The organism is uncultured Tenacibaculum sp. (assembly GCF_947494125.1).
GTDB lineage: Bacteria > Bacteroidota > Bacteroidia > Flavobacteriales > Flavobacteriaceae > Polaribacter.
Window position 1 is genome coordinate 57,672 of sequence record NZ_CANLTU010000003.1, and the last position, 115,343, is coordinate 173,014.

The following is a 115,343-nucleotide window of genomic DNA, read 5'->3' on the forward strand; positions in this document are numbered from 1 at the left end:
TACGGTTCTTTTGCTAAGTTTTGTTCTAAATGCTTTTTACGTAAACTAATCCATTTAATATCATTTACGCTTAACGTTTGTTTTTGTAGTAATACAATACAAGCATGCATACCTCGTAAAAATGTAGTACGTTTTACTTGTTCCTTTTCTAATATAGCTTTCTGATTATTCCATCGTTTTTTAACTTTTTTTAATGCCTTTTCTAATAGTTCCTTCGTTTCTTGTTTTTCTTTAGTTACAAAATCTATTACATGAGGTAAATCTAGTACTTCCGTTTTCAAGGCTAAAGCTTCTTCCAAAATAAGCAACTTATTTAATTTATTTATAGAATAAGTTCTACGGCTTATTGATAATGAAGAAAGTGTATGGTACGACAACTCTAAATAATTAGCCATTGATACAATAGAACAATTAAAATACAATTTTATGGTATCTAACATTTTTGTACATTTTTTTTTATAAAAAATTTATATCTGTACAACACTTGTACAGATATAAATATAATATTTTTAAAACTGTACAAAGATTAAACAGCAAACCTTGTACATGTTTTTATATTTTATTTTAAAAACTGTACAAAAACTAAACTACTTTAATTAACCTAGGTGAATGCATTATATACAATTCAACCACATCTTTGTTATTATAAAAATTATTATGAATTAAATACTTAAAAAGTGATTTTTATCAATTTCAGTTTGCTTTTTATAAACCAGTTTTGCAATAAAATATATAAAGATAGCTTCCCTGTATAGAAACATTTTGATACGATTTATGAAAAAACTACGCCTATGCTAAATAAAAAAAATGAATTAAAAACAATTGTTTTTTTTCTATTCATTACCTTAATTCTTTCTTGTAGTAATGATAATTCTAATAATTTACCACCAAATGATGAACCTAATATTACTCCCAATGAAATTATAAAAATTCCAGTTGTAATACATGTTATTAACCCTCCTTCGGATCCATTTAGTATTAGTGATGAAAAAATACAATCGCAAATTGATGTTTTAAATCAAGACTATAGAAAAAAAAATCCTGATCATATAAAAACACCACAAGAGTTTAAAAACTTAGTTGCAGATGTTGGTATAGAGTTTTATTTAGCCGAAACGGATCCTTATGGAGTTCCAACATCTGGTATTATTAGAACAGAATCAGATATTTCGGGATTTTCTGGTAAAGATTTAACTGGTAAATTACCTATTGAAGACTATAAACTTTTTTTTACCAATAAAGGAGGGCAAGATATTTGGCCAAGAGATAAATATCTAAATATTTATATAGCCAGTCTAATGGATAAATGGGGTAAATTGGGTTTTGCTGGTTATGCATATTCTCCTGGAACAGATCCTAGAATAGACGCTGTGGTTATAGATCCAAGAGTATTTGGTACCTTACCTCCTTTGGAAGTTAATTATGACCTTGGAAGAACCGTAACTCATGAAATTGGTCATTGGCTTAATCTAATACATGTTTATGGAAAAGATGGAAGTTGTGAAATTGGCGATGAAGTAGCAGATACACCAAATCAAAAACATCAAAATTTAGGAGCACCAGCTCATCCTAAGAGTTCATGCGGTAGTAATGATATGTTTATGAATTTTATGGATCGTGTTAATGATAATAGCATGTATATGTTTACGAAAGGTCAAAAAGAGCGAGTCCGTAACCTATTTAAAAAAGGAGGGTTAAGAAGGCAATTATATCTTAATAATAAATAAAAATGTTCGTTCTTTTTAAATACCTTGTATTTTACAATTTAGAGTCAATAATTTGAATCAATGCATAAAATGATATACTTAAAAAACACTATAAAAACACTTCTAATATTATTAGTTACAATACTATTTTTATCTTGTAAAACAGAAAAACCTAGTGAAATAATTGTTATTGGTAATTTACATAAACCAGCACCAAATTATAATCCAGAAATATTATTTAATATCTTAGAAAATGTAAAACCCGATTTTATTTTACACGAAGTAGATTCTTCTTTTTTCACTGCTGATTTTAAATTTAATAAGCCTTATAATGAAAATGAAGGAATGGCTTCTAAAATGTATATTGAAAAATATCCAGCTACGAAATTAAGACCTTATGAATTTGAAGGCAGAAATCAATACAGAAGAGATAAAGGTATGCGACCTACAGATAGGTTAACGTTAAGACTTTTAGACAGCCTAAATAAAGCAAATATGCTTACATCTGAGCAATCAGAAATATTTAATACTTACCAAGCTCTTATAGAACCTCTAAAAGTACGTGCTGCAAAATCACCAAAACATTTTAACAATCCTCAAACTGATAGTATTTGTGAACAGCGTCAGTATTTTCAATATCAAATGGTACCAAAAATTACAAATGCTCGTAGTGAATTTGCAACTCGTTTTTTAATAAAACCTAATGGTGAAAAAATAAGCTATAGAGATGGATACCAACTTTGGGCAAATTTTTGGGATACAAGAAACCAAACTATGGCAAAAAACATCATGAAAATTGCGCAGTTAAATAAAGGAAAAAGATTCGTTGTTCTTACTGGATTTATGCATCGTTATTATCTTTTAAAGGAATTAAAAAAGTTAACCAAAGGAGAAAACATTATTCTAAAAGAGTTTTATGATAAATAAAACCCGTATCGTTTAAAAGGTTACATCATTTATTTATATGCTCTTTCTTAAAAACTGATGGTGAGTTTCCTGTTTTACGTTTAAACATTCTTGAAAAATAAGCATAATCTTCATAGCCTAAAACATTGGCTATATTAGACAAAGAATCGTTTGAATGAACTAACATTCGTTTCGCTTCTAAAATAACACGATCTAATATTACATCTAATGATGTTTTATTTAATGATGTTTTTACAATCCTATTCAAGTGTTTTGGTGTTATATGTAACATGTTAGCATAAACAGCTGGAGATTTTTCTTCCTTAAAATGATTATCTATTAGTTTTTCAAACTCACAAAGCTTATTTGTATACGTAGACGACTTGTATATTTCTATAGTATCAGTATCTAAATACAATCTACTTAACTCTATAAAAAGAAGGTCTAATAAACTTGTTAGTTTTTCTTTTTTGTACAAAAAATCAGTAGTAAATTCTTGGTAAATAGTATTAAAAATAGCTGCTACTTGTTTTGTTTGTTCTATGTTTAAATATAATATTGGAGGGTTTTGAATAGAATGAAAAAAGGGAAAACTATGCATTGTTCTGTTTATATATTCTAGCTCATAAAAATTTTCTGAATGAAAAAAGATATAACCATCAATATCATCACTTAATTCCCAATTATGTATTTGACCCGGACGTAGTAAAAAAACACTACCAGGAGCCACATTATACACATTAAAATCAATTTCATGAATACCAAATCCTTTTGTAAAGATTACTGTAAGATAAAAATCATGCTTATGTGGTTTTGATATTGCTTTTTCATGCTTTACTACATGGTTACAAATACTATTTGCATAAAATGAAGTAGACAGGTCTTCTGTTTCAAATTCTTTAATACTTAATACAGTAATAGGTTTCATAGCAAATAATTCAATAATGTCTCAAAAGTACAAATATTGGCGTTTTTTATACAATAAAAAAACGATTATAATTAATGAAATTCGTCCTATATTTTTTAACCATAAAATGCAAAAAAATTAAAGCTATCTTAAAGTACAAGCGCTCAAATTACAACTATGATATCATTTTTAATTCTACTATACTTCCTTCTTAATTTAAGTTTTTAAAATGATTAGTATTTACAAAAAACACAACGCTAAGTTTGATAGCATACTTGATTGTATTGTTGAAAAATTAAAGTTAGTTATGCTTTTATATAAGCTCTAATTATACTTTTAAAAATACTATTTTACCTAAGCTTCATAACAATGCTTTTAATATGAATCAAAAGATTTATCAAAATATTTTAAAAAAAATAGCGTTAACCAAAACTGAATTTGAGCATTTTTTAACATTCACAAAAACAGTTGTTCTTGATAAGAACGAGCATTTTTTAAATGAAGGTAAAGTTGCTAATTATATTGCTTTTGTGGTTTCAGGTGGTTTATACTCGTACACACTTGATGAAAAAGGTAAAAAAAATGTATTGCAAATTGCTTTAGAAAACTACTGGATATCTGATTTATATAGTTTCTTTTCACAAGAAATATCTAAATTAAACATTGAAGTTATAACTAAAACAGAGCTTATTATTATTAGCAAAGATAATTTTGATAAATGTTGTGATACCATTCCCGCCTTTGACCGTTTTCAACGTTTGTTATTTCAGAATGCGTATGTTAATACCTTACAACGTGTTGCGGAATTAAATAGCAAATCGGCACCACAGCGGTATTTAGATTTAGTAAACAAACACCCAGAAATAATTCAACAAGTTCCACAATTATTAATTGCTTCTTATTTAGGTATTAAACCACAATCTTTAAGTCGTATTCGTAAGAAAATATGCACTAAAAATAGTAAGGCTACTATTAACTAATGAATAGTTGAATGTAAGTTAATTAAATTACTCGCTCGTCTGCTTTATATGCTCCACGGCGATGTAGTATCCATTGTGCTTCATCCAACGGGTTTACTCCTTTATATTTACGTGCTACCCCCTCGCCTTTCGGACAAGTGTTATAACCAAAAAACTGTAGCCTAAGACGTAATTTACCACTTGTAATTGTATTCAACTTAATACTTAAATCTAATGATGTTGCTACTGGTATAGTTCCTTTTACATTAAAAACATCATCTTTAAATTCTGGAGTATCAAAAGTAGCCCTACGCGTACTTAATTCAGAAACTATTTTACCTAATAGAGCTTCGTTTGCTTTTATTTCAAAGCTTAGTATAGGCTCCAATAAATGCGTTCCACCAGCTTTTAATCCTTGCATAATGCCCATTGGAGTTGCTAAATTAAAATCTCCTGGTCTTGAATGTACATTATGATCTTCTCCTTTTATTAATGTAATTTTTACATCGGTTACTTCCCATCCTAAAATTCCTTGAGCCAAAGCTTTTGGAATTGTACGCTCTATTTCGTTTTGATATTTTATATGCACATCGTTTTGTGATACTATAGAACGATAACTTACTCCTGAGTTTAATGGAGCTGGCTCAATTAAAAAAGTCATAATTGCCCAACAAGGCTTCGGCATCCAATATCTAATGTAGCCTTCTGCTTTTTTACTAATGGTTTCTTTGTATACTACTTCTGGTTCTGTAAAACTCGCTTTTATTAGAAAACGTTCTTTTAAAACATGTTCCAAAATTTCTATTTGCATTTGTCCCATTAACAATAGCTGTAGCTCCTTCTCTGCTTTAAACCATTTAAAATTTAAAGAAGAATCTTCTTTGTCTAATTGTTCAAGTGCTGCTGCTAAATTATTATAATCGGCATTATTGTCTGGAATCACTTGAACACTAAGTACTGGAATATGCAATTGAGGCAATTTTGGAATTCCTTCAGGCTTTCCTAAAATATCTCCTGATTTTGTTCCTAATACTCCTGTAATTACACCTATATCTCCAGATTCTAACACAACATTATCAATATACTTTGTCTCGTGTAATTGTTTGGTTTGATTTATTTTAGTTTCTAATTGCTGAGTATAATTGTAAATAGTAGTTTTCGAAGATAATTCTCCTGAAAAAACTTTTACATATGCCATTGTTCCAAAAACCTTGTGATGCTCTAACTTAAAAACAAATGCTGAAAGCTCATCGGTATTTACTGTATTTGAAATAGGGCAATAATCTATTATTCCATCTAATAGCTGTGTTACTCCTATATTGTTTTTAGCAATTCCCGTATATGTTGGAATCACTTTATTTTCAATAGTTAATTTGCGAATACTTTTTAAATATTCGTCATCAGTAATCAGTTCAGAATTTAAAAAGCGCTCCAACAAATACTCATTGCTTTCTAAAATATTTTCAATTGATTTTTCTTTAAGAGGGCTATGATTTCCTGTATTAAAAACAGGTATGCTTGTAGCATTCGTTAATCCATCGTTTTCAGAGGCATATAGTACTACTGGCTTTGATTTTAAATCACGCTCTATTTGCGTTATTGTAGCCTCTGCGTCTGCTCCTTGTCTATCAATTTTATTAATAAAAACAATGGTTGGTATTTTTAATTCTTGTAAAGAGTCCCATATATTCAATGTATGTGCTTGCACTCCTTCAACTGCAGAAACTACTAATACCACCGCATCTACCACACACAATGCTCTTTCTACTTCACTTGAAAAATCAACGTGACCTGGTGTGTCTATTAAATTAATTTTGGTTCCTTTCCATTCAAATGAAGTTGTTGCTGCTTTTATAGAAATTCCGCGTTCTTTTTCGAGGTCTAAACTGTCTGTACTTGTTGACCCTTTATCTACACTTCCCAACATTCTAATTGCTCCAGAATTGAATAGAAAATGTTCGGTAAGTGTTGTTTTCCCAGCATCTACATGCGCCAATATTCCAATATTGATCGTTGGTTTCTTCATTATTTGGAGTAATTTTATAAAGCTCTTTTTAGCGTACTAAACTATTTTTTTTATGAGCCTTACAAACTTACTATTTTTAAGGCAGTGTATTTAAATTCCTTTCTTTTTCTTTTTAGTTATTCCTTTTGAAAAACCTTAAATATTCTTTTTATACAACCGCAAATATTTTACAATTTTAAATAGTGATCTAAATCACTATTTTTTTATTGTTTTTTCATGATTTTTGTTTCCTTAAACAATATTAAAAATGCATCCACTTAGACAACATATAGAAGAAATCATTCCGCTTTCTGATGAGGAATTTAACTTTGTTTTAAGTCATTTCGAAAAAACTAAGAAACGTAAGCATCAATATCTTTTACAAGAAGGTGAAATTGCTAACAAAGAATATTGGATACTAGAAGGTTGCTTAAAAAGTTGTTTTTTTGATGATAATGGCAAAGAACATATTTTACAATTTGGCATGGAAAATTGGTGGATTACCGATTATGAATCTTTTGTAAAACAAGTTCCTACTAAACTATCTATTGATTGTATTGAAGATAGTGAACTCTTATATATTACTTATGAAAACAGAGAAAAACTCACGAAATCTTTGCATAAAATGGAACGCTTTTGGGCTAAAAAAAGTAAGTATGGTCGTATTGCTTTACAAAATAGAATATTATCATTGTTAAAAAATTCTTCTAAAGAACGATATGAATTATTGTTACAACAATACCCTAAACTTTTTCAACGCGTTCCAAAAAAATTAATAGCCGCTTATCTTGGCGTTTCAAGAGAAACACTAAGCAGATTAAATTCTTAACTCTTTTTTAGAATGTGATATACTTCACTCTCTAATTGTGATATTAATCCTATTGGCTGTCTTTTTTTTCTTTGAATTTTGCTGCAACAATAATTTATAAAATTAAAAAGATATGAACATTTTAGAAAAAATTCAAAACAAAGAAATTGGGCTACTTATTCAAAGAATTACGATTGGGTTTCTCATCCTTTTTCATGGTATTGCAAACATGAATTCTAACTATTCTTTTATTAAAAGTTTATTAAGTGGTTTAGGTTTACCAGAAATAATTGCATATGCCGTATTTATTGGTGAAATAATTGCTCCTATTCTTATAATTATTGGTTACAGAGCTAGATTAGCGAGTCTTATTTTAGCTTTTAATATGCTTTTTGCTATTTTAATGGCTCATACTTCTGAGGTATTCTCTATTAATAAATATGGTGGATGGGCTATAGAATTACAGGCTTTATATTTATTTGGAGCTATAACTATTCTATTTATTGGAGCTGGCAAATATGCTATTGCGACTAATTCTAAATGGGATTAATTTCTTATTTATACTTAAGTGATTTTAATCACATTAAAATAGTGACTTTGCTCCTATCCGATTAATTCATTTTACAAGAATTTTACTTTGAATTTAAACACACAATATTATGCCATATATTAACTTTAGAGTTACTGATGAAAACGTAACCAATGAACAAAAAAGATTATTAATTGAAGGTGCTACTCAATTAGTTGTAAATGTATTAAATAAAAACCCTGAAACCACACATGTTGTTATTGATGAAGTTCCTCTAGGAAATTGGGGAGCTAATGGGGAACAATATTTTGGTAATAAAGACAATTAAAAATGAGTTAAACATAAAGGGTGTCTCTAAAGTAGATACCCTTTTTACTACTTATTTACAGAAAAAATTTTGGTTAACTCTTGCACCATATTTCCATTTCCAGTTAAACTAATTTCACCAATTTTATCCGCAATCTTTTCTACATATTCCATCTCTTTTAATTTGAACAACATCTCATTGTCTTCCATCAACTTAGCTGTATTTAACAAACTTCTTGTAGAAGCTGTTTCTTCTCTTCTAGTAATTATATTAGCCTGCGCTTTTTTCTGTGCAATTAAAACTTGATTCATAATCTCTTTCATATCTCCAGTTAAAATTACATCTCTAATTCCGCTATTGATAACTTGCACACCTAATTGATCTGTATTTTTAGATACTTCTTCTAATACTGCAACTGCAATGTTTTCTTTTTTCTCTAATAATTCATCTAAGGTATAACCTCCAACATAAGTTCTCAAGGCCAATTGCATTAAAATGTACAATTGTTTTTCATAGTCTTTGTTTTTTAACAATGCTTTTTCAATATCAATTACTTTATACTGCGTATAAAAGTTAATTCTAACATTTGCTTTGTCTTTTGTTAACAATTCTTGACCTGTAATTTCAAGCTGCAATTGCCTCATGTCTGTTTTTGCTATTTTAATAGTCGTATCGTTTTTCCAAAATCTATATGTTCCTCCTGTTAAAGTTTTTGTATAAACATCATCTACTAATAATAATGATTTTTCATAAGTAGTTACTTCAAAAATTCTAATGTATTTTGATAACTCATAATTGCTAAATAAGGCTTTATCTATGTTTTCTGTAATATAAATTTTGCTTCTATCTACTTTCTTAAATGCCCTATTTACAAAACCTTTCCAGTAAAAGTACTTTCCTGCTTCTAATACTTTTTTAAAATTGTTATTCTCATAAACCAATACTAACTCATTATCTTTTACCTCTACTACTTCTAACATTTCTGCTAAAACTGTATCCTTTAATAAAACTTCTATTGCTACAGCTTCTTTAAATTCTCCTCTTAAATCATACACAATTACATTTTGATTAAAAAATAACCAATAAGTTCCTTGCGTAATCACTTTTTGATAATCTCCGTTTTTAAATACTAATCCTACTTTTCCTGCATTAATTCTTACTTTTTTCATTTTTCTATTTTTTTGATTTTAATTAAAAACGATACACTGAAATGCTTAACAAATCACGGAAGTAATCAATTTAAAAAAAGGCTATAACTCGTTTTTAGAAATGGATTGAAATCAATACATGATATCAACTGATTTATAAAAAGTTATTACTTTCTAATTTTAGAATTAAAAACCTCAAGTTCTTTTTTAAGTGTTTATTTAAAAACTCATTAGGAACGTATCGTTTCTTTTTCTGTTCATCAGTTTTACAAGATGATGAGCTTTAGTTACAATAACCAGCGAGAGTCGTAATCTCGAGTTACAGACCGGATTTGAACCAGCACGCCGTTAGGCTTACCTAATTAACCTACATTATGAGTGTAGTGCTCTTGCCAACTGAGCTACAAGATCTATTGTGACCTTGACAGGATTCGAACCTGTGCTTTACTATTGCATTAACCTGACTTTGCTACATAACTTTCGTTATGGAAGGATTCGAACCTCCGTATATAGAATGATGATTATTTTTTGGTGAATAATCTAAACCTTCAAGACTAGTTGCATATAATAATCGAATACAAATACTGTACGAAATTATACAATGGTGCTATACAGAAACACGCAACAAGACTTGCTTGATATTTTTATACTATTAATTTTATTCTTTACAATTCCCTCACTATACTCCTTGTTATAGTGAGGTTTTCTTTTCACAATTTTCCCACTTTACGGTATTCTTTTTCTTAATTACACTGCAAATATTAAACACTACTACGCATTCTTTATGCGTAGTAAAAATTATTTTTTCTTTTTCTTATTTTTTTTAGAGATTTTACTCTTTTTGGTAACGGGCATTTTTTCTTTAATACGATCTCTTACTTCATTTACTGAATGCATAAAATCAGCATTGTAAGTATACTCCTTGGCTATTTTAACAAACTTTAAAGCTTTCTTATATTTCTTTAATTGTTCTTTTAAAACTGCTTTCTTTAAGTATAATACAGCTTTGTCTGAACCTTTTACAGTCAAAGCAAAGTCTATTAATTTTTCTGCCTCTTTTAAATCTTCATTCCATAACAACACATTAATATAATTAGGATATACATTAAATGCATGAATATTTTCTGCTAAAGCCTCTGCATAATATTCTTTTGCTTTTTCATAATTATGTAATGCTTCTGCATGAATACGTCCCATTAAGCATAAAGCAACTGTGTTTTTTTCATCATATGCCAAAGCATAGGTTAAAGCTTCTATAGCTTCCTCTAAATCATACGGATAAGCATCTAATGCTTTAAATATGTAATTGTTTGCTAATGTTCCCATATTATTCTAATTCTTTTCTTAGATCAGTTTTTAATTGATTCCTTTTTGTTTTAAAAGATTTCACGTTCTTTTGTTGTTTAAAATCTGAACCTGTAAATATTCTAGTAGGATTCCCCCTTTCTAAACTCAAATGATTTTCCCATTCGTTTTTTACCGATTCTTTTAACTGACTAATATTATAATTTGTTATTTTTTCTTTTAAGCGTTGTATTGCTATCTTTTTATTTTGATGTTGCGAACGACTATCTGAAACCAATACTTGAACTCCCGTTGGTATATGCTTTGCTCTAACTGCAGAACTTACCTTATTTACATGTTGCCCACCAGCTCCTGAACTTCGAATTGCTTGAAATTGAATCGCATTTTCATTGATTGTTTTTTCTCTATGCTGATTCAATTCATAACAACCTATAAACCAATTTTTACGTTTATGATATTTTCTAAAAGTTGAAGTTCCAATCCATTGAATGGTTCCTAACCAATTCTTTAAGAAATCAGCAAGTTGTTTTCCTTTTAACTCAACAGTTACAGATTGTACGGTTCCGTTTTCAATGCCATTAACTTTATGTAGAACTGTACATTCAATTTTACTTTCTAGTAACTCTTTTAAAAATATCTTCAAAACTTTTGCAACGACCCATGCACATTCTGACGGGCCTTTTGCTGCTGTTATTTGTATTATTTTTGTGTTCATTATTTATCCATTCTTACAATTTTTGGTGTAAAGGTTCCTAACACTTCTACCAATTCTTGTTGATTATCCATCACTTTTTTAATGTTTTTATATGCCATTGGTGCTTCGTCTACTCCGCCTCCAATAAGACTTACTCCATTCATTTTTAATTGATGCTTGATATCGCTTTTAGTAAATTTCTCTTTACATTTTCTTCGAGAATGTTTTCTACCCGCTCCGTGAGAAGCAGAATTTAAACTCTCAGTATTTCCTAAGCCACGTACTATATACCCTGGAGCTGTCATAGAGCCTGGAATAATTCCTAACTCACCTTTATTTGCTGGTGTTGCTCCTTTTCTATGTACAATTAGCTCCTGTCCATTCACTTGTTCTTTCCAGGCAAAATTGTGATGATTTTCAATTTTAGCAATCGCTTTTACTCCCAATAATTTACCGATTCGCTTATGAATATTATCATGACATGCCTTAGCGTAATCTCCTGCTAAATTCATTGCCAACCAATATTCTTGTCCATCGTGTGTATCTAAATCTAACCAAGCCAAATGCTGAACATTCTTAGGTAACGGGCATTGTTTTGCTGCCAAATAGGTATAGTGCTTTGCTATATTCGCGCCTAAACCACGACTACCGCTATGCGTTAATAAACCTATATACTCGCCTATTGGTAAATCAAATTCATTATGCTCATCAGTAATAGTTACTATTCCAAATTCTACAAAATGGTTTCCACTACCTGAGGTTCCTAATTGTTGATACGCTTTTGTTTTTAAGCTTTTTAACAACGGAATATCTTGAAACTCTTCACGTTCAAATATTTCATGATCATGTTTTACCTTGTGTGTTTCTCGCATACCAAACTTTGTGTGTTCAGAAAGGATGCCTTCTAATTGATGTCTTTTTCCTTTTAAATAAGATGCTTTTATAGGATAGACAGTTAAACACATTCTACAACCAATATCTACTCCTACTCCATAGGGTATTACAGTATTTTCAGTAGCAAGTACACCTCCAATTGGTAAACCATAACCTGAGTGTGCGTCGGGCATTAAAGCGCCTTGTACAGCAATTGGTAATTTTAAAGCATTATATAATTGATATTTTGCTTGATCATCTATTTCATTTTCTCCGTAAATTGTAAAAGGAGCTCTTGTATTTCTTAATTCGTGAAAACGAACTTCTACAGGCTTTAATAATCCTTCTACTACTTTTCCCCAAATAGCATTTCCTTGAAATCTATCAGGTTCTAGCAATACTTCTTTTGCCTCTTCTAAAATACGTTCCTTCTTTTCTCTTTTCCGATATCTGTTAATTTGCCCTAAAGCAATATTGATACTATTATTCTTTGGAAACCCTAATTTTATTAGGTCTTTTCCTTTTAATTTATTTCCCATGATTTAATTTTGAGATGTTTTATTCTAGGAACTCAACTTTAGTTGGCTCCTATTTATTCTCGATTGAACTCGAGCTAACACTCCGGAAAATCTTTAGATAATAGTCATAAAAAAATCCGAAGTTTTTGCTTCGGACTTTTTCATATATAGTATAATTATTTATCTATTTGTGAAGAAAGTCGCGAAGTAAGTATACAAAAGAACCTGGTTCTTTTACTGTACTTATGTTTAATTTGTATTTGAACATATTACTTCGTTTTATAATTGTTTTGTTGCTTTATTGCGATGCAAACATATAAGGTCTTTTTCAATTACACAAATAAAAAATAAAATTAAAAAACTGATTTACAGTACTATACCTAAAAACAAAGCAATAGACTTCCTATCCACTTTTTGTAGATTTATTAATTCGCTGATACTTTGTTATGTACATTTTTTATTACACGGTTCAAAGAGTCTTTCAGGTTTTAATATTTTTTATAAAAAAAGCGTCCAAAAAATTAATTTTGGACGCTTTTGCTTTTTATACTGTGAATTTCTACCTAAAATACAACTCACGAAGTCGCTTATTTGCGTCCTGATATGTGATTTTTAGTATTGTCATAGGTTTAAATTTGTGTTTTTCCTTGATTATTGTGATGCAAATATGCAAGAAAATTGATTATAGTTCCAAATTTTGAGTATAAAACTTATCCCTTAAAGAAACTAGTAACTTATTTATTAAATTGTAGACTTCACTTTTATTTTTATCTTAAACCTAACATTCCTTTCAATAAATTTATAGTACTACTAAACAAACTTTCATTTTGTTTTATTAAAGTATGACTAGGTTTTATAGCTTCTCTTTTATCTACTTCTACTTCAATTATGCAATTTAAAAATTCATCCCAATCTTCATTTTCCTTATAAAAATTAAATTTTGTAATAACTTTTTCTGAAAATAATCTTGCTTTACTTATTATTTGCTCTTCTGTTAAGCAATAATAATCATAATCCAATGATTGGATTCCGTCATTTAACTTGTAAAACTCATATAACAGATCATATTCATAGCCTTTTTCTATATATAATTTTGACAATGCATTAATCAAATTTAAAATAATACTCTCTTTTTCAGAATTTGATAATTTTAAACATAAAAAGTAAGTTTCAAAACTTAATAACTCATCATCAGAGCAACTATTTTTCAATAAATTAAATATTTCTTTTTCGTAATTATCTGATTTAAAATCAATACTCACAAAATCAAACAAAAGTGAATCACTTTTCAATTCATTTTTTTCAACAAGCTGATATAGCTCATTTTCAAAAGTTTCAACATCTATTTTATCTATTAATACTTGATATGCTTTTTGTTTTAGTTTTTGATTCATTTTGAGTAGTTTCTACATGATTTACTTTCTAAATTAAGATTATGCTTTCTACACATTACTCTTTGTTCATATTTAAGAATAATATTTTCTTTATATATCATTTTTATAGAACACAATAAAGGTACTGTCTCATAATCTTTATTTAATAAATTCTTTACATTACTTTTTAAAAAAATATTTACACTTGAAATATCTTCTTCAAATAAACCAACATCTTCTATTTTACTTATCAATTTATTACTGTAATCATTAATTAAAAAATTAAAATCTAAACTTTCTGGTTTAATCCTTTTTTCTAATAAATTTATTCTTACTTCTAAACAATTATTATCTATCATTAAAGCATATAACTTACCTATGCCCCAATACCCATTAACATCATTATTTCTACTAATAAAAGAATTTAGCAATCCTGAAATTATGTTTTTAAGGTTTCTCTTCATTTTCTATTTCTATTTTGTCTCCTTTTATTCTTCCAAGGCGCATTCTTTTTCCAATCTCCAGCCATAATACAACCGTAAGGTACAACTTCATCAATAACTTCTCCTAAACCAAACTCTTCCATCTGGTTACGTACTGTTTCTGCATTTTTATAAGCTGAAGGTAATTCTGTAATATCAATTTCTTCTGAAAAAAAACGGATATCTAAACCTTTCGTTTCTTCTTCAAAAATCTCTTCTACAGTTCCTATTTTGCTTTTTCTATGCTGTGTTCTACTTACATTTCTCCCTGCTCCATGTGGGGCAAAACCTAAATTGTTCTCAGTAGTATTTCCTTCTACAATTAAAACTGGTTCGCTCATATTTAAAGGAATTAATCTTGGACCAGTAATATCTGGCATAAACTTAGCATCTAATGGCGTTGCTCCTTTTGCATGGTAAAACAAATCTCCTTCTTTAAACACAAAATTATGTTCGTTCCAAAATCTGTTTTCTTTTTCTATTCCTAACTTTTCTAAAGTTGCATCGTGTAAAACCTCGTGATTTAACTTTGTCCATTTTCGTATAATTTGTAATGCTTCCCAATAGTTTTTTCCTTCTTCTGTTTCAAACGGAATCCATGCATTTTGCTTTAATGTTTGTGGAGATAATTCTTTTCTAAATTGTTCAGCAACATGCATTCCTCTAGCATACAAATTTGCTCCAAAACCTCTACTTCCATGATGCGTTACCATCATAGTATTTCCTGTTTTTTTAGAAGTACCTATAAATAAAAAGTGATTTCCGTCTCCTTGTGTTCCTAAATGAGACCTTGCTGCAGAAATACACTTTTGATTGTTTAAAAAAGGATTCGCTTCAATTTCTGCTAACAAATCCATAGGAAAACGAAATTGCGTATTTCTATCTCTTCCTCCTGGCCCAAAATGCGTACTACTATGGGCTGCATCTAATACCTCTTTCGGATCAGCTTTCCCAAAATCAGTTAACATCACCGAGCAACAAATATCTGCACTATGCATTCCTGGATGAATCGCATTTTTTGCTACTACAATACCTCCTACAGGAATTGTTCCAGTTCCACCTGTTGGGCAAGCATCTGGCATAATTGCTCCGTTAACTATGGTAGGTGTTTTCATTAATACTTCCATCGAAGCTATTACTTTATTTACATTCTCTTCTTCTAAATCATTTTCTGCTTTGATATTTACTTTAAAATCCATTGGATTATCCAATAATGGTATCTCTGGTCCTGAACGAAACTGCTCTAAATACGCTAACATTTCCCCCTTAGACAATTCATTTATATTGATATATTCCATCGCTTCAGGAAACCATTTCCCTGATTTAAACCCCATTTCAATTAATTCTTTTCCTGTAATTTTTTCTTTGTTTTTCATTATTTCAATTTTTAAAACTCCACAAACTCCTTGTTTTGTGGAGCGATTACTTTTGAAAGTTATTTACTTTCTTATGATTCCGGTGCAAATATTGAACACTGTTACGCAATCTTTTTGCGTAGCTAAATTTATTTCCTATTTTTATCAGAAAAAATTGATGTAAATGAATTTAATTCTCCGTTTTAAAAAACTGGTATCTTCTTATACTTCCAATACCATTTTAATAGATTCTTTATGGAATACTCTTGAAAAAAACTATACTGAAAAGCACAGGGCTTATCATAATTTTACCCACATAGAAGAATTATTCTCTTATTTTGATACTTATAAAAATGAATTAGAAAACGCAGACATTGTTTCTTTTTCTATTTTTTATCATGATATGATTTATAATATCTGGAAAAAAGACAATGAAGAACAAAGTGCCATTCTTGCATTAAAGGAATTATCAAAAATTAATTTGCCACATGATTTTCTAAAAAATATCAATCAACAAATTATTGCTACTAAAACACATGATGCTATTGACAATGATACTAAGTGGATGATCGATTTTGATTTAGCCATCTTAGGACAGCAAGAAGATATTTATCGAAACTACACAAAACTTATTAGAAAAGAATACAAATTAGTTCCTAGTCTTCTTTATAAAAACGGTAGACAGAAAGTATTACAGCATTTTATTGATAAACCTTTCATCTATGCTACAGATGAATTTAGAAACTTATACGAAAGCCAAGCTAAACTTAATCTTACTAATGAACTAAACACTTTATAAATGGCTTCTAATAAAAACGCACTTGTTCGGTACAAAACCATTGATCAATGTTTACGAAACTCTATGCGTACATGGACTTTAGACAGTTTAATTGAAGCTTGTTCTGATGCCTTGTATGAGTATGAAGGTAAAGACGTGTATGTAAGTAAACGTACTATTCAATTAGATATTCAGCATATGCGAAGTGATAAGTTAGGATATAATGCTCCTATAGAAGTCTATAATCGTAAGTATTATCGTTATTCTGAAGATAATTATAGTATTAAAAATATTCCTGTTACCGATGCTGATGTAAAGATTATGAATGAAGCCATAGAAATGTTACGTCAATTTAAAGATTTCTCTTTATTCAAAGAAATGGACGGTGTTTTACAACGATTAGAAGATTCTGTTTATTCTTCTAATAAAAATAATAGAGCTATTATTCATTTAGACAAAAATGAACAACTAAAAGGGCTCGAATATATTGATCCTATTTACAATGCTATTCAACAAAAGAAAGTTATTACAATTACTTATCAATCTTTTAAAGCACATAAAGCTAGTAATATGGCTTTACATCCTCAGTTATTAAAAGAATATAATAATAGATGGTTTCTCTTAGCTTCTCACAAAAAACAATTTATTACGCTAGCTTTAGATAGAATATCAAACATTGTATTAGAAGAAAACATTGAGTACATAGACTTAAATATTGATGGGGATACTTATTATAAAAATGTAATTGGTGCTACCGTTGCAAATACAAGAGCTCAACGCATTCAGTTTTGGATTGATAAAAAAAATGCCCCTTATGTTATTACTAAGCCTTTTCATAAATCGCAACGTCTTATTAAATATACTGATGATGGCGTTATTTTTAATATACTAGTACAACCCAATTTTGAGCTAGAACGTTTAATATTAGGCTATGGTGATGCTATTGTAATACAAAAGCCTGAAAAGCTTCGTAATCGTATGATTGCGAAACTTAAAAAGGCTTCTAATAATTATATTCTTGACACTAACACCACTAGAGACACTGAATAATATAGCTTATAATTCTTTGCTTTTATTTTGACTTGAATTTACAACTTCATAAAACTCTTCTCTTCCTTTTTCTGTTAAATATGGATACAGAATACGTACCATAGTGTTTGCTTTTTCTTCAATTATATTTTTAGTAACGTTTCCTCCATATAATACTGTAGAATATAACCAAGTATTATTATAAATAATCATTTGTTCAGAAAGGTTTTCAAATTCCCATTTCAATATTGAAGCTTTTATTATTTTATTATTTTGTAACTGTTCAAATAAAAACATGTAATTCTTATAACGAGTAGCATATACTTCATGAAAATGTGTTTTTATGTTTTCATTAGCATTTATTATATTATATAAATCTGTCCAAAAGAATTGATAGTCAATCATTCTTGTCATTGTTAGTTTGATTTCTGTTTTTAGTTGATTTATAGAAAACTCTATTTCAGAAAAACCTAAAAGTCTTTGATCAAATTCATTTGCCATTTCAAAATATAACGATTCTAATATTTCTTCTCTTTTTTTGAAATGATAATTTAAGTTTCCTGAACTCATTTTTAATGATGCAGCTATCATTCTAATGGTTACTGAACTAAATGATTTTTCATTAAATAAAAGCCTTGATGCTGTTAAAATTTTGTCTTTTGTTGACCTCATTAGTAAACTTGTCCTAATTTTAATTTATTATTAGTAAATTTGTCCTAAATATACAAGAATATATAAAAATACAAATCATTATGAATACTAAAATATCAAATACAAAACCTTATAACTTTAAAATAGTTCTAGAAATAGCAGTGGTATTTACCATCATTTTAAGCATGAAACATTTTTTAGATTATTTTAATATCATTGGAGCTGGTTCAATATCAATTTGGTGCGGAATTATAATTGCGACACTCTTTATGAAGCAAAAAAGAATGAAATGGAAAGAATTTGGCTTTCTATTACCTCACAATTTTAAAGAATGGAAGAAAAACATATTATTGGCTATACTATCTGTAGTTATAGTTGCCGTTGTTATGGGATTATTAGTAAAGCCTTTATTAGAAAGTTTTGGGTTAACAAATCCTGCTGATGTAGCTGATCGATTTTCTTTCTTTTTAGGAAAGCCAATTGTTTTTATTAGTTATTTAATTGGGGTTATTTGGTTTGGTGCCGCTTTAGGTGAAGAATTATTATTCCGTGGATATTTACTTAATAGGTTGATAGATTTTACAGGAAATAATAAGCATGGAATACTCTTAGCTTTATTAATACATTCGGTTATTTTTGGTTCATTACATATTTATCAAGGAATAGCTGGTGTTATAGCTACTGGTTGTATCGCTCTTATATTTGGTTCAATATATTTTATGATAAAGCGAAAACTTTTTCCGTTAATAATAGCACATGGAATTATCAATTCTATGAGTTTAATTGGCTTGTATCTTAATGATGGTGTAATTGTATAGCGTCTATTTATATTTCATAAATAAAAAGTGGAAGCATTAAAAAACTATACGCAGCAATTTATAAAGTAGTGCTAAATTAGTTAATTAAACATGTGAAAAAATCATACACAAATACTTTATAGCACCTTAGATTGTACAATTATAATATGTATGCGGTTATGAGACGTGAAAACCTTTGTATTCATTTACAATGGCATGCCAATACTGAAGACGATCCGCTTCTTGGTGGTTCTGTGATTAAAATATTTGTTAGAAATTTAATGCCCATTTTTAACGAACTGCTTGAAAGAGGAACTATAAAAAAAGAAAAGTTAAGGCTACATACTCCTTGGAACACTAATGAATTTGGCTTTTACGATTTAAATACTAATGCCGTGTTTTTTGTAGAAGACATTTAAAAACCTACTACTAAAACTCCTTCAAAAAAATCTTGCTAGTGACTTCTTAGCTCATTTAGCCCCACTTTGCTCCTATTCTTTAACAATAGGAGTCATAATTCTTACGAAATTGTCAGCGAACTTCGCTGATGAAATAAATATAAAACGAAACCATCAGCGAACTTCGCTGATGAAATAAATACAGAACGAAACCGTCAGCGAACTTCGCTGATGAAATAAATATAAAACGAAACCATCAGCGAACTTCGCTGATGAAATAAATACAGAACGAAACCGTCAGCGAGCTTCGCTGATGAAATAAATATAGAACGAAACCGTCAGCGAGCTTCGCTGATGAAATAAATACACAATGAAAGCTTCAGCGAACTTCGCTGAGAGAAAAAACATAAAAAAACCTCATTTTTAGGCTATAACCTACCTATTTAGCCCCCACTAAGTGATTCTCCTGATAAAAAAATAGGGTAAAACCTTACTTCAAGTATGGTTTTCCGTATATTTAGCTTCTTTTTTTATGTTACATTCGAAAACTCAAAAAATTTGGCGAATATTTTGAGTTGTATAATAGGAGTAAAAGTTCCGCATAGCCAGCCATATTAGGCAAATAATAGGAACAAAGTTCCGCATATAAATAAGTTAGGCAATATTTATGAGACCCAAACGCAAATCAACTTCACATATCACGGAAAAAGTCTCTCTCAAAATAATTAATGAGATTCTACCAGAATATTGGACTATTAGGGAATACAAGCCTGACTATGGGATTGACTTATCGATTGAATTATTTGAAAAAAATGATTCAGAAGAAAAATTAGTATTTGATACATTAGGAGAACATCTGTTTATTCAAGTTAAAGGCACAGATACTGTTGATATTGCAAATATTAAAATTAAAGAAAGAAAAAATATTGAGAATACACCTTTAAATGAAAGCGGTGTAGAAAAGCAAATTGAGGTAGTCAAATTCGTAATTGATACTAATGAACTTTTCACTATTCACAGAATGGGAAATACAATTCCTGTAATTTTATTTGTTGTTAATAATCAAAACAAGAATATATACTTTCTATGCTTAAATGATTATATCGATAAGGTAATTTTAGCTAAAGAGCCTGACTTTTTCTCAAAAGAGCAAGAGAATAAAACTATCTATATTCCGACTTCCAATCTTATTACAAAGAATTCAAATACTCTTTCGCCAATTTACTTCTACGCAAAACGACCAAAGTTCTATTCCTTTTTTAATAAGATTGGCTACCAAAACAATGAATTAAACTACTGTTCAGAAAAAATACTAATAGAACGTTGTAAGTACTACATTTCAATTCTTTTAAGATTCGATGTATGGGAAAATAATTATTGGCCAATTATTGACCATTTCAAACAAATGCTAATAAAAATAAAAGAGACTGACGAAATTCCAATAGGATATGTAGAAGGATTCGTGCCTGATAATAAAGAAAAAGAATGGGAATATGGACCAAATGGAAATCTGTACACACAAAAAGAAGTACTTAACTTTCAGCACATTCATTCGCTTTGGAATCAAATGGATAATATGAAAAATGTTTATGAAACAATGTGTAGGGAATGGTTTCTACCAGAGTATAACGGATAAAAAACATTATAAACTTCGAATGGAAAAATATCTAGATAAATTAATTGACAATAGAAATCTTAAATTATGGGATGAGCTAAACGAAAAATTCGAGTTTATTTTAATAGAAAGTCCTGAACCTAACTATATGTCAAGACTAGATGGAGAAATTGCAACAATCTGCATTTATGAAAATGACATTAACCCTGCGTATTTTACCCACGAATTGCTTCATATCTTTTTGAAATTTAAAGGTGTTCAAATTGTAAGCGATTTTTACTCAATAATAGATAGCAATCCTGATATCCATTATTTCTTTTCAACTGACCTTAAAAGTCACGTAACAAACTGTTTAGAACATAATTTAATGTTACCAATATATTTAAGTTTAGGATTTGAAAACCATTATTTCATTAGTGATTACAAAGAAAGAAAAATGAATAACAAGTTAATGAGTTCATTGCAAGAAAGGTATAGAATTAATGGGACCTATGACAGAGAAGCAATTGACTTTTATATTGGAAAATTCTTTGCTATGAAAACTTGTAATAATAAATCTTTTAATTATTCTAAATACTACAATTCTTTTATAAAATTAGACAAAAAGTTATTTAAGACATTAAATGATTTTTGGAATGATTGGGAAACATATGACCTAAAAGATTCAAATGACAATTATGATGAAATTTTAGAGTATTTTATTGAAGATTTGAATGATTGGCAAAACAAGAAAAATATTATTTAGAAAATCATTTCTTAACAAAGAATATAAAAATAAGATAAATGTATAATCCCGAATTACTTGAAGAGTTAAAATCTCTTGACTTGTCACTTGAACCAGTTGAAGATATTAGAAGAATTTTGACAGAAATGTTTCAAGGAGGTATTCCAATAATGAGAACAGATTATAATCACCCAAAGGAAATAGATAGAGCCGTAAATAATACGGAAGAAGAACCGACATTTAGTACTAAAGATAGAATTTCTTATAAGCCACAAGAATATAATAAAACACATTTAAGAGCTAGTACACCAGACAATACAATGTTTTATGCTTCAGTAATTCCCGAAGGAGAAATTAGTGCAGAAGAAATCACTAACGCAAGAATTGTTGGTGCGACAGAAGTAATAGATTTATTAAGAGAAAATACTGATGGAGAAAGATTGGTAACATTCGGAAAATGGCAAGTTCAAGATTTAATTTCAGTCATTACAATTTTTGACCCTAATAAAGACTACAACGTTCAATATATTAATGATGTCCGAGATAAATATAATGAGCAAATACTCTCTAAAGATGATACAGAAAAAAGGGATGAATTACTTGAGTTTTTAGCAGCCGAATTCTCTAAAAAAGTTGAGAATGGTGAAAATCATAATTATATGATTAGTTCAATTTTCTCAGAACTTGTTGTAAATAATGGAGCCGATGGAGTTTTATACCCAAGTGTTCAAAGTGATGGAAGTGGTCTATGCCTTGCACTTCATCCAAGAGTGATGGATAGACTCAAACTGACTAAGGTTTTGGAATGTAAATTAACTAAATCAGGAGATGAAGCCCTTTTAAATAACACAAGAAATTGTTTAGTTGAAGATGGCTCTGATACATTTGAATTAAATTAAAAACATTGCCTAACACCGTATAAAATTAATTGCTGGTTTTAGCCTATTTACGAAAGTCCTCGCGGATTTTCTATTTGGTTTGTATTTGCTAAATTAGTTGCTTAAACCACGCAACTAATCTTATACAAACACGTTATTAGTAGCCATTAACACAAAATACTTTTTGAATTGAAACCAAAACTAATTGCAATTGGATATTGGAAAAGCATTTATGAACCTGAATTACCAGATCCAGCTAATTTTATTGATTTAAATTGGAATACAAATGAAAAAAATATAGTTCTCCAACATTTAAAAAAGGGTAAACCAATTGCCCAATGGATGGGAACAAGTTGGTGTCGATATCGTTGTAAAGAAAATGATATGGGAGCAAGCTGTTTAACCGATGGGAAATATATTTATCCAGAAAAACTATCTCATTATATTAACAAACACAATGTAAGACTGCCTGATACCTTTATTAAACACATCCTTAATTATAAACCTCTGAATATACTAGCAGACTTGAACAATTATGATGTTGATTATGAGTTGTGGAGAAAAGAGTTAGGTTTTAATAATACACCAAATGTAAATACATATCTAGCGTTAACAGATGACGAAATTGAAAAGTTTAATGAGAGAAAAAAAGCTGATAACAACATATAAAATGCATGTTTAATTTAAATCCAAGAAAGGTTATGTTGGTTTTGGAGAAGCGATTAAAAACAATGAGGAAGTCTACAATAAAATATACCTTCAAGAACAGAAACAAAAACTGTTGAGTTAATTAACTTTTAGATAAGCAGCATAGATAACTAAATTAAAAAAGACAGCTAAATTAGCTGTCTTTTTATTTGAAATTGATATGATTAGTTGTTTGTTTAATCAAATCCATCTCCAGGGGAATCGGGGCTTTGTGCTTGTGCTTTAAGGGGATTCAATAGCACATAAGTTCCCAATGCTGTTAAAGCTGTATACTTACCGTAGTTGCCTATTTTTTTTAATGCTTCTTTTCTTGTAATGCTTTCTTCTGTAGTTTTTATACTTTTTTTCATCGTCATCTTTCTCTTAGTTTAGTATAATCTTCTTTGTTTTATTTCCTTGTGCAGTTCTTACTTGTACTATATACACTCCTGTTGGTTGCTTTTGTAGGGCTATTGTATACTTTTCTTTCCCTTCTATTGTTTGGGTAAATAACTTAGCTCCTTGCAGGCTATATAAGCTTAAACTTGCCTTTTCTTTGGTAATACCTTCTACTATAATTTTGTTATTTGTTAGGGTGTATATTTTAATAGCATCTTCTCCAACTATTGCATCTATTTTATTGCTTCTTGTATGTAAATAAAAGCGACCTACTCCAGTTATAGCTTCTGTTAATGTTAGTGTTTGGTTAGTTGTAGCTGTTAATTTTGTTAGGGTATTTTTTTCTTTATCTTCTAAATATACCTCAACTCCTTCTGGTAGGTTTGTAGGTTGTATGGCTATGCTTATTTCTTCTCCTGCCTTCGCTTTTATTCCTACGGGTATTACCATGGCTGCTATTTTACTTTTTGGCACCGATTGGTAGGTGAAGTATTGCGTTGTTGTATTATCTGCCAATTGGGTATATACATCAAGGCTTGCTCCGTTAAAGTTTCCAATATCATAACCTGGGTCTAAGCCTACTGTTGCATTGTCTCTATAGGCTATGGTTGTTTTTACCGACTTTTTATTTGCACTTACTACTAAGTTTATTGTTGGCATAGGCTGTGCTTTACCAAATGTTCCGCCTATTACTGGGGCTGTACTTCTCTGCCCTGCTGTAAATGTTATGTTACTTGCTCCTGCAGCTGTTTTTACTAAAAACCCTTGTCCAGGTGCTATGCTTGTTGCTCCGTCTAACAATGTTTTTGCTACATATTTTTCTTGTGCGTTGTCCCATTGGTATATTCCCATATAGGCTGGATCTAATTTACTCGTATTGGTAGTAATTATATTATTTCCTCCATTTTCATTTACTGGTAAATAAGTAGTGTATGGGTTTCCTATAGCATTCCATGCTGATGGATCTACCGCTTTTATGGTATTTTCTGTGGTTATGGTTCCTGTAAATGTTACAGCTCCATCGGTTGCTCTTGAGATTGCATAACTTCTTCCTTTTTCAAAAGTAATTGTATTTGCTGCTAAATCATCAACTGTATAATACACCCACTTTGCTCCTGCGGCATTACTATCATTATAATATGCTACTGCATATCGGTTTGGTGTTACAGTAGTATTCTTTCTAATATTATTTTCTGGATTTTCAACAAAGTCTTTTATACTTTGTCCTTCTACAGGTGCAGATACTGTACTCCACTTATTCGCTAATAAGCCTCCTCTTTCATATGTTATTTGCCCGTTTGCTGTTCCTTCTACTAATAAACTCGCACTTTTTGAAGCTGTAGATGTCATTGTAAATGTTCCCGAATTACTAAAGTCTCCATCTACTTTTACTGATCCATTCTCTGAAATGTCAAATGAAGAGTATTCTGCTACTCTAAGATCATTTATTTGTTCTGAAGAAGTTAATCTAGGAGTATTTGTTCTATAAGGAATAATAACATTACTTGTAGTTTGTGGTGCTGTATTACCCACCCAGTTATTAGTTTCATTCCAATTATCGTCATTAGTTCCTAACCAAACTGTTGAGTTACAATTTTCGCTAAAATTTGCGGTTGCATCTTTTTCCCAAGTTGCTAAATACGCCGCTACAGCATCGTCAACCTCAATACATGTTAAACTTGCATTTCCTTTAACGAAAAAATTTGTTATTAGATTGTTATTCCCATTTCTAACATCTAATGATACCAATACATTTTGATGTGCTGCTAATTCTTCTAATTGTGTACATGCGGTTACATCTAAAGTTGCAAGTCTGTTTTTACCAACTCTTAATTTTTTTAAGTTTGGATTGTTTTCTACAATTAAATCTGTTATCGAATTTGATCTTAACTCTACTTCCTCTAAGGCTAAATATCCTGATAAATCTAATAAAGTAAAATCATTTTCTGCTGCATCTAAAACTTTTAAACTCGTATTGCTACTTAAGTCTAATGAAGTTAAATCGTTATAATCAGCATTTAACGATTCTAATGCTGTAAACCCTTCTATACCTGTTAAATCTGAAATATTTAGACTACTAATATCTAATGAGGTAACCTTTTCTATTTTAGTTGTAGCCACTTGATTATCATTAGCTATTCCATTCCCCATACTTGTTGGGTCTCCAACTGCTACAGTAGTATTATTAACATCGTGGGTTTCTAAATAATTTTCAAAATTATCGTCTGGAACATAAGTCCAATTACAATCTTCTCCAAATCCTGTCGCATTATCTTTATCCCAACTATTTAAATAACTAGCTGAAGAATCATCTACTTGTATACATACAAGGTTTGGATTACCTGTAGCATACATTTCGTCAATACTACTCGTATTTCCACTTTTGAAATTTAAAGAAGTTAAATTACTATTGTTCTTACATTCTACATATTCTAAATCTGTACTACTACTAAAATCTAGAGTATTAATACCTGTATTATTAATATATACCTCAAGTAGTTTTGAATTACTTGATAAATTTAATGTAGTTAATAAAGTATTATTATCTACTCCAATATCTTCAAGTTTAACATTGTTAGATACCTCTAAAGAAGTAAGTGTTGGAGTATTCTCTATAAATAGATCCGTTAAATTAATAAGACTGCTAATATCTATTGATACAAACTCATTTCCGCCACAACTTAAGGTTTCTAAAAGTGTATTATTGGCTACATTTATAGTTGATAACGAATTATCTGAACAATACAATCTTATTAAATTAATGTTGTTCGTTACATCTAATGTATTTAGTAAGTTTTCTCTAACTCTTATGTCTGTAAGTAATGTATTTGCACTTACATCTAAATTGTTTAAATTATTATTAGAAATGTATAAACTTTTTAATTTTAAGTTAGAACTTAAATCTATAGAGGTTAAATTATTTTCTCTAAGCACTAATCTTTCAATAGACGTTAAACCTGAAACATTAATACTACTAAGCCCCATTGAGTAACAATTTATTTCTCTTAGTTTTGTATTAGCTGTTAAATTTAAACTTGAAACCGTATTCCCAAATGTTGATAATACTTCCAAACTCTCAAAACCTTCTAATGCTGTAAAGTCTGCAATCCCTTGGTTTGAAATGTTTAAGTTTTTTATTCCTTGTATCTTCTCTGTACCTACATACTTATCATTTGCAATACCGTTACCCATACTTGTTGGATCTCCAATAGCAACAACACCTCCATAATCTGTATGTGTTTCTAAATAGGCTTCAAAATTAGCATCGGGAACAGAAGTACTATTACAAAATGTATTAAAAATTGTTTGATTGTCTTTTTTGCTAAAATTAGCATTTGCATATGTTGGATCGTCTACTGAAACACAAGTAAGACCTGGATTGTTTCTTATATCGAAATCTCCCGAATCTAAATTTGTATTGTTTCCATTTCTAACGTTTAAATAAGTTAGTTGATTGTTAAAACAAGATAAATCTTCTAAAACTGTATTTTTAGATACATCTAAACTCGTAATCTGATTATCCTCTGCATACAACTCTTTTAATTTTACATTGGCATTTATATCTAAACTTGTAAGTGAATTTTCATACACTTGCAATGACTCTAGTTCTGGATTTTTAGAAACATCAATACTTGTTAGTTGTGTATCTACACAGTCAAGACTCTGTAACAAAATATTTTGTGTTACATCTATACTTCCTAATGGGTTATTATAACAAGATAAGTTTATAAGAGCGGTATTATTTCTAACATCTAAACTATTAAGTTGATTCTGGCTGCAACTTATTTTTTTTAGAGCTGTATTGAGTGATACATCTAAATTGGTAAGATTGTTTTTCGTAATATGTAATTCCGTTAATAATGTGTTATTAGACACATCTAAATTGGTAAGATTATTCTTACTAAGATTTAATGTTTCTAATGCATTGTTTTTTGAAAGATCTATGTTTGAAACTCCATTATCGAAAATACTTAAATTTTGTAAAGACACAAACCCCTCTATACCAGTTACATCTGTAATACTTAATGTAGACATAGTAAGTACTAGTACATCTTTAATTTTTGCTGTAATAACATAATCATCATTTATTTTCCCATTCCCCATACTTGTAGCATCTCCTACAGGCACAACATTTCCATCGGCATCATGCGTTTCTAAATAGTTTTCAAAATTATCATCTGGTACATAAGTCCAATTGCAATCTTCATTAAATGAAGTGCCAGAATCTATATTCCATAAAGCAAGACTAGAGAGTGAAGCATCGTCTATAGTAATACATTTAAGATTGTAATTAGCAATAGCATTAAAGGATTGAATTATACCATTGTTCCCATTTCTAAAGTCGAAAGTGGTTAAATCATTATCATTCACATTTACTTTAAGCAAATTTGTATTTGCAGTTAAATCTAATGTGGTTAGTTCATTTGAGATTAAGTATAGTTCTGTTAAAGCGGTATTAGAAGAAAGATCTATTGCTGAAATATCATTTGAATTTGCATTTAAAACACTTAAATTTTGAAATAATTCTATTCCTACAATACTGGTTACACTTTGATTAGAGATATCTAACGTTGTCGTTTCTTCAATTCTTACGGTATACACGTAGTTATCTCCTATAATCCCGTTTCCAATGTTATTGTTCTCTAAAATAGCTTCAAAAGAAGTATCGGTAATAGAAGTCAATCCACAATTTTCATCAAACGAAGTAGTAGCATCTACAGTCCATAATGTTAAATATAAAGCACTTGCATCATCTACATTAAAACAATAAAGTTGGTAATTGGCTATAGCTTTAAGGCTTTTAACTATTGCATTATTTCCATTTCTAAAATCTAAAGAAATTAAATCGTTATCCGATACATCAATACGTTCAAGTTTAGTATTGTCTTTTAAACTTAAATTAACTAAGCTATTTGATACTGCATAAAACTCAAGTAATTCAATGTTTCCAGATAAATCTATCGATGTAACATCATTAGAATTCAAGTTTAAGATTTGTAAATTTTCAAAAGCTTCAATACCCGTCATATCAACAATACCTTTATTAGATATGTTTAACGATGCAATATTTTCAATTCTAGCTGTAGTAACATACTTATCATTAGCAACTCCATTTCCCATACTTGTAGCAGCTCCCAAAGCAACTACATTTCCATCTGCATCATGGGTTTCTAAATAGTTTTCAAAATTGGCATCTAAAACCTGTGTTTCTTGAGCAAAAGAAATATTATAAAATAATGTGAAAAGAAGTACTAGTAACTTTGTTCTCATTGAATTTGACTTTTTAGAAATAAAAGTCAAAGAAATAAAATTACTGCTATAATCCCTTATATATATACCGGACAAAAAACGGACAAAACTGCCCTTAAACACAGCAACAATCACATTTTCAACACCTTAAAGAAAAGCATGTTTTTTATGCTTTAAGAAACTTCTAAATATTTAAGAATCGACTCTCCTTTAGGCGCATTTAATTTTTTACGCAATCTAGACCTACTTCTAGTTACACTATCGTTAGATATTGCTAACATACTTGCTATTTCATTTGTATCTAAATACAATTTTTCCATGGCAATTAATCGCTCTTCAGATTTGGTAAGCTCAAACCCTTTGTTTTTTATACTTGCAAAAAAATTGGGGTACACTGTTTTAAACTTTTCTTTAAAAGTATACCAATCATCATTGGTAAGAATTTTTATCGCGGTTAAATCTTGAAGTTGTTCAACAGATTCTTGCTCCCCTATTTTTTCTTTTAAATTTTCTAGCTCTTTAGTTAGCGTTTCTTGTGTTTTACTTTTTTCTATTAGTTGCTTAGTAAACTCTTCTAATTCTTTTTTGCTTTTTTCTATCTTAAAAGATAAAGCGACTCTTTTTTGCTTGCCTTTTTTCCATATATAAAATGAAATAAATATTGATAGTAATAGGATTGCAATTAACAGCGTCCACAAAAACCTACGCTTGTTTTTTTCAATCTCTTTATCTTTTTCTAATAATTTTATTTCCGATTGCTTTTTATAAATCTCATTGTCTTTTCGTTCTGTTTCAAACGCAGATTGGTAATACAAAAAAGTATTTGTTTTTATATCATTTTCTATAGACTCTTTAGCTTCTATGTATTTTGTATAATGTTTATACGCTTCTTTATAGTTAAGCTCTTTTGCATATAATTCGGCTAAATCATTTTCGGCTCTTACATATAAATCTTCATCACTAATTTTCCCTTTTTTAAGTACTACTTTTTTTAGTACTTCACGGGCTTTCGTATATTCTCCAGATTTTTTATAATATCTTGCTTTGTGCAATAATAAATCTGAGTTGTAATATTCAGGAGCGTCTGTTAATGCAATCTGTTGCTCAGCTGTATTTAAACACTCTTTAGCCTTTGCTAACTCATTTTTATTTAAATAATATTTTACATTAGCTAAGCCTACATACATTTTTAATCGAGCTTTGTTAACCTTATGGTTAATACTATCTGTATAATACTGTGCAGAATCTATATGCTTCTTCCCAATTTCAAACTCTTTTTTACTAAAATAATCGTTTCCTAGTTGCACATGTACTGTACTAACACCAGAATAGTTCTTCCCTTTAAAAAAACCTTTTAATGTTTTTTTTCTTTCAGAAATTGCTTTATCATAAAATTTATTTTTCCCGTATAAATTGGATAGGTCTGATAAAACATAACTTGCATATACTCCATCTCCTAACAAATCGTATAATTTATAAGCTTCTTCATATCTATTTATCGAAGTAAGAAAGTCTTTTAAATTTGTATACACTTGTCCTCCATAAAAACGGGCATCTGCCGCATAAATAGAATCTCCTGTTGCTAAAAATAGTTCTGCTGAGGTATCGTAATCTTTTGAAGCTTTTTCTAGCATTTCTTTATTAAAATAAGCAGCTGCTCTTTTTAATAATAAATGTGCCTCTGATTTTTTTGTAGTAAACTTCTCTTTATTTTGTAACATCTCTTCTACTACATAAATAGCAGAATCTGGTTGACGGCCATATATATGGCTCTGTGCTATGAATCTTGTTTTAGAAGCTGCTAAATCATAGTTATTTTGCTTTTTGGCTAAAGCTATTAAACGATCTAAATACGCTCTTTGTTTTGGATGATTAGATCGTATCATAACCTTTGTAAGCGTATCTAAAATCTTCAAACTTATTTCTTCGTTTTTAGATTCTTTTAGTTGTTCCTGTAGTTTTTCAATTTTATTTTGAGAAAAACCGATGGTAGTAATCATTAAGATGAAAGAGAAAAGATACTTTTTCATAAACTATAAATAAAGGGTTGGTATAATTAGTTTAAAATTACATTTACAATAATACGCACATGCTTTTTATTTTTCGCTTTTTTACCTAAGAAAGATTGCAAGCCCATTATTATTAATTTTTACTCTTAAATCTATCTATTATAATAGCGCGTTCTTTTGTTTATCTTTTCTATAAAACACTTCATTAATTAACCTAGGTGAATGCACTAAATATAATTTGGGTTGATCTTTGTTACCTTAAAAAAATTCATTTAAAACACGTTTTATTAATCAATAAAAGTGAGCTACCTCACTTTTGTTTAAGTATTAATTTTTCAGTTTTGTTTTCTATAATAATTATGGAAAAACAATACTAAAAAACTACGCTTAATATGAGTAATAATTCATTGCAAAATAATATCTATGTTCAATAAAAGAAATCATTTTAAAACAATTATCTATTCGTTTATTATAGTGCTCATACAATCATGTAGTAGTGAAAGTACGGGTAATTTAGTTGAAAGCGACACAACGCCCCCAAGTATTAAATCATTTACAGTAAATAATATTTCAGATAACAAAATAAAAGCTCCGATAGTAATTAGTACTACTCTTGAGCTTACTATTGATGTTATTGATAATGTTGAAGTTACCGATGTTCAGGTTTTTATCGATGACGTTAAAGTGACCAATAGCACCACTGCTCCTTTTAAATTTACCATAAATGTTTCCAACTACAGCGCTGGAAACCATTTGTTAAAATTTAAAGCTTTAGACGCAGCTGAGAACGCTACTTTATCTAAAGAAATAGCATTTGTTTTAGACAATTCATTGCCATCTATTAGTAATATTTCTATTGATGAGGGAGCCATAATTAAAGGGACAAATACTTTAACTTTTAAAGTTAGTGACGATGTTGGAATAGACAATGTTGCTATTCTTTTTGATGGCACTCCTATTGCCAATATTACCAATGAAGAGTATAAAATTGACTTGTTTACTTCTAATATAAATGATGGTAAGCATACTATTGAAATTATTGCTACTGATACTAACAAGAACGCATCTAAAAAGTTAATCAACTTTATATCTGATAATACGGGACCTACTATTGTTATAAATGCGATTAATGCCGATGATGTAATCTCAGACATCATTAAGTTTTCTCCTAAAGTTACCGATGCGTATTCTGAAATTAGTTCTTTTGAAGTTTTATTCAGAAATAAACGTATTCAGTTTTTTAATAATGCTACGATTGATTCTTTTGACTTTGACCCGAATGCCTATGCTACTGGTGCTGGTATCTTTAAGTTTATAGCTAAAGATGCTTTAGGAAATACTAGCGAACTAGCTATTAATACAACACTAGAACAAATACAAGCGCTTATAAAAATTAAAATCCCACAAGATTATTTTTCTACCAATATTGTAAAGTCTTGGGTATTTGCATCAAAAATGGATGGAACTCCTATTAACACTGTTAGAATTGTACCTGGAATGACGGAGACTACTCTTAATTCTTCGGAAGCTTTTAGCAATACTGATCATTTTATGATTACTTTCTTTGATGTTTTAAGTAACGGATCTAACAGAATTTCTACTATCCAGCATCTTACGACAAGCTCACCTGGAACTATGCAGCTTCCATCATTAAATCCGTATTCGAAAGATTCAGAAGCAACCTACGATCTTAAGAATTTTGCTACTTATAATAACATCAAGTCTGCAGGACTCGATTATAAAGGTAAAAAGCTAAGTGACTCCCAATATAAGTTAGAGTATTTACAGCCTAAAAAAACGAATCGTATGTATTTCTATTCGCATGGTGCTAGCGACCCTGCAGGAAGTTATACTTACCAATATGTAAATAGTCCTGTAAATAACGGCTTTAGTTTAAATAGTACAGATTTTAGTAACCAAGATGTTACTGTTAATCAATTTATGATTAAAGATTATCTACCGAAATATGATCTTAAACCTGTGTTAACCATCCATGGTTTCGACAATCAGAATGATTATGTTAACAATGTTTATCACGAATTATTTAACCAAAAATTTTATACCGCTACGCTTCCTCTTACCTATCCTTTGAATACTAATTTTGATGTGTACAAACACCGTCTTGTTTCTGAAAATTATATTACAGAGCGTAAAGGAACTCCTTTAGCCAATTTCGAAAAACCGAATTGGAAGGTTAAATACGAAGGTGTTTCTGGAAATACCGTAGAAATTACAACTAGTGGTGCTGCTCATAACGTTGGTAGATTATGGCTTAAAAATAAAAACTCTATAGGTGCTTCTTATGATTATAGTTGGACTTTTGTTTATGACAGTAAGAAAAACAATGCAGAAGTAATTGTACCTAGCCTTCCTGATGCATTAATGAACTTAGATTTTTATACTTTAACCAAAAATAGCAATCTTTTTTGGCAAGTAAAACAAGTAGAGGTTACAGGTTACGATAACATTACTACTTATAAAGAATATGTAAACAATATTCTAAAAAATAACACAAAATATTATACTATTTCAGACCATGTAGCGTCTGTATACCATGTAAATGGTTATAAAGAGTACCCTGTTTTTATAAAAGACTTATTTAATTAAGCAACACAAAAGGCAGCTATAATTTAGCTGCCTTTTTTAGTCCTATTTAATACTCAATTGCTATTTCCTTTCTTTAAAATAATCTTTCCAATAACTTCTCAGGTTATTTTGTAACACTTCTCTCCTATTCTTTAACAATAGGAGTCATAATTCTTACGAAACCATCAGCGAGCTTCGCTGATAGAAAAAACTTAAGAATACCATATTCTTTTTTTATGCTATATTCGAAAAATCAAAAATTTAGTAAACATTTGAGTTTTATAAAAACACCTAAAAGTTCCGCATATATATAAGTTGGGCAATATTTGAAAATGACCGAAATCAAATTATATAAATCGAATAAAAAAGTATTGAAATTATTCTTTCTCGCAGCACCTTTAATTGTAGCGGGAATTTGGATGATATTAAGAGAAGACGGAACACAAACTGACCGAATTATGGGTTGGGTTGGAACAATATTTTTTGGATTAGCCATACCTGTTGGGCTTTTTCATTTATTTGACAAAAGGCCACAGGTTATCATAAACGAAATTGGAATCTATGACAGAACAACGCACGATGAATTTATAAATTGGAAAATAATAAAAGACGCTTACCCTATAAACATTTACGGACAACATTTTATTTGTCTTTTAGTTCCTGAAAATTTCAGACCTTCCAAAAAGAAAAGTAAGTTTTATAAATATGTGGCTAAACTGAATGAAGAATTTGACGCACAAGAATTGAATATACAACTCGGACAATTAGAAATGGATACAATAAAATTGACTGAATTTATAATTGCAATGACGCACGCTGAAAAAAGTAAAAAAGCGGAATTAATAAAAACGCTGCCCAACAAAGTATAAAATTAATTGCTAGTTTTTTCCCACTTGAGAAATCCCTTATTAACCTAGTAAATTAGTTACTTTAAAAACGCAACTAACCTTTTATAAAACTGTTAACAACAGTTGTCAAGATAAAAAACATTCTATTGAAAGTAAGAAAGAAACAAGAAGATTTACGGAAACAAATATTATTGAAAATTAAATATTATCGACATTCCAAAGGAATAACATTTTTCGATAACTCCTATAATATACTAAAAGAGAAAGTAAGTCTTGAAAATAATGAATTAGAAGTTGCTTTAATAAAATTTAGTAGGAAAAGCAAGGTATTGTTGACTACTAAAAACATCTATTATTTAGACAAAAATAACATCAGAAAAATAATTGGAGAAAATATTGACCGGTTTGATTATATGGAATTTATTAATGGAGAAAAGATAATAGAAGAAAAGTCAAGATTAAAAATCTTTTTTTTAAGATTTAAAATGAATTTTAGAATTGGAACTTATAGAATTGTGGAGAAGAATAACTCATTTGTTGAGTTAAAAATATGGAAGACAAATTTTGCAGACTGTTTAAATGGAGGAATAAAGAAATTAAAATTTGTTAGAACTAAATATGAAGGAATATAATCTAGATACTAACAAAATCTATATGAGATGCTCTTCGAAACTCTAGCCATAACCAAAACGCTAGACTCTAACAATATAAAAAACTGAATTCTTGAAAAAATTAATTTACATAATTGGAGTGTGTGTGTCATTAATAGGAATTCCTCTTTTTTATTTTATGACTATAAATACAAGAGTAAGTCTAAAATACGAAACGGAGCTTGGAGAATGTATTTCTCAAGTTTCTGGAATTGACCTATGTAAACAACAAGATTTGTTTCTCGTGCTTACATATACTAGCGGTATTATATTTCTAATTTTAATAGGTATTTTAAATCATAAAACTTTGAAAAGAAAAGCATAAAGCAAATTATTATACGGAAAAAATTACTCTCAGTACTATATAATTCATTGCAATACTCCTCTACTATTCAAAACTCTTTCGAACTTTCTATCTGTGATTTATTTGCTAACTTTAGTGCTTAAAACATGCAACAAACCATATATATACACGTTGTACGCAATTTCCCGAACCAAAAAATGGACGAAAAAACAAAAAGACAAATAGAATTACATTCTGCTGGAGCAACGGTAAGACACAAAAGTTCATTTGAGGAATTAGAGCATTACTCAAACGAAATAAAACTCAAACCTGATTTTATAAAAAAATGGTGCGTTCCTTTCTATATGTTTCAGATAAATAATACGAATGAATTTATAGAGAAACTTGAACCAATAAAAGCCGATTTGAACACTGAAGTTGTTAAGAATTTACTTGGCGATTTTAATTGGAGAACACGAATTGTCGGAGCATATTTCTCGACAATAATGGAATTAAAAGAAGTTGAGAATATAATCGGAATTCATCTTTTAAAAAGTCAAGTTTGTTATGCTGGAACTGGATATTGTTTGACTTTAGCTTCTTTCAATACCAAAAATGGAATTGAATATTTAAAAAAATATCTTGACTATTATTTGACCCAAAAACATTTATATTTTGACCAAAGAGATGCTATGTCCGCTCTAAAATGGACTGACCAACTTAACGGAACAAATGAAATGGAAAAATATTTGGAATTGTATAAAGATTGGAGTTCTGATAAATATGCCCAAGATTTGGGTTCATCATTTGAAGGATTTAAAAGTCAAATGGAGAGTTTAAATAAAATTAAAACTACTGCTTACAATTAACAGATTTAAAAATACTATGTATAACAAAGTATAAAATTAATTGCTAGCGTTCGCCTTTTCGGAATTTAACGCAGGCTAGTCCAATTTTATTAAATTAGTCGCTAAAACCACACAACTAACCTTATACGCAACGTTAGCAATGTTTAACAATAAAGGCTCCAAGCACCTTTACAAACTTCTTACCACTCTTTTCTTAGGGTATTTAGCCTCACTTCTCTCCTATTCTTTAACTATACTAATCATAACTCTTGCGAAACCATCAGCGAACTTCGCTGATAGAAAAAATTTAAGAAAACCATATTCTTTTTTTATGTTATATTCGAAAACTCAAAAATTTAGTAAATATTTGAGTATTATAAAAACACCTAAAAGTTCCGCATAGCCAGACATATTAGGTAAATAACTGGAACAAACAAAGTTCCGCATATACACAAGTTAGCTACAACCTGAAAAATGAGATACGTAAAACTAATTTCGATATTTATTTTAATTCTGACTTTCGCAGGATGTTCAGTAAAGGAATATTATTTCCCAATGTCTGAATTGACTAATGGAAAAGTCTATAAATACGAATGTAAATCTGAACCAATCAAAACCCAATATTGGAAATTAACTTCGGATTTAAAAAATCAAATCCTGACTACAGAAGCATACGAAAGTGACTTTAGACAATATGAATTGTTTAAAGAAAAAATTACTGATAAAGGAACTGAAGTTATTGAATTTACAAGTTATCTTAAAAACCAAAAAGATCTTTTACTTCCAGTTTATAACATTCCGAAAGATGTTGATGTTTTTAAATGGAATAAAAAAGAACCTTATAAATATTCCGCAGAAACAGATTACGATGGAAAGTATAAAACGATATTTTCAAAAGAAAGAGAATATGTTGGAAAATCTAAAATCAGCATTCTCGGAAAAGAACACGAAGCAATTAAACTAAAAGGAAATTATAAAACTGTAGTTGTGAATTCAACAGAGAAATTCGAATACACTCAATACAGTTATTATATAAAAGGAATTGGTTTAGCGAAAATGGAAAAGGAATATTCAGACGGAAAAAAGGAAACTCTTGAACTGACTGAAATTATGACTATTGACGAATGGAATAAAAGGCAGTAGCTAACAACGTGTATAATTAATTGCTTTCGTTGTTACTTATTTGGAAAATTCCTTCGGAATTTTCTCGCGTTCGTTTTTGTTTACTAATTTAGTTACAAAACCACGCAACTAACCATACACCGAACCGTTAGCACCAATATAAATCAACATCCCACTAATGAACGAAAATTTAGAAAAAGAATATGTTTTATCAAGTAGAAAAAGACGAATTGTAGCATATATAATTGACCATTTTGTAATGACATTTCTAATAGTGGGAATGGTATTCTTATCACTTGGAACAAATTTTATGGATGAAGATAATTTAAGTAATCCAATGGCTAGAATATTGCCTACGGCGCTTGTTGGTTTTCTTTTATATTTTTCAAAAGACTCTATAAGAGGAATTAGTCCTGGAAAATGGGTTATGGGAATTATGGTTCGAAATGAAAATAATCCGAATGAGATTCCTTCTTTTGGAAAATTGTTCGTCCGTAATTTATTTTTAATTATCTATCCAGTAGAATTTATTGTTCTTGTTTCAAGTCAAGAGAAGAAAAGACTTGGAGATAAAAATGCAAAAGCAATTGTGGTTAAAAATCCAAACAAACCAACAAAACTTCCAAGAATTTTAGCCTTAGTTGGAATTGGAATTACCTTTTTTACATTTATATTCTTCTTTGCTGGCTCAGCAATGAAAAGTTCTGATGCATATAAAGTAGCAATATCGGAAATAGGACAAAACGAAGAAATATTATCTGAAATTGGGGGAATAAAAGATTACGGAATGATGCCAACTGGAAGTTTAAATATTTCTAATGGATATGGCGAAGCTCGATTGAATATAAGAGTTATCGGAAACGAAAAAGATATAAACGTTCGAGTTTATCTAAGTAAAGAACCGAATGGAAAATGGGAATTAATAGAACTGAACAAGTAAAAACTGGAGCTTAAAATCTAAAACACGTTATAGTTCTCATCTTTTTCTATCTAAAGATATTTAATACAAACTAAAGAAACACGTTGGCAGTAAGACGAAAAAACAATGAAAAAACTGATATTAAAACTGATATTACTATTTACATTTTCAATAGGTTACTCTCAAGTTTCTGATATACCAGAAATCACAAAAAATGATTTAATCGAACTTATTCAGAAAGCCAAAAATGAAGGGAAAATAAACGACAATTCTTTACTAGTTTTGGATGAAGAAATTATTTTAAATGTAAATGAAATAACAGATAACCAAAAATTCTTTGGAGAAATTAGAATTATAAATAAAGGAAACAAAGGAATGGTTCAAATCTATGGTGAAAAGGCTATTAATGGAATAATTATGATTCAGTCTCCTCCAAAAACACCTAAAGAAAGTGATATCGAAATCTCTCGAGGAATTGTTTTGTTTTTTATTAATGAAAAAGAGGTTTCTGAGAATGAATTAAAAAAATTAAGTCCAGATTCAATTCAAAATGTTCAAGTAATTAAATCGAAAGATGAAATTAAAAAACACACGGACAAAGAATGTGATGGAATAATAATTATAAAATTAAAGAAAACAAATTAATAAAATCCAACTACCAACAATGGCTATAATTAGTTGCTAGCTTTAGCCTACTTACTAGAGTCCTCGCGGACTTTCTATCTGTAACTTATTTGCTAACTTTAGTACTTAAACCACGCAACGAAACCATACACAAACACGTTGTACACAATTAAACGAATGAGAACAACATCAATAATTTTAATTCTAATTTTTGTTGGACTTGTTTCCTGCAAACAGAACAAACAGGAAAAAGAACATACAACTTCTGAAAAATTAGAATTTATAAAAATCATAAAAGAGGATTATGAACTTTATAAGCCAAATAAAGAAGCTAAAGCTGTTTTAATTCTATTTGGAGGTTATCCTGAGACTGCAGAAGATATCAAGCGAGAATTTAAAATACTTGATATTGCAAGAAAAAATAATATTGCTGTTATACTATCCAATTTTAATCAAAAATTATGGCTTGAGGAAAACGAAAAACACAAACTAGCAAAAAATTTACAAGATATAATTGTGACAAATCAGTTACCAACCGACAATATCGTTATTGGTGGCTTTTCAAGTGGTGGAGTTATAAGTCTTTTAATAAGCAATTTTATAGTTGAAATGAAACAATTCTATATTGATCCAAAAGGAGTATTTATTGTGGATTCGCCAATAGACTTAGTGGCATTGTATAAATCTTCAGAAAAAAATATAGCCCGAAATTTTTCAGAATCATCTATTCAAGAAAGCACTTGGTTGTTAGAGACTTTAGGTGATAACTTTGGAAACCCGAAAGATGATATTAAAAAATATGAGGACAAAGCTGTATTCACATTTAGTACTAATAACACTTCTAATTTAAAGAAGTTAAAAAGGACTAAAATTAGACTTTATACAGAACCTGATACTCTTTGGTGGAAAAAGAATCGAATGGCGGATTATGAACAAATGAATGCTTTCTATATCAAAAAATTATCCGAGAGCCTAAAAATAAAAGGGTTTGAAAAAGTTGAATATATCCCGACAGAAAATAAAGGATATCGAGCAAATGGTGAAAGACACCCTCATAGTTGGACTATTGTAGATAAAAATGACTTGATGAACTGGATATTAACAAAATAAAACTGTGTACAACAAAAAATATAAGTAATAGCTTCCTATCGTTAGTTACTATTCATACCAAAACACGTTAACAATATATAACAACAAATGCTCCAAGCACCTGTACAAACTTCTTAGTTAGCTCTTCTCAGGCCATTTAGCCCCACTTCGCTACTATTCTTTAGCAATAGTAACCATAATTATTACAAAACTGTCAGCGAACTTCGCTGATGAAATAAATATAAAACGGAACCATCAGCGAACTTCGCTGATACAATAAATATAAAACGAAACCATCAGCGAGCTTCGCTGACGAAATAAATACAAAACGAAACCATCAGCGAGCTTCGCTGATGAAATAAATACAGCACGAAACCGTCAGCGAGCTTCGCTGATAAAATAAATATAGCACGAAACCGTCAGCGAGATTCGCTGATAGAAAAAACACAAAACAACCTTACTTTCAACCCATTATACCCCTAACTAACATACCCTAAGTGATTCCCCTGTTAAAAAAATAGAGAAAAACCTTACTTATAGTATGGTTTTCCGTAGAATTAGCTTCTTTTTTTACGTTACATTCGAAAACTCGAAAAATTTAGTGAATATTTTGAGGAGTATAACGACTGTTAAAAATATCATATAATCAGTCACATTAGGTAAATAACATAAATAATTTCCTGTATATAAACAAGTTGTAAGTAATTTAACCAAACTAAGGCAAAATGAGCAAAGATGATACGATTGACCGAATTGTAAGTTTACTTTCAACTGTCAAAACATTAAACGAAAAAGTACCTGGTTTAGAAAAAACTATGCACGAAAACATAAGTATTCGTTTTTCTCTAAACGAAGAAACTGACAGAGGATGTGCACTTCTTGCTGTGTCATTTTTGGAACAATCTATCGAAAAGTGTCTTTCTAAAAAATTAATTGGCTCTAAAAATCACAAAAAATTACTCTTTGACTTTAACGGTCCTTTAGGTAATTTCTCAAATAAACTAAGCCTTTCATATTCGATTGGCATAATCACTAAAATGGAATATGAACAGCTTCAACAAATAAGAAAAGTAAGAAATACTTTTGCCCATTCATTTGAACATATAACTTTTGAGACAAAAGAAATAAAAGATAAGATTTTAAACTTCAAACTTAATCCTAAAAGGAGTAGTAAAACTAGTAGAAAAATCTTCATATCGACAGTCTTTTATTTACTTGGAACTTTTCAAGGTCTAGAAATAAAGGAAAAAGAATTTATTCCTTTAAGAAAAGATGGCGATAAGGATATAGAAAAATTAAGGGATTTCGTTGAGAAACAAGGATATTAAAATAATAAACAAATGAGAAAATATTTTATAAGTTACGACTTAAGAAATGCAAAAAACTATCAAAAACTATATGATGAGTTAGAAAAATTTAAAGCAATTCAAATTTTAGAATCTCTTTATTGTATAAAATATCAAGATGAGAAAACTGAGGCTCTTCGTGACCATTTTAAAAATTTTATAGATGGTGATGATGGACTTATTATCATAAAATCGGCTTATTGGGCAGGAGTGAATTTAGATAATAGTCCGAACGATTTGTAATTAAAGACAGATAAAAACTACTCACAACAAGGTGTATAAAACATAGCTAATAAGTGCTAAATCAAAAGGTTTCTTTGTGTATGCGGAGACCGCCAAATTTTTAAATTTGGCTTTTAAGATTGATAAGTTAAAAACAAAATATAAAAATTCGGCTCTGTGTTAATCCGAAAAGTTAGCGTCTTTTTTACACGCTACGTTTCATACACAAGACCGTTGTCTACAATTTGAACACAAAATAAACAAACTATGCCATACAAAATATTGTCATTAGATGGAGGCGGAAGTTGGGCAATAATCCAATTACTTACTTTAAAGTACAAATATGGGAATGTCAATGGTCATGAAATTTTACGTGATTTTGATATGATAATTGCCAATTCTGGAGGAAGCATTGCATTAGCTGCATTGGCTGAAAACTGGACTATTGATAAAGCTATAACATTATTCGACAAAAAGGAAATAAGAGAGCAAGTATTTCATAAAAATGGTTTTAAGGATAGGTTTTTCCCAATAGATTACATAAGACTTTTTAAAGGGTTTGGTCCCAAATATAGCTCTCCCAAAAAAGGAAAGGCTTTTAAAAATCTATTTCCAGAACTTGATAAAAGGCAAATGAATGAACTTCCTAAATTTATAGGAAAAGAATCATTGAAACTGATTATTTGCACTTATGATGCGCTAAATAATAGGGCAAAATTTTTTAAATCTTATGGTAATGGAGTGTCTTATGATTCAATAAAATTGACTCAAGCGATTCATGGTTCTTCAAATGCTCCTATTCAATATTTTGATTTTCCTGCACGATTTAAGGCTAAAAATTCAGAGATTTTTTATGAATTATGGGATGGTGCTTTAGGTGGTTTCAATAATCCCGTGACTGCTGGAGTAATTGAAGCAATGAAAGAAGGTGTTGAATTAGATAAAATTAAAGTTATATCCATTGGAACTGGAAATAAATTGATGTCGAATGACGATAAAAAAAGATTCTTTCAAGTAAAACAAATTACCCAAAAGGAAAGAAGGAAAAAACTAAGATTTTGGAGATTAAAATATCAAATTGAATATTTCACTAAAACAATTTTAAATCAAGCGACTACAATTTTATATGAACCGCCTGATTGGGCTAATTATGTTGCATATATGTTCCTTTTAAAAAACGGAGAAAAAGATATCGAACAAAGACTAATTCGAATGTCACCTATGATTCATACAAGTCGTGAATCTTCAACCGAAATTAAAATCTTAATTGAAAAGTTATATCAGCTTGATATGGATTTAACTGAAGACAAAGATATTGAACTTTTAAAAGAATGTTTCCAAAAATGGTCAACAGATGAAATATTCAATCAACCAATAGATTTTAGAGTGGAAAGAAACAACGACTTAACTTATTTAATTGGAGATAAAAATTTTAGTAATGCAATTAAAAAATGGTAAACTGTAGGTAACAATGTGTATAAGTAATAGCGGCTTAAGTGATAAAACGAAAGTAAGTAAATATAAAAATGGTTTGTATTTGACCTAAAAGTTAGTGTGTGCAAATCCGCTACTATTCTTATACTAGACCGTTAGGCGTAATTTGAAAAATAAAATGACAAAAGATTTATTAACCTTAGAAGAAAGATCTAAAATGTATAAAGCTCTTGATAAAGGTTACAATAAAGTTTTAGAAGATAATCAAATAAGAGAGATATTAAATTTTAATCAAAAAGGATTAGCTGCGGTTAGAGCTCAATTATTAAGTGGGTTTAAATTTTACAGAGCTAGATTTATTGATGAAAACATTGAAAAATATGACAATATTTCTGAATTATTAGCAGTTCCAAAAGAGTATGTAAGTAACTATGGTAGGTGTAACAAAATCGGTGAATCTGTATTTTATGCTGCAAATAATTATGAGACTATGTACTCCGAAATGAGAGCTATAAAAGGGGACCGATTCCAAGTAATAGAACTTGAATTAAAGGAGGGTTGTGAAATTTGGGTTCATGCAGTTGGTTTCATAGATTCTTGTAGAAGGCATGGAGAAGCTCCTAGTATTTTAGGAACTGAAAATGCTAAATACGTAAACGAAATTAAAAACTCAGTTTCTAAAGAACAATTTACTAAAATACTATTACATGATGCTTTTATTGCTAATTGGTTTAGAAAGAGAATTTTGGATAAAAAAGATTATAATTTAACTTCAATGTACTCCGAAATCTGTTTAAAAAATAATGACGGGATTTTTTATCCAAGTGTTGGACATCAAGGAGGTTGGAATTTAGCATTAAATCCTTCTAAAGTAATCGACAATTTTAAAATTAATAAAATTTCAACAAATACCGTAACTGAAAATTTCAATTATGGATTATACAATTCAAAAATGAACAGATGGGCGGATAATTATGACTCAAGAAATGGAAATATAAATTGGAACAAAGAAAAAAACGCCTAACAATGGCTATATGCTTAACCCAAAGTTTAGAACTTTAAACCAAGTCCGCCAAATCTTTTGATTTGCTTTAAACAAAAGATTTAGCTAAGTACCTAACCGAATTACTTCTTTAATTCCCTTACTCCCCAAAACTAAGAAAAACTCAAAATAAATGTTAAACAAACAAATAATTGACTTTAACGAAAACTTAATTGGACTTCGCGATTTTGTTGAATTAATAGACCCTTTTTTAACTGAAAAACTTGAAGAAAACGATAAACACATTCAGCCTATTATTCTATCTGCAATGTTAAAAGAAGCTTTAAATGAGGAAGAAATTAAAGAAGAGGACAAAGAAAAGTTTATTAAATTTCAAGAAATTATTAAAAAAGAATTATACGAAAAATACAAAGAATTACCAGAAGTTGAATTTGAAAAGAAAGAAGAAGAAGGAGAAAAAGTTTCTATTAAAATTTCAAATCCAAATATCGAAGTTTCAAAGCACTTAGATAATTTACACAAAAACAAAAAACACATTGAACTATTATATACAAACTCTTTAATTTCCTCTCTAAGCTCAGTTGAATGGTTTTTTTCTCAATTATTACATTTCTTTTATAGTAAACACCCTGATTCAGCAGGTGTTCAAAAAAGAACAATGACTTTAGCTGAACTAAAAAGTTTTGGTTCTATTGAAGATGCTGAAAAGTATTTAATTGATGTAAAAATTGACGAAATACTAAGAGGTAATTTTGAAAGTTGGATTAACTTACTAAAATCTGAATTATCACTTGGACTTGGTTATTTAAAAGATATAATGAATGAACTTACTGAGTTTTATCAAAGAAGAAACCTTTTTGTACATAATGGAGGGGTTGTAAATTCAATATATCTTTCAAAGGTTCATAAAAACCAAAGAGAGGGCATTTCACTAAATGACAAATTAACAGTTAACAAAGCTTATTTAGATAATGCTATCTGTAAACTTCAGAAAGCATTCATCTTAATTGGTGCTGAGTTATGGAAAAAACTAAGTCCAGACGACACATCTAGAGGAGAAGTACTTGGAGATATTGTTTATGAAAACTTATTACATTCACGCTGGGATATTTGCGAAGGATTATGCTATTTCTCTCTAAAAGATTCACAAGTACATCCAATTGACAAAGTTATTGCTCAAATTAACTATTGGTTATGCAAGAAAGAAATTGGAGACTTTAAATCTATTGAAAAGGAGATTAATAATGCTGACTTTTCTGATAAAAAAGAAATATTTCAATTAGGCTTATTTGGATTAAGAGGAGAAACAGATAAAATATTAAAAATTCTACCTGTAGTTCTAGAAACTAATCAAACTAATATCGAAAGATTAGAAGAGTTCCCTTTACTTAGAGAATTTAGAGAAACAGAAGAATATAAAAATTTCAAAAAAGATTCAAAATTTTTCAGAGAAGAAAATAGAGAAGTTATAACACCTGAAATTGTTGAAAAAGAAGAATAGCAACTGCTAATAAAGAACAGAATTAAAAAACAAGATATTTTAAACTAATTTAGAAACAAAGTTTTCATCATAAGGTCTGCCTAATTTAACTATAGTAAAAGCTTGTTTTAATAGTTTTTTTATCACACCTATTAATGCTAGCTTTTTTATATGTACTTATACAGTTTGCCTACTTCCACACTTTTAAAAAGTCTACTTTATAGGTTTCACTTATTGGGAAAAGCTCTCCATTAATGTGCACTCTGCTTCCTTCTACATAGCTTATATGCGATAGATTAACAATGTAGGACCTGTGAATTCTATGAAAATTTGCTGTGTTTGATAAGCTATGTATAACATCTTTTAAAGCTCCATGCACTAATAATTTACCAAGGTTCTGGGTTACATAGTTTACATATTCGCTCTCAGATTTTATATATAATATCTCAGCAACAGGCACTCTATATTGTTTTTTACCTGAGCGAATTAGTAAAGTTTCTTCTGCATCATTTACAGCTACACTCTCTTTCTTTTTATGTACTTCTTTTACTTTCTCTATAGCTCTTAAAAACCGGTGAAACTCTATGGGTTTTAATAAATAATCTACCGCATTTAACTCAAACCCTTCCAAGGCAAAACCTCTATAGGCTGTGGTGAAAATAATTTTGGTATGCTGTGGTTTTAAGAGTTTTAAAAAATCAATCCCAGAAATGTCAGGCATTTGAATGTCTAAAAAAAGGATATCTATGGTATTTTCTTTTAATATTTCAAATGCATCTAATGCCGATTTATAACTTCCAACAACGTTCAATTCATTTACCTTGTTACAGTAATTCTCTAGCAGCTTTCTTGCTGACTGTTCATCATATATTAATCCTCTCTTTTGTGCTTTCTTTATTAGTACTTAAATTTATTAATTGTAAACTTAAGCGGTATATAATTAATTGCTAGTTAGAGCCTACTTACGAAAACCTTCTCGGATTCTCCCTCTATTCGATTTGTATTTGCTAATTTAGTTGCTTAAAACACGCAACGAAAACATACACAAACACGTTTACAATAATTAAGAAATGGTTGAAAATATTTGGAACGTTTGATATGGACATAAAATCATGAAGAAGATTTATATAACAACGCTGTACATTTTGGCCAACCTTACTCTTTTTGGACAAGTAGATACTACCCAGCTTAAATTTGAAGAAAAAAAATTTAAGCTGCCCATGACAAAAGAAGTAGCTCGAAAAACGTTTGACTTAGACAAATACCATCAGAATGGACACATTAATAATCGCAAATTTTTAGCGCATTTAAAGAATGACAGTACTGTTATCGGAATAACTTTTTATAAAAGGATTTACAAAGAGAATTTTGAGAAATCATTGGAAGTATCTGAATATTCTCGAGAAAAATATATAGCAGACCTTGAGAAAAAATATGATTCAACGTTTAAGCTGTTAGACATCGAAAATGTAGCTTTTACAAACCCTCAATTTGTGTATCTGGAGCTTGAGGATGGCAGTGTCGTTGTTGTAGGGTCATTGTACTATAATCTCATGTATAATACTTATACTACAATATCCTTTTTTCATGACATTACATTAAAAGAGCTTCGCAGTTATCTGAAGAATTATTATTAATCAACATTTGCTAACACGGTATATAGCACATTAAAACGCGCCATATACTAACCGTTGTGTGCTATTTAAGAAAACTAATTAAATAAAAAACAAGCTATGAAAACACTAGATATTATAAAAAACGTCTTTACAATTGTAGGAGCAGGAATGCTAATAGGAGCCTTTTTTCTCTATCAAAATACTAACCAATTTATAGAAAAGTCCATTGAAACTCAAGGTATAGTAGTAGATTTTGTAGGATCGGATTCTGGTAATTCTTCTGATGTTTCTATGATGTACAAGTCATTAGTTGAGTTTACAGATACTAATGGCACACAGATTGAGTTTTTATCATCAACAAGTAGTAATACTCCGAGCTATAATATTAATGAAAAGGTAGATGTTCTTTACATCCCAGAATATCCAAATGAGGCAAAAATAAAAAGCTTTTTTTCACTTTGGGGAGGTGCAACTATACTAGGTGCATTAGGTTTGGTGTTTTTTATCATTGGAGGGAGTATTATTGCATATAATATGATTAAAAAGAATACGTTAGAATATATTAAACTAAATGGAATAAAAATAAAAACTGATTTTCAGAGAGTAAGGATCAACCCAATTATGGCTGTTAATGGGAGAACCCCTTTTGTAGTTGTTTCAGAATGGGAAAACCCAAAAACATCTGAACTACATGTTTTTACAAGTGATAATGTTTGGTTTGACCCTACCGATTTTATAAAAACAGATAAAATCAATGTTTTAATTGACCGAAATAACCCTAAAAAATATTCGGTAGATTTATCATTCTTACCAAAAGTATCCGAGTAAAATAAAAAAACGCCGCGAAACAAAGAACTAGAACTGTGGTAAAAAACAAGTAATATTTATTTAATTTCTAACCAAAGTACTCTTATAAGTCTCACCATATATTAATCCTCTCTTTTGTGCTTTCTTTATTAGTACTTAAATTTATTAATTGCTTTGGCAAGTCCTTATTTGGAAAATTCCTACGGAATTTTCTCGCGTTCGTTTTTGTTTACTAAATTAGTTGCTGAAACATGCAACTAAGCATACACAAACACATAAGCATTAATTAAAACATACGAATGTTCTGGAAGAAAAAACAAGACGATATAATAACTCAATGCCCTACCTGCGAATGGAATCCCGATGGAGAAAAGCACTGGGCTTGCAGTTGTGGACATAAATGGAACACGTTTAAAACAAAGGGGAAATGTCCGAAATGCAAAACTCAATGGAAAGACACTAATTGTCCTGGTTGTGGAAAAAGCACAGCTCATATAGATTGGTATAAGACCAAAAAAGAAATTGATTTAATAGAATCTACAGGAGACCTGAAGTTAAAGGCAAAAAAGAAAAAGCTAGAAATTAGACTAATCGATTATGGAATTAAGAATTACAGAGTAAGTCACTTACCATATTTGGATCATTCCAATGAAAAATTCCAAACGGAATATGAAGCTGGCTGTCGAATGATGATTTTGTATGCTATTTCATTTGCAGTTCACAATCTTGATGAGAGGCTAAACATAATCCATTGGCTTGAGAAAGAAAAAATTTGGAATAAAGTATCTCCGAATGAAATAGACTTTTTAACGGATTCTAACCCTGATGAAGATACACTTATGAATCTGTCTTGGAGGATTGAAAGTGCTTTAACTTTAGGGTGGTGTCTTAAAAAAGTAAAATCTCTACCACGGTTGGACAATGATAATAATGAAAACGTCATTGAAGAATTCCAACAAAACGTCCCAGAAATAGGCGATTCTTTGACCCATTTTTTGACTGAATTGGAATACCGAGATTTAATGTTTAACGGAAAAAAAGATGAAACGAAAATAAACGGGTTCACAAGTTTTGAACGTCATCAAGTACTAAACTGGTTAAGAACTAATGATGAAGACGAAATTGAAGTTACTGGTGAATTGTGGGATGAAACCGATACATCAACTTAAAAATAAAAGATCCTAACACTGAATCTGAAATATATAATATAACTATTTCCACACTTTTAAAAAGTCAACTTTATAGGTTTCACTAATCGGGAAAAGCTCTCCATTAATATGTACTCTGCTCCCCTCTACATAGCTTATATGCGCTAAGTTTACAATGTAGGATCTGTGAATTCTATGAAATGTTGTTGTGGATAAATCGTTTAACACATCTTTTAAAGCTCCATGTACCAATAACTTACCATGGTTCTGGGTTACATAGTTTACATATTCGCTCTCTGACTTAATATATAATATCTCTGAAACAGGCACTCTATATTGTTTTTTACCTGAACGAATTAGTAAAGTTTCTTCAGCATCTTTTACAGCTATACTCTCTTTCTTTTGATGTACTTCTTTTACTTTCTCTATAGCTCTTAAAAACCGGTGAAACTCTATGGGTTTTAACAAATAATCTACCGCATTTAACTCAAAACCTTCTAAGGCAAAACCTCTATAGGCAGTGGTGAAAATAATTTTGGTATGCTGTGGTTTTAAGAGTTTTAAAAAATCAATCCCAGAAATGTCAGGCATTTGAATGTCTAAAAAAAGGATATCAATGGTATTTTCTTTTAATATTTCAAACGCATCTAATGCCGATTTATAACTTCCAACAACGTTCAATTCATTAACCTTGTTACAGTAATTCTCCAACAGTTTTCTTGCTGGCTGCTCATCGTCAATAATTATACAGTTAAATACCATTTGTTGTTATTTTTAAACTCACTTTATATTCATTATTGGTATCTGTTATGTTCAAAGAATGCTTTTGTGGATACAATAACATTAAGCGTCTTGTTACATTCTTTATCCCTATACCTCCTACTTTATCTACTGTCTTCCCCGCTATATATGTATTTATACAGCTAAAGTTAATCTCTTTTTCATTGGATGAAATTTTTATTTTTACTGTACCTTTTTCTACATCTTCAATATTACCATGCTTAAACGCATTTTCTACAAAAGGAAGCAATAACATAGGAGCTATTTTACTGTTTTCATTGAGTGTCTTATAATCAAAATGAATATTGTTAATTTCATCGTCCTTAAGCTTAAATAAGTCAATAAAATTAATAATGTATCGTACCTCACTTTGTAGGTATACGCATTCAACCTTATTGCCATACAATGAATAATCTAACATCTTCGATAATTGCAAAATTGCTTCTGGCCCTTTTGGATTGTTATCTATTGTTAATGAATAGATATTATTTAAAGTATTGAATAAAAAATGCGGATTGATTTGCTGTATTAAAAAGTCTTTTTCTGCAAGTATTCTTTTCTTCTCTTTTTCCTCTCGCTTTAACTCCTGATGGTAGTTATGATGTATTAAAGCTACAAACACTCCTATAAAAGCAGGAACTGAATGCGCCATTAAGGTTTCAAAAATAGCGTAACCGCTGCTTAGAATTTCTTCTGAACCTTCTTCTAAAATGGTGTTGATAAAGGCTGCTAATATGATTAAAACAATATTAGACAGTATAAAAAGTATGTACTTTTTTACATCCAGAAAAAAAGGTAACAGTACTTTACTATTTATATAAAACGCAGCAAATTGAATGCTAAAAAAAATAGCGGTATGCTTTAATGGATTTTCTGTTTCTATAATAAAAGAAAATAACAGGTATAGTAAGATACTATAGCCTATCCATGACAGTATATTTTTGTTTAAAAGCTTCATTTCTTTATCAAAAGTACTCTAAAACCTTTAGTCTTTATTTGAATTTCAGTGAAATAGCTAAAAACTTCAGCGAAACCAACTAGTTTTTAATCAAAAGCAGCATTTTTTAGCTCACTGAGTTTTTACTTGTTTACACTGAATTATACCTGCTAATTGTTGAATCTTTTTTCCCATTGTTTTTATCCTCTTTTTATTTGCAGTTAATTAAAATGAGTCTAAATAAAAACAATTGAATTTTAAATATACCAAACAAGAATAGCTATGCTTTTTAAAAAGAATATCTTTTTTATACTTCTGTTACTACTAACCATACATACACAAGCGCAACATAAAAAAAATAAAATAATAAACATAAGTGGGGTAATTTCAAACAACGGAACCCCAATTCCTTTCTGTAATATCTATGCAGAAGGTACTATTAAAGGTACCACTAGTAACGAAAATGGAGAGTATAATTTGAAAATAAAACACGGTGATTATACTATAACGGCTCAAAGTATGGGCTTTAAAAAGGAAAGTAAAAAAGTTCATTTAGATGAAAACATCCATTTAAATTTTAATTTACAAGAAGATGCCTTAGGCTTAGATCAAGTAGTGATTACAGCAACTAAAACAAGCTTAAACAGAAAAGAAGCTCCAGTACTAGTTACTGTAACTAGTAACAAAATACTACAAAACACACAATCAAATTCTCTTTTAGAAGGTTTAAATTTTCAACCTGGATTACGAACAGAAAACAACTGTCAAAATTGTGGTTATTCTCAAATAAGAATAAATGGTTTAGATGGTGCCTACTCTCAAATCCTTATTAATAGTAGGCCTGTGTTTAGTTCTTTAAATGGTGTTTATGGATTAGAACAAATTCCTACAAACATGATTAAACAAATTGAAGTTACAAGAGGCGGTGGTTCTGCTATTTTTGGTGCCAACGCTATCGCTGGAACTATAAATATTATAACAAACAACCCTGTAGAAAACAGTTTTGAGATTAATTCAAAATTCAACTTAATAAACTTTAAATCGCCCGAAAGCCTACTTACTTTTAATTCTTCTAATGTTTCAGAAGACACTAAAAAAGGAATTACTTTTTATGGTATGTATAGAAACAGAAAAGAATTTGATTATAATAATGACGGCTTTTCTGAAATAACAAAACTTAATAATATTAATTTTGGTTTTAAATCTTTTTATGAGTTTAGCGAGTACAAGAAATTATTTGCCGAGTTTGTTGCTATTAATGAATTTAGAAGAGGTGGTGACCAACTAAATAAGCCCCCACACCAAGCTTTAATTGCAGAAGAAATTAAAAATGATATCCTTAGTGGTGGTATAACTTATGATTATTTTTCTAAAAATTACAAGAACAAATTTTCTATTTATGCCAATGCGATCAATACTGTAGCTAATAACTATTATGGTACAAACCAAGATCCTAATGGTTACGGTATTACGAAAGATTTTACTGCTATTGCTGGGGTACAACATACGGCTAAGCTTAAAGAAAAATCGGAAACAGGCATTACTTTAACTTCTGGAATAGAAACCAATTATAATATAATTACTGAAGATCGTAAAAATGCCCTTATTAGTTATTTTCAACAAAAAGTAGGTACTATAGGTATATTCTCTCAAGTTGATTGGAAAATAAGAGACAATTTTAAAATTCTTGCAGGAATGAGAGGTGAGTATTTTAAGTCTAATAGGTCTAAAAAAACATTGTTTATTGTAAACCCAAGAATAAACTTCTTGTACAACCTCAACAAAGCTTGGAGCATGAGAGCTGGATACTCTAAAGGGTTTAGAGCTCCTCAATTCTTTTCAGAAGATGTACATTCTGAAATAATTACTGGTGAGATTAGAAATGTACAATTAGCTGCTAACTTAAAAGAAGAAACTTCTCATAGTTTTATAAGCTCTTTAGAATATTCACACCAACATGAAGGACATCAATTTTTAATAAATATAGAAGGGTTTTATACTAAAATAGACAATCCTTTTATTTATGAAAATAGAGGTGTTGGCCCTAATAACTTACTTATAAAAGAAAAAATAAATGGAAGTCAAGCCACTGTAAAGGGTATAAACTTAGAAGTAAGATACAGTCCTGTTAATAATTTATCTTTTCAATTTGGCGGTACCATTCAAAACGGATTGTATAAAGAAACGTATAGTCCTGAAGATGGAATTACAACCAATAAAATCTTACGATCGCCTCAAGCTTATGCCAATGCTTTTATTAATTATGCTCCTAAAAAATGGGATTTTAATCTATCTGGAATTTACACAGGCCCAATGTACACAACACATTTAGCTGGTTTTGTTAAACAAACGTCTCTTGTAAAAACGCCTAATACTTTTGATATTGGTTTAAATATGGGGTATAAATTTAACTTGAATACTAATCAAGAATTAAAAATTACAACTGGTATTAAAAACATCTTTAATAATTATCAAAATGATTTTGATAAAGGTGTAAACAGAGATCCAACATATATCTATGGTCCTACACAACCAAAAACATTTTTAATTAATTTAAAATATTCTACAAAATAATTAGAGTTTGATATCATTAAAACTAAAAACAGGCTATTTAAAATAGTCTGTTTGTATTTACTGAAAAAAATAGGCCGTTCATTGATTTATTTTGAGATTCCTAAACGTAAATAAGTATTTAGCATAAAATTATTAAAAATGTTAAAGTATTTATTTATAAAAGCATTCGCTTTTTTTACGCTATTATCTTTATTAGTATCATGTTCTAGCGATCCTGGTTATATTCCTGCTCCCGATACTGTAGCCTTTGGTCAAAAGTTATCGGATTACAATATCTACCAAGGTAATATTGTAGATTTGACTCCTACTACAGATTATCATTTAATAGAATTGTCTTCTTCTCTTTTTGTTAACTATGCTGAAAAGCAACGCTTGGTTAAACTTCCTGCTGGAGGAAAAATAACAAAGATAGATAATGGTATCCCTAACTTTCCTAATGGTACCATCTTAGTAAAAACATTCTATTATTACAAAGACAAACGCAAACCTAGCTTAGGAAAAAAAGTAATAGAAACTAGGCTCTTAATTAAAAAAACCGATATGTGGAATGTTGCTACTTATGTTTGGAATGACGCACAAACTGAAGCCGTTTTAAACCTTAATGGAGTGAGTAAAAACATATCTTGGATTGATGCCAATGGTACTACTAAGACTGTAAAATATCAAGTTCCTACTGAACAAAACTGTACAACTTGTCATCAAAAAACCTCAACTGTAGAGCCTTTAGGGCCAACATTAACCAATATGAATATTGAGGTTATTAGAAACAGTACTGCCATAAATCAATTGCAGCATTTTCAGAATGCTGGATTAATGGATAATTTTAACCATGCTCAAATACCAACACTACCAAATTATTTAAATCCATCATACTCTATTGCAGAAAGAGGAAGAGCTTATTTTGAAATGAACTGTGCGCATTGTCATAATCCTGCTGGTTTTCCTAAAGCTGCTAAAAAGGGATATGATTTTAGATACACTACTCCCCTTTCTCAAACTAGAATTCCTTCAAAAAAAGGAAAAATAAATAGTGTAATTGCCTCAGGAGAAATGCCGTGGATTGGTACTACCACTTTAGACATTGAGGGATACGATGTCGTTAAACAATATTTAAACAGTTTATAAATAAATACTGATGAAACATTTATTAAAGTTTTTACGACTAATAACCACAATCTTTGTTCTTACTTCTTGTAATTCTAAAGACACATACAAACCTATACAAGGTAAATGGATTAAAGGTACTGAACAGGAAAAGTTACAGACTATTGAATCTCAGTTTAGAGGTTTTGATAAAACTATGGTTGAAGTTGGGTATCGCTATCAGGAATTGTATTGGGCTGGGCAAGATGAAAATTGGGACTATGCTAACTATCAATTACAAAAGATTAATAAAGCTATTAAACTAGGTTTGCAGCGTAGACCAAAACGCGCTGTTTCTGCTGAAAACTTCTTAAATTACGTAATTCCTGAGGTGAAAAAATCTATTAAAGCTAAAAATAAAGTAGATTTTGATAACAATTTTAAAATGATGCGTACCAATTGTAGTAGCTGTCATATGGCAGAAAGAGTCCCTTCTTTTACGGTACAAATTCCTACAGACAGACAATCTCCTATTAGAAAAGAATAATAGCTAATTAAAAATTTAAAAGACAGTGAAATAAATTATCACTGTCTTTTTTACTACTGCTGCTTCTTTTGTTTTCTAATTAAATTCAACTGTAATAATATCTTTACTGAGGTACTTTTGCTTTATAAATTACCGCAGTGTCTTTTGTTTTTATTTTGTATTTGCTTCCTGCTTTAAAGAAAACTGACTCTCCCTTTTTAAGATATAATGATGATTTTTCTTCTAAAATAGCTACTTCTCCGCCTATAACTATCAAAATCTCTACTGTTTTAGCCTCTGATTTATACGTTTTCTCTACTGAAAGATCTATTTTACTCAACTCAAAATCTTTTGCTTCTGTAGCATACACTCTTTCTAAACCATCCTCTTGTAAATCTCCCAATAATATATTTGGAATTGTTTCTTCAAAAAGTACATGTTTTAATAACTCTGGAACATCCACATGTTTTTGTGTTAACCCTCCTCTTAAAACATTATCAGAGTTTGCCATTAACTCTATATTTTGTCCTTCTAAATATGCATGTGGCATTCCTGCTTTCTGAAAAACAGCTTCTCCTTTGTTTGCTTTAACTATGTTAAAAAAGTAAATTGAAAAGATACCTTTATCTAAATTACTCTTATCTAATGAGGTCTCTACTGCCTTAGCTGCCCAATAATCTGGGGTACTTTTTTCTAATTTATCACTTTTATACAAAGGCATAATTCTTTCAATCAAAGGAGCTAACATTTTATTCGTTTCCTCTTTTGATTTTTCCATTACACTTTTATACAAACCAAAGTAGCCTTGCTTTTCAAAGACTGTGATTAAGTCTGCAAACTCTGGTATGTTTTTTAAAATTTCCATCAACTTCTCTTTTGATAAAAACCCATGTAATAGCCAAAATTCGCTTAGAGCAACCATTATCTCTGGTTTGTGGTTATCATCTTTATAATTTCTATTAACTGCTGTTAACGGTATTCCTAAATCATTTTCATGCTTAAAACCTTTCTCTGCCTCAATTTTACTAGGGTGTACCTGAATTGACAGCATTTTATTTACATCTAAAACTTTAAATAAAAAGGGTAATTTACCATAGGTATCGGCTGTTTTTTTACTTAAACATTTTTTTAAGTTTGATTTTAAATACTCTCTTAATGATCGATTTCCTTGTGCTGTTTTTATAACTGAAGGCGCTTTAATATGCGTTCCTAACCAGTATTCAGCAGTTTTTACATTGGAAATCTTATTATTCAACAATGTTGAAATGTATTTTTTCCCTCCCCATGCATAATTTTGCACCTTACCTTTAAGTGCAAACATGTTAAACGATTGTGATGTATTACTTATCATAACATGATATGTTTTTTTAAATTCAGAATCTCATCAATAGAAAATATGTCTCTTAGAATTCTGCATTTCTTTTTTTTCTTAAATAAATCAACTCCTACATTCAATTTTATTTGATTTTTTAACTCTTTGAAATAGGTTAACATGCTTGGTCTCATATAAACTATATAATCTATATCTCCTCTACTAAATAAATACCTTGCTCCTGCTTTTACTGCCGTATTAATGCCTTTATTCTTTTTTATATCTAAAATTGATATGCGCTTTTTCACATTATCTCTAATCATTTCTAAAGCTTCAAGTGTATTGTCTTTACTTCCATTGTTTATAAAACATATTTCAGAATCACTTTTTAAATTAAATAACTTTGCTTGTTTGTACTCTATAATTTCTTTTTCGTTATTACAAAATAATATCAGGATTCCTACTTTCATATGTTTCTACGGGTTTTAAGGGTTAAAAAAAAACGACTTTATACTAAATTTAGGTTCAGAAACACTTTTGGTGTTAGGCATGTTTTTTTTTCTATATGACCATGCTATTTGCCCTAATTGACCTATTATTTTAATAGAATCTTTCATTGACAATTTAGAACCATCTGCGTGAATCCATCTTTTTAATGGCTGCTCACACATCATTTCTCTTGCTTTATCTATTTTATAATGCTTTCTTATTCTTAAAAAAATCTCTACATCAAATAACCATTTCGTAATAAATTTTTTATCAAAAGCTATATTTATAACATCTCTATGGAATATTTTTGCTCCACATTGGGTGTCTTTAAAATTCATTGATAATATCTTTCTAATAATAAAGTTTATGGTTAAACTTATTATTTGTCTTGCAGATTCTTTAGTAATATTTGCTCCCATTCTACTAATTCTGGACCCACTAACGATTTTAAAATTTGAATTTTCTATGGTGGTAACTAAATCATCAAAATCGGATAAATCAGTAGATAAATCTGCATCTAAAAATCCTATATAATCTAAGCCTTTATCTTCTGCTAAATGCAACATTCCTAATCTTACAGCTTCTGCTTTTCCTCCATTTTTTTCACAATCATAAATGCTTATAAAATCTTCTCTTCCTTTTCTAAGCTTATTTAATACATCTAAGGTTTTGTCTGTACTACCATCGTTAACAAAACATAATAAATACCCTGTATGTTTATCTATAAAATCTGTAAACTCTTTACTTAATAACCTTTCCTCTTCATTATAACATGGAATTACTACTCCTACACATCTTTGCTGTATAATGGTGTCGTTAAAAACTTTCTTTTCTCCCTCTGCTTTAGGCACACCTATTAACCTTTTAACTCTAGCGCAAACCTCTTTTAAACTTAAAGGCTTTTTCATATAATCATTAATACCTAAATCAAATCCTTCAGTAATAATATCATCATCAGTATTTCCAGATAATACCATTACTGGCACCTCCGATTTTTTAAAGTTTCTAATGTGCCTTATTACTCCTAATCCTGAAATAGTAGGCATATTCATATCAACAATTACCAAATCTGGTTTAAAAGAATCAAACAATTCAATTCCTCTTACAGCACTCGTTTCTGTTTGAACTTCATATCCTAATTCTTTTAATCTACTTTCTAAAGGAATTAAGACTAATCTTTGATCGTCTATAGCTAAAATTTTCATATATGGATAGTTATTTGATGGTTGTACTCAAAAATAGCCTTGAAAGCAAAAAATAAAGGTTGAAATTACTTAAAAAGACAGTTTCTTTAGGTGAATGGTTATTTACTATAGACGAATAAGAAATTAAAGCTCATTAAAAACATTTATATTTACATAATTGCATAATGATTAATCCGTTAAATGAAAGGAACCTCTAATAAATTTTTAATTCTTGCCCTACTACTTGGAGTTACTTTCCATGGGACTGCTATTTTTTTTACTCTAGAAACTACTTATGATGCATTAATACATTTGTTTTTTGCTGAACATTATGCTGGCAGCTGGTTTGAACCTTGGAATTACAAATGGTACACAGGCTTTACCGTTATGAGTTATCCGCCATTAGTTCATCAATCTATGGCTGCTTTATCTTTAATTGGCGGGTTAAAATTCGGGTTATTTACGCTTGCAATAATTAGCGTGATTCTTTTTATAACAGGAGTTTATCGATTTTCCTATTTAATTACTTCTAACAAAAAAGCAGCGGGTTATGCTTGTATTTTAGCTGTGTTTTCATCTTCTTTTGTTGAAACACTCCATATTTTTGGGCAATTACCAAGTATTATCGGAATTTCCGTACTAATGCACTCATTACCGGAAATTTATCAATGGCTAAAAACGGGAAAATATAGATATTTAATTACGTCTTTATCTTTAATTTCTGTTACTGTTACCTCTCATCATGTTACTCCCATTTTTGGAATGATTTTTTTCATTTTTCCTTTAATAGGTATGGTCGTTATGGATGCTTGTAGAGAACGAGTGGAAACATCGAAAGAAATAACTTTTAAGCTTTTTTTAAAAGTATTTATAAAACTATTTAAACGAATAATAAGTTTTGGTTTATTGTCATTAGCTTCCATTATTTGTTGCTTATTACCTTATTGGATTAACTCTAAAAAAAATCCAATAACTCAAGTTCCGATTCCACATGGATCAAGAGATAATTTTTTAGAAATAACATCTTCTGGTTTAGTATTTTTCACAATTCCTTGGGGGATTTTACTTTTTATTTTACCCTATATATTTTACCGTTATTATAGTAAACGTTACTTATTTTTTGGTATTTCTATTACTATGTTAACTATATTAGGAACTGGAGGAACTACCCCTGTTCCTAAATTAATGCTTGGAGAGAATGCTTTTAATATTCTTACGCTAGATCGATTTACTTTATGGGCTTCTATAATGTCTTTACCTATTTTTGGGGAATTTGCATATCGATTTGTTGAGGGCGATTTAAAAAAGCTTATTCAACAAAAATACGGTCCTGTTTATCATAGGTTTATTGGTGGAATTTTAGCTAGTTTATTTATCCTAACTACTGTTTTTACTATGAGTTTAGGTTATTTTAGACCTTCTCAGCCTCAAAAAATTAAGATGTTGCCCATTATTAATTTTTTAAATCAAGATCAACATGATCAATGGCGCTATTTAACCTTAGGTTTTGGCGATCAAATGGCATGGTTAGGTGCACAAACAAAAGCCTTAACTGTTGATGGAAATTATCATTCTGCAAGGCGTTTACCTGAACTAACAACAAGACCTATTGAACGCTTAGAGAATTCTAAATTTAAAGGAGTTGCTGGAATTGGTTCTTTGCAACAGTTTTTAACAACACCTGCTAAATATAATTTGAAATATATTTTTTCGAATGATAAGTTTTATGACCCTATTTTATATTTCTGTGGGTGGCAACGTTTGCCTCAATTAGAAAATGGGATTATGGTATGGGAACGCCTTAACATTCCTCCAATGTCTTCTATTCTTCCTAAAGAAGATGTAGCTACTTGGCAAAAAATTTTATGGGGAATTGTTCCTTTTTTAACGTTTATCATTGCGTTATTTGTTAATACACAATCTCTAATTATTAAATATCTAAACCCTAAAAAGTATATTACTTCTGATTATTTAAAATTTAAAAATAATTATAGTAAGTTCTCTAATAACCTTTTACGGGCATCTCACATTTGGGCTATCATTTTAACCTTTATATTACTTTATAGCTACTACTTATTCCATATTAAAAACGATACACAACGATCTCCAGAAAATGTTATTGCTGCTTATTACGATCATTTAGACTTTAAAAGGTTTGAAAAAGCACATCAGCTTATTAACCCTAAAAGAAATATTGCTATTTCTCAATATATGCTAGAGATATCTGTAACTGATGGTTTACTAAGTTCCTACGCGAAACTGGATGCTTTAAAAACCACAGTTCTTAAACAAACAGATAGTTTAGTTACTTTGAAAGTTAATACAAAATGGGTCACACCCTTAGAAAAAATTAATTTAACCGATTATAAAACTGCTATTAAATTAAAAGGTAAATGGTATTTAGAACCTGAGCCAATTGATTTAGACTTGCCTCCAGACCAATTATATTCTAATAATAAAACAGCTTATTTTAATCAAGGAAGAAAAAGAATTACTACAGAACAAACACACCATGAGGATATTTTAAAGCAACCTGTTTTAGAGATTGTTGAAGCTAAATTAGTAAAATACAAGAATCAATATTCAATTATTGGAGAAGTTCAAAATATAGATAATGTTCCTGCTGATGTAGTTTTAAAGGGTACGTTGTATAACGACGATAATAAAGAACTTGCTATATATGATGCCAAATATCATATGAAACATAAACTTATGCCAAAAGAAACTACTTCTTTTAGAATTGATTTTGAAGGAATTGCTTGGACTAAAATACACGATTCAATTCCAAAAACATTCAACCCAGATGAGTTTACACCTATAGAGTTGAGTGAACAGCCTACAAAATTTAATATACAAGCTGCTGGAAATGTTTCTAATTCTGATTTGTATAAAAATATTGTTTTAAGTGATGTAGCTTTAAATGGTAAAAAAATTAGTGGTAGTTTATTTAATAGCGGTATACAAGAAATTACTGTACCTCAATTAATCTTTACTTATTATAATGAAAACAAAGACATTCTTTGGGTAGATCATATGTTTTTAGACAAAGGGGTAAGACAGCAAAGAAAACAGTATTTTCAATATAAATTGTTAGATAATTCTAACATAGAAATTATTAGTAACGATATGGATTATTGTTATGTAAATGGATTACCTAACAAAGATATTTCTGACGAAATAGTCCCTAATAGAATTGAAAAACATATAGTTAATGAACTACAAAAAATAGACCATCCCATTTTTAGTTTTGTTAAAATAGAAATGAATATTTATATTGGAAATCCTAAATAATGCATATAAAATATACATACTTATTATTAATTAGCTTTTTTATACTTTCATCAACAATTGACCAAGAAAATATAGAAGAGACTATTGTATTAAAAACGAATACAAAAGTTTTTACCGCTGGTAATGAAATTTCATTAGTTTTTTCCGGAACACAAAATGATTCTATTAAGTTATATAGTTCTAACAGCTATGGTAGTACCATACTTAAATCTAACAGAGTAAATAATAATGAAATTCAATATACATTTCCCAAATATATTAGTAATAAAACAGGAGTTGTAAATTGGAAACTTCTAGTAAATGAAAAACCTCTTTTTGGAAATTTCACTATCCTTCCTAAAGAACAACCTATTACCTTAGAAACGTATTTAGGACCACCTAGTATAGAAGCTGGAGGAAAAGATTTTGCAATGTTTGTGGTAATACCAGCCGATGAACTAGACAACCCTGTTAAAACAAATACAGAAGTAAAAATTCAACACCAGTTTTTAGCTTCAGAAAGAAAGAAACAAGTACTTACCAAAAATCTAATTGCTTATAGAAATATATATTCACCTACAAAAAGTGGCAGAATATTGTTATCATCAAATTGTTTGGGACTTGATTCAAAAGAATATAACTTAAATGTTATGCCTGCTATTTCGGTAAATTTTGAAATTTTTGCAGATCGACATCATGAATATGCTGATGGAAATCAAATTACAACTTTTACTACTTCTATTTTAAAAGATTCATACGGTAATATTATAAGTGATGGTAGTTTTGTTGAATTTTTTATAACCAATACTAACGGAAATATTTTAAAAACTACTGGTACTACTATTAATGGAATTGCAACTGCTAAAATGATACATCCTGATCATGAAGAAAATTGGTCTGTAAAAGCCTATGTAGTTGGAATATCGGAAAGCAAAATATTAAAACTTAAATATAAAAAAATAATTCATGATTTTAATGTTACTTTTTCTAAAAATAATAGAGAAATACTAGTTGGTCCTTTAAAAAGCTTTATGGGGCAAATGATCCCTGATGGATTAGAAGTACGATTAGAAATTTATAAAAACGGTATAATACTCAACCAATATTTAAAAGAATCTCGAGAAGGTTATGTCAACTTTTTATTAAATAAAAATATATTTACTAATGGAATATATACTATTCATATTAAAACTGCTGGTATAACAGAAAAATTTAAAGATAAAAAGCTATGGTAAAAATTGACATGAATATTATACGAAGTCTTATAATTCTATCGTATACACTTATCATTTCTGTACTTATATTTCTTATAAGTTCTTCTTTTAGTTATTTAAATACTGGTGCAGATAGAAGTAAATTACTACACACTGAAGTAAGAAAACTAGATCAATACCTACCAAAAACAATTTGGAAAACAGATGGGAACGAAGGTAGATTTGTTGATTCTCAAACACTAGGAGAAGTTGAGAATGATTATTTAGATGCTTGGTATGTTAGGCATGTAGCTTATAAAACCAATAAGACTATTGGTATTGACGATTACTATACTGATAATGCTAGAAAAAACATAATTCATTTTATAGAGCAACATAAAAAAGATAATATTTCAATAGAATCTACAACTATTGAGCACCATCCAGACATCTTGTTTTTTAGTGAAGATGGTCAACTAATTGTGCTACAGGATAAAAATGTTATTGAGTATAAAAAGCTGTATGAAAAAAATAAGTTAATCTCTGAAATTACAGAAGTTTCAACTTATAAAATGATTTTATTATTAGAAGATGGTTTTTGGAGAATTCGTCATTTGGTTAAAGAAAACACAACAGTACTTGAAGAGAAGAACACTAGAGATACCATAAATTCATTAAAAATCAAAGGAATAAACTATTACCCTCAAGCAACTCCATGGGATATGTTTGGAAGTAAATTTGATATAAAAATAATAAAAAAGGACTTTGAAATTATTAAGAGTGCTGGTTTAAATACTATTAGAATTTTTATTCCATACGAAGACTTTGGAAAAGCAAAAGTGAAAGAGGATAAATTAAAAAAACTTAAACTAGTTTTAGATAGTGCTGAAAATGATAATATTGATGTAATTGTTACTTTATTTGATTTTTATGGAAATTATGACGTACTAGATTGGACGTTAAATCACAGGCATATTGAAAAAATAGTTACTGAATTTAAAAACCATAAAGCAATTTTAGCTTGGGACGTTAAAAACGAACCGAATTTAGATTTTAAATCTAGAGGAAAAGAAAACGTAATTGCATGGTTAAAAAGCATGGTTTCGTTAATTAAATCTATAGATACTAAACACCCAATTACTATTGGTTGGTCTGATGCTGATAGTGCGCCAATTTTACAAGAAAACATCGATTTTGTTTCATTTCATTATTATAAAGAATTAAATAATTTTGAAAATGAATTTATAGCTTTAAAAGAAAAAATAATAAATAAACCTATTGTACTTGGTGAGTTTGGAGTTTCTTCTTATGGTGGATTTTGGAAACCTTTTAGTGGTTCTGAAAAAAAACAAGCTTTATATTTTAAGAAAATGCAAGAAGTGTTAAAAAAACATAAAATTCCTTTTATATCATGGACTTTATATGACTTTAATAAAATTCCTGCTTCTGTTGTAGGGAAACGTCCTTGGAGAGTATATCCTCAGAAGAAATTTGGTTTTATAAATAAAGATGGCTTAAAAAAACCATCTTTTGCACATATATCAGAATAACATGTTTGCTATTCTTTTAAACAATTAAATCTCTAACGTATAGTTCTTTTTTAGACAAAATTGATTCAAATTCTTTCATATAAATATCTGTGATTTTCTCCATTGGAAATGCTGTTGCTGCTTTATAATTAGCTTTACCCAAAGCAACTCTGTATAAATCATTAGTTACAATCATTTTTATAGCATTAGCTAAGCTTTCTACATTTTCAGGGATAAAAAACTCACCTAAATATCCTTCATCTTTTACTAACGAAGCTAAATCACCTAAATCTGGCATTACAACTGCTTTACCATAGCTACCTGCCTGGTGTAAAACTCCTGAACTTCCTGTTGTAGATGTATATGGAAATACGACCACGGCGCTATCGTTAAAAATACCTTCTACATCTTCTTCTTCAACATATCCGGTAAAAGTTAATTGTGGTACATGTTCGTATTGATTTTTAACTCCTTCTAAATAACCTGGAACATTTGGGTTATCTGTACCAGCTATCACTATTTCTAAATTTAATCCTGTACTTTTTCTTACCTCAACCACAGCCTCAATCATTTTTTCTACTTTTTTGTAGGTTCCAAATTTACCGAAAGTCATAATTTTTAGAGCTACTTCTGGTAATTCATAAGATGGTTTTTGAGCTACTTCAAAAGTTCCGTGCGGTATATTCATTACATTGTTTGTAGCATATTTTGATTCTAAAATATCAACATATTTTTTCATAGTCACTGCAACTGTATCCGCTTTTAAAATTAACTTTGTAAGCGTTTTTCCTATATAATTATAAGTTACTTGTAAAAATTTGTTTGAAGTAAAACCTGCGCTTTCTAAATCTACTTGTTCTAAAATATTGTGCAATAAAACTATCGTTGGTATTTTTTTAATTCTACATATCCAAGGAAGACATAAACCTAAAGCTGCTGCTATTTTTTTATCTCCAAATTTCATAAACTGCAAATTAAACAGAATAGCATCTGGCTTCGTTTTATTAATTGCTTTTACTACCGAAAATACGTTAGCATAACTATTAAAACTCCAACATTCTTTTACAGTTATTTTGCATCCTTTTTCTGTAAAATTTAAATCTTTTTCTACTGGTGTTTTATCTGTTAATAAAATTAACTCTGTTATTTTATCTTTCTGACGAAAACTTTTAACTAAATGATAAGCATACTCATTTAAAGTCACTTTACTTGGTGGGTACGAAGTTACAATAGCTAATTTCATCTTAATTCAATTTTTAGTTATAACGTAAATTTGGTTTTAAAAAAATAGAATTAATGGCTTTTCCAGTTTAAATACCATTAAGTGTAGATAAAAGGAAAAAAAGCTTAGATATTCTGCTTATTTATAATTCCTTTCTTATTTTCTAATAAAAAGAAAAATAATTGAACAACTAATAGCAACAACATTGCTATAATTTGCACATGAACTACTTGCTCTAATGTTTTATGAAAAAGTACAACTAATACAATTTGTAACATTCCAAATAACCCAGATAGTACAACAGGAATGTATTTTTCTAATGATAAATAATAGTAAGCAAATATATTAGACAAGGCAAAAACACCTGTTGCTAATGCATATTTCCATAATAGTGGAGTAACACTTAAATAATCGCTTCCAAACAATAACTGAATAATACTTCTTGGAAATAGAAAACATGCAAAAATAATTACAGCAGAAATTATTGAAATATACCCTACATATTTTAATAAAACTGCATGTGTAGGTTTTCCTTCTTTTTTTAATTGAACTACCGTAGGTAACAGCATCATAACAAACATCCAAGCTATAAAGTAGACTACTCTTCCTATTAATGCTAAAGATGCATACAAACCTGCTTCATAAGCTTCAAAATAATGCTTTACTAATAGTATATCACTATTATTAATAATTATTTGTGTTAACTCATAAAAGGCAGTAATTACAAAGAAATTACGTACTAGTTTTTTCTGAGAATCATCAAGGGCTATTATATTAGAAAGAGATATTTTTTTTAATTTATATGGAAACAATCCAAAAATAAATGAACATAAAATTCCTATTGCAATTATTACTGAAGATTCTATATTGAGTACATATAATAAACCTAAAGTAATTAACAATCGACTAATCATTTCTATTTGATAAGTTATTGCTAACGAATTAAATAATTTTTTCCCCTGAAAAACCCCTCTATTAATACTCATCATAAAATAAAAAGGAACTCCTATTCCAAAAATAACAAACATATTACTTGTTTTTGTTTTGAAAAAGCTTTGTAATTCTGAAGAAAAAACAACTATTAGTATTCCTAAAATAATTCCTACAATACAGGCACCTTTAAAAACTTTTGAAATAAACGAGTCAAAAGCTGCTCCTTCAAAAACTATAGAAAACTTAGCTGTTACTAATTGAAATGTCATTGCTATAAAAGAAAGTACTAGTAAAAAAGTAATCATAATTGCAGCGTCAGCAAACATTTCTGGCCCTAGTATTCTACCTAATAAAAGATTATATAAATAATTTCCTCCATTTACAAAAAGAGCACTTATCATAAATAAATGCTCTTGGGAAATTTTAATTTTAACTTTTTTTGATAAAACAATCATCATTATATGTTCTTTTAATCTTATTAAGCAACACCTACTTTATCAAAATGATCGTAAATGTCTTTACATCCGTAACCTATTGTTGAGAATTTTTTTCGCTTTTTTAAAGCCATAGCCATTAATGTTTTTATTGCATCTAAACCAGCCGTATCAATTTCTTTAACCTTATCTATATTAATAGTTATGCTTTTACTTTGTGAAATATAATGTTCAAAATGAATAATAAAAGATCTTACTGTAGAACAGTTAATTCTTCCGTTTAAATAAAATATCCCTTTCTTTTCTAAAATTTGTAAAGCCATAATAAAAAAAATTAAATGGTTAATAATGAAACAAATATCTTTCTTATATTTAAAACAAAAATATAATTATCGCTGAAAGGTAACTTCCTTTCGATGAATGGTTAAAAACGAATGCTTAAATTGCATTTATAAAAAAAAGTTATGATTTTAAAAAAAGTCCCCTACCTCATACTTCTTTTAATTAGTATTTCTGTGACTTCACAAAATATGAAAGAAGGTTTTTCTTATCTAGAAACAGGAAGATACAAACAAGCTGAAACTTTTTTTAAAGAAATTTTAAAAGAACATTCCACAAATAAAACAGCGAGACTCTGTTATGGTAGAGCTGTTGGATTAAATGGAGATCCTAAAAAAGCCAAAAGTATTTTCTTGAACTTATTAAAAGATTATGAGAATGACTTTGAGGTAAAATTAAATTATGGTGAATCTTTACTTTGGAATAAAAGTTTTTTGGAAGCCAAATCTTATTATAAAAAATTAGTTGATGAAGATTCTAAAAGCTTTCCTGCTCTTTTAGGCTATGCTAATACTTTATCGAATTTAAAAGAATACAAAAATGCTATTATCTATATAAACAAAGCTTTGGCTGTATCACCTGGTAACCCCAACGCTTTAACTTCAAAGAAATATATTTATTTAGGATATGCATATCAACAACAACAGGAACAAAATTATATTGAATCTGAAGCTATTTTAAAAGAGAACTTAACTTTTTTTAAAAATGATGAACAAACTTTATTCAATTTGGCGAATCTATATTTGATTTCAAATCAATTAGAAAAAGCTAAAAGTATTTATTCACAATTAGAAAAAAAAGGACAAAGCAAACTCGCAGCTTTAAATGGTTTATCACTAGTGTCTCATCTTAATGGAAAAGAAAGTGATGCTCTAAAAATAAGCGAGCAAGCCTATAGTTCTTTGTCTGATAGTTTAAAACCTAATTTAATACGGCAAACAACAGAGCGTCATATTCAAGCTTTAATTTGGAATAAGAAATATAAGAAAGCTGAAATATTAATTAATGATTTAATAAAAAAACATTCTAATAAAAATTGGGTTTTGTCTTTAAGAGCAACTCTTAATATCTATAAAAGTAATTTTAAAAAAAGTATTTCTGATTATAATTCGATTTTAAAAAATGACAGTTCTTCTTTTGATGGAAATCTTGGAAAAGCAAATGCGTTAAAAGCTTTAAGTAATTATGATGATGCATATAAAAGTGCTGAAAACACCTTGTTTTTTTATAAAAATCAAAAAGATGCTACTAATTTTATTAAAAATTTAGATAAAAGTTTCACTCCTTTCTTAGATACTAAAGCCTCATACTCTTTTGATAATGGCGATAATGAAGCATTTTCTTATACCGCGAATACTGAGTTTCCTTTTTCTACTAGGTTTAAACTTTTAGGAAATTATAATTTTAGAACTACAAAAAATACAATTAGTAATATCAAAGCCACTTCTAATAACTTTTCAGTTGGTATATCATATGATTTATTAAGGAATTTAAATTTTAAAGGAATTGTTGGAATTTCTTCATCCAAAGCAGAAACAAATAGTTACAATCAAATATTAGGCGATATTTCTTTTAATCTCAAACCTTTTAAACTCCAAAACTTAAAAATAGGTTATAAAAGAGAAATTCAAAATTTTAATGCTGAATTAATAAATAGAGAAATTGTACTCAATAATTTTTATGCAAATTATAGTTTAAACACAAACTTTAAACTTGGTTTCTTTTCACAGTATTTTTACACTACTCAGAGTGATTCCAATTCTAGAAATTTACTTTTTGCTTCTTTATATTATACTATTTTAGACAAACCTTCTATTAAAGCTGGTGTTAATTATCAAAATATATCATTTGAAAACCAAGTACCTGCTATATATTTTAGTCCAAGTAAATTTAATGCTTATGAAATTTTTATAAATATTATAAGAGACGAAGTTGTTATTAAAAACAATGAATGGTTTTATGAATTAACTGCAGCTACTGGTTTTCAATTTATAGAAAACGATGCTAAACAAAGTACTTATAGAATTCAAGCAAAGTTAGGTTACAAATTGTCAGATCGTAGCTTATTAAATTTATTTGCTTCTCAGAGTAACATTGCTTCAGCAACTGCATCAGGTTTTACCTTTACCGAAATTGGACTGCGTTTTAAATGGTTATTATTTAAGAAACCTTTATTCAAGAAAAAAGAGCAAAAGAATTAACTTTTGCTCTTAATAGTTCTAAATTTTAAGGGGAATAATCACTTAATATTTTTTTAAGGAGATTAATTTATAAGTAATTTTAAAGAACTATATTTTTTTGTATCACTTACTATTCTACAGATATACATTCCCGACATTAAATCTTTTCTTCCAATTGGAATTAAATTTTTTCCTACTTCAGTACTATAATTAGTTTTATATACTAATTGCCCTAAATAGTTATATATATTTACTTTAACTTCTTCGTTTTGTTCTGCCATAAAAGATATATTTCCTGAAGTACTTATTGGGTTTGGTAATGCTAACACCTTATTATTTATAGTTATAGCATCCTCAAATTGTTCTGATTTCAATCCAAAAGCTACATCATTTACTTGCATTTCAAACGGAACATATGTACTATAATCTCCTTGCAATGAAAAAACTATTGTTTTTACGTCTGTAATTTCTACTGACTTACCACTTTTATCAAGAAAATCGTTAAAAGAAATACTATATTCTTTCTCACTATCATTTGCCGGTATTGTAATTCTTAAACGGTTATCCCAATCTGTTAATCCTTCCTGTACTAATATAACTTCTACTTCTTTTGTATTTTGAATTTTAAACTGGATTGATTCGTAATTCGATACATCTAATGTTTGATCTCCAGCAAGCACATGTCTAAATAAATTAATAGTCCCTTTTACTTGTCCACTTACCATTGGCTCTCTTTCTATTTGATGAATATCTTCGCTATAATCTTCATCATTATTTTCAATAGTAAAAGAGCTTACATTTACGTTCTCTTCTAGATAATCAATTCCCCATGGTCCATCTGCTAAATACAATGCATCTTGTTGTTTTGATAAACTAGTACTTAATGAAAAACCAACATCAAATAATTGACCTGTAGGAATTACAACTTCATCTTTCCATGTTCCTTTTAAATTAATTATTTCCGACATATTTGTTTTATCTGATACTTCTGTTTTTGATAAAACTGCTTCAAAATTCATAGAACTTGCCTTAACTTTATTAACGATATTTAAATGTAAATTTCCATTTCTATAATATCCTGAACTAACAAATACTGGAGGTACTACATCGTCTAGTGAGGCACTATTTAAAGGCTTTATTTCTGTGAATGTATCTAAGATATGATTACTCAACGTGAACACTTGTGAAAAAGAACTTCCCCATACTTGAAAGTTATAATAATCTCCACTAGGATATTGTTCTATATTCCAAAAGCTATATAATTCATTTGCTGCATCACCTAATTTAACTGAAAAACCTAAAGTATATTCTATTTCTCCAGTTGCTCTTTTTATTTTAGAGCTTATTACTTGATGCCCTCTAACCGTTACTGTTCTAATATCTTCTAAAACTGAATTATTTAATCTGTCGCATATTTCTTTTGAATGATCATAAACTTCTCCTTTTGTAGCTGTTGCTAAAACTGCAGATATTCTTTCTTCACCGTTATATAAATCAACCGAAAATATTTCTTTTGCATTTGTTATACCTAATAAATCTTTAGGTGTAGAAACATATGCTTTTTCCGAACCATACATTCCCGTTTCTGGTAAAAAAGCTTCAATGCTTGATGGGTTTACTCCTTTTGATAATAGTACAGCTTCCTTTTTATATCTTTTTTGTAACTCTTTCTTATTAAGAAAATTACCATTTTTCTTACGTTTAAAATTTCTTTGAGCAATTAAACTTGCTAATTTACCATTACTTTCTAAGCCTCCATCAAATGCTGATGTTACATTTGAAGCACTAGATACGTCTGCAAAATTTGTAGATGTTATTGCTGAATATGGATTTGCTGTTACATAAAAAACGGCATCGTTAAAATCATTATCACAAGAACTATAATCTCTTCTAATATCTTCAAAACCTAAAATAATTCTTTCATTATCTGGATCATTTAATAATACATTGTGGTGTCTTAAATTCTCATCTGCTTCAGGGTTATAATCAGGGTTTGAATATACTTTCCAATGACCATTTTTAACGGTACTTGTACTTGAACTCCAAGCGTTCGCTAATAAAACCCAACCAATTCCGGTTCCTGCAGGAAAAGTTCCTATTTTTACTTTATCTCCTACCTGAAGTCCTCCTCCGCTTCCTAATGCTGATGCATTTGGAAATATAATTGTTATGTCTTCTACCGCTGGTGCTGTTGGTGATGGGTTGTTTACATCATATGTATAAAAACCTAATACATTTCTATATCCTGCTCCTTCACTTACAAAGGTTACCCAAATATCTGCTGTTTCACTAAGTGCCAAATCTGTATCATAACCAGAAGATATATAATGTGGATTATAATCTGGAACTGGATAACTTTCTGGAATTGAATTACTAATCATTTCCAATGTTTCTACTGATACATTATCTCCTGGACTTTCTAAATAAAGTGGTGTTCCATTTGATGTATATTCACCTAAGTACTGGTAGTTTTGTGCATAGGTATTTGCCGTTGTTATTATAATTAATAATGTAAGTAATACTCTTCTCATAGTATTTAAGTTTTTATTGTTAATACTATAAAATTAGGCACTTATTAAGCTTCTTTATTAATTCTTCGGCACACTGAACTTAAGAACAGATAGAATACAAATTTCTTCAGATAAAGTTTTTTTTATACCATTCATCGATAGTTATCCATATTTTTAAATACTGAAGCCTTTAAAAAAACACATTTGCATAAATTATTCAAACAAAAAATATTCGCTTATATAAGCGAATATTTTTGTCTTCTGATCTTATTTTATTAGTTTAAAATCAACAATAAAATTATTAGTGCATTATTTAATGCACTAATAATTTAACTGGCTTAAATGTATACTTTTTGCTTATTAGCGTACAGAAGTACAATCCTGTTTGTAAAGATTGACGATCAAAGTCAATTTTATTTACTCCAACTCCTGCTTTGTAATTAGTTTTATACACTAGCTTCCCTAATTGATTATATACTACAAATTCTAAATCTTCTTGCTCTTGTGTTTTAAAATATAAACTTGTACTTAATGTCATTGGATTGGGTACTGCTGTTACCAATCCTCCTTCGTATTCTATTAGTTCTGAAAAATCTATTTTAGAAAAACGAATATCAGACAAGTTCATTTGTTTGGTTGTTATAGCTCCATTCTCTGACTCCATTTTAAAGACTATGGTAACTACATCATCTAATACTAACTCTTCTCCTTTTTTTGATGTAAAATTTGAAAATGGTAAAACATAATCTTTAAATGAATCTGAAAGTTGTATTGTTGATTTGTATTGCTCTTCAAAAGAAGAAATACTCTTTTTTACAAAGGTAATTTCTAATTTACCTGTTCCTTTTGCTTTTAATTTAAAACCATTATAGTCCGATAAATCAACAGGCATAAAACGTGGAGTTAATGCTCTATAAGCTGCAATAGAAGTACTTGTTGAAGCTGTCAATTCTATATTTCTTTCTACAGGATAATCTTTTGTTTCAAAAATAAAATCGTTGGGTGATACTGTATAATTAGATACAATTGTATTTGCTCCTGAAGCATCCACTCCCCATGGGCCATCTGACATAAATAAATCATCAGGCGTTGCAATACCATCACCTAATCTAAAGCCTATGTCAAATAGATTTCCTGTAGCTACTTTTAAATTTGTTATATAATTTTGTTCTAAATCTATCGTCGAATTTGAATTATTCAAATTACCTGTTTCTGTTACTCTAAAGCCTGCATCAAAATTTACTTGTTTACTTCTATTTGTATTTATAATTTGTAAATCTAATGCTCCATTATTGTACTTTCCTTTTCTAACAAATACTGTAGGTGGTTTTGATGTTTTGTAATTTGATATTGGCTTTTCTGTATTTAATAAACTTACTACTTCTTTTGCTAAAAGATATAAATCATCTAATGAGTTTGACCATATTTGAAAATTATAAAACCCTACATTACTTTCATATTTATCTAAATTCCAATGACTTTCTATAGCAAAGTTAGCATCGTTATTAACCATTTTTGCTGAAAGACTTAATGCAAATTCTACTGTATTATCTGCATTTTTAATTAATGATTTAATAAACTGCTGTCCTTCTATATCTATTGTTGACACTGATATTAATTCTGCTCCTAATAAACGATCGCAAATATATTTTGTATGTTCATAAACACCGTTTTCTGTTTTTAAAGCTAAAATTGAAGCTACCGTTGTACCCTGTTCGATATAATCTACAGCATATATATCTGTTGCATTTGTAATACTTATTAAGTCTGTTGGTGAGGATTCTACTACTTCATCCTCTTTAATTACTTCTAAAGGAATAAAATCTTTTAATTCAAATCCAGCCCCTGTTTTCTTTTTATATTTTGAAGACTTTTTTACTCTTGCTGCTTTATTGCGGTCGAATTTATAATTTACTTTTGCTCTATTATAATTTCTTTTATTTATTTGTTCTGATAGCCTATTATTACTTTCTAAACCTCCTTCATTTCCTCCCGAAGTTGGAGCAATCATAACACTACAATTTCCATAACCTGAGCATGAAGGGTCATCACAATCTACTAAACCATCACCATCGTCATCAATTCCATTATCACAAATTTCTTGTGGTACTGGCGCGGTAGGACAACGTGCTCCGTCATTACTTGAACTTGAAGGACCAAAGGCAAAAAGATTAGATTCTATTGAATTTGCCCCTGTTAAATCTTGAACACTTTGTATCACATATATTGTACCTGTTTGATTTGCTGACACATAAAATCTTCCAGAAGCATCAAAATATACTGCTCCATAGGTATAATTTAAACCTGATAATATAGGTACCTCTCCAAGCGATTGCACCACTCCGTTTGAAGGATCTACTCTATATAAAATATTTGTGTTTTTTTCTACAGTATACAAATTACCATCTACTGCATTAAAAGCCCAATCATGGATACTTAAGTTTTGAGATAAATTTTCTGTTGCTAAATGCTGTCCATAGGTTGCAGAGTCTGGATCTAAATCTATTTTATAATACGTTGTTCCTCCTCCTTTAAGATAATATACACCTTGGGCACTTACATCTCCAATATACCTTCCACTTGTAGGTAATTCATCTATATAATAAGTTGTTGTTAAAAAATCATTCCCTATACGAACTATCGTTTTTGAAGGGGTACTTAACGATCCCCATATAAAACCATCTTTTGGATTATATGCTGCTGCATTTATACTTCCTGGTGTTACATCTTCTGCTACTAGATAAGAACTACCTGAAGCTAAATCAATAGAATAAACATCATTAAATTGAAATAAATAAGCATTATAAACACAATTAAACGGAGTGTTTTGAGAAAAAATACTTAAACTAAAAAATGTAATAAGAATACACAATAGTTGCTTATAAAAAGTAATAGTTTTTATCATAATTTTAGAGTATAAATCTCTACTAAAATAAATAACTAATTACTCCTTAATTTAAAAGCTCGTTAAGCTGTAGTTTATGTGTAGACGAAATGCAATATTCCTTAGATTAAAAACTACAATAAATCTAAACGCTTCATTAGTTCTGGTCTTTTTGATCGACTAACAGGAATAACGTTTTTCTTTATTAATACACTATTATCTTCTATATCAATTATTTTTTTCACATTAATAATATAAGATCTATGTACTTTTAAAAATAATGAATCTGGTAGTTTTTCTTCTATCTTTTTTAGAGTAGAATGCACTACATAATCTTTACCTTCAGTTTTAATATTTATATAATCTCCTTTGGCTTCTATAAGATAAATACTTGGCAAATCAATCTTTATTAAACGCCTATCAATATTTACATAAAAATCATTATTAATTACCGGTGCTTTAGATGTTTCTTGAACTTTAGCCAATTCTATGCTTTTTTTATTCTGCGCCTTCTCAATCGCTTTATCAAAACGTTCCGCAGTTACAGGTTTCAATAAATAATCTACAATACAATCGTACTGAAATGCTTCTATTGCAAATTGTGGATCTGATGTTGTTAAAATAATTTGAGGAGGATTCTTTAACGTTCTTACAAAATCAAAACCCGTAAAATCTGGCATATGAATATCTAAAAAAATAAGATCTACTGTATGCTCATTTAAATACTTAATTGCTTGCAGTGCATTAGGAAATTCATCTACAACATTTATGTTTTCTTTTTCATTACAAAGTGCTTTTATAATTGACCTTGCTAGTTTTTCATCATCAATGATTATACTGTTCATAGAGTTTAAATAGTTTTCAAATATTCAGAAATTGTTTGTAAAGTTTTATCAAAATTCTCAAAACCTTCTAGGTTATCTTCTCTAAGATTATGTTCAAATTTATTAGCTTCTTCGTAACTTTTCTCAAGTCCTAAAATACTAATTTTATGTTTAATTTTATGAACATTTTCTTCTATTTTTTTATATTCTTTTTTTTCTAGGCTTTCTATATATTCTTTTTTTTCTTCAGGAAATTCTTCCTTAATTACATTAATAAGTGTATTTTTCACAGAGTCATCTCCTCTTGCTAATTGATCTATATAGGATAAGTTTGGTTGTTCCATATTTATTTCTTTATAGTAAAATAAAAAGTTGTTCCTTTTGTTAATTCAGATTCTATCCATGTTTCACCTTCATATTGCTCTATAATTTTTTTTACAATAGATAAACCTATTCCTGGTGATTTATATTCATTCTCTAATTTCTGAAATGCTAAAAATATTTTTTTAAAATATTTTTCCTCTATACCTTTACCATTATCACTAATACTAAACTTCCAAAAGCTCTTCTCATCTGAGTAACTAACTGTAATTTCCCCTTGCTCTTTATCATTAAATTTAACAGCATTATCTATTATACTAAAAAATAATTCTTCCATTCTAAAGTTATCTCCTTGAATCGTAGGTAAAACCTCAGGGATTTTAACTATAAAATTATCTGGTATAGCTATTTTTTTTAATATTTTATTTAATACTATATTAAGATCTACTTCATATGAATCTTTTACTTGTTTTCCAATGGTTGAATATTTTGTTATTCCTTTAACTAATTCATCCATTTTTTCGACATTTCCTCGAATTAGTTTAATTTTCTCTTTCCCTTCATCTCCCAAAACATCTTTATAATCTTCTTGTAACCAATATGTCAATGCATCTATACCTTGTAAAGGTGACTTTAAATCATGAGTTACCAAATGTGTATATTCATTTAACTCTTTATTTTGACGCTCTAAGTTTTCTAACAACCTATCTCGCTGCTTATTGATTTGAAGAATCTCTTTTGTTTGATTGTCAATAACATCAACTAATTTAGAAGAATCTAATTCTAAAATCTCATCACTTTCTTCTGTTAATTCGTATGATTTTAATGTATTAATTACGTTTTTAAGTTTTTCTATTATTTCTTTTTGTGAATCCGATTCTTTTTTAAGTTGCTTGTTAGCTTGAAATAGTTCTTCAGAACTAATTGCAGTAGCACGTTGTAACATTATAAACTGATCTTCTGAAGTTTTATAAGATCTATTTACTGCATCTAAAAGACTCATCACTTCTTTATTTTCTTGCAAAGAAGGACTCAAATATTTACGTAATTGTCTTTTTAATAATGGGTTCATTATTCACTAATTAACGTAATTGTCATAGTTTGATTATGCAACTGGCAATCTGTTTCGTTTCTAAAAGGTGCTATTTCTCCATACGAATACAAACCACAAATTGTTGTGTCCTTACCTACTACTTCTAAAACTTCTTCTACTTCTTCTTCCACTCTTTGATCTAAAACTAATTTTCGGCCAATACAACTAACTAAAATAGCTAATTCTGGATCTTTTTTTCTTTTTTTTAAAGCTTCTGAAGCCGCTTTTTCTGAAGCATTTACAATACTATCAACATTGGTCATCATTAATTGCACTCTAGAATCTTCTAAAATATCTCCAGCCAAAATCATAGAATTTTCTTCCTCATTAATATTTAAAATAGTTCTTACAATTGATTGCTTTTCATTTGTCGATTTTACTTTTAATGGATACAATAGAGCTGCTCCTGGTAATTCCTTCGATTTATCTCCTAAATACTTTTTATATAAATCTAGTGCAGGTAAATCATCTAGTTCATACAATATATTGTTTTTAGCTTTTGTTACAATTCGTTCTGGGCCAAAAGGTGTCCACCCTCCATTTATTGAAAAACTTATATCTAACGTTTCTCCATATAAGCCAATAGCTACAATTTCACCTTTCTTTGGTAATTCATTGTAAGAAGCTATCGTTTTTTCAAAACGAGCAGCATCACCACACAATGCTCCTGTTATTAATAAATCATTTTCTGTTGCTGCATTCATTCCTCTTGCTAACTGACTTCCATTTATAAAACTTCCTTCAGAAATTATGAATACATGCTTTAAACCTTCATTTGAAAACTGTTTAATTAAATTTTCTCCTGTTAAATAACTTTTCTTTGTTGAGTCGTTATTTAATACATTAGCTGTTTTTATAACATATTTACTTCTTTCAAATTCAATTGCTGTTATTGTTATACTTTCATCATCTACATATTGTGATGTTATATCACCAGATGTTGATCCAAAAACAATATGCCCATCTTTAAAAAGATCTCTAACTTCATTATAAATATTTTCGTCTTCTAGTAAATATCTATTTCCAAATACCAACACTAATGGTTTTTTTAATATAGCTTTCTCACTAATATATTCCCAATTAGAGTTTTTTGTTTTTCTTAATTGTATAGTCTTCATGTGTTGTTATTTTTTAATGGTAAAATAAAAAGTTGTTCCTTTATCTACTTCACTATCTAACCAAATAGTACCTTCATATAAGTCAACTATTTTTTTAACAATTGAAAGACCTATACCTGTTGATTCTTTACTTTTATTTAATGAATGGAATATTTTAAAGATACGGTCATGAAACTTCTTTTCTATTCCAATCCCATTATCTTTAACAGAAAACTGATAAAATGAAGACTCTTCTTTAAAATCGATTTCTACAATTCCTTTTTCTTTATTACCAAACTTTATAGCATTACTTATTAAATTTTGAAAAAGTTGTTGAAATTTTGTTGAGTCTCCTCTTACTGTTGGTAATTTATTTAGTATTACTACAGATGTGTTTTCTGGTATAAAAAGAATTTCTTTTAAATCGCCAACAACCCTATTTAAATCAACATCTTGTTTTTCTGTAGTAATAGAATCTATACTAGAGTATTCTAAAATATCAGAAATTAATGCTTCCATTTTTTCTAGCGTCTTTTCTATTAAATCAAAGTTTTGAAGAGTCATTGCATCTAAATTACCTTCATTATCTGCCTTAATCCATGAAGTAAGTGCATTTACACTTCTTAAAGGTGATTTTAAATCATGTGATACTATATGAGCATACTCATTTAACTCATCATTACTTTTTTCTAGTTTATTTAATAATTGTTTATTTTTAGTTTCTGCTTTTTCTCGCTCTCGTATATTTATAGCACTTTTTAATTGCATTGAAACTAAACTTGCTATATTTTCTAAAGTATCAAGATGATCTTGTCTAAAGAAGTTCTTATCACTATGCTCCGAATCTATTACGCCAATTACCTTCCCTTCACTTATTATTGGCACAGATATTTCTGAAAACCTTTTTTCACCATCTATAACATACCTCTTATCTTTAGAAGTATCTTTAATAATTTCCGCTACCCCAGAATTTGCTATATGTCCTACTATACCTTTACATATAGGCAAAGAAAACTTATCTATAATTTCCTTTGTTTCTCCTACTTTAGCTCCATAAGAAGCTACTTTTTCTAAAGTATTATCTTTATGATTTACTAAATATATTACACAATCATCTGTATCTAAATATCCAGCTATTTTCTGAGTCATTTCCCAGGCTATCTCATAAATATTACTTTTTCCTAGAATAGATTTTGCCAAGTCATTAATCATATCTATAATTAATGTTCGCTCTCTTTCATGTGTAATATCCTCAATAATAACTACTTGAAATTTCATTTCTCCTAAAGCATCTCTAACTGCGCTAACATTAGTCTTTGCCCACAAAACTGAACCATTTTTCCTTTTGTATCTTTTATTTAATACAAAATTATCTATCTGCCCAGAATTCATTTTATCTAATAATTTTTTAGATTCAGGATAGTCTTCTTTAAAAGAAATATCGGCTATAACAAGTTTAGAAAATTCTTCTTTTGTATAGCCTAATGCATTTTGAAAAGATTTGTTTGTTCTTAAAATATTTTGGTTTTGTGAAAGCACTATTCCAAATGATGAATTTTCAACAATTACATCAAGTTCTTTTTTTTGTTCTTCTATTAATGCTGAAGTACGTTTAGTTTCTGTTATATTTCTAATAATTCCTTGTGCTCCTACAGGGTTTTTATTTTTATCATAAACTAAACTAGCATTTATTTGTACCCATTTAACCTTTTTATCTTTACTAAAGATACGTGCAGTATAATTTGAAAATGTACCTTTTTCTTTTAATTCTGTAAAAGATTTAAATGCATATACTGCATCCTCAGGATATATTAAATTTACTACATTTAATTTTTCTTTCTCTATATCGTAGCCAAAAATTTCTGTTGCAGCATCGTTCATTCGAAGTACATCCCCTTTTAAGTCCATAATAAGGTATGCATCAATAAAATTTTCAAAAAGCCCCTCTAATTGAGAAGACTTCTCTATTAATAAGTTTTCGAGTTTTGTATTGGTGGCCTTTAACTCTTCAGATAGCAAGTATAGCTCTCTTGACTTATCCTCTAAGATTTTTTCAGCAGCTTTCCTGGCCGCCTTTTCTCTACTTAAAGCGCGCTGCAATAATTCTGTCGTTGGGGGACTCATTTATTTTCTTTTTAAAAAACTCTACTTCATTTTAATTTTCTAAAAAAACGATAACAAATGTGTTTTTAAAAGTGTGTTTCATTTCTTTTCATTAAAAAACTACAATTCAGTATAGCTTAGCTCTTAAACCAAATCTAATGTTTTTTTTTTATTTTTTAAAATTTCCACACAACTTTTTTCACTCAAAACTAAACTTATATAGTTCTAAATGAATTTATTGGGGTAACATGTTACCCCTTTGACAGATTTATTTTTTAATTTTTACTTCCGAAATAATTTAGTTTTTGTTAATAATAAACTTTACCTCACTACCATCTTTTTTTATTCTTTCTAATACAATAGTTGCTGTACTATTAAAATATTCAAATGTTTTATTCATTAACCCTAATCCAAAATGGTGCATTGATCTACTCGACTTATAAATTAAAATTAACGAGTTTTCTGTTTTTTCCTCTATAATAAATGTAGGTAACTCTGCTTTTGGGTATATTTTACGTACTTCTACATGTATGTGATTTTCTATTGATGCTAACATCTCTATTGGGTCATTATATGTATTTAAGAGACCTGGATAGCTCTCTTCTATAACGTTAAAAAAATGTTCTCCATATACCAAAAGTAAATTATCTGTTGAAATTCCAGTATTATTACTTAAATTCCCTAACAACTGAAGCATTTCAGAAAAACGATATGTTCCAATTGAAGTATAGGCTCCTTCTGATTCTAGTTTAGATTGAGTAATAATTTTGTCAACCATCTCCAATCCAAACTTACTCTCTACTAGTTCTAAGAACTCTGTAAAAACGATCCCTTTCAACTGTTAACTATTCTTTAATTCATTAATAGACCAATATGCAAGGGTAGCTTTTATCTTTGCTACATAATCATCATATTTTAAGGGTTTTAACATATAACCTGAAACTCCTATCCTATAACATTCATGAATATCTTTTTGATTATCTGAAGTTGTTAATATAACTGTAGGTATATGCCTTAAGTCTTCATCCTTTTTTAGGATTGTTAAAAATTCTATACCATTGATTTTTGGCATATTTAAATCTAATAAAATTAGATCTGGTAGGTTCTTTTTATTTTCTAAAATAACTAAAGCTTCTTCAGCATTTTTAGCTTCTGTGATATTATGTTTTAGTTCTAATAATGAAATTGTTCTATTCATTTTCATTATTTCTATCATATTATCCTCAATTAATAGTACGTCTAATATTTTTGCCATCGAATTATTACAAATAAATTATGGGTACAATTTAAGTTTAATTATTAAAAATAAAAGATTGTTTGCGTTTAAATTAAATTAAGTGTCGTTAAACGGTAAATAAGTGTCGATGAACAAATTCTTAAAAAACTACTATATATAAATCTTAAAAATCAGTACTCAATTATACTATTGAATATGTTTACTTTTTCTGTTTTTTAATATGAATGTATTCCTAAAAGAATAAATAGCTTTTTTAGTATATTAAATTATATATAAGTTTATAATATTTAGAGCTAAATTTAAACTAATTATTATAATTAAAAACAAAGCTTGAAAACCTGCTAAAGGAATTGTTTTTTGCTTTAAAATTGGTTTTAAAACTATATATAAAACCAATGAAAAAATTAATGATATAGAAAATAACACAAAAAAACTAACTATAGGAAAACTAACTGCGAGTACTATAAAAAACAAAAAATCGCCTAACCCTATAGCTTCAAAAATATTTTTCTTTAACTTATATTTACAATACAACTTTAGAATAAAAAATAATAATAAAATAAAAATTAAATTAACACCTATATTAATCAAAAAAACAGATAGAATTGAATTTAAATAATAAATACTCCCTCCAAGAAAAGCTGATAAAATAAACAGGAACACATACACTTTCCTTTCTTTAACATCTTGCAAAAAAATAATACTTAACAATAAGAGTAATAAATACGTCAATTTTTTATTTACAAAACTAACATAGTTTCTTTATATACTACACATTAGATTAAAAAAATAAAGTTATATTCTTTTTTTAAATTTCATTACTTAAATTTGCATCGCTATATATTTTTGCATGGAAAAGTTTTTAACAGATATACCTACCGAGTTTTTACAAAAAATAAACTCAGAAATTGCTTACAGTTACCGTATTATTCCTTTTAATTTTAAAGACAATGCTATACATGCTGTAACCGACACAGACAACCTTATAAATTTAGCTTCTGAATTAGAAGTTTTATTAGGTAAAAAGCTACATCTAACTAAAGAAGATAAAAAATCAATCGACTTTTTACTCCAAAAAAACTATAGAAAATCTAATAGTACTACGATAACATATTCTGAAGATTTTTTATTAAATATGATTCACGAAGCCAAACAAATTGGTAGTAGTGATATTCATTTTGAAGTTTTTGAGCATAAGAATAGAGTTCGTTTTCGTATTGATGGTAAGCTTTTAGAAAAATATATTATTTCTAAAAGTGAATATCCTAAAATTGTAAATCGAATAAAGATAATGGCAGGACTGGATATTTCTGAAAAGAGGCTGCCACAAGATGGTCGAATAAATTTATCTAATACTCAAGAAGATTTTGACATTCGTGTTTCTTCTCTACCTACTTTACATGGAGAAAAATTAGTACTCCGTATTCTTTCTAAAAACAGTTTAACTGTTCAATTAGAAAACTTAGGTTTTTCAGAAGAAGAATTAACTACCTATAAAAACTCTGTAAAAAGACCAAATGGTATTGTTTTAATTTCTGGTCCTACTGGATCTGGTAAAACAACTACTTTATACGCTACGTTAAAACTTTTAAATACCAACGATACTAATATTTTAACTATTGAAGACCCTATTGAATATACCTTAGAAGGAGTAAATCAAGTACAGTTAAAAGAAAATATTGGTTTGGATTTTGCTAGCACACTACGTACATTTTTACGTCAGGATCCAGACATTATTATGGTTGGGGAAATTCGTGATGTAGCAACAGCTAATATGGCTATTCGTGCTGCATTAACAGGGCACTTAGTGCTTTCTACAATTCATACAAATTCAGCATGGTCAACAATTTCTAGGTTAATTGATATGGGAGTTCCTCCTTTTTTAATTGCGAGTACCTTAAATGTAAGTGTGGCACAACGATTGGTTCGAAAATTATGCGACCATTGTAAAACTGAAGTTACTACAGATTCTAGTTCACTTCCTAAAGGAGTTCTCTTAGACAAGAAAATAGACTCTCATTATAAAGCTGTTGGTTGTCCTACTTGTTATCAAACGGGATATAAAGGTAGAAAAGCTATTTATGAAATAATCCCTATAACAAAAGAATTAGTTGAAAACATTCAACAAAAAGACTTAGACATAACCGATTATTTGAAAGAAAAAAAAATTGCTACCCTACAAGATAATGCTATTAATATGGCTAAAAATGGTACTACTTCTTTAGATGAAATTTATCCTCTATTAATTAATTAATTAATAATCTAATTACATACATAATTACTATGAAAAAATTACTTTTTATTGCTTTGCTGTTCTCTTTAAGTTTATCAGCTCAAAACTATAACCATACTCCATTAAATTACTATTTAAATGGAACTCCAACACATGGAATTAAAATTAAAACAAATTTACCCTATACAAATGGTTCTCATATGCCAACTATAATCATTGAAGGGTATAATTATGAAAAAGCAGAATCAATTGGAATTATTCTTAATTATTATATATACAATGGAATTTTTGCAAAATTTGCAGCAACAAGCCATGGTGCCTATGCTCCTCCCATTAAATTGGCTAATGAAAACGGTAAAGTTGTAATTTTCTTAGATTCAAGAGAGTATTTTAACCGATTTCAAGTAAGAACTTATGCAAAAGGGTTGTCTCAAGATTATGTAGAAACAAATTTCCAAAATTGGACTGCAGTAGATGAAGCTATAGCCGGTACTAACATAGTTGCCGTGCCATATAAAAATACAATTACGAAAGATCTAGAGGTACAGGGAGATGTTAATATTGGAGGAGCAACAAATAAATCTCTAAGAGTAAGACATATAAACGGAAAAGAAGGTCTTAGTGCTAACTTTGACCATTTATTTCTTAATTATAATACAGGAAAAGATGTATGGATAGGTAGTTCAGCCATAAATTCAAATTTATATACCTTCGGAAGAATAACAGGAAATAGTTTTACTTCTAAATCTTCTATTTCAATTTTTTCTAATGAAACTGGAGAACCTAATAAAAGATTAACTATTAATACTAGTGATGCAGACCAAACGTACATCTATAATCATGATTCAAACAGTAATACCTTCCATACAATCAATTTAGGAGGTACACATTCGTTATCAAGTGGATTAACCGTTTTTGGAAATGGTGATGTAGGAATAGGTACAACTGATACACAAGGCTTTAAATTAGGTGTTAATGGTAAAATAGCTGCTACAGAAGTTAAAGTTGCAGCATATTCAAACTGGCCTGATTTTGTTTTTAATAAAGACTATCAATTACCAACGCTAAAAGAAGTAGAAAAGCATATAAAAGAAAAAGGACATTTAAAAAACATACCTAGTGCCAAAGAAGTAAAAGAAAACGATGGTTTTGAACTAGGAGAAATGAATAGAAAATTATTGCAAAAGATTGAAGAGTTAACTTTATATACCATTCAACAACAGAATGAATTGAATGAAATAAAAAAAGAATTAAAAAAATTGAAAAATAAATAATTATGAAAAAATTGTTCATCATTATACCATCACTACTTTTAAGTTTCTCTATTTTCTCTCAAACTTCAGATAGAGTAAAAGTATTAGATACTAGAAATACAAATGAAATTCCTTATTATTATAACAATGAGGTCAAATTTGAGTTTAAAAAAAGAGATATTATTAATTCACCTGGTTTAGGGGCTTATAGTGGACTTTTTACCTTTGCTCCGTGGTCAGATAACTCCGGAGGACTAAAGCATCAATTAAATTTTAATACAGGTGGTATTTTTTATAGAAGAGGTTCTATTGGTACAGGTTGGAATAATTGGTATGAATTATTGACCAAAGATGCTGATGGCTCAATTTCTAACAAAGCTCCTATACGAATTACTACTAATTCAGATAGTCCTTTGAGTTTTATCAATACTGATAATTCGTCGCAATACATACAATTCATCCAAAGTGGAAGTAGGAAAGTATATGTGGGGCTAGATACTCATAATAACTTTGTTATAACAAAAGAAAATGGAGGAAATATAGCTTTACGAGGAGCTAAAGTTGGAATAGGAACTGTTTCAATTCCTACAGACTATATGCTAGCTATAGCTGGTAAAACTATTACTGAAGAGGTAAAAGTCCAAATAAGAGCTAACTGGCCTGATTTTGTTTTTAATAAAGACTATCAATTACCTACGCTAAAAGAAGTAGAAAAGCATATAAAAGAAAAAGGACATTTAAAAAACATACCTAGTGCCAAAGAAGTAAAAGATAACGATGGTATTGAACTAGGAGAAATGAATAGAAAGTTGTTGCAAAAGATTGAAGAGTTAACCTTGTATACTATTCAACAACAGAAAGAATTACAGCAACAAAAAGAAAAAAACAGTACTTTAGAGGCCCGTTTATTAAAACTTGAAAAACTAATTTCAAAATAACATTGACTAAGCAACAAAAAACATATGTATTATTAACAGCGGTACTCCTTATTTGGGGGATTATTGGGTATCAATTTTTTAATCAATTTTCATCGAATAATACTGAGGTTACTACAACTTCATCTTTTAATTTTATTCCTAAAAAAATAAAACAACAAGAAAGTTATACTGTTAAAGCTGATTATCGTGACCCTTTTCTTGGAAAATTACCTTCTGATAAAAAGAAAAAAATATACAAAAAGAAAAAAACACCTAAAACAAATATTCCTTTTCCCTCTATTATATATAGCGGAGTTGTAGAAGGAGGTTCTAAATCTTTTATACTTACTATTAATGGTGTTGAAGAAATAATGTCAGTTGGACAAACCCTACACAAGGTTACTTTAAAAAAAGCGAATCAATCGCAAGTAATTGTTGTTTTTAATTCAGTTTCAAAAACAATTCAATTGTTAGAATAATGAATTTCTTTAAAAAGCTTAAAGCAGGTGCTTTGCAATATGTATTAGCTATATCTATTATTATAGCGCTTGTTTTATTTGCTTTTATTTCATTGGTTTACTTACAACAGAAATTGCAAACAAAAAACTCTTTTTTTAAAGAAGCTGTACTCAATGTTCAGTTCGGATTCAACTCTTTAGCTAGCACAGCTCTTTCTTATAATGAAGTTAAAGAACTACAGGTTTCAGATAATGTTCAAGAAAAAACCAGTCTTTTAAAAAAACACTGGGGAGTTTTTGATCTTGCTACCGTTAGCTCTACAGTTAAAAACGAACATTTTTCTAAAACTGCTATTTTAGGGAATCACAATTTAAAAAGAGAGGCTTTATATCTTCAAGAAACCTATGCTCGTCTTATATTAGTAGGCAATTCTAAAATTGTAGGTAATGTATCGTTACCAAAACAAGGTATAAGTACAGGTAATATAGCTGGAACTTCATTTAATGGAGACAAACTATTTTATGGAAACAGAAAAACTAGCACTAAAACATTGCCTGAAATTGCAAACAGTGAGTATTTAAAAAGTCTACTTCGTTTAAATTTCTTGAACAATAATACTTCTTTTTTTGAATTAAATGATGGGCTAAAAAAGCAACAATCGTTTACAGATGCAACCTTAGTAAATACCAACAACGGTCATTTATATTTAAGTAATATTAGCTTAAAAGGAAACATTATTCTCCATTCTAGTACTAAAATTACAGTAAGAGCATCCGCAGTATTAGAAGATGTAATTTTAATTGCTCCAGAAGTAGAAATTAAATCGAATGTAAAAGGGAATTTTCAAGTGTTTTCTTCCAAAAAAATACAGGTAGAAAAAAATTGTCAACTAGCCTACCCTTCTGCCCTTGTATTACTTAATAAACAACAACAAAGTACCAATACAAACAATAAAGACAAAATATTAATTCAGATTGACACTAATTCATCTGTAAAAGGAATTGTTTTATTTAAACAAGAATCTTTAAAAAACACTATAAATTTCACTCCTCAAATACGTATTGCTAAAGGAAGTACTATTACTGGAGATGTATATTGTAATAAAAATTTAGAATTGTTAGGGAGTGTTTTTGGTTCAGTTTATACCAGTAAGTTTATTACATTACAATTTGGTAGCACTTATACAAACCATATATATAATGGCGTAATAAACAACGCTAAGTTGCCAAAACAATATTGCGGTCTGTCATTTAAAAATCCTAAATTAAAAGTTGCCAAATGGGTTTATTAAAACGTATAGATACTTATATAAACAAAAAGGTAAAAGCTTCTTCTTTAACAGAAGTTTTGGTAGCTACTACCTTAATTTTATTGATTTTTGGTATTGCTACAGCAACTTTAAACAATATTCTACACAATATTACCAGAGTAAACAATCAGGCTATAGAAACGGAGTTAAATGAGCTTCAGTACCAATACTTAAATAAAAGTTTACAAATTCCTTTTTATACAGAAGATGATGAATGGAAAATTGAGGTTTTAAAACATACTGAAAACAATAACAACTTCATTATTTTTGAAGCTACGCATATACAATCGAAAAAGAAACGTACAAAAAAACTAGTTGCTATTGAAACTAACTAAAAAAATACAGGCTGTAACCTTAAGTGAAATGCTAATTGTATTGGTAGTTTCTAGCATTGTTATTTCTTTAGCTTTTGTTACACTAACATTGGTACAAAAACAAGTATCATCAATTAAAAACAATTTTCATACAAGGCAAGAAACACAGTTTTTAGAACGTATTTTATGGCAAGATTTTAATTCGCATACTGTTAAATTTAATAAACAATCCGATACCTTTTTATTATACAATAGTATCGATTCTATTCAGTATAAATTTAACAATGCTTTTGTTCTAAGAAATAACGATACTTTAGAGGTACAAATACAAAACACACAGCTCTTTTTAAACGGAAAAACGGTTACTAACGGAACTATTGATGCTATTAAATTAGAAACCAATGTTACTTTTAGAAACAATAAACTGTTTGTTTACAAAATTAAGGACGCATCGTATTATTTAAATAGCAATTAATGGCTTTTCAGTTAGACAACATACCCAAACATACCAAAGAAAAAAAAGAAGGTTTTGACATCGATTCTTTGCTTAAAAAAGAAATTACGCTGTTTAGCAGTTTTTCTAATAAAAAGAAAGAAGCTTTTTATATTGAATTAGCCGTGTTGTTAAAAGCAGGCTTAGAACTGAAAGATGCTTTAGAACTCATTGCTACCGAACAGAAAAAAGAAGTAGATACGCAACTATTTAAAAACATTATTACCGACTTAATTGCTGGTAAAAACCTTTCTGATGCTATTAAAGCTCAAAAGAAGTTTTCTGAATATGAGTATTACTCAATACAAATAGGAGAAAAAACAGGTACTTTACAAAATGTTGCCGAAGAGCTTGGTAATTTTTACAAACGAAAAAATGAACAACGTAGAACTGTTATCAATGCTTTAAGCTACCCTATTGTGGTTTTATGTACTGCTTTTTTAGCCGTTTTATTTATGCTACAATTCGTAGTACCTATGTTTGCCGATATTTTTAAACAAAATAAGGTTGAACTTCCTTGGATTACTCAAAAAATAATTGCCATGTCTAATAGCTTTACAAAATACTATTGGGTGCTGTTTTTGTTTATAGTTTTAATATTTATTTTTATAAAAGTTTTTAAAACCAAAGAGTGGTATAAAAAAATCACCACGGCTTTCCTTCTTAAAATTCCTTTTGTAGGTGAATTTGTTCGTAAAGTTAAATTGGCACAGTTTACACAGGCTATTTCTTTGTTGGTAGGTGCTAAAGTTCCTTTGTTAAACGGGATTCAGCTTACTAAAAACATGATTGAGTTCTACCCGCTACAAAAAGCTCTTGAAAAAGTAGAAAATAGCATTCTAATAGGTAAAACATTGCATGAAAGCATCTCATTGGAACCTTTTTTTGACAAAAAAATGAGCTCTCTTATTAAAGTTGCTGAAGAAACCAATCAAACCGAAACTATTTTTAACCGATTAACCTACCAATACAACCAAGAAGTTGAAAATAAATCTAAAATGATTAGCGCTACTATTGAACCTTTAATTATTGTGGTTTTAGGAGGTATTGTTGCTGTTATTTTAGTAGCAATGTATTTGCCGATGTTTAAGTTAAGTACGGTTATGGGGTAATTAACGTCATTGCGAGGCACGAAGTAATTTGTCTTCTTAATAGCTCTAAACAATAGTATAAACCATATTTAAAAAGATTACTTCAGTCGCTTACTCCTTCGTAATGACGAATAGGACGTCATTGCGAGGCACGAAGCAATCTTACATATAATATAGTTTGTTTCTTTTTCGTTTGCACTCCATAATCATACGGAGTAAAGCTAAAATCTATTTGATATCATCAGCGAACTTCGCTGATACAATAAAATCTTTGCAGAACCATCAGCGAGCTTCGCTGACACAATAAAAACTTTGCAGAACCATCAGCGAGCTTCGCTGACGCAATAAATACTTTGCGAAACCATCAACGAGCTTCGCTGACGCAATAAATACTTTGCGAAACCATCAGCGAGCTTCGCTGAAAGAAAAAACTACCTTAATTCTAAAATTTAGGTAGTTTATATTAATTGAATTATTATCTGTTAATACTAACTCATATTAAAAATCCGCACTGTAGGGTTTATCTTTTTTAATTTAAAACTTTAAAACAGCCCATATTCTTGAATCTACAATTTTATCTTTATATTTCCCAGGTTTGAATTTAACTAACTCAACAGCTTCTCTTACTACCCTATTTATTTTATCAGATTTTGGGTATGCTTTAATTTCAACATTTACCGCTTTAGCTAAACTATTAACTGTTAAATAAACATAAACATCTCCTTTATAATCTATTTTTGTTTTAATATTTTTAATAATTAACTCACTCATTCTTTTTTCAGAGCAATCAATCTGTTTTTTCTGTGAAATACCCTTTTTACATTTATTATCGAAAGGTAATTCAGTTAAAACGGCATAGTGATAAATACCTTTATCTTTTTGAATAAAAGGTTTCAATTTGTAACCTTTTTTTTCAGATTTATCTGCATCTATAAAATGTCCATCAGGTATTTGTCCAACTAAAGAAAAAGGAATTATTATTAATACTCCAATCAAAAAAAATATTTTCTTCTTTTGTATTTTCATTTTTTAAAATTTTATTTACATTAATAAATGTAATTATTCTTTAATTAATTCAAAAATTTTTGTTCCAAATTTATATTTATTGTATTTCCCCAAATCTATATTGTTATTACTAGGGTCATCAGGAGAATAAATTACTTTGAATTTTTCTCCAACACATCCTTTTACTCCATTATCACATTTAAATGATAAAACTCTAGTTTCATTACTAATTTTTTTTCTATTTACAAAGAATACATATCTAATGTATAATTTACCTCCATCCCTATAATATTTTACAATTTTAGCTTCAGTTTTAACCCCATTACTAGAGAGTTCTTTTGCTTTACTTATACTATAAATTAAAGTTGATAATATAATTAGAACTATTACTATACCAACTACTGGGTTATCTTGCTTCATGTATAACTCCTTTTGCTATATTTCCAAAAATCCAACTATGACCAAAAACATGTTCATTTACATTATCTTCAGTAATTTTAACAAAGCCTCCAAGTAATGAAGAGCCTAAAAGTGATACAGGAGATTTAGTACTCATTAAACTAGTACTAAGTCTACCTGCATAAAAACTTACCATAGTTTGCTCAGCATTTTTCAATACCCATCCATCTTGAATTGTAAGATCTACACCAGCTCCAAAGACTTCCAGTGCTTTTAAAACTTTATTTCCATTTCCTGCAGTCAATGCAGAAATTCCAACTCCTAAGAAATTAACTTTCTTTATATTAAAATCATTAGCTACAAGTTCTGTAGTAAAATCATATGTCATTCTACCAGCAAAACCTTCAGTGCTTAATCCTAAAGCAGGCCCACTTACTAAGGCTAATTCCCAAGCAAAAGGGGCAGCAATTAAAACCATAACAGCCTGAGTCACTTCATGGTTAAAAAAATCATGTCCTGCTCCTCTTACTGCAGTTTGCATTTGCTTAAATGCCATTCTATCAATCGTGGGATGCAAACCTGCTAAATTCCCACTATTTCCCATTACAGAAACTAAATTTAATAAACTTGAATCTAAATTATTTCTAACAAAGAATTTGTTTGTGTCAAAATTATAATCAATACTAGTTCCTTTTTTAATACTACTCATTCCTAAATTACTACATGCATCAGGGCATTTAGAACAATCTGTACAACCTCCTGTTGGATCAGTTGATTGATTAGGTTTATTATCCATAGCCATATAAGGTGAAAAATATTGACCTTTTGGATCGATTGTTAACCATCTTCCTATTCTTGCATCCCACAAACGTAATTGAAACGCTTCTTTTCCAGTTTCAATATCTTTTTCTTGTCCTTGGTATTTATAACGATATCCGCCTTCAATATTTCTATTTGGCATTGGCATACCGTAAGGGTAATAATCTGTTTTACTAACAGCTATAGCTTTATCACCACTTTTTATTATTGCCGCTCTTACATTTCCTAAATGATCTGTTAATTGATAAACATTTACATTTGTTGTTTTATTATACACTCCAAGTCTTTGAAGCCCATAAACAGGTAATTCCTTTTGCTCTTGACCTTCATAAATAGCCATAGTACTACCCGAAGCATCTAGTACATAATTTGTTGTTTTTGTTAAATTACCATATTGATTATAACTCAACTTTTGAATTCTATAGCCTTTGTCATTGTATATAAATTTTACAACAGGATGGATACCTTTTTTTACCTCTGTTACTAACCCTCTAACATTATAATAATAACGAACTAGACCAGTAGGAACCTGAGTGCCATTTAACTCGTAATTTAATTGTTCTTGCAAACTTACATTTTCAAAATCTTCTATTAATTGGCCAATACTATTATATTTATAATTTTTTATTCTTTGCGTGTCTATATCTTGTACCCCTACACTTCCAGCGTTATCAATTATATGATCTAACTTATTGGAAGTACCTTCTTTATATTCATACTTTAGCTTATCCATAGAATTATCTGCTCCACTTACTGTGTTCTTATTTCTATCTAAGCTTTTTATATTACCATTAACATCATAAGTTATATTACTCACATTATAGTCATTAGGACCATAAACCCCATTCGAATTTACATTTATAATCTTTGCAGAAAATGTTAACGAATTACTTGCTATAACTTCAAACCCTGGTTTTAAAACTATAGAACTAGTAGCCTCTTTATTTTGCGTACTCGTTATTTTATCTTCTAATACTAAATCTGCAGGCAAAGTGTTTTGTTGATTTTCTAACCCATCAAATATAGCTTCTTTTAACCAATCATTCTTATTATAATTATATTTATACTGTAATGGTCTACTAATGTCACTTTTAGTGCTCTTTGTATTCCATGTCATAGCTTTTATATTTCCATTATATTGATCTTTAAATCCTGTTAAATTATTTGTTGAAAACCTAGTATCCTTTTTGTAATCCCCTACATAATAATCTAACTTTAAACCAAATAAATCATTCCCCTTTGGATTTAATTCTGAATCCGTTGCTAAATCTGGATGATTTATTCCTTTTAGCATACCATTTAATGTGTATATATAGTCAATATCTTGAATACCTCCAGCTAATACTTTTCTTTTTAAAGAACCATCTTTATAATAATCGTAAGTTGCATGAGTTGTAAATATATTATCGTCCGTAGATGTTTCAACTTTTTCTACAACTTTTGTATCATTTTTATAACTATATTTATGTATAAATTGTTCCATCATGTTACCTTTCTCAAAATAAACTTTTGTTACTTGGTTATTTATCGGGTCATATTCATAATCAATTGTTTTAGCATCATTAAATCCTATACTCTTTTGTACTACCCACTTTACACGTCCATATACATCATAACTATAATACGTTTCAGATATTATAATTCCATTAGAATCTTTATTATAAGTCCTTGCTATTTTTCCTGATAAAAAAACTGGTTTTTGATACTCTTCTCTAGTACCTGTAATTTCCTTTAAATGATTAAGACTTGTTACAGTTAAGAAATCATATTCAATAAACTTCTGTTCTTTTTTTGATGATGATGTAAAAACTAATATATCAGGATTTAAATTTATATTAAAACTTCCAACTGCTACTCCACTTTCTACTGGTCTTACAAACTCATCATAATTTGTATATGAAAATTCTCCATTGGCTTTTTGCTTACTATTTTGTGAAAAACGTATTTGGCCATCTTTACGATATTTAAAATGTACTTCTCCTTCATCTGGGCTTTTTGTTCTTATCAATTGCCCTAATGAATTATATACATAAGTACTTTTCAAACTATTATTATGACTTACTACCGCTTTTAGTTCATTTAAACAAGAATCATCAAACCCTAATGGCTGCAAACTTGAAGTTAATTGTCCTGCGTCATTATAATAATTTAAGCTATAATCATAATAATTAACCTTGTATCGTATTCCTACAGCATCTGATTTCACAGAGTGAATCGTTTTTGAAGATTTATTTATATAACTTAATATATGACTTTTTGTGAGTACTCTATCTCCAACATATTCCACTCTATAAAACCCCGCTTTTGAGATGTCTCCATTAGCTTGTTCAGTTTTCAAATTATATATTTTATAATCTGCACTATTTCCTAACAAAGATGCTGTATTGTCACAACCAATTGGAATATGTATGTCTACAAATTTTTGTTTACCTATTAAGGATACTACTTCATATTTCTGAGTTCCACCAGACCTAGCTCCTGCTAGTGTCTTACCTTCTGCATCCGTAAATATGATTGATTCATTTCCTTCTTTGTCTTGTAAAACACTTTTACCAGCTTTCAACCAAGTAATATGGTTATTATTATTATTTAAAATCGAAGAAATATTTGTGTAATTATTTGCTTCTGAAGGGGTACTTGGAAAAGTAGTATATCCATATACATAATACATTTCTTGAGCTGCTGACATAGAAAAACTATAACTTTGTTTCCATTCATCATTATTTTCATCTATAACTCCGTTTCCATTAGTATCATGTTTATTTCCTCCTACAACCTGTTTTACTTTCCCTGGATTCAATTTACTATAAATAGACTTTGAATATGGTCTATTAGTTTCATCTTGAAACGATTCTCTATTAGAATAGTGACTCCCTAATGAATTGCCATTAGGACTAATTTCTACTGAATTTTTCACATCTCTTGACTCAATATCATCAATAGTTAATAAGTTACCTGTTTTATTTTTAACAAAATTCTCTTTATATCCAAAAGAAACTGAAGCTCCTTCTGGACTAGTTGGAGCGCTTAAAGTTTGTAAAGCTGTACGGCCTTTAGAATCATAAAATATATGACTAGCCCAAGTTTGCTTGCTTTTTATATCATAAATTTGTGACTGATGTAACTTCCCTAAATCATCATAATAACTTTTATTAGCTCCTAATAACCTTCCTTTAATATCGTAATTTTTAGATTTTACCCAATTTCGATTTTTGTCTGCCAAATCATCCTCACATCCATTATTTATACTACTTGCTTCTTTTGGACACTTATCTAAATTATTAGTTACAAAACTTATACTTTGTCCATTGCTCCCAATTATTGGTAACGGTACATTATGAGCGTATATGGGCTCTGCTGTTTCATCTCCATAACTATCTCCATCTGTATCTATATAATATGTATTTAAACTAGAATCTCCTTGTTGTTCAATACGTATATTACCACCTAATAATAAAGAGTACAATCCATCACCATTATCTTCGACTATTGATATCCTAGCATATCTAGTTATAGGAGTATTGTTTGCGGGTATAGTAATACTTAAAACTCCTCCATTAAAAAAAGTATTAGATGGTAAACCTACCCAACCCTCTGTAGAAATTACTTTTAATGTTTTATAGCAATACTGCCTTGTTACATTAAAATTAAGTGAATGTACTGATTTACTTAAAGGTATCGCACTAATAGGTACTGGTTGTGAATTGTATTGTATTGTTAACGTACAATTATTATTACCTCCATCTCCACCATCTATTGGAATTAATTTCTCTAATTCTTGTTGCGAAAAAATATTTATGCTATTAATTAAAAATAATAGCATAAATGTGCTCAATAATTTTATCTTTTTCATAGCTTATTGGTTCTTTTTATAATTATATGAGTTGATAGATACTTTTACAAATCCTCCATCTATTCCTGATAATGTATTTGTAATCACTTCTACCCAAGTTTCTTTTATACGTCCTGCTTCATCATATACATAACATTTTGATAACCCATTAGGATTTGTTATAAAACTTAATTCATCCCACTCATTATATACATAACTCGTCATATTTGATGCTATTGGATGTAATCTAAAATCATCTAATTGTACAGTTCCATTTGTACTTTCAATACTAACTGTAGTTTCTATTGAAGGAATAGTTATATACCCTTGTTTTAGCACCCAATTTCCTGCTTGTATATCTTCAGAATTATTAAAACTATCTTCAGAATTACCTACATTTATTTTTAAGTTAGCCTCTTGTCCTTTCTTTACCCAAACAGATATTTTGAATTGCTGTTTTAATGTAGAATTTCTCTCAGATCTAGCTGGGACTATTACTTCAAAGGCTTTTACTTCTTGAGCCACTTCTACAATTCCTGTACCTGTGTGCGCATCTTTTTTATTTGTCACTTTTTTATGTCCAGTAGCTTTAACGCCTCCATCAAAAAAGTCTCCTTCTCCTAAAACATGAGCTGCTCCTCCAAAAATTGGGATTTTTGCATAATCTCTATCCTCAGCTCCACAATAATACATCTCATCATAATTTGCATTTGCCGTAGCAATTACTTTTGTATAATTGTCTCCATATTTTGTAGATATGTAATTATTATTAATATCCTTAATTTCTATTACTTGTGAGAATTGATTGTATTTCGTTACATGAGTAGTTTCTGCCCAACTTGAATTTTGATTTGCATTTATACTCCAATCAAAATTATCTACAAAATTTTTATAAGTACCATCCTCATTTAATTCACCCTTCCAAACAAATGTTTTATGCTTACGCCAAACATCGTTTGTTGAAACTATGCTGTTATTATTAAATTTATAATTCCAACTATTTTTCCACGTTGTTATACCAATTCCTATAGGTTTCCAATCATTATTTTTGTAGATATAATTATAAGTTACAGCTGATTGACTTAACATATTTTTATTTGTTATATCATCTACTTTTGATCCCATTTTAGGGTATTTAAGATACGCTTGCTCTGAACGGTTCTTGTATTTTAATCCAGTACTAGAATATGAATATACTTCCCTGGCTTGTCCAGTAATTTCATCCAAGTCATTAAATTCGGAAGTATAACTATATCCTCCTTTTAATTCTGTTGAACTTTTTATTAAGTTTGGATATGTAATACGGCTAGAGCTAACTCCTAAATTTTTAGAAGAACTCCCTTCTGTAATTTTTTTATAAGTTTGATAAGACTCTTTTGTTTCACCTAATTTATCAGGTGTTTCACCTGGTGAATAATATTCATTTTCTATACTACTTAAGATCTGTCCTTCTTCACTATAAGATTTAACACTTAAAAGTTGTCCTATAGCACTTAAATTATCCTTTATTGTAAAATCATGCAATTGTGTAGTAGAACTACTTGTTCCATTTGTCTGATTAGAAGTTAATTCGTAAAAATTTCCAAATTTAGCCTTTCCTTCTTCCTTACTTTTTAAAACATTAAAACGATAATCTGTTTTAATTCCATAAATATTATTCTCTGTACTATTATTACCAGTACTTGTTGTAGTACTAACATATTCATACATTGGTATTGGAGGTGGTAATTCTGAACTATATGGTAACTCTTTTGCTAATTCAGGTGCATATGGTAAATAAGTTACATGACCTACCCCATTTCCATTTTCGCCATAATTATAATTCATATTATAATATTTACCTGATTCACTTACTGTAGAAACTCTTTTTACTCTTATTCCTCCCTCTGTAATTGGATCCTTTAAAATATATTCTGCAGATAGATGAACATTACTATAATCACATCTCCATTGTGTTGGATTTGAACTACCTCCTCTATCTGTATCACATTCCCAATTAGCATTATCAGGTAATACAAAATACTTATTATCAGCTAATTTTTGAGTTACAACTCCTTCTCCATTATAAATACATGCATATTCATCATGTCCGCAATATCCACTACAACCTTGTGGATCTTCTTCTATAAAACAACTATAGTGGTAACTTATATTTAGTTTACTTCCTATTTTTATTCCAATATCTTTAGTTGTTTCAACTATAAAAGCTCTAGGTTGTGCTCCTGCATTTGAATTGCTTCCATCATAATCACCATAAATTTTATACTCCTTATCTGATTTACTCAAGGTTATTTTTGAATTTATAGCACTTTTAATTTTATGACTTTCATAATCAACTTTAATTTTACTACCTTGAGGAGTAGTAATTTCATTTAATGACCATATACTATTGTCTTTAGAATAATATCCGAAATGATCTTTATCATCAATATTAAAATTATAATATGGGTTAATATAGCTGAAACTGTATGGAGGAATAGTATTACTATCTAACTTCCCTTTAAATTTTACTCCCTTTAATGTTAAGCGACCTCCTCCCTCACTATTAGGTGTTCCTATTGCTAAATCATAATGATTATTATCTAATTCTACCACTTTAACAATTCTGTCCTTTAAAAGTGTAAAATCATCACTTGTATCAACCACACTACTTTTATCATCAAAATATAGCTTAGATACTTTAACTAAACCATTATAATACATATTTCCAGGTTTTTTATACTCAATATCTAATTCTTTTTTCCCTCCTCTTTGCTTAGTAAAACTAAGATCTAGCGTCCCATCTGGTTTCTTATTCTTAGTTAGGATAATTTTATCTAGCTTTAATAATTTTTGTTCAGGTATTATATAGTTAGATTCATAATCCATTCCTGAAAGATTTCCTGCATTATTATATTTACCTATTGAAGTTTTATAATTAAACTCTTTAGATTTAGCATCTTTTCGTTCTGACTTCACAAAATATGCTGTGTGAGTTCTTGTAAGAACTTTATCTAAATAATAAATTTCTTTCCTACCTTTTATCCATGTTTTTATATTTGGATCTTTCTCATTTTCTATTAATTCTTTTCCATATGGAGCAGACCAAACATATGCATTAGAATACTTACCATATTCAAAATTCACCCAATATCCATAATCTTCTTTATCAGCAACTCCATTATTATTTGTATCAACAAAATCTGGACCAGTTACTGTAGTTAATAACCAATGTGTTGCATAAGGTTCTAATTGTTTTTTTTCAAAATAGGCCTCAGATTCTGGTTTAATACCTGTTCTCCCATCCTGATATTTCATGGTACCGTATGTACGCTGAATTATATCATGATTATATACAGGTATTGCATAATGATAAGTTTTACCATCAATTCCAGTTATTTTAAAAGCACCAATACTTTCTGAAGGTATTTTGCCATATAGAGAACTAAAAAACTGTGCTGCCTCATAAAAATTTGAATTAGGAATGAAAGGTCTAGTATAACCAACTGGATCCAAATAACCTTCAGACCTCACCCTATCCTTATCCTTAACAATTTCGTTGTGCGTATAATATTGAATAAAATTTGCTGTTTTACGCTTAGAAACTCCAGTAGTAAAACCATTTGTATTTAATGTATTAGAAAAAACTGACAAATCTAAACTTGGTTTAGGCGTAGATAAATAAGTACTAATTTCATTCTTGAAATTAAATTCAACTTTTTTGTTAAATCTAAATTTTGCAGGTACATTATTCTCATCATTTATAACGTAACTCAAGTTTTTATTATCACTACTTGTTTTTTCACTAAAACCGTATAATGCACCATTTTCAAAAACTGTTGGTGCTATTGCCCCTGACAAACCTTGGGCTTGTACATTATATTTATCATAGTTAGGAAAATTAGGGCTAGCTGAGAATACATCTCTATTATTTGAAAAACCTGTAGATGATACAGCCAATTCATTAATATCCATTGATGTTCTTCTATTTAGACGTGTTAATTTATATACTTTCCCATTAACTAACTTGTCTAATTCCATCTGTGTATAAGAATAGGGTAAACTACCAACATTACTCCATACATAACTTCCCCCTGGAGTACAATAATTACAATTAATCACAACTTTTTCATCACTTCTTACACTAACTAAATAACCTCCAATTCTATTATAATTTACCGGACCTGTCATATAGTTTTCTTCAAACTTATTTAAAGAATATTTAAAAGTTTGTTTTCCGAATGAAAAGGAAAAAATACCTATCGGTGTTGGAATTGTTATTGGAATTACTAAAGAACTTGTTGATGTTGTATAGTCTCCCATTTTAACAGTATTATTAAAAGCCATAACAGTATTCATCCCCGTACCAGTACTTCCTGTCGCTTTATACGTCATTTTCCCATCTTCTCCTTTACCATTTTCTTTATAATCAGTACTTCTTACTGTTACACCAACCCCTGAAGATGAAAAGTCAATACCTACTGTAGATATATTTCCACTCGATTTTTCTCCAAAACCTAAACTAACTCCAAAACTACCACTTGTCGAAATATCAAAACCAGTACCATTCTCTGAAGCATATCCTACTGAGCCTGAAACTCCTCCATTAGTGCTTGCAGAAACACCAAAACTTAATCCGCTTGGTGTAGATAATCCTGCATTAACTCCAACTCCTCCATTACCAGCACTAGCACCAACACCTAATGTATATCCTCCTAGTTCAATTCCAATACCTGCACTCACAAAACCTCCTAAACTTCTATTACTACCCCATGATACCCCTGTTGCAACGGAAAATCCATAACCAGAATACCCCAAAGAAGCTTGATATTCTGTAATGCTTTCTTCACTACTATAAAAATATTCTGAGTTTTTTGTGTAAAAGGCATCATCTGGCATACCATTCACATTTCTATTTATAGCTCCTGGGTTTAAATTCCATCCTAAACCTACCCAACTTGCTTCTTGATCCATTCCTATACCTGCATGGTAACTTAGAGCTAGAGGATATCCCCCTTCTGGACTTGGCACATTTAATACTGGTAATACATAAGAAAAACCACCTGTTAATAAATTCACCATATCGGTTGCATCAACTGGTTCAAATGATGCGGCCTCTGGTGCATTTGGCCCTGTTGTTTGGGCATACAATTCATTGTATGGAAATACTGCGCTTAAAAAATTCAACAAGAAAAATATAGCTATTGTTTTTCTTGTTTGTTTGTTCTTTATCATAATCGTATTGGTTTTCTCTTAATATTATTGTTCTGTTATTGCTAACTAGAATGTTCTTTATTTACTTTATTTTAAATAGATTGCTTCGATAGTAAACCTCTTCGCAATCACGTTTATTTAAAATTTAGCTTGGGTTCGTTCTTTAGTAACTTTGTTGGTATTTTAAACTTCACCTCTCCTGTATAGGTTCCTAAATCTCCTATGGTTAAGTTTAAATATTCTCCTTTTAAATATTTTTGATCTCTTGGATATACAAACAACATGGTAGTTGCTTTACTCATTCCATACATTCTTGGATATACATAATCTAGTAATGCTAAGGTGTCTTTCTTTTGCGTAAATACATGTACTTTTTTGTCCATTCCAAATGCTAGTTCGTTTACCATACGTCCAAACTCTTGTCGGTTACGTGGCGTTGTACTCAACAATTCTTTATTGTTTCTAGACATGGATAAGGTGAAGTACAAATATTTGCTATACTTTTCTCGAAGTACGGTTACTTTCTCTTGATCTTTTAATTCTCCCAACTCTTGTAACACCAACAAATCTGTTGGTTTATACAACAACGAAAAATCATAGTTATTTACATTTTTCTCTTGTAAATAACCATGATCTGCGTCTCGTAAGTAGCTCCACATTTCTTCTTTTGTATCAAAAGATTGTGTTCCGCAACTACTTAGGAGTATACCTATAAGTAATACATAATAACGATTCATAGCTTAATCGTGTTTAATTCTTTTATAATAGCACTATTTTTAAAAATCTATTTTCCTTGAAACTCTGCGTTTAATCCTTCTAATACTACAGGAGTTAAATCAGAGCTTTTATCAGCATACATTACATTTCCTGAGCCACTTGCTCCAAATATAATTTTATAACCTTTTTCTTTTCCGTATTCTTTTACATAGTCATTAATATCATTAATAACTGTTTGTGTTGCTTTTTTATCAGCTTCTTGTATTTGCTTCTGAATAGCTTGTTGGTAGTTATTTATTTGCTGTTGTTTATTTCCTAACAACTCTTGTTTTAACGTTAACTCTTTTTTAGAATATCCTGAACGTTCTTTTTCGTATAATTTTAATTCTTTTTGCCAGTCTACTACTAAACTATCTACATTTGATTTTAATACTTTGGCTTTTTTCTCAAACTCTGCACGTACTACTTTTGTTCTTTTATAGCCGTCTAATAATTTATTTACATCTACATACACCAAGTCTGATGTGTTTTGTGATAAAAAAAAGGTAATAATTGAAAATAGTAAGGCTACTGCAGCCAAAGGAAAAGCTAATTTTTTCATGCTTGTTTTTTAATTATATTTTTATTGAGTTTTGCAATTTTTGGGAGACAAATTTAATATATTTATTTTGTTAAAAAAAGCTTAATTTAAATATTCTTCAACCTCTTTAAATAGATCTTCGCTATTAAATATTCTTTACGTGTTCTGTAATTTTTTTTCTTTTCAAAGTTCACAGAAAACAACTCTCCTAAATTACTTTTTTCTATATAATTAATGAGTTTTAATATTTTACTGAAATTACCTTTTACTTCAAATGAATACGTTTCTAATAAGGTTGAGCTATTTTTTATTATATGAGGCTTATTAAAAGCTCTTATCTCTATTTTATCATTCAAAGAAAACTGTGTAATCTTTTGCAGTAATATTTGCTGAAATGAACTATTTACAGATATTTTGTTCTCTTTTAAAAACACATCTAAATGTTTTTTCTTCTTATTTAAATAGTTAATCTCTGCCGTAGCATTGTCTAGTATTTTTTTTTCTTTTAACAAACCTGTATATTCCTTTTTTACTCCTAATGTATTTTTTATTGCAAAATTATACACTATAAATAAAGCCATTAAAAAACCTACTGGTAAGAGTATTTTCTTTTGAGAATTATTCATTAGAAATATGTATTAATAATTCAAATGACGAATTGGTTGTTTTTTCTTTTCCATACTTTACAATTGTAATATTATTCACCCAGTCATTCTTTTTTAAATTAGCTACTAATTTTAAAAAATCTTCATTACTTTTTGCAATTCCTTTAACCAGAATATTTTTTTCGTTTACAAATATTGGCTTATCCTTTTTTATTTGAGACTTTAAAGGCTGGTATTTAATTTCTTTAAGTAAAATTGTATTGGGAATTGTTTCCGCTATTATATCTATATACCTTGATACATTTGATAGTGATGCTGTTTCTAAACTAGAAACTATTTTTTCTTTTTGGACTATCTCTTTCTTTAGGCTCAATAAAAACTCTTTTTGAGTCTTATTTAATGCTACATGCTCTTTTAAAGCATTTGTTTTTGAGCTATAAGTACTAAATAACACAAAGTTTATTAATAAAACTACAAACAATAAACCTAAACCTGCTTTTAAGCTTATTCCAAACAATTGTTTAGATTTAAAATCCTTTAATAAACTTGAGTTTTTTTCTTCTAAACCTTTTTGATAAACACTTTTTGAAAAAAATATACTTAAAATACCTGCTAAGGTTAAAACTTCATTATTAGCAATATTTAAATCATTAATTACATAAATTTCTGATATTACATTTGTTTTTTCAATCGCATTAATTTGATTAACACCTACTGAAATTAATGCATTTGAAGTATGTACATTTTCTTTTAGAAAAGGCGCTAATTCTTTAATCGATAAATTCCCTAAAGAAAAACCTATAATAGAAATTTTTAATTCTTTATACTTTTCTATTAATTCATCTACGTAACTCCTTCTACATATTGCAATAAAAGTACTTTCATTACTTGTGTACATTTCATAATAAAAATCGGTAACAACTATATTGGGAAATGTATTTCTTAAAATTAGCTTTTCATCTTCCTCTATATTATCAACTTTTTTTGATAATACCTGCTGATTATTAATTATTAAATAAGAATGCTTTTGTCCTTTAAAACTAGTTAAAACCTCATTAGGTGTTTTGCATTGACTTCTATCCGTTATAACTAATTCATTCTTTTTCTTAGAAACATGTAAAACATTTATCTCTTCAGAGTTTTCTACAAAAGAATGCTCTATAGCACTATAACTATTCTCATAAAATAACCGTTGTTGTATTTTGTTCATTTTACTGTATTATTAAATACTAACGTATAATTGTTGGTTTAATTAATACAGAAAGTTTGGTTTTTGAATCTGTTCTTGTCTTTTTACTAAAAAGCCATTTTATTACTGGTATTCTAGATAAAAATGGAACTCCTTTTCCTGAATCGTTCTTTATGTTCTCTTCCAATCCTCCTAAAATAACCACATCTTGATCTTTTACTCGTATCGTTGAATTAAACTCTCTAGAATTCATTCCAGGAGGTGCTTCTGGTTCTATACGCTCTCCATTAAAATTAGATTGCACTACATTTATACTCATGGTAATTTGCTCATCTCCAGCAACCATTGGTTTTATACTTATAGATAAATCTGCATCAATTGGAACATAGTTTTTAATTTCTGAAGTTTGTGGATTTTGAGAACCGATAATATCTCTCCTTGTTACTGCATAATAAGTACGTTGTCCATTAGATAAGGTAGCCTGATGTCCATTTAATGTTGATAGTTTAGGTGTAGATCTAACTTTTACATTTCCATTTGTTTCCATTGCCTGAATACGAGCATAAAAGTTTGGAACTACCCTCCCTACATTTAACGAACCAAAACCATTAAAACCTCCAATAATTTTATTGATTGATGCTGAGCCTAATGTTAAATCTGTTGCTGAAAACAACGTTCCTTTATCTGCTACTGGTTTATCTCCTAGACCTAATTCTACTCCTGCCGAAACTGTTGCTGATTTTTTAACTTCTAAAATCATTACCTCAATTAATATTACAGGTACTGGTTTGTCTATTTTTTTAATAAATTTTTTAAACTTCTCTACTTTTTGGCTATCTCCAGAAACAACAAAACTATTTAATTCTATATCTGTTTCTATCTTTAAACCTCCTTTTATAGTTTCTGGAACTATACCTATCAATGCTTCTGATTTAGAACCATAATCGCTAAAAGAGGGTGAATTATTACTTGTAGATACTCTTTGCCTATTATTAAAGTTGTTGCTATTGTTATTATTTCGAGTTCCGTTAAAATTCTGATTCTGGTTATTAAAATTATTGGTACTATTATTATTTGAATTATAAATGCCTCCAGAAGTATATCCTGAATTAAAATTATTTCTATTACTTCTACTTTGAATCGGCTGATTCATAACCTCTATTGAACGATGCATTAAAGGCACAATAGCTGTAGTAATTAGAGATGCTTGTTCATCTGTTCCAAAATAATAAATACCTTCTCTCTTTTTAAAAGTAAATTTCTTGTCCTCTAATAATTCTTCTAATAATTTATCAAAAGTTATATTATTTGTTTTTACCGAAGCCATACCTATATTGTTCAATGGTGCATTGGTAAACATATTTATTTTTAAAGCATTTGCCACATCTTTTATTACAGATCCTATTTTTATATTCTCAAAATCTACATCTAAAAGTTGTTTTACACTGTCTTTTACTTTAAAAAAGAAGTTAGACTCTCTATACCTTTTAGGTCTGGTTATTCCTCCTTTGCTTCCATTTCTACTTCCTTGATACCCCTTAGAAGAAACCACTTTATCACTTTCAAATAAATAATAATTGTCTTTTGTTTTGGTTACTCTTAATTGGTTTGAAAAGGCTAATTTATCAATAGCACTTTCAAAGGATTTATTTTTTATGTATCCTGAAATTTTCTCTTTTCCTAATCCTGGAGAAAACACTAAATTCTTGCCTGTAACATCTGTTATTTTTTTAAAGGCTACTGCTAAAGAATCATTTCTTAAATCTATTGAAAATAAATCTTGGTTTTTATCATATTCCACCAATATATTTCTTGAAACATATTTTTTTATTTCTTTTTCAGGCATAAACTTTCTCAAAGAAATAATATTACCTGTAACATTAAAAGTTAATTGATATTCCTTACATAAGTATAAAACAATATCTCTAACTGAAGCATCAGAAAAGTTATGAGCCAATACAATATTTGAGACTCCATTTTCTAAACGTATACTTAAGTTTACCTTAGATTCTTTGCTTAACGCTTTAATAAATAATGGTAATTTTAAATTACTAACATTAAAATTAACTTTATTCTCTAAGTTCGGAATTGTACTTTTTAATGTATTTATTGTTGTTTCTAGCTTATTTATTCTTTCTAATTCTGTTTCTTTTTGTGCAAAAAGAACTCCTGAATAAACAAAAAATAGTACTATGAATATTTTTCTAATCAAAATAATTTATTTGTTTTTTAAAAGAAGATCTACTTTTTCTTCTAAGCGATTTAACCTTTTTCTATCTTTTTCTAACTCTTTTATTTTCTTTTCTTGCTGAATAGTATACAGTGTTAATTCTTCAATTTTCTGTAATAATTTTCTATTCATCTCTCCTAATTCTATCCCTTTATTTTCAATAACTTCTTTAGCACTAGGAATATCTTTTAAATGCCCTTTTTCTTGAATATGTTTTTCTACTTCTTTTAATGTTGGTAATTTATAAGTATTAGTAAAAACATAATCTGGCCACTGACTACTAACTTCCACTTTTACCTCCTTAGCTCCTATTCTTCCATTTACAGCCAATTTATAACCAAAAGTATCATTAGTTCCAATACCAATATCACCATTTGTTTTAATAACCATTTTTTCAGTTCCTGAAGTTTGAAAACTTAGGTTATTATCACTTCTTCCTGCTATTATTGCCTTACCTGTATCCCAACTAAGAAATCCATAATCTGAGTTTGCTCCCCAAGAAAATACCCCATCTCCTCTAAATTTAAATCTGTTATTTATTTGAAAAGAAGTAACTGAACTTAAACCAGAATCTGTAATATGTAATTTTGCATCTGGATTGGTTGTACCTATTCCAATATCTCCTCCTGATTCAATAAACATTCGATCTACCCCATTTGTTTGAAATTTTAAATATTCGTCTGCATTCATTTTCAATCCATAATGACTAGGTCCATCTGTAACTATAAAATGACTAGATGTTAGTCCAGTCGATCTTGCTCCTTGAAAAATAATTCCAGTCATATCGGTAGTAGAATTTGTTTTTAACTTCATTCTTGTAATTCCTTCACCTTCTATATCTAATCGTTCAGATGGATTTGTAGTTCCAATACCGACTTTTCCTTCAACAGCCAACCCATTTCCTGCTACTGAAGAAGCTCTATAGCCTGTTCCAATTGTTGTTCCTCCATTAATATGCAATTTTTTTCCACTTACATTTGAACCATCTCCACCAATTGAAAAAGTTCCATATGTTCCATTATAAAAAATAAAATCTCTTCCTTTTGAATCTTTAAAGTCTATTCCTGCCCATATATCATCACTATATAAAGAAACCTGAGTATCAGAAGTATTTGTAAAAACAGCTCTTCCATAAGAACGTAATAATCCAGACAACTTCATATTACCAGCTATGTCTAATTTTTCTGTTGGGTTAACTCCAATTCCAAAATTCCCATTATTTTTAAAATAAAAACGATCTACCACTGGTAAACCAAATCTAAAAACTAGATCTCCTCCATCTGTTTTATCTAAATAAGAAGAAAAATTTCCGCTTCTGTCAAAATGAATACTATTACCACTAAAATAGGTGTTATATGTTTCTGTAGAATTTGATGACTGTATGTGTAATCTTTGATTTGGAGTTGTGGTTCCTATACCTACATTTCCTGTATTTTCTATTTTATTATTTTGTCCAAATGAACTTATGGTTATTAATCCAATAAATGTTAAATAAATCTTTTTCATAATTATTTTTTTATTTTACTTCTACTATAAACGTGCTACTTTTTTCACTTTCGTTACCCGCTTTATCAAAAGATTGTACGTACCAATGGTAAGTGTTTTTTTCAACACTGTCTTTAGTAAAAGCTTTATTTGCTCCAATCCCTTTAAAACTCAATGTAGCTAAACTCGCATCTGTAAATACATAAATACTATCTATTTCTTCTGTTCCTACGATATTGGTTCTTTTCCACGTAAAGTTTATTGTAGTCTCCGTTTGCGAAGTATTATTTGCTGGCGCTATATTTTCTGGTGTATTTGGTTTTTTGGAATCTATACTAATAGATCTTGATGAGTATTTCCCATTTTGAGATGCACTTTGCGGCCTAACTTTCCATACAAAATCTCCCTCTGTAAAATCAAAAGTGAAAGAATTATCTGTTACAATTACATCCTTTACATTCGTCCCTTGATCATCTGGTTGCCAAATCTGTAATCTATATTCCGTTGCACTTGTAAGCTCTTTCCAAGTAAGCTTTTGACTTATTTTATTACTAATAGCTTTGTCCAATGGTGTTAATAACTCTACTTGCGCATTTGTTAAGTCTGCATTAATCACTTCCATCGCTTGAGTCGTATATCCTGTTTCATACTCCGAATTCTTTGCTTTTACTCTCCATTCATACATTCCTATTTTTACAGTATGTGAAAATGAGTTTTTTGTTATAAGAGTATCTAAAACAATTTGAGATGCTTGAGCAAATGTAGGCTTCGCTATTTGTAATTGATATGAAGTTGCATCCAGTATATTTTCCCATATAAAATTCACAGCTCCCTCCTCTACCTGTGCCTTATCTGTTGGTGCTATAACAACCACAACACTATCTGTTATATCTTCTAAAAAAACAGCTTCACATGCAAAAAAAACTACGGCTAAAAGCACGAATGATTTTTTTGCTATTTTTTTTATTCCTTTCATCTCTTTTAAAATTTAAAAGTGCTTTTTGTTAATTCTTTTTCTAATTTCTCTACATTTTTATTTGTAGCATTTTTACATTTTTCTCCTTCTTCGATAATCGTAGCTAATTTTATTTTTTTTCTATCTGTAGCCATCCAGCAAAACGATGCATTTTTATAAGCAAAAACATCATTCTTATCCATATATATTTCTCCTACCTTACTTTGGTTCTTATAAATATATAAACGTTGTTTTTTCTGATTATCTGTTGCTAAATAAAAAGCATCTGCTTCTGAAAGTTGATTATTTAAAGATTTTTGAGCGACAAAACGTAAACTAGTTACAATTTTTGCCTCAGGTGTATTTTTTATATAATTAAATAATAATAAATTATTATTTATTGCATTTACAACCTCTACTTTATCGTTAAGAGTTATTTCGAAATACTTTGGTTTACTTTTTAAGCTATCAACATATTTAATACTGTTAAGTACTTTTTTATTTTTAATAGCTTTTAAGTATTGATTATAGCTTTTTTTAGTAAAACTCTTCTCTATTAATGAGATTTTAATGAGGTTTTCATAGTGAGGAATTCCAATTTCTTCAAAATCTGTTTTATAAATTGATTTTTTCTTTAGCCCAATAACTCCTAATTCAACATTTTTTTCTGTTTCATTAAAATTATTTTTATGCGGTAAAACTCCACAGGACATAAGTATACTAACCATGAATAAGCATAGCAATTTTCTTATTTTCATATCTTTTTTTTATTATTTCGAATAAATTCAGCAAACAAAAGTAGTATTTTTTTTTATTTTTGTATCTTAAATCAATACCTATGAAAAATAAAAGTCTAGTATTTAAAAAAACTGACGCCTTTAATTTACAAGAACTACTAGTTGTTTTAGTTATTATTGGAATACTAATCTTAATTGCGCTTCCTAATTTAATGCCATTAATTACGAAAGCTAAAAAAATTGAAGCCCAAACACAGTTAAAACATTTGTACAATATGCAGCGTGATTATTTTTATATGCACTCTAAATATTCTAATGACTTAAATTCTGTTGATTTTATTCCTCCTAAAACAATTAATCAAGGTGGAACTGCTAATTACAGCTATGAAATTATACAATCTTCAAATAATTCGTTTAAAGCTAAAGCAATTGCTATTACCGACTTTGATGGTGATGGTGTTTTAAATATTTGGGAAATTGATCAGAATAATAATTTAGTTGAAGTTGTTAAAGACTAAATTATAAATCCAAACCAAAAAATAAAAAACCAAGCAAAATGCTTGGTTTTTTATTTCTATTATTTTTTTATCAGAATTTTATATTCCCATGGTTCTAATGTAATTTCATCTCCATTTAATTGAACTTTTTCTCCTGACATATAATCTACAAAATCACCTTCATATTTTATTTCTTCTTTAATTGGTAACTTTGAAAGATTAGCTATGAATACTACTTCTTTAGTATTCTTCTTTCTTGAAAATACTAAAGCTTCCTTAGCTGTATCTAATAAGTTATAAGACGCTGCTACTTTTCCTCCATTTAAAGCTTCATTAGTTGTTTTAAGTTTTCCTAACTTTTTTAATAAGCTCCATTCCTTTCCTTTTGTATGTGGTATAGAATCTTTTTCAAAAAACTTTAGTCTGTGATTTAAACCAAATTCTTGTCCAGAATATATTAATGGCATTCCTGGCGCTACATAACTTAATGCTGTGAACGCTTCTGCTGCATCTCCCATTCTTTCTTGAATTGTTCCATTCCAAGAATTTTCATCATGATTCGTTACAAAATTCATTAAAATATCATCTTTTTCATACAAAGAATCTATTTGTACCATTCTTTTGTTCCAATCTTTTACATTTTCTTCCCCTTTTGCTATATGATTCATTCTATGGTGTGTATCCCATCCATATCCCATATCAAACAAACCTTTTTTTAGTAATTCTGGTTCCCATGCTTCTGCTAACATAAAAATGTCTTTTTTTGCTCGTAATTGAGGAATTGCTTCTTGCCAAAAATCTGTTGGTACAGATCCAGCTACATCACACCTAAAACCATCTACTTCTTCATTTGTAATCCAATGTTGCATGTCTTTTACCATTTCTTTGCGTAAACCCTCGCTATCATAGTTTAAATCAGCTACATCTGCCCATCCTACTGGTGTTCCATCTTCATTTAGTGGATCTGTAATTTCTCCTTTAGCATTTTTAGTATAAAACTCTGGATTTGTTTTTAACCACGTATGATCCCATCCTGTATGATTTGGTACCCAATCTAAGATTACATACATTCCATTCTCATGTGCCGTTTTTACTAAATCTCTGAAGTTTTCTATGGTTCCAAATTCAGGATTTATTTTTGTAAAATCTGATACCGCATAATAACTCCCTAGTGCTTTTGCTTGCTCTTTCGGATCTGTTAATTTCGATGCAAAATCTCCTCCTGTTGCTTTTCTCTTTGTTTGTGAGATAGGAAAAACTGGCATTAACCAAATAATTTTTACTCCTAATTCTTTTAGCTGTGGTATGTCTTTTGTAAACTGTTCAAATGTTCCTTCTTTTGAATATTGACGAATATTAGCCTCATATATTACTGCATTTTCCATCATTGCATCTGAAACTGGAGCTAATGAAATCTCTTTTGGCTTTTCTACTTCTTTTTTAGCTACTTCCTTTTTTTCTGTTTTACAAGCAAATAATGTCGCTGCAACTAAAAATATACTTATTGTTTTTTTCATTCTTTATTGTTTTATAATACTTATAGCTGCACCCCCACCTGAAGCTAATTTTATATTCATTTTTGTTTTATTGGTTACTTCAATTGTTTCTATTTCTAAATCTAATGGATTGGTATTCCAATCTGCATTTTTTCCATCTTTATAAATTGTTGCTTTATAAATTCCATCTGATAAAAAATTAAAATCTATTGGTAATTCTCTTGATTTCTCATTTGTAATTGCTCCTAAAAACCAATTTTCAGTATTTCGTTCCTCTCGTGCAATTGTTACATATTCTCCTACTTCTCCATTTAAAATCTTCGTTTGCTTCCAATCTACTCCAACATCTTTTATAAACTGTAAAGCTTTAGGATTTGCTTCATAATGCTCTACTAAATCTGCTGCCATCTGTACAGGACTATAAATAACAACATACAACGCTAATTGCTGTGCTAATGTGGTATTTACTTGATTATCTTTTTTAAATTCATCAAACTTAATATTGAAAATCCCTGGAGTAAAATCTATCGGTCCTGCTAACATTCTTGTAAATGCTACGATTGATAAATGTTCTGGTGGATTTCCTCCATCTGAAGACCATGCATTAAATTCTTGTCCTCTTAACCCTTCTCTCGATATTGTATTTGGATATGTTCTTCTTAAACCTGTTGGTTTAATAGGTTCATGTGCATTAATTGCTATCTGATATTTTGCCGCTTTCTCAACTGTATTATTATAATGGTTAACCATCTTTTGCCCATGATGATACTCTCCTTTTGGTAATATTTTACCTACATAACCAGTTTTTACAGCATGCATTCCATACTTTTTCATTAAAGCAAAGGCTGCATCTTGCTGTTTTGTATAAGTAGCAGTTGCTGCTGACGTTTCATGATGCATGATAATAGCTACGTCTTTTTCTTTTCCGTAACGAACTATTTCATTGATATCATAATCTGGATATGGTGTTACAAAATCGAAAACTCCTTCTCTATCTTCAAATCCTATCCAATTTTCCCAACCGGTATTCCATCCTTCTACTAATACTCCTTTTATATTATTTTTTGCTGAAAAATCTATAAATCTCTTTACATTTTCTGTAGTTGCTCCGTGCCTTCCATGCGCTTTACCAGTATCAACCCATTTTCCATTTTCATCTTTGGTCATTCCATAATCCCAAGAAGATTTCCCTAAATGCATTTCCCACCAAACTCCTGTATACTTCATTGGTTTAAACCAAGAAACATCACCTATTTTATTAGGTTCATTTAAATTGACTATTAAATTCGATGCTATTAAATCTGGGGCATTGTCTGTTATTTGAATTGTACGCCAAGGTGTATTAAACGGTAATGTTCTCTTTACTTTGTAATCGTTGTTTTTAGATCCTACTAAAATACTTTTTAGTTTTAAATCTTTTGCATCTACACCTAAAGTCATTCCTGAATAATCTACCAATGCTGCTTCATGAAAGCTTAAATGCAATCCATTTTCACCAACCATTGTTACAGGTGTATTCACTGCATTATTTGGTATTTGTGTTTGTGCTAAATTGCTATGATTTGCTTTTGATAGTGCATCTACTTTAGACAATGGTGTTCTATTATATAAATGTTCATAACTATCCCAATCTCCAGGTATCCAAAAAGTTTTATAATCTTCTGTCAGATTAAATTCTGTTTTTTCTTCTGTTATTAAAACTTCTGATATTCCTCCTTGTTTTGGAAACTCGTATCTAAAGCCTACTCCATCGTTATAAACTTTAAATACTACTGAAAATCTACGTTTTGAACTTCCTTGCTCTTCTAAATCTATTTTTAATTCATTGTAATTATTTACAACTTCTTCTTGTTCTCCCCAAGGCATTTGCCAAGTCTCATTAAAAGTACTTGTTGTTGTATTTAATACTTTTAAGTTTTCTTTTAATGCTTTCGCATTTTTAAACTCAAACCCTAAATACGATGTATCTATTACTACTTCATTTTTTCTTTTTACAATGTAATATGAAGATTCGTTTTTATTTAATCCAAACTCAACTTTTAACTCTTCGTTGGGTGAGGCTATTTTTATATCCTTTTTACTTTTACATGAAACTACAAATAGTACTCCAACTATTAATAAAGATAGTTTTTTCATCTAATTTAATTTTTCTAATAAAATAATTGGTTGATTTCCTTCTATTGCTATTTTTCCATTTTTTACTGTATACGTATTATTCGTATAAGCATCTTTTAATTTATCGCCATCATTAAAAATTGGAGCTACTGGAATTTCCTTTATTTCTTTTGTTAAATTTAATCCTATTACTACTTTGTCTGTAAATTTTTTATCTGAATAAACTCTAGAAAAAACATACGGTTCTTTAGATATCATTTGATGTTTTCCTGCACCTACAGCTGGGTGATTTGCACGGAACTGCCCTAATTTTTGCCAATATTCTAAAACTTTTTGATTTTTCTCATTACTTGCTATTTCATCCCAATTCATAAATGAACGTAATGTTGCATCTCCGTCTGTTCCTTCTATTACTAATGAACGTGCTGACTCATCTCCATAATAAACTTGCGATGTTCCTAATCCTAATAATAATCTGTTTGCTGCTTCAAATGGTTTTTCTCTTTTTGGATCAAAAGGTTGTCCATCATCATGAGAACTTATATAATTTAAAGTTCCATAACCTTTTAAATGATTGTTTAAAATACTATCGTATTTAAGGTTAGAATCTTCACAACTTAGTTGTTTAGCATTCCATTTAAATTCAAAATTGATTAAGCTATTAAATGCTTTATCAAAATAATTTACTTTTTTATCTCCAAAATTATAATCTTTTCCTCCGCTTATACCGTAACCATAAACTTCTCCTACTAAATAAAACGGCGTTTCATCCAATACCTTTTTAGGATGTTCTTTTTTCCATTTCTTAAATGCATAATCGCATTCTTTTTTAAATTCTTGCCATACATTTTCTTCTGTATGTTTTACCGTATCTACTCGGTATCCATCTATTCCAAATTCTGTAATATAATCTGTTAACCATTTTATAATATAAAATCTTGGTGCTCTTGGATATCCTGTTCTTGCAAAAAATTCATCTAACTCTTTTAATTCTTCTTCATACCTTCCTTCTTTCTTCCATTTTTCTACCAATTGCGGAGGCAGCTCTACATGCTCATTACTCTCTGTTTTTACATCTGGTAAATTCTTTACTAGCGTACAAGTAACTGTATTCTTATAATTATTATAAACACATTGTGGGGCTGTTCTTACCCATTCCGATGGCCATACTGGATCTTTCTCTGTTACTGGACCTGTATGGTTTATTACAGCATCTAACAAAATTCTAATTCCGTTTTTATGTGCTGCTGCTACAAGTTCTTTTAAATCTTCTTTGGTCCCATAATTAGGATCAATTTTGGTCCAATCTTTAGTCCAATATCCATGAAATCCATAAGTTACACCTGTTCCTTCATCTGTTCCTCCATGAATTTGTTCTACTACAGGAGTCATCCAAATGGCATTGATTCCTAACTTTGCAAAATATCCTTCTTTTATTTTTTTTGTTATTCCTTTTAAATCTCCTCCTTCAAAACCTCTTAATTTCCCTGACTCTTTTGTTCTATCAAAATTAACATCATTGGTCTCATCTCCATTATTAAATCTATCAGTTAATAGAAAGTATAAATTTGCTCCATTCCATACAAAAGGCGCCTTTTGTTTTTCTTTTACTGGTTGCTGCTTTTTTGTTTTGCATCCTACAACACTTACTACCAAAAGAATTACAACTATTAATTTCTTCATTTTTTAAAACTTTATATTTATTTTTTTAGAAGTTTTTGTTTTCCATGTAACTGGTATTTTTAAAACCTTTGTTTTAGCATTCCAGTTTATAGCTACTTTCTCTCTTCCTGCTTTAACCTTACTTGGTTTAGTAGCTACATTATGTATTATTAAATTAATCTCTTTTTCTACTGAAGTATATAAATTTCCTTTTTCTGAAGTCAATTTAATTTTCAAACTCTTTTTATCTGATTGGCTTTCAAACGTTATCAATTCAAATTTTCCTTTTTCAAATGCTTTTGCTGTTTTTCCATCGTCATTATATAATTCTCGTTTACTTTTTTCTACTGAAGCATCATGATAATAATGTACATCTATTTTATCTTGATTATATGCTTCTGTATTCTGAATTATTTTTGTCATTGGTATAAATGCTCCCGCTCTAACATAGGTAGGTATTGATGCTTCTTTTACCTGTACGTTTTTTGTTTTTCCTCCTGCTATTTTTTCATCAGTGTAAAAATCAAACCACACATTGTCTTTTGGAAAATACACTTCTTGTTCCGTCACATTCGATTTCATTATTGGA

The 115,343-nt window shown here is 29.2% G+C and carries 94 protein-coding genes, 1 tRNA gene and 1 pseudogene (2 of these 96 cut by a window edge); 46 read left to right on the forward strand and 50 right to left on the reverse strand.

Features of this window, described 5'->3' with window-relative positions:
- On the reverse strand, nucleotides 1–440 hold the 5' portion of the coding sequence (locus tag Q0881_RS07130) for a hypothetical protein (protein WP_299158258.1). Its footprint begins 91 nt before the window's first position; 440 of the gene's 531 nt are visible here — the first part of the coding sequence; it begins with the start codon at nucleotides 438–440; the stop codon falls past the left edge of the window.
- Nucleotides 441–791: 351 nt separating this feature from the next.
- On the opposite strand from Q0881_RS07130, the gene Q0881_RS07135 reads away from it, so the two are divergent.
- Nucleotides 792–1,727, forward strand: a complete 936-nt coding sequence (locus tag Q0881_RS07135; protein ID WP_299158261.1) for a zinc metalloprotease — start codon at nucleotides 792–794, stop codon at nucleotides 1,725–1,727.
- Between the two features lie 60 nt (nucleotides 1,728–1,787).
- A complete protein-coding gene (locus tag Q0881_RS07140) occupies nucleotides 1,788–2,633 on the forward strand; it encodes a hypothetical protein (protein ID WP_299158264.1) in 846 nt (281 codons plus the stop codon).
- A 25-nt stretch (nucleotides 2,634–2,658) separates the two neighbouring features.
- Here the strand turns inward: Q0881_RS07140 and Q0881_RS07145 are convergent, their stop codons facing one another.
- Entirely contained in the window at nucleotides 2,659–3,540 is an 882-nt protein-coding gene (locus Q0881_RS07145) for a helix-turn-helix transcriptional regulator (RefSeq protein WP_299158267.1), read from the reverse strand.
- Nucleotides 3,541–3,899: 359 nt separating this feature from the next.
- On the opposite strand from Q0881_RS07145, the gene Q0881_RS07150 reads away from it, so the two are divergent.
- The gene (locus tag Q0881_RS07150; protein ID WP_299158270.1) at nucleotides 3,900–4,499 is read left to right on the forward strand and encodes a Crp/Fnr family transcriptional regulator; all 600 of its coding nucleotides are present in this window, start codon (nucleotides 3,900–3,902) and stop codon (nucleotides 4,497–4,499) included.
- Nucleotides 4,500–4,521: 22 nt separating this feature from the next.
- Here Q0881_RS07150 and Q0881_RS07155 read toward each other — a convergent pair whose 3' ends face one another.
- A complete protein-coding gene (locus tag Q0881_RS07155) occupies nucleotides 4,522–6,504 on the reverse strand; it encodes a TetM/TetW/TetO/TetS family tetracycline resistance ribosomal protection protein (RefSeq protein WP_299158273.1) in 1,983 nt (660 codons plus the stop codon).
- A 247-nt stretch (nucleotides 6,505–6,751) separates the two neighbouring features.
- Here Q0881_RS07155 and Q0881_RS07160 point away from each other — a divergent pair, with 247 nt between their 5' ends.
- The 3 genes from Q0881_RS07160 (at nucleotide 6,752) to Q0881_RS07170 (ending at nucleotide 8,148) form a co-directional block, all read left to right on the forward strand.
- A complete protein-coding gene (locus Q0881_RS07160; protein ID WP_299158277.1) occupies nucleotides 6,752–7,312 on the forward strand; it encodes a Crp/Fnr family transcriptional regulator in 561 nt (186 codons plus the stop codon).
- Between the two features lie 112 nt (nucleotides 7,313–7,424).
- The gene (locus tag Q0881_RS07165) at nucleotides 7,425–7,841 is read left to right on the forward strand and encodes a DoxX family protein (protein WP_299158280.1); all 417 of its coding nucleotides are present in this window, start codon (nucleotides 7,425–7,427) and stop codon (nucleotides 7,839–7,841) included.
- A 109-nt stretch (nucleotides 7,842–7,950) separates the two neighbouring features.
- Complete coding sequence (locus Q0881_RS07170) at nucleotides 7,951–8,148, forward strand: 4-oxalocrotonate tautomerase family protein (RefSeq protein ID WP_299158282.1); 198 nt, start codon at nucleotides 7,951–7,953, stop codon at nucleotides 8,146–8,148.
- A 47-nt stretch (nucleotides 8,149–8,195) separates the two neighbouring features.
- On the opposite strand, the gene Q0881_RS07175 is transcribed toward Q0881_RS07170, so the two are convergent.
- The 8 genes from Q0881_RS07175 to Q0881_RS07210 all read right to left on the reverse strand — a co-directional run bounded on the left by Q0881_RS07175 (nucleotide 8,196) and on the right by Q0881_RS07210 (nucleotide 15,896).
- Nucleotides 8,196–9,296 (reverse strand): slipin family protein, encoded by a 1,101-nt coding sequence (locus tag Q0881_RS07175; RefSeq protein ID WP_299158285.1) that lies wholly within the window; start codon nucleotides 9,294–9,296, stop codon nucleotides 8,196–8,198.
- Nucleotides 9,297–9,599: 303 nt separating this feature from the next.
- Nucleotides 9,600–9,678, reverse strand: a tRNA-Met gene (locus Q0881_RS07180).
- 395 nt (nucleotides 9,679–10,073) lie between these two features.
- Nucleotides 10,074–10,601 (reverse strand): hypothetical protein, encoded by a 528-nt coding sequence (locus tag Q0881_RS07185; RefSeq protein WP_299158288.1) that lies wholly within the window; start codon nucleotides 10,599–10,601, stop codon nucleotides 10,074–10,076.
- Nucleotide 10,602: 1 nt separating this feature from the next.
- The gene (prfH, locus tag Q0881_RS07190; RefSeq protein ID WP_299158291.1) at nucleotides 10,603–11,295 is read right to left on the reverse strand and encodes a peptide chain release factor H; all 693 of its coding nucleotides are present in this window, start codon (nucleotides 11,293–11,295) and stop codon (nucleotides 10,603–10,605) included.
- The gene (locus Q0881_RS07195; protein ID WP_299158293.1) at nucleotides 11,295–12,686 is read right to left on the reverse strand and encodes an RtcB family protein; all 1,392 of its coding nucleotides are present in this window, start codon (nucleotides 12,684–12,686) and stop codon (nucleotides 11,295–11,297) included. The genes prfH and Q0881_RS07195 overlap by 1 nt, the downstream gene beginning before the upstream one ends.
- Before the next feature lie 746 nt (nucleotides 12,687–13,432).
- Nucleotides 13,433–14,059 (reverse strand): hypothetical protein, encoded by a 627-nt coding sequence (locus Q0881_RS07200; protein WP_299158296.1) that lies wholly within the window; start codon nucleotides 14,057–14,059, stop codon nucleotides 13,433–13,435.
- Complete coding sequence (locus Q0881_RS07205) at nucleotides 14,056–14,502, reverse strand: hypothetical protein (protein ID WP_299158299.1); 447 nt, start codon at nucleotides 14,500–14,502, stop codon at nucleotides 14,056–14,058. The genes Q0881_RS07200 and Q0881_RS07205 overlap by 4 nt, the downstream gene beginning before the upstream one ends.
- On the reverse strand, nucleotides 14,499–15,896 hold the full coding sequence (locus Q0881_RS07210; RefSeq protein ID WP_299158302.1) for an RtcB family protein: 1,398 nt from the start codon (nucleotides 15,894–15,896) through the stop codon (nucleotides 14,499–14,501). The genes Q0881_RS07205 and Q0881_RS07210 overlap by 4 nt, the downstream gene beginning before the upstream one ends.
- 163 nt (nucleotides 15,897–16,059) lie before the next feature.
- Between Q0881_RS07210 and Q0881_RS07215 the strand changes: the two genes are divergently transcribed.
- Together Q0881_RS07215 and Q0881_RS07220 are read left to right on the forward strand one after the other, a co-directional pair.
- Nucleotides 16,060–16,674: a hypothetical protein gene (locus tag Q0881_RS07215; protein ID WP_299158304.1), complete on the forward strand. Its 615-nt coding sequence runs from the start codon at nucleotides 16,060–16,062 to the stop codon at nucleotides 16,672–16,674.
- Nucleotides 16,675–17,703, forward strand: coding sequence for a WYL domain-containing protein (locus Q0881_RS07220; protein ID WP_299158307.1), 1,029 nt, complete (start codon nucleotides 16,675–16,677; stop codon nucleotides 17,701–17,703). It begins immediately after the preceding gene.
- A gap of 6 nt (nucleotides 17,704–17,709) precedes the next feature.
- Here Q0881_RS07220 and Q0881_RS07225 read toward each other — a convergent pair whose 3' ends face one another.
- Nucleotides 17,710–18,354: a TetR/AcrR family transcriptional regulator gene (locus tag Q0881_RS07225; RefSeq protein WP_299158310.1), complete on the reverse strand. Its 645-nt coding sequence runs from the start codon at nucleotides 18,352–18,354 to the stop codon at nucleotides 17,710–17,712.
- Nucleotides 18,355–18,434: 80 nt separating this feature from the next.
- Here Q0881_RS07225 and Q0881_RS07230 point away from each other — a divergent pair, with 80 nt between their 5' ends.
- From Q0881_RS07230 to Q0881_RS07255, 6 genes are all read left to right on the forward strand, one after another.
- Nucleotides 18,435–19,151 (forward strand): CPBP family intramembrane glutamic endopeptidase, encoded by a 717-nt coding sequence (locus tag Q0881_RS07230; protein WP_299158312.1) that lies wholly within the window; start codon nucleotides 18,435–18,437, stop codon nucleotides 19,149–19,151.
- A gap of 158 nt (nucleotides 19,152–19,309) precedes the next feature.
- Entirely contained in the window at nucleotides 19,310–19,549 is a 240-nt protein-coding gene (locus tag Q0881_RS07235; RefSeq protein WP_299158315.1) for a hypothetical protein, read from the forward strand.
- 646 nt (nucleotides 19,550–20,195) lie between these two features.
- Complete coding sequence (locus Q0881_RS07240) at nucleotides 20,196–21,164, forward strand: DUF4365 domain-containing protein (RefSeq protein ID WP_299158318.1); 969 nt, start codon at nucleotides 20,196–20,198, stop codon at nucleotides 21,162–21,164.
- A 19-nt stretch (nucleotides 21,165–21,183) separates the two neighbouring features.
- The gene (locus Q0881_RS07245) at nucleotides 21,184–21,888 is read left to right on the forward strand and encodes a hypothetical protein (RefSeq protein ID WP_299158321.1); all 705 of its coding nucleotides are present in this window, start codon (nucleotides 21,184–21,186) and stop codon (nucleotides 21,886–21,888) included.
- A gap of 80 nt (nucleotides 21,889–21,968) precedes the next feature.
- Nucleotides 21,969–22,766, forward strand: a complete 798-nt coding sequence (locus Q0881_RS07250) for a hypothetical protein (RefSeq protein WP_299158323.1) — start codon at nucleotides 21,969–21,971, stop codon at nucleotides 22,764–22,766.
- Nucleotides 22,767–22,934: 168 nt separating this feature from the next.
- Nucleotides 22,935–23,414 carry a hypothetical protein gene (locus tag Q0881_RS07255; protein ID WP_299158326.1) on the forward strand — a complete coding sequence of 160 codons (480 nt, stop codon included), beginning with the start codon at nucleotides 22,935–22,937 and terminating at the stop codon, nucleotides 23,412–23,414.
- A 215-nt stretch (nucleotides 23,415–23,629) separates the two neighbouring features.
- On the opposite strand, the gene Q0881_RS07260 is transcribed toward Q0881_RS07255, so the two are convergent.
- The 3 genes from Q0881_RS07260 to Q0881_RS07270 form a co-directional block, all read right to left on the reverse strand.
- Nucleotides 23,630–23,803, reverse strand: a complete 174-nt coding sequence (locus Q0881_RS07260) for a hypothetical protein (protein WP_299158329.1) — start codon at nucleotides 23,801–23,803, stop codon at nucleotides 23,630–23,632.
- 13 nt (nucleotides 23,804–23,816) lie between these two features.
- Nucleotides 23,817–29,102, reverse strand: a complete 5,286-nt coding sequence (locus Q0881_RS07265) for a T9SS type A sorting domain-containing protein (RefSeq protein ID WP_299158331.1) — start codon at nucleotides 29,100–29,102, stop codon at nucleotides 23,817–23,819.
- A 152-nt stretch (nucleotides 29,103–29,254) separates the two neighbouring features.
- On the reverse strand, nucleotides 29,255–31,111 hold the full coding sequence (locus tag Q0881_RS07270; RefSeq protein WP_299158334.1) for a hypothetical protein: 1,857 nt from the start codon (nucleotides 31,109–31,111) through the stop codon (nucleotides 29,255–29,257).
- 402 nt (nucleotides 31,112–31,513) lie between these two features.
- Here Q0881_RS07270 and Q0881_RS07275 point away from each other — a divergent pair, with 402 nt between their 5' ends.
- The 13 genes from Q0881_RS07275 to Q0881_RS07335 all read left to right on the forward strand — a co-directional run bounded on the left by Q0881_RS07275 (nucleotide 31,514) and on the right by Q0881_RS07335 (nucleotide 45,565).
- The gene (locus Q0881_RS07275; protein WP_299158336.1) at nucleotides 31,514–33,697 is read left to right on the forward strand and encodes an Ig-like domain-containing protein; all 2,184 of its coding nucleotides are present in this window, start codon (nucleotides 31,514–31,516) and stop codon (nucleotides 33,695–33,697) included.
- Nucleotides 33,698–34,008: 311 nt separating this feature from the next.
- Nucleotides 34,009–34,545 (forward strand): STM3941 family protein, encoded by a 537-nt coding sequence (locus Q0881_RS07280; RefSeq protein ID WP_299158338.1) that lies wholly within the window; start codon nucleotides 34,009–34,011, stop codon nucleotides 34,543–34,545.
- Between the two features lie 125 nt (nucleotides 34,546–34,670).
- Nucleotides 34,671–35,156 carry a hypothetical protein gene (locus Q0881_RS07285; protein WP_299158340.1) on the forward strand — a complete coding sequence of 162 codons (486 nt, stop codon included), beginning with the start codon at nucleotides 34,671–34,673 and terminating at the stop codon, nucleotides 35,154–35,156.
- Between the two features lie 519 nt (nucleotides 35,157–35,675).
- A complete protein-coding gene (locus Q0881_RS07290; RefSeq protein WP_299158342.1) occupies nucleotides 35,676–36,326 on the forward strand; it encodes a DUF6000 family protein in 651 nt (216 codons plus the stop codon).
- Nucleotides 36,327–36,860: 534 nt separating this feature from the next.
- Nucleotides 36,861–37,448 carry a hypothetical protein gene (locus tag Q0881_RS07295; RefSeq protein ID WP_299158344.1) on the forward strand — a complete coding sequence of 196 codons (588 nt, stop codon included), beginning with the start codon at nucleotides 36,861–36,863 and terminating at the stop codon, nucleotides 37,446–37,448.
- Nucleotides 37,449–37,605: 157 nt separating this feature from the next.
- Nucleotides 37,606–38,367 (forward strand): RDD family protein, encoded by a 762-nt coding sequence (locus tag Q0881_RS07300; RefSeq protein WP_299158346.1) that lies wholly within the window; start codon nucleotides 37,606–37,608, stop codon nucleotides 38,365–38,367.
- A 105-nt stretch (nucleotides 38,368–38,472) separates the two neighbouring features.
- Entirely contained in the window at nucleotides 38,473–38,991 is a 519-nt protein-coding gene (locus Q0881_RS07305) for a hypothetical protein (RefSeq protein WP_299158348.1), read from the forward strand.
- Nucleotides 38,992–39,147: 156 nt separating this feature from the next.
- A complete protein-coding gene (locus Q0881_RS07310) occupies nucleotides 39,148–40,080 on the forward strand; it encodes a hypothetical protein (protein ID WP_299158349.1) in 933 nt (310 codons plus the stop codon).
- Nucleotides 40,081–40,784: 704 nt separating this feature from the next.
- Nucleotides 40,785–41,387 (forward strand): MltR family transcriptional regulator, encoded by a 603-nt coding sequence (locus Q0881_RS07315; RefSeq protein ID WP_299158351.1) that lies wholly within the window; start codon nucleotides 40,785–40,787, stop codon nucleotides 41,385–41,387.
- A 12-nt stretch (nucleotides 41,388–41,399) separates the two neighbouring features.
- Nucleotides 41,400–41,648 (forward strand): hypothetical protein, encoded by a 249-nt coding sequence (locus Q0881_RS07320; RefSeq protein ID WP_299158354.1) that lies wholly within the window; start codon nucleotides 41,400–41,402, stop codon nucleotides 41,646–41,648.
- A gap of 246 nt (nucleotides 41,649–41,894) precedes the next feature.
- Nucleotides 41,895–43,085: a patatin-like phospholipase family protein gene (locus Q0881_RS07325; RefSeq protein ID WP_299158356.1), complete on the forward strand. Its 1,191-nt coding sequence runs from the start codon at nucleotides 41,895–41,897 to the stop codon at nucleotides 43,083–43,085.
- 154 nt (nucleotides 43,086–43,239) lie between these two features.
- The gene (locus tag Q0881_RS07330) at nucleotides 43,240–44,085 is read left to right on the forward strand and encodes an RES domain-containing protein (protein ID WP_299158357.1); all 846 of its coding nucleotides are present in this window, start codon (nucleotides 43,240–43,242) and stop codon (nucleotides 44,083–44,085) included.
- A 151-nt stretch (nucleotides 44,086–44,236) separates the two neighbouring features.
- Complete coding sequence (locus Q0881_RS07335; RefSeq protein ID WP_299158359.1) at nucleotides 44,237–45,565, forward strand: hypothetical protein; 1,329 nt, start codon at nucleotides 44,237–44,239, stop codon at nucleotides 45,563–45,565.
- A 39-nt stretch (nucleotides 45,566–45,604) separates the two neighbouring features.
- On the opposite strand, the pseudogene Q0881_RS07340 reads toward Q0881_RS07335, so the two are convergent.
- Nucleotides 45,605–45,712: pseudogene (locus Q0881_RS07340) on the reverse strand (IS110 family transposase); the annotation flags it as partial.
- Between the two features lie 22 nt (nucleotides 45,713–45,734).
- On the reverse strand, nucleotides 45,735–46,442 hold the full coding sequence (locus tag Q0881_RS07345; protein ID WP_366139560.1) for a LytTR family DNA-binding domain-containing protein: 708 nt from the start codon (nucleotides 46,440–46,442) through the stop codon (nucleotides 45,735–45,737).
- A gap of 214 nt (nucleotides 46,443–46,656) precedes the next feature.
- Between Q0881_RS07345 and Q0881_RS07350 the strand changes: the two genes are divergently transcribed.
- The 3 genes from Q0881_RS07350 to Q0881_RS07360 all read left to right on the forward strand — a co-directional run bounded on the left by Q0881_RS07350 (nucleotide 46,657) and on the right by Q0881_RS07360 (nucleotide 49,136).
- Nucleotides 46,657–47,181 (forward strand): hypothetical protein, encoded by a 525-nt coding sequence (locus Q0881_RS07350; protein ID WP_299158361.1) that lies wholly within the window; start codon nucleotides 46,657–46,659, stop codon nucleotides 47,179–47,181.
- 96 nt (nucleotides 47,182–47,277) lie between these two features.
- Nucleotides 47,278–47,988 (forward strand): DUF3592 domain-containing protein, encoded by a 711-nt coding sequence (locus Q0881_RS07355; protein WP_299158363.1) that lies wholly within the window; start codon nucleotides 47,278–47,280, stop codon nucleotides 47,986–47,988.
- Nucleotides 47,989–48,266: 278 nt separating this feature from the next.
- Nucleotides 48,267–49,136 (forward strand): DUF4272 domain-containing protein, encoded by an 870-nt coding sequence (locus tag Q0881_RS07360; protein ID WP_299158365.1) that lies wholly within the window; start codon nucleotides 48,267–48,269, stop codon nucleotides 49,134–49,136.
- A gap of 42 nt (nucleotides 49,137–49,178) precedes the next feature.
- Here Q0881_RS07360 and Q0881_RS07365 read toward each other — a convergent pair whose 3' ends face one another.
- Together Q0881_RS07365 and Q0881_RS07370 are read right to left on the reverse strand one after the other, a co-directional pair.
- On the reverse strand, nucleotides 49,179–49,877 hold the full coding sequence (locus Q0881_RS07365) for a LytTR family DNA-binding domain-containing protein (RefSeq protein WP_299158367.1): 699 nt from the start codon (nucleotides 49,875–49,877) through the stop codon (nucleotides 49,179–49,181).
- Complete coding sequence (locus tag Q0881_RS07370) at nucleotides 49,867–50,853, reverse strand: histidine kinase (protein WP_299158369.1); 987 nt, start codon at nucleotides 50,851–50,853, stop codon at nucleotides 49,867–49,869. Before Q0881_RS07370 ends, Q0881_RS07365 begins: the two co-directional genes overlap by 11 nt.
- A 261-nt stretch (nucleotides 50,854–51,114) precedes the next feature.
- On the opposite strand from Q0881_RS07370, the gene Q0881_RS07375 reads away from it, so the two are divergent.
- From Q0881_RS07375 to Q0881_RS07385, 3 genes are all read left to right on the forward strand, one after another.
- Nucleotides 51,115–53,406 carry a TonB-dependent receptor gene (locus Q0881_RS07375; protein WP_299158371.1) on the forward strand — a complete coding sequence of 764 codons (2,292 nt, stop codon included), beginning with the start codon at nucleotides 51,115–51,117 and terminating at the stop codon, nucleotides 53,404–53,406.
- 138 nt (nucleotides 53,407–53,544) lie between these two features.
- Nucleotides 53,545–54,531: a hypothetical protein gene (locus Q0881_RS07380; RefSeq protein WP_299158373.1), complete on the forward strand. Its 987-nt coding sequence runs from the start codon at nucleotides 53,545–53,547 to the stop codon at nucleotides 54,529–54,531.
- A 10-nt stretch (nucleotides 54,532–54,541) separates the two neighbouring features.
- Nucleotides 54,542–55,036: a hypothetical protein gene (locus Q0881_RS07385; RefSeq protein ID WP_299158375.1), complete on the forward strand. Its 495-nt coding sequence runs from the start codon at nucleotides 54,542–54,544 to the stop codon at nucleotides 55,034–55,036.
- 103 nt (nucleotides 55,037–55,139) lie between these two features.
- Here the strand turns inward: Q0881_RS07385 and manA are convergent, their stop codons facing one another.
- Genes manA through Q0881_RS07400 form a run of 3 tightly spaced genes read right to left on the reverse strand, consistent with a single transcriptional unit; the run spans nucleotide 55,140 to nucleotide 58,021 of the window.
- Nucleotides 55,140–56,366: a mannose-6-phosphate isomerase, class I gene (gene manA / locus Q0881_RS07390; protein WP_299158377.1), complete on the reverse strand. Its 1,227-nt coding sequence runs from the start codon at nucleotides 56,364–56,366 to the stop codon at nucleotides 55,140–55,142.
- Entirely contained in the window at nucleotides 56,363–56,797 is a 435-nt protein-coding gene (locus Q0881_RS07395) for a glycosyltransferase (protein ID WP_299158379.1), read from the reverse strand. The genes manA and Q0881_RS07395 overlap by 4 nt, the downstream gene beginning before the upstream one ends.
- A 15-nt stretch (nucleotides 56,798–56,812) precedes the next feature.
- The gene (locus Q0881_RS07400) at nucleotides 56,813–58,021 is read right to left on the reverse strand and encodes a response regulator (RefSeq protein WP_299158381.1); all 1,209 of its coding nucleotides are present in this window, start codon (nucleotides 58,019–58,021) and stop codon (nucleotides 56,813–56,815) included.
- Between the two features lie 180 nt (nucleotides 58,022–58,201).
- Between Q0881_RS07400 and Q0881_RS07405 the strand changes: the two genes are divergently transcribed.
- The 3 genes from Q0881_RS07405 to Q0881_RS07415 are packed head-to-tail and all read left to right on the forward strand — an operon-like array spanning nucleotide 58,202 to nucleotide 64,013.
- On the forward strand, nucleotides 58,202–61,291 hold the full coding sequence (locus Q0881_RS07405) for a hypothetical protein (protein ID WP_299158383.1): 3,090 nt from the start codon (nucleotides 58,202–58,204) through the stop codon (nucleotides 61,289–61,291).
- Nucleotides 61,291–62,505 (forward strand): hypothetical protein, encoded by a 1,215-nt coding sequence (locus Q0881_RS07410; protein WP_299158386.1) that lies wholly within the window; start codon nucleotides 61,291–61,293, stop codon nucleotides 62,503–62,505. The genes Q0881_RS07405 and Q0881_RS07410 overlap by 1 nt, the downstream gene beginning before the upstream one ends.
- On the forward strand, nucleotides 62,499–64,013 hold the full coding sequence (locus tag Q0881_RS07415; RefSeq protein ID WP_299158388.1) for a glycoside hydrolase family 2 TIM barrel-domain containing protein: 1,515 nt from the start codon (nucleotides 62,499–62,501) through the stop codon (nucleotides 64,011–64,013). Before Q0881_RS07410 ends, Q0881_RS07415 begins: the two co-directional genes overlap by 7 nt.
- Nucleotides 64,014–64,029: 16 nt before the next feature.
- Here the strand turns inward: Q0881_RS07415 and Q0881_RS07420 are convergent, their stop codons facing one another.
- From Q0881_RS07420 to Q0881_RS07430, 3 genes are all read right to left on the reverse strand, one after another.
- The gene (locus Q0881_RS07420; RefSeq protein WP_299158390.1) at nucleotides 64,030–65,235 is read right to left on the reverse strand and encodes a glycosyltransferase; all 1,206 of its coding nucleotides are present in this window, start codon (nucleotides 65,233–65,235) and stop codon (nucleotides 64,030–64,032) included.
- A gap of 104 nt (nucleotides 65,236–65,339) precedes the next feature.
- The gene (locus tag Q0881_RS07425; protein ID WP_299158938.1) at nucleotides 65,340–66,602 is read right to left on the reverse strand and encodes an oligosaccharide flippase family protein; all 1,263 of its coding nucleotides are present in this window, start codon (nucleotides 66,600–66,602) and stop codon (nucleotides 65,340–65,342) included.
- A gap of 23 nt (nucleotides 66,603–66,625) precedes the next feature.
- Nucleotides 66,626–66,904, reverse strand: a complete 279-nt coding sequence (locus Q0881_RS07430; protein WP_299158393.1) for an STAS domain-containing protein — start codon at nucleotides 66,902–66,904, stop codon at nucleotides 66,626–66,628.
- A 141-nt stretch (nucleotides 66,905–67,045) separates the two neighbouring features.
- On the opposite strand from Q0881_RS07430, the gene Q0881_RS07435 reads away from it, so the two are divergent.
- The gene (locus Q0881_RS07435; RefSeq protein ID WP_299158395.1) at nucleotides 67,046–69,121 is read left to right on the forward strand and encodes a hypothetical protein; all 2,076 of its coding nucleotides are present in this window, start codon (nucleotides 67,046–67,048) and stop codon (nucleotides 69,119–69,121) included.
- Nucleotides 69,122–69,183: 62 nt separating this feature from the next.
- Here the strand turns inward: Q0881_RS07435 and Q0881_RS07440 are convergent, their stop codons facing one another.
- The 9 genes from Q0881_RS07440 to Q0881_RS07480 form a co-directional block, all read right to left on the reverse strand.
- Entirely contained in the window at nucleotides 69,184–71,631 is a 2,448-nt protein-coding gene (locus Q0881_RS07440; RefSeq protein WP_299158397.1) for a DUF4114 domain-containing protein, read from the reverse strand.
- Nucleotides 71,632–71,923: 292 nt separating this feature from the next.
- On the reverse strand, nucleotides 71,924–74,515 hold the full coding sequence (locus Q0881_RS07445) for a T9SS type A sorting domain-containing protein (RefSeq protein WP_299158399.1): 2,592 nt from the start codon (nucleotides 74,513–74,515) through the stop codon (nucleotides 71,924–71,926).
- A 113-nt stretch (nucleotides 74,516–74,628) separates the two neighbouring features.
- Nucleotides 74,629–75,339 (reverse strand): LytTR family DNA-binding domain-containing protein, encoded by a 711-nt coding sequence (locus Q0881_RS07450; RefSeq protein ID WP_299158401.1) that lies wholly within the window; start codon nucleotides 75,337–75,339, stop codon nucleotides 74,629–74,631.
- Between the two features lie 5 nt (nucleotides 75,340–75,344).
- The gene (locus Q0881_RS07455; RefSeq protein ID WP_299158403.1) at nucleotides 75,345–75,662 is read right to left on the reverse strand and encodes an Hpt domain-containing protein; all 318 of its coding nucleotides are present in this window, start codon (nucleotides 75,660–75,662) and stop codon (nucleotides 75,345–75,347) included.
- A gap of 2 nt (nucleotides 75,663–75,664) precedes the next feature.
- A complete protein-coding gene (locus Q0881_RS07460) occupies nucleotides 75,665–76,711 on the reverse strand; it encodes an ATP-binding protein (protein ID WP_299158406.1) in 1,047 nt (348 codons plus the stop codon).
- Nucleotides 76,711–77,850 carry an FIST N-terminal domain-containing protein gene (locus Q0881_RS07465; protein ID WP_299158408.1) on the reverse strand — a complete coding sequence of 380 codons (1,140 nt, stop codon included), beginning with the start codon at nucleotides 77,848–77,850 and terminating at the stop codon, nucleotides 76,711–76,713. The genes Q0881_RS07460 and Q0881_RS07465 overlap by 1 nt, the downstream gene beginning before the upstream one ends.
- 6 nt (nucleotides 77,851–77,856) lie before the next feature.
- Complete coding sequence (locus Q0881_RS07470) at nucleotides 77,857–79,953, reverse strand: PAS domain S-box protein (RefSeq protein ID WP_299158411.1); 2,097 nt, start codon at nucleotides 79,951–79,953, stop codon at nucleotides 77,857–77,859.
- A gap of 277 nt (nucleotides 79,954–80,230) precedes the next feature.
- Complete coding sequence (locus Q0881_RS07475; protein WP_299158414.1) at nucleotides 80,231–80,770, reverse strand: heme NO-binding domain-containing protein; 540 nt, start codon at nucleotides 80,768–80,770, stop codon at nucleotides 80,231–80,233.
- Nucleotides 80,771–80,773: 3 nt separating this feature from the next.
- Nucleotides 80,774–81,187, reverse strand: coding sequence for a response regulator (locus tag Q0881_RS07480; RefSeq protein WP_299158417.1), 414 nt, complete (start codon nucleotides 81,185–81,187; stop codon nucleotides 80,774–80,776).
- Nucleotides 81,188–82,019: 832 nt separating this feature from the next.
- Between Q0881_RS07480 and Q0881_RS07485 the strand changes: the two genes are divergently transcribed.
- From Q0881_RS07485 to Q0881_RS07520, 8 genes are read left to right on the forward strand one after another with little or no spacing between them, the layout of a single operon-like run.
- Entirely contained in the window at nucleotides 82,020–83,423 is a 1,404-nt protein-coding gene (locus Q0881_RS07485; protein ID WP_299158420.1) for a GspE/PulE family protein, read from the forward strand.
- 29 nt (nucleotides 83,424–83,452) lie between these two features.
- The gene (locus Q0881_RS07490) at nucleotides 83,453–84,676 is read left to right on the forward strand and encodes a hypothetical protein (protein ID WP_299158423.1); all 1,224 of its coding nucleotides are present in this window, start codon (nucleotides 83,453–83,455) and stop codon (nucleotides 84,674–84,676) included.
- A gap of 2 nt (nucleotides 84,677–84,678) precedes the next feature.
- Nucleotides 84,679–85,593, forward strand: a complete 915-nt coding sequence (locus Q0881_RS07495) for a cell wall anchor protein (RefSeq protein WP_299158426.1) — start codon at nucleotides 84,679–84,681, stop codon at nucleotides 85,591–85,593.
- Between the two features lie 2 nt (nucleotides 85,594–85,595).
- Nucleotides 85,596–86,051 (forward strand): hypothetical protein, encoded by a 456-nt coding sequence (locus tag Q0881_RS07500; protein WP_299158428.1) that lies wholly within the window; start codon nucleotides 85,596–85,598, stop codon nucleotides 86,049–86,051.
- On the forward strand, nucleotides 86,051–87,322 hold the full coding sequence (locus Q0881_RS07505) for a hypothetical protein (RefSeq protein WP_299158431.1): 1,272 nt from the start codon (nucleotides 86,051–86,053) through the stop codon (nucleotides 87,320–87,322). Before Q0881_RS07500 ends, Q0881_RS07505 begins: the two co-directional genes overlap by 1 nt.
- Nucleotides 87,310–87,675: a hypothetical protein gene (locus tag Q0881_RS07510; protein WP_299158434.1), complete on the forward strand. Its 366-nt coding sequence runs from the start codon at nucleotides 87,310–87,312 to the stop codon at nucleotides 87,673–87,675. The genes Q0881_RS07505 and Q0881_RS07510 overlap by 13 nt, the downstream gene beginning before the upstream one ends.
- Nucleotides 87,662–88,129 (forward strand): hypothetical protein, encoded by a 468-nt coding sequence (locus Q0881_RS07515; protein WP_299158436.1) that lies wholly within the window; start codon nucleotides 87,662–87,664, stop codon nucleotides 88,127–88,129. The genes Q0881_RS07510 and Q0881_RS07515 overlap by 14 nt, the downstream gene beginning before the upstream one ends.
- Nucleotides 88,129–89,259, forward strand: a complete 1,131-nt coding sequence (locus Q0881_RS07520; RefSeq protein WP_299158437.1) for a type II secretion system F family protein — start codon at nucleotides 88,129–88,131, stop codon at nucleotides 89,257–89,259. The genes Q0881_RS07515 and Q0881_RS07520 overlap by 1 nt, the downstream gene beginning before the upstream one ends.
- A 513-nt stretch (nucleotides 89,260–89,772) precedes the next feature.
- Here Q0881_RS07520 and Q0881_RS07525 read toward each other — a convergent pair.
- The 12 genes from Q0881_RS07525 to Q0881_RS07580 form a co-directional block, all read right to left on the reverse strand.
- Entirely contained in the window at nucleotides 89,773–90,264 is a 492-nt protein-coding gene (locus tag Q0881_RS07525) for a hypothetical protein (protein ID WP_299158439.1), read from the reverse strand.
- Between the two features lie 33 nt (nucleotides 90,265–90,297).
- Complete coding sequence (locus Q0881_RS07530; RefSeq protein ID WP_299158441.1) at nucleotides 90,298–90,663, reverse strand: hypothetical protein; 366 nt, start codon at nucleotides 90,661–90,663, stop codon at nucleotides 90,298–90,300.
- Entirely contained in the window at nucleotides 90,650–95,314 is a 4,665-nt protein-coding gene (locus Q0881_RS07535) for an RHS repeat-associated core domain-containing protein (RefSeq protein WP_299158443.1), read from the reverse strand. The genes Q0881_RS07530 and Q0881_RS07535 overlap by 14 nt, the downstream gene beginning before the upstream one ends.
- Nucleotides 95,315–95,317: 3 nt before the next feature.
- Nucleotides 95,318–100,507: a hypothetical protein gene (locus tag Q0881_RS07540; RefSeq protein WP_299158445.1), complete on the reverse strand. Its 5,190-nt coding sequence runs from the start codon at nucleotides 100,505–100,507 to the stop codon at nucleotides 95,318–95,320.
- A 113-nt stretch (nucleotides 100,508–100,620) separates the two neighbouring features.
- The gene (locus tag Q0881_RS07545) at nucleotides 100,621–101,223 is read right to left on the reverse strand and encodes a hypothetical protein (RefSeq protein ID WP_299158448.1); all 603 of its coding nucleotides are present in this window, start codon (nucleotides 101,221–101,223) and stop codon (nucleotides 100,621–100,623) included.
- A gap of 47 nt (nucleotides 101,224–101,270) precedes the next feature.
- On the reverse strand, nucleotides 101,271–101,804 hold the full coding sequence (locus Q0881_RS07550; RefSeq protein ID WP_299158451.1) for an OmpH family outer membrane protein: 534 nt from the start codon (nucleotides 101,802–101,804) through the stop codon (nucleotides 101,271–101,273).
- Between the two features lie 86 nt (nucleotides 101,805–101,890).
- On the reverse strand, nucleotides 101,891–102,409 hold the full coding sequence (locus tag Q0881_RS07555; RefSeq protein WP_299158452.1) for a hypothetical protein: 519 nt from the start codon (nucleotides 102,407–102,409) through the stop codon (nucleotides 101,891–101,893).
- Nucleotides 102,402–103,598 (reverse strand): PilN domain-containing protein, encoded by a 1,197-nt coding sequence (locus Q0881_RS07560; protein ID WP_299158455.1) that lies wholly within the window; start codon nucleotides 103,596–103,598, stop codon nucleotides 102,402–102,404. Before Q0881_RS07560 ends, Q0881_RS07555 begins: the two co-directional genes overlap by 8 nt.
- A gap of 19 nt (nucleotides 103,599–103,617) precedes the next feature.
- Nucleotides 103,618–105,789, reverse strand: coding sequence for a type II secretion system protein GspD (locus tag Q0881_RS07565; protein ID WP_299158457.1), 2,172 nt, complete (start codon nucleotides 105,787–105,789; stop codon nucleotides 103,618–103,620).
- Between the two features lie 6 nt (nucleotides 105,790–105,795).
- Nucleotides 105,796–107,313, reverse strand: coding sequence for a hypothetical protein (locus Q0881_RS07570; protein WP_299158460.1), 1,518 nt, complete (start codon nucleotides 107,311–107,313; stop codon nucleotides 105,796–105,798).
- Between the two features lie 10 nt (nucleotides 107,314–107,323).
- Nucleotides 107,324–108,268 carry a hypothetical protein gene (locus Q0881_RS07575; protein ID WP_299158463.1) on the reverse strand — a complete coding sequence of 315 codons (945 nt, stop codon included), beginning with the start codon at nucleotides 108,266–108,268 and terminating at the stop codon, nucleotides 107,324–107,326.
- A gap of 5 nt (nucleotides 108,269–108,273) precedes the next feature.
- Nucleotides 108,274–109,005: a hypothetical protein gene (locus Q0881_RS07580; RefSeq protein ID WP_299158466.1), complete on the reverse strand. Its 732-nt coding sequence runs from the start codon at nucleotides 109,003–109,005 to the stop codon at nucleotides 108,274–108,276.
- Between the two features lie 80 nt (nucleotides 109,006–109,085).
- Here Q0881_RS07580 and Q0881_RS07585 point away from each other — a divergent pair, with 80 nt between their 5' ends.
- Nucleotides 109,086–109,502 carry a prepilin-type N-terminal cleavage/methylation domain-containing protein gene (locus Q0881_RS07585; protein WP_299158469.1) on the forward strand — a complete coding sequence of 139 codons (417 nt, stop codon included), beginning with the start codon at nucleotides 109,086–109,088 and terminating at the stop codon, nucleotides 109,500–109,502.
- Between the two features lie 59 nt (nucleotides 109,503–109,561).
- On the opposite strand, the gene Q0881_RS07590 is transcribed toward Q0881_RS07585, so the two are convergent.
- The 4 genes in view from Q0881_RS07590 to Q0881_RS07605 are tightly spaced (at most 3 nt apart) and all read right to left on the reverse strand, a layout consistent with a single transcriptional unit that may run on beyond the window.
- Nucleotides 109,562–110,998: an alpha-amylase family glycosyl hydrolase gene (locus Q0881_RS07590; protein WP_299158472.1), complete on the reverse strand. Its 1,437-nt coding sequence runs from the start codon at nucleotides 110,996–110,998 to the stop codon at nucleotides 109,562–109,564.
- A 3-nt stretch (nucleotides 110,999–111,001) separates the two neighbouring features.
- The gene (locus Q0881_RS07595) at nucleotides 111,002–113,113 is read right to left on the reverse strand and encodes a glycoside hydrolase family 97 protein (protein WP_299158475.1); all 2,112 of its coding nucleotides are present in this window, start codon (nucleotides 113,111–113,113) and stop codon (nucleotides 111,002–111,004) included.
- Nucleotides 113,114–114,775: an alpha-amylase family glycosyl hydrolase gene (locus Q0881_RS07600; protein WP_299158478.1), complete on the reverse strand. Its 1,662-nt coding sequence runs from the start codon at nucleotides 114,773–114,775 to the stop codon at nucleotides 113,114–113,116.
- 3 nt (nucleotides 114,776–114,778) lie between these two features.
- Nucleotides 114,779–115,343, reverse strand: the final stretch of a protein-coding gene (locus Q0881_RS07605; RefSeq protein WP_299158481.1) for a TIM-barrel domain-containing protein. It continues 2,918 nt past the right edge of the window; 565 of the gene's 3,483 nt are visible here — the last part of the coding sequence; its start codon lies off the right edge, out of view; the stop codon is at nucleotides 114,779–114,781.

Coding starts and splice junctions, on each gene's coding strand:
- Q0881_RS07355 (WP_299158363.1), top strand. CDS start 47,278: ATGAAAACACTAGATATTATAAAAAACGTCTTTACAATTGTAGGAGCA.
- Q0881_RS07380 (WP_299158373.1), top strand. CDS start 53,545: ATGTTAAAGTATTTATTTATAAAAGCATTCGCTTTTTTTACGCTATTA.
- Q0881_RS07325 (WP_299158356.1), top strand. CDS start 41,895: ATGCCATACAAAATATTGTCATTAGATGGAGGCGGAAGTTGGGCAATA.
- Q0881_RS07265 (WP_299158331.1), bottom strand. CDS start 29,102: ATGAGAACAAAGTTACTAGTACTTCTTTTCACATTATTTTATAATATT.
- Q0881_RS07580 (WP_299158466.1), bottom strand. CDS start 109,005: ATGAAAATAAGAAAATTGCTATGCTTATTCATGGTTAGTATACTTATG.
- Q0881_RS07365 (WP_299158367.1), bottom strand. CDS start 49,877: ATGGTATTTAACTGTATAATTATTGACGATGAGCAGCCAGCAAGAAAA.
- Q0881_RS07550 (WP_299158451.1), bottom strand. CDS start 101,804: ATGAAAAAATTAGCTTTTCCTTTGGCTGCAGTAGCCTTACTATTTTCA.
- Q0881_RS07570 (WP_299158460.1), bottom strand. CDS start 107,313: ATGAAAAAGATTTATTTAACATTTATTGGATTAATAACCATAAGTTCA.
- Q0881_RS07510 (WP_299158434.1), top strand. CDS start 87,310: ATGGGTTTATTAAAACGTATAGATACTTATATAAACAAAAAGGTAAAA.
- Q0881_RS07540 (WP_299158445.1), bottom strand. CDS start 100,507: ATGATAAAGAACAAACAAACAAGAAAAACAATAGCTATATTTTTCTTG.
- Q0881_RS07505 (WP_299158431.1), top strand. CDS start 86,051: ATGAATTTCTTTAAAAAGCTTAAAGCAGGTGCTTTGCAATATGTATTA.
- Q0881_RS07350 (WP_299158361.1), top strand. CDS start 46,657: ATGAAGAAGATTTATATAACAACGCTGTACATTTTGGCCAACCTTACT.
- Q0881_RS07300 (WP_299158346.1), top strand. CDS start 37,606: ATGAACGAAAATTTAGAAAAAGAATATGTTTTATCAAGTAGAAAAAGA.
- Q0881_RS07445 (WP_299158399.1), bottom strand. CDS start 74,515: ATGATAAAAACTATTACTTTTTATAAGCAACTATTGTGTATTCTTATT.
- Q0881_RS07175 (WP_299158285.1), bottom strand. CDS start 9,296: ATGAAAAAAGTAAGAATTAATGCAGGAAAAGTAGGATTAGTATTTAAA.
- Q0881_RS07220 (WP_299158307.1), top strand. CDS start 16,675: ATGGCTTCTAATAAAAACGCACTTGTTCGGTACAAAACCATTGATCAA.
- Q0881_RS07425 (WP_299158938.1), bottom strand. CDS start 66,602: ATGATTGTTTTATCAAAAAAAGTTAAAATTAAAATTTCCCAAGAGCAT.
- Q0881_RS07440 (WP_299158397.1), bottom strand. CDS start 71,631: ATGAGAAGAGTATTACTTACATTATTAATTATAATAACAACGGCAAAT.
- Q0881_RS07455 (WP_299158403.1), bottom strand. CDS start 75,662: ATGGAACAACCAAACTTATCCTATATAGATCAATTAGCAAGAGGAGAT.
- Q0881_RS07165 (WP_299158280.1), top strand. CDS start 7,425: ATGAACATTTTAGAAAAAATTCAAAACAAAGAAATTGGGCTACTTATT.
- Q0881_RS07585 (WP_299158469.1), top strand. CDS start 109,086: ATGAAAAATAAAAGTCTAGTATTTAAAAAAACTGACGCCTTTAATTTA.
- Q0881_RS07140 (WP_299158264.1), top strand. CDS start 1,788: ATGCATAAAATGATATACTTAAAAAACACTATAAAAACACTTCTAATA.
- Q0881_RS07330 (WP_299158357.1), top strand. CDS start 43,240: ATGACAAAAGATTTATTAACCTTAGAAGAAAGATCTAAAATGTATAAA.
- Q0881_RS07230 (WP_299158312.1), top strand. CDS start 18,435: ATGAATACTAAAATATCAAATACAAAACCTTATAACTTTAAAATAGTT.
- Q0881_RS07215 (WP_299158304.1), top strand. CDS start 16,060: ATGAATTTAATTCTCCGTTTTAAAAAACTGGTATCTTCTTATACTTCC.
- Q0881_RS07535 (WP_299158443.1), bottom strand. CDS start 95,314: ATGAAAAAGATAAAATTATTGAGCACATTTATGCTATTATTTTTAATT.
- Q0881_RS07315 (WP_299158351.1), top strand. CDS start 40,785: ATGAGCAAAGATGATACGATTGACCGAATTGTAAGTTTACTTTCAACT.
- Q0881_RS07375 (WP_299158371.1), top strand. CDS start 51,115: ATGCTTTTTAAAAAGAATATCTTTTTTATACTTCTGTTACTACTAACC.
- Q0881_RS07410 (WP_299158386.1), top strand. CDS start 61,291: ATGCATATAAAATATACATACTTATTATTAATTAGCTTTTTTATACTT.
- Q0881_RS07495 (WP_299158426.1), top strand. CDS start 84,679: ATGAAAAAATTGTTCATCATTATACCATCACTACTTTTAAGTTTCTCT.
- Q0881_RS07245 (WP_299158321.1), top strand. CDS start 21,184: ATGGAAAAATATCTAGATAAATTAATTGACAATAGAAATCTTAAATTA.
- Q0881_RS07480 (WP_299158417.1), bottom strand. CDS start 81,187: ATGGCAAAAATATTAGACGTACTATTAATTGAGGATAATATGATAGAA.
- Q0881_RS07400 (WP_299158381.1), bottom strand. CDS start 58,021: ATGAAAATTTTAGCTATAGACGATCAAAGATTAGTCTTAATTCCTTTA.
- Q0881_RS07490 (WP_299158423.1), top strand. CDS start 83,453: ATGAAAAAATTACTTTTTATTGCTTTGCTGTTCTCTTTAAGTTTATCA.
- Q0881_RS07360 (WP_299158365.1), top strand. CDS start 48,267: ATGTTCTGGAAGAAAAAACAAGACGATATAATAACTCAATGCCCTACC.
- Q0881_RS07575 (WP_299158463.1), bottom strand. CDS start 108,268: ATGAAAGGAATAAAAAAAATAGCAAAAAAATCATTCGTGCTTTTAGCC.
- Q0881_RS07155 (WP_299158273.1), bottom strand. CDS start 6,504: ATGAAGAAACCAACGATCAATATTGGAATATTGGCGCATGTAGATGCT.
- Q0881_RS07405 (WP_299158383.1), top strand. CDS start 58,202: ATGAAAGGAACCTCTAATAAATTTTTAATTCTTGCCCTACTACTTGGA.
- Q0881_RS07200 (WP_299158296.1), bottom strand. CDS start 14,059: ATGAATCAAAAACTAAAACAAAAAGCATATCAAGTATTAATAGATAAA.
- Q0881_RS07290 (WP_299158342.1), top strand. CDS start 35,676: ATGGACGAAAAAACAAAAAGACAAATAGAATTACATTCTGCTGGAGCA.
- Q0881_RS07600 (WP_299158478.1), bottom strand. CDS start 114,775: ATGAAGAAATTAATAGTTGTAATTCTTTTGGTAGTAAGTGTTGTAGGA.
- Q0881_RS07465 (WP_299158408.1), bottom strand. CDS start 77,850: ATGAAGACTATACAATTAAGAAAAACAAAAAACTCTAATTGGGAATAT.
- Q0881_RS07335 (WP_299158359.1), top strand. CDS start 44,237: ATGTTAAACAAACAAATAATTGACTTTAACGAAAACTTAATTGGACTT.
- Q0881_RS07150 (WP_299158270.1), top strand. CDS start 3,900: ATGAATCAAAAGATTTATCAAAATATTTTAAAAAAAATAGCGTTAACC.
- Q0881_RS07210 (WP_299158302.1), bottom strand. CDS start 15,896: ATGAAAAACAAAGAAAAAATTACAGGAAAAGAATTAATTGAAATGGGG.
- Q0881_RS07170 (WP_299158282.1), top strand. CDS start 7,951: ATGCCATATATTAACTTTAGAGTTACTGATGAAAACGTAACCAATGAA.
- Q0881_RS07225 (WP_299158310.1), bottom strand. CDS start 18,354: ATGAGGTCAACAAAAGACAAAATTTTAACAGCATCAAGGCTTTTATTT.
- Q0881_RS07485 (WP_299158420.1), top strand. CDS start 82,020: ATGGAAAAGTTTTTAACAGATATACCTACCGAGTTTTTACAAAAAATA.
- Q0881_RS07385 (WP_299158375.1), top strand. CDS start 54,542: ATGAAACATTTATTAAAGTTTTTACGACTAATAACCACAATCTTTGTT.
- Q0881_RS07420 (WP_299158390.1), bottom strand. CDS start 65,235: ATGAAATTAGCTATTGTAACTTCGTACCCACCAAGTAAAGTGACTTTA.
- Q0881_RS07145 (WP_299158267.1), bottom strand. CDS start 3,540: ATGAAACCTATTACTGTATTAAGTATTAAAGAATTTGAAACAGAAGAC.
- Q0881_RS07135 (WP_299158261.1), top strand. CDS start 792: ATGCTAAATAAAAAAAATGAATTAAAAACAATTGTTTTTTTTCTATTC.
- Q0881_RS07415 (WP_299158388.1), top strand. CDS start 62,499: ATGGTAAAAATTGACATGAATATTATACGAAGTCTTATAATTCTATCG.
- Q0881_RS07520 (WP_299158437.1), top strand. CDS start 88,129: ATGGCTTTTCAGTTAGACAACATACCCAAACATACCAAAGAAAAAAAA.
- Q0881_RS07195 (WP_299158293.1), bottom strand. CDS start 12,686: ATGGGAAATAAATTAAAAGGAAAAGACCTAATAAAATTAGGGTTTCCA.
- Q0881_RS07260 (WP_299158329.1), bottom strand. CDS start 23,803: ATGAAAAAAAGTATAAAAACTACAGAAGAAAGCATTACAAGAAAAGAA.
- Q0881_RS07395 (WP_299158379.1), bottom strand. CDS start 56,797: ATGAAAGTAGGAATCCTGATATTATTTTGTAATAACGAAAAAGAAATT.
- Q0881_RS07450 (WP_299158401.1), bottom strand. CDS start 75,339: ATGAACAGTATAATCATTGATGATGAAAAACTAGCAAGGTCAATTATA.
- Q0881_RS07280 (WP_299158338.1), top strand. CDS start 34,009: ATGACCGAAATCAAATTATATAAATCGAATAAAAAAGTATTGAAATTA.
- Q0881_RS07295 (WP_299158344.1), top strand. CDS start 36,861: ATGTCTGAATTGACTAATGGAAAAGTCTATAAATACGAATGTAAATCT.
- prfH (WP_299158291.1), bottom strand. CDS start 11,295: ATGAACACAAAAATAATACAAATAACAGCAGCAAAAGGCCCGTCAGAA.
- Q0881_RS07160 (WP_299158277.1), top strand. CDS start 6,752: ATGCATCCACTTAGACAACATATAGAAGAAATCATTCCGCTTTCTGAT.
- Q0881_RS07460 (WP_299158406.1), bottom strand. CDS start 76,711: ATGAACCCATTATTAAAAAGACAATTACGTAAATATTTGAGTCCTTCT.
- Q0881_RS07270 (WP_299158334.1), bottom strand. CDS start 31,111: ATGAAAAAGTATCTTTTCTCTTTCATCTTAATGATTACTACCATCGGT.
- Q0881_RS07435 (WP_299158395.1), top strand. CDS start 67,046: ATGATTTTAAAAAAAGTCCCCTACCTCATACTTCTTTTAATTAGTATT.
- Q0881_RS07310 (WP_299158349.1), top strand. CDS start 39,148: ATGAGAACAACATCAATAATTTTAATTCTAATTTTTGTTGGACTTGTT.
- Q0881_RS07185 (WP_299158288.1), bottom strand. CDS start 10,601: ATGGGAACATTAGCAAACAATTACATATTTAAAGCATTAGATGCTTAT.
- Q0881_RS07205 (WP_299158299.1), bottom strand. CDS start 14,502: ATGAAGAGAAACCTTAAAAACATAATTTCAGGATTGCTAAATTCTTTT.
- Q0881_RS07555 (WP_299158452.1), bottom strand. CDS start 102,409: ATGAATAATTCTCAAAAGAAAATACTCTTACCAGTAGGTTTTTTAATG.
- Q0881_RS07525 (WP_299158439.1), bottom strand. CDS start 90,264: ATGAAAATACAAAAGAAGAAAATATTTTTTTTGATTGGAGTATTAATA.
- Q0881_RS07545 (WP_299158448.1), bottom strand. CDS start 101,223: ATGAATCGTTATTATGTATTACTTATAGGTATACTCCTAAGTAGTTGC.
- Q0881_RS07560 (WP_299158455.1), bottom strand. CDS start 103,598: ATGAACAAAATACAACAACGGTTATTTTATGAGAATAGTTATAGTGCT.
- Q0881_RS07530 (WP_299158441.1), bottom strand. CDS start 90,663: ATGAAGCAAGATAACCCAGTAGTTGGTATAGTAATAGTTCTAATTATA.
- Q0881_RS07320 (WP_299158354.1), top strand. CDS start 41,400: ATGAGAAAATATTTTATAAGTTACGACTTAAGAAATGCAAAAAACTAT.
- Q0881_RS07590 (WP_299158472.1), bottom strand. CDS start 110,998: ATGAAAAAAACAATAAGTATATTTTTAGTTGCAGCGACATTATTTGCT.
- Q0881_RS07275 (WP_299158336.1), top strand. CDS start 31,514: ATGTTCAATAAAAGAAATCATTTTAAAACAATTATCTATTCGTTTATT.
- Q0881_RS07595 (WP_299158475.1), bottom strand. CDS start 113,113: ATGAAAAAACTATCTTTATTAATAGTTGGAGTACTATTTGTAGTTTCA.
- Q0881_RS07470 (WP_299158411.1), bottom strand. CDS start 79,953: ATGAGTCCCCCAACGACAGAATTATTGCAGCGCGCTTTAAGTAGAGAA.
- Q0881_RS07370 (WP_299158369.1), bottom strand. CDS start 50,853: ATGAAGCTTTTAAACAAAAATATACTGTCATGGATAGGCTATAGTATC.
- Q0881_RS07430 (WP_299158393.1), bottom strand. CDS start 66,904: ATGGCTTTACAAATTTTAGAAAAGAAAGGGATATTTTATTTAAACGGA.
- manA (WP_299158377.1), bottom strand. CDS start 56,366: ATGATAAGTAATACATCACAATCGTTTAACATGTTTGCACTTAAAGGT.
- Q0881_RS07235 (WP_299158315.1), top strand. CDS start 19,310: ATGAGACGTGAAAACCTTTGTATTCATTTACAATGGCATGCCAATACT.
- Q0881_RS07240 (WP_299158318.1), top strand. CDS start 20,196: ATGAGACCCAAACGCAAATCAACTTCACATATCACGGAAAAAGTCTCT.
- Q0881_RS07305 (WP_299158348.1), top strand. CDS start 38,473: ATGAAAAAACTGATATTAAAACTGATATTACTATTTACATTTTCAATA.